At 36.1% G+C, this 115,343-nt stretch carries 110 protein-coding genes, 2 pseudogenes and 1 riboswitch; of the genes and pseudogenes, 88 read left to right on the forward strand and 24 right to left on the reverse strand.

Going from position 1 to position 115,343, the window contains the following annotated elements:
- From ACTJJ9_RS04155 to ACTJJ9_RS04165, 3 genes are all read right to left on the reverse strand, one after another.
- Nucleotides 1-146, reverse strand: a 146-nt coding sequence (locus ACTJJ9_RS04155) for a transposase (protein WP_440768486.1), incomplete at its 3' end; no start/stop codon positions are given.
- Nucleotides 147-310: 164 nt separating this feature from the next.
- On the reverse strand, nt 311-1,081 hold the full coding sequence (locus ACTJJ9_RS04160) for an SDR family NAD(P)-dependent oxidoreductase (RefSeq protein WP_095297219.1): 771 nt from the start codon (nt 1,079-1,081) through the stop codon (nt 311-313).
- A 92-nt stretch (nt 1,082-1,173) separates the two neighbouring features.
- Complete coding sequence (locus ACTJJ9_RS04165; RefSeq protein ID WP_186324287.1) at nt 1,174-1,830, reverse strand: GntR family transcriptional regulator; 657 nt, start codon at nt 1,828-1,830, stop codon at nt 1,174-1,176.
- Between the two features lie 373 nt (nt 1,831-2,203).
- On the opposite strand from ACTJJ9_RS04165, the gene ACTJJ9_RS04170 reads away from it, so the two are divergent.
- From ACTJJ9_RS04170 to ACTJJ9_RS04205, 8 genes and pseudogenes are all read left to right on the forward strand, one after another.
- Nucleotides 2,204-3,028, forward strand: a complete 825-nt coding sequence (locus ACTJJ9_RS04170; RefSeq protein WP_440768475.1) for an AraC family ligand binding domain-containing protein — start codon at nt 2,204-2,206, stop codon at nt 3,026-3,028.
- A gap of 27 nt (nt 3,029-3,055) precedes the next feature.
- Nucleotides 3,056-3,975, forward strand: a pseudogene (locus tag ACTJJ9_RS04175) (DMT family transporter).
- A 313-nt stretch (nt 3,976-4,288) separates the two neighbouring features.
- Nucleotides 4,289-5,128 (forward strand): phosphate ABC transporter substrate-binding protein, encoded by an 840-nt coding sequence (locus ACTJJ9_RS04180; RefSeq protein WP_095297226.1) that lies wholly within the window; start codon nt 4,289-4,291, stop codon nt 5,126-5,128.
- Between the two features lie 80 nt (nt 5,129-5,208).
- Entirely contained in the window at nt 5,209-6,108 is a 900-nt protein-coding gene (gene pstC, locus ACTJJ9_RS04185) for a phosphate ABC transporter permease subunit PstC (protein ID WP_145584265.1), read from the forward strand.
- A gap of 1 nt (nt 6,109) precedes the next feature.
- Nucleotides 6,110-6,934 carry a phosphate ABC transporter permease PstA gene (gene pstA, locus ACTJJ9_RS04190; RefSeq protein ID WP_095297230.1) on the forward strand — a complete coding sequence of 275 codons (825 nt, stop codon included), beginning with the start codon at nt 6,110-6,112 and terminating at the stop codon, nt 6,932-6,934.
- Nucleotides 6,935-7,002: 68 nt separating this feature from the next.
- Nucleotides 7,003-7,773 carry a phosphate ABC transporter ATP-binding protein PstB gene (gene pstB, locus ACTJJ9_RS04195; RefSeq protein WP_440768487.1) on the forward strand — a complete coding sequence of 257 codons (771 nt, stop codon included), beginning with the start codon at nt 7,003-7,005 and terminating at the stop codon, nt 7,771-7,773.
- A 15-nt stretch (nt 7,774-7,788) separates the two neighbouring features.
- Nucleotides 7,789-8,448, forward strand: a complete 660-nt coding sequence (gene phoU, locus ACTJJ9_RS04200) for a phosphate signaling complex protein PhoU (RefSeq protein ID WP_145584263.1) — start codon at nt 7,789-7,791, stop codon at nt 8,446-8,448.
- Nucleotides 8,449-8,767: 319 nt separating this feature from the next.
- Nucleotides 8,768-9,628, forward strand: a complete 861-nt coding sequence (locus tag ACTJJ9_RS04205) for a methyl-accepting chemotaxis protein (RefSeq protein WP_440768476.1) — start codon at nt 8,768-8,770, stop codon at nt 9,626-9,628.
- A 130-nt stretch (nt 9,629-9,758) separates the two neighbouring features.
- Here ACTJJ9_RS04205 and ACTJJ9_RS04210 read toward each other — a convergent pair whose 3' ends face one another.
- On the reverse strand, nt 9,759-10,910 hold the full coding sequence (locus ACTJJ9_RS04210) for an endo-1,4-beta-xylanase (RefSeq protein ID WP_440768477.1): 1,152 nt from the start codon (nt 10,908-10,910) through the stop codon (nt 9,759-9,761).
- Nucleotides 10,911-11,484: 574 nt separating this feature from the next.
- Here ACTJJ9_RS04210 and ACTJJ9_RS04215 point away from each other — a divergent pair.
- The 3 genes from ACTJJ9_RS04215 (at nt 11,485) to ACTJJ9_RS04225 (ending at nt 14,602) form a co-directional block, all read left to right on the forward strand.
- Entirely contained in the window at nt 11,485-12,480 is a 996-nt protein-coding gene (locus tag ACTJJ9_RS04215) for an ABC transporter substrate-binding protein (protein WP_440768478.1), read from the forward strand.
- Between the two features lie 72 nt (nt 12,481-12,552).
- Nucleotides 12,553-13,569, forward strand: a complete 1,017-nt coding sequence (locus tag ACTJJ9_RS04220) for a FecCD family ABC transporter permease (protein WP_440768479.1) — start codon at nt 12,553-12,555, stop codon at nt 13,567-13,569.
- Nucleotides 13,562-14,602 (forward strand): iron ABC transporter permease, encoded by a 1,041-nt coding sequence (locus tag ACTJJ9_RS04225; protein WP_145584255.1) that lies wholly within the window; start codon nt 13,562-13,564, stop codon nt 14,600-14,602. The genes ACTJJ9_RS04220 and ACTJJ9_RS04225 overlap by 8 nt, the downstream gene beginning before the upstream one ends.
- Before the next feature lie 23 nt (nt 14,603-14,625).
- Here ACTJJ9_RS04225 and ACTJJ9_RS04230 read toward each other — a convergent pair whose 3' ends face one another.
- Both ACTJJ9_RS04230 and ACTJJ9_RS04235 read right to left on the reverse strand, forming a co-directional pair.
- Nucleotides 14,626-16,005, reverse strand: coding sequence for a Glu/Leu/Phe/Val family dehydrogenase (locus tag ACTJJ9_RS04230; protein ID WP_145584253.1), 1,380 nt, complete (start codon nt 16,003-16,005; stop codon nt 14,626-14,628).
- Nucleotides 16,006-16,064: 59 nt separating this feature from the next.
- Nucleotides 16,065-16,697, reverse strand: a complete 633-nt coding sequence (locus tag ACTJJ9_RS04235; RefSeq protein ID WP_145584251.1) for a hypothetical protein — start codon at nt 16,695-16,697, stop codon at nt 16,065-16,067.
- Nucleotides 16,698-17,393: 696 nt separating this feature from the next.
- Here ACTJJ9_RS04235 and ACTJJ9_RS04240 point away from each other — a divergent pair.
- The 14 genes and pseudogenes from ACTJJ9_RS04240 (at nt 17,394) to ACTJJ9_RS04305 (ending at nt 30,381) form a co-directional block, all read left to right on the forward strand.
- Nucleotides 17,394-18,575: a DUF4885 domain-containing protein gene (locus tag ACTJJ9_RS04240; protein WP_145584249.1), complete on the forward strand. Its 1,182-nt coding sequence runs from the start codon at nt 17,394-17,396 to the stop codon at nt 18,573-18,575.
- 909 nt (nt 18,576-19,484) lie between these two features.
- Nucleotides 19,485-19,973, forward strand: a complete 489-nt coding sequence (locus ACTJJ9_RS04245; protein WP_255452000.1) for a NisI/SpaI family lantibiotic immunity lipoprotein — start codon at nt 19,485-19,487, stop codon at nt 19,971-19,973.
- A gap of 14 nt (nt 19,974-19,987) precedes the next feature.
- On the forward strand, nt 19,988-20,704 hold the full coding sequence (locus ACTJJ9_RS04250; RefSeq protein ID WP_145584245.1) for a lantibiotic protection ABC transporter ATP-binding protein: 717 nt from the start codon (nt 19,988-19,990) through the stop codon (nt 20,702-20,704).
- Nucleotides 20,701-21,456, forward strand: coding sequence for a lantibiotic immunity ABC transporter MutE/EpiE family permease subunit (locus ACTJJ9_RS04255; RefSeq protein ID WP_145584243.1), 756 nt, complete (start codon nt 20,701-20,703; stop codon nt 21,454-21,456). Before ACTJJ9_RS04250 ends, ACTJJ9_RS04255 begins: the two co-directional genes overlap by 4 nt.
- A gap of 1 nt (nt 21,457) precedes the next feature.
- Nucleotides 21,458-22,228, forward strand: a complete 771-nt coding sequence (locus ACTJJ9_RS04260; protein ID WP_145584241.1) for a lantibiotic immunity ABC transporter MutG family permease subunit — start codon at nt 21,458-21,460, stop codon at nt 22,226-22,228.
- Between the two features lie 16 nt (nt 22,229-22,244).
- A complete protein-coding gene (locus tag ACTJJ9_RS04265) occupies nt 22,245-22,907 on the forward strand; it encodes a response regulator transcription factor (protein WP_145584239.1) in 663 nt (220 codons plus the stop codon).
- Complete coding sequence (locus ACTJJ9_RS04270; RefSeq protein ID WP_145584237.1) at nt 22,898-24,277, forward strand: HAMP domain-containing histidine kinase; 1,380 nt, start codon at nt 22,898-22,900, stop codon at nt 24,275-24,277. The genes ACTJJ9_RS04265 and ACTJJ9_RS04270 overlap by 10 nt, the downstream gene beginning before the upstream one ends.
- A gap of 132 nt (nt 24,278-24,409) precedes the next feature.
- Nucleotides 24,410-25,128: pseudogene (locus ACTJJ9_RS04275) on the forward strand (MFS transporter).
- Nucleotides 25,074-25,553 (forward strand): MFS transporter, encoded by a 480-nt coding sequence (locus ACTJJ9_RS04280; RefSeq protein WP_440768480.1) that lies wholly within the window; start codon nt 25,074-25,076, stop codon nt 25,551-25,553. Before ACTJJ9_RS04275 ends, ACTJJ9_RS04280 begins: the two are co-directional and overlap by 55 nt.
- A gap of 528 nt (nt 25,554-26,081) precedes the next feature.
- A complete protein-coding gene (locus tag ACTJJ9_RS04285; protein ID WP_145584235.1) occupies nt 26,082-26,648 on the forward strand; it encodes a tyrosine-type recombinase/integrase in 567 nt (188 codons plus the stop codon).
- A gap of 51 nt (nt 26,649-26,699) precedes the next feature.
- Entirely contained in the window at nt 26,700-27,194 is a 495-nt protein-coding gene (locus tag ACTJJ9_RS04290; protein ID WP_095297255.1) for a cation:proton antiporter regulatory subunit, read from the forward strand.
- A 9-nt stretch (nt 27,195-27,203) separates the two neighbouring features.
- The gene (locus tag ACTJJ9_RS04295) at nt 27,204-28,430 is read left to right on the forward strand and encodes a cation:proton antiporter (RefSeq protein WP_095297256.1); all 1,227 of its coding nucleotides are present in this window, start codon (nt 27,204-27,206) and stop codon (nt 28,428-28,430) included.
- A 298-nt stretch (nt 28,431-28,728) separates the two neighbouring features.
- Nucleotides 28,729-29,568, forward strand: coding sequence for an undecaprenyl-diphosphate phosphatase (locus tag ACTJJ9_RS04300; protein ID WP_095297258.1), 840 nt, complete (start codon nt 28,729-28,731; stop codon nt 29,566-29,568).
- 120 nt (nt 29,569-29,688) lie between these two features.
- Nucleotides 29,689-30,381, forward strand: a complete 693-nt coding sequence (locus ACTJJ9_RS04305) for an AIM24 family protein (protein WP_095297260.1) — start codon at nt 29,689-29,691, stop codon at nt 30,379-30,381.
- 195 nt (nt 30,382-30,576) lie between these two features.
- Here the strand turns inward: ACTJJ9_RS04305 and ACTJJ9_RS04310 are convergent, their stop codons facing one another.
- Nucleotides 30,577-31,185 carry a transglutaminase-like domain-containing protein gene (locus ACTJJ9_RS04310; protein WP_145581338.1) on the reverse strand — a complete coding sequence of 203 codons (609 nt, stop codon included), beginning with the start codon at nt 31,183-31,185 and terminating at the stop codon, nt 30,577-30,579.
- An 829-nt stretch (nt 31,186-32,014) separates the two neighbouring features.
- On the opposite strand from ACTJJ9_RS04310, the gene ACTJJ9_RS04315 reads away from it, so the two are divergent.
- The 33 genes from ACTJJ9_RS04315 to ACTJJ9_RS04475 all read left to right on the forward strand — a co-directional run bounded on the left by ACTJJ9_RS04315 (nt 32,015) and on the right by ACTJJ9_RS04475 (nt 71,780).
- Nucleotides 32,015-32,629: a hypothetical protein gene (locus ACTJJ9_RS04315; RefSeq protein WP_186324163.1), complete on the forward strand. Its 615-nt coding sequence runs from the start codon at nt 32,015-32,017 to the stop codon at nt 32,627-32,629.
- A 122-nt stretch (nt 32,630-32,751) separates the two neighbouring features.
- Nucleotides 32,752-33,231 carry an SRPBCC family protein gene (locus tag ACTJJ9_RS04320; RefSeq protein WP_145581339.1) on the forward strand — a complete coding sequence of 160 codons (480 nt, stop codon included), beginning with the start codon at nt 32,752-32,754 and terminating at the stop codon, nt 33,229-33,231.
- A 96-nt stretch (nt 33,232-33,327) separates the two neighbouring features.
- Nucleotides 33,328-34,731, forward strand: a complete 1,404-nt coding sequence (locus ACTJJ9_RS04325; RefSeq protein ID WP_145581340.1) for an aldehyde dehydrogenase — start codon at nt 33,328-33,330, stop codon at nt 34,729-34,731.
- 22 nt (nt 34,732-34,753) lie between these two features.
- The gene (locus ACTJJ9_RS04330; RefSeq protein ID WP_145581341.1) at nt 34,754-35,746 is read left to right on the forward strand and encodes an LLM class flavin-dependent oxidoreductase; all 993 of its coding nucleotides are present in this window, start codon (nt 34,754-34,756) and stop codon (nt 35,744-35,746) included.
- Nucleotides 35,747-35,767: 21 nt separating this feature from the next.
- Nucleotides 35,768-36,763, forward strand: a complete 996-nt coding sequence (locus ACTJJ9_RS04335) for an LLM class flavin-dependent oxidoreductase (protein ID WP_440768481.1) — start codon at nt 35,768-35,770, stop codon at nt 36,761-36,763.
- A gap of 25 nt (nt 36,764-36,788) precedes the next feature.
- On the forward strand, nt 36,789-37,088 hold the full coding sequence (locus ACTJJ9_RS04340; protein ID WP_145581342.1) for an iron-sulfur cluster assembly accessory protein: 300 nt from the start codon (nt 36,789-36,791) through the stop codon (nt 37,086-37,088).
- Nucleotides 37,089-37,250: 162 nt separating this feature from the next.
- Nucleotides 37,251-37,787: a glycerol-3-phosphate responsive antiterminator gene (locus tag ACTJJ9_RS04345; RefSeq protein WP_145581343.1), complete on the forward strand. Its 537-nt coding sequence runs from the start codon at nt 37,251-37,253 to the stop codon at nt 37,785-37,787.
- A 43-nt stretch (nt 37,788-37,830) separates the two neighbouring features.
- A complete protein-coding gene (locus tag ACTJJ9_RS04350) occupies nt 37,831-38,799 on the forward strand; it encodes an alpha/beta hydrolase (RefSeq protein ID WP_255451833.1) in 969 nt (322 codons plus the stop codon).
- A 344-nt stretch (nt 38,800-39,143) separates the two neighbouring features.
- Nucleotides 39,144-40,316: an AGE family epimerase/isomerase gene (locus ACTJJ9_RS04355; protein WP_233452257.1), complete on the forward strand. Its 1,173-nt coding sequence runs from the start codon at nt 39,144-39,146 to the stop codon at nt 40,314-40,316.
- 1 nt (nt 40,317) lies between these two features.
- The gene (locus ACTJJ9_RS04360; protein WP_145581345.1) at nt 40,318-41,502 is read left to right on the forward strand and encodes a glycoside hydrolase family 130 protein; all 1,185 of its coding nucleotides are present in this window, start codon (nt 40,318-40,320) and stop codon (nt 41,500-41,502) included.
- Nucleotides 41,503-41,570: 68 nt separating this feature from the next.
- Nucleotides 41,571-42,581 carry a substrate-binding domain-containing protein gene (locus ACTJJ9_RS04365; RefSeq protein WP_095297286.1) on the forward strand — a complete coding sequence of 337 codons (1,011 nt, stop codon included), beginning with the start codon at nt 41,571-41,573 and terminating at the stop codon, nt 42,579-42,581.
- Nucleotides 42,582-42,848: 267 nt separating this feature from the next.
- Nucleotides 42,849-43,442 (forward strand): DUF624 domain-containing protein, encoded by a 594-nt coding sequence (locus ACTJJ9_RS04370; protein WP_170944191.1) that lies wholly within the window; start codon nt 42,849-42,851, stop codon nt 43,440-43,442.
- A gap of 554 nt (nt 43,443-43,996) precedes the next feature.
- Entirely contained in the window at nt 43,997-45,346 is a 1,350-nt protein-coding gene (locus tag ACTJJ9_RS04375; protein ID WP_145581347.1) for an extracellular solute-binding protein, read from the forward strand.
- 206 nt (nt 45,347-45,552) lie between these two features.
- Nucleotides 45,553-46,431 carry a carbohydrate ABC transporter permease gene (locus ACTJJ9_RS04380; protein WP_145581348.1) on the forward strand — a complete coding sequence of 293 codons (879 nt, stop codon included), beginning with the start codon at nt 45,553-45,555 and terminating at the stop codon, nt 46,429-46,431.
- A gap of 1 nt (nt 46,432) precedes the next feature.
- Complete coding sequence (locus ACTJJ9_RS04385) at nt 46,433-47,263, forward strand: carbohydrate ABC transporter permease (RefSeq protein ID WP_145581349.1); 831 nt, start codon at nt 46,433-46,435, stop codon at nt 47,261-47,263.
- 239 nt (nt 47,264-47,502) lie between these two features.
- A complete protein-coding gene (locus ACTJJ9_RS04390; protein WP_145581350.1) occupies nt 47,503-48,432 on the forward strand; it encodes a glycoside hydrolase family 113 in 930 nt (309 codons plus the stop codon).
- Between the two features lie 338 nt (nt 48,433-48,770).
- Nucleotides 48,771-51,236 (forward strand): beta-mannosidase, encoded by a 2,466-nt coding sequence (locus tag ACTJJ9_RS04395; protein ID WP_145581351.1) that lies wholly within the window; start codon nt 48,771-48,773, stop codon nt 51,234-51,236.
- A gap of 47 nt (nt 51,237-51,283) precedes the next feature.
- A complete protein-coding gene (locus ACTJJ9_RS04400; protein ID WP_145581352.1) occupies nt 51,284-52,345 on the forward strand; it encodes a substrate-binding domain-containing protein in 1,062 nt (353 codons plus the stop codon).
- A gap of 29 nt (nt 52,346-52,374) precedes the next feature.
- Nucleotides 52,375-53,373 carry an aldo/keto reductase gene (locus tag ACTJJ9_RS04405; RefSeq protein ID WP_304951817.1) on the forward strand — a complete coding sequence of 333 codons (999 nt, stop codon included), beginning with the start codon at nt 52,375-52,377 and terminating at the stop codon, nt 53,371-53,373.
- 244 nt (nt 53,374-53,617) lie between these two features.
- Nucleotides 53,618-54,583 carry a glycoside hydrolase family 113 gene (locus tag ACTJJ9_RS04410; RefSeq protein WP_186324165.1) on the forward strand — a complete coding sequence of 322 codons (966 nt, stop codon included), beginning with the start codon at nt 53,618-53,620 and terminating at the stop codon, nt 54,581-54,583.
- Between the two features lie 19 nt (nt 54,584-54,602).
- On the forward strand, nt 54,603-55,217 hold the full coding sequence (locus ACTJJ9_RS04415) for an SGNH/GDSL hydrolase family protein (protein WP_145581354.1): 615 nt from the start codon (nt 54,603-54,605) through the stop codon (nt 55,215-55,217).
- 24 nt (nt 55,218-55,241) lie between these two features.
- Nucleotides 55,242-56,591 (forward strand): GH1 family beta-glucosidase, encoded by a 1,350-nt coding sequence (locus tag ACTJJ9_RS04420; RefSeq protein ID WP_145581355.1) that lies wholly within the window; start codon nt 55,242-55,244, stop codon nt 56,589-56,591.
- 615 nt (nt 56,592-57,206) lie between these two features.
- On the forward strand, nt 57,207-58,550 hold the full coding sequence (locus ACTJJ9_RS04425; RefSeq protein ID WP_145581357.1) for a C40 family peptidase: 1,344 nt from the start codon (nt 57,207-57,209) through the stop codon (nt 58,548-58,550).
- 296 nt (nt 58,551-58,846) lie between these two features.
- Nucleotides 58,847-59,037: riboswitch (cobalamin riboswitch) on the forward strand.
- A 157-nt stretch (nt 59,038-59,194) separates the two neighbouring features.
- Nucleotides 59,195-61,234, forward strand: coding sequence for a DUF4430 domain-containing protein (locus ACTJJ9_RS04430; RefSeq protein WP_145581358.1), 2,040 nt, complete (start codon nt 59,195-59,197; stop codon nt 61,232-61,234).
- Nucleotides 61,235-61,348: 114 nt separating this feature from the next.
- The gene (locus tag ACTJJ9_RS04435; RefSeq protein WP_145581359.1) at nt 61,349-62,239 is read left to right on the forward strand and encodes a DUF4430 domain-containing protein; all 891 of its coding nucleotides are present in this window, start codon (nt 61,349-61,351) and stop codon (nt 62,237-62,239) included.
- The gene (locus tag ACTJJ9_RS04440) at nt 62,239-63,126 is read left to right on the forward strand and encodes an energy-coupling factor transporter transmembrane component T (RefSeq protein ID WP_145581360.1); all 888 of its coding nucleotides are present in this window, start codon (nt 62,239-62,241) and stop codon (nt 63,124-63,126) included. Before ACTJJ9_RS04435 ends, ACTJJ9_RS04440 begins: the two co-directional genes overlap by 1 nt.
- The gene (locus tag ACTJJ9_RS04445; RefSeq protein WP_145581361.1) at nt 63,099-64,748 is read left to right on the forward strand and encodes an ABC transporter ATP-binding protein; all 1,650 of its coding nucleotides are present in this window, start codon (nt 63,099-63,101) and stop codon (nt 64,746-64,748) included. Before ACTJJ9_RS04440 ends, ACTJJ9_RS04445 begins: the two co-directional genes overlap by 28 nt.
- A complete protein-coding gene (locus ACTJJ9_RS04450; protein WP_145581362.1) occupies nt 64,730-65,413 on the forward strand; it encodes an ECF transporter S component in 684 nt (227 codons plus the stop codon). Before ACTJJ9_RS04445 ends, ACTJJ9_RS04450 begins: the two co-directional genes overlap by 19 nt.
- Nucleotides 65,414-65,613: 200 nt before the next feature.
- Nucleotides 65,614-66,738 (forward strand): histidine kinase N-terminal domain-containing protein, encoded by a 1,125-nt coding sequence (locus ACTJJ9_RS04455; protein WP_145581363.1) that lies wholly within the window; start codon nt 65,614-65,616, stop codon nt 66,736-66,738.
- A gap of 137 nt (nt 66,739-66,875) precedes the next feature.
- The gene (locus ACTJJ9_RS04460; protein ID WP_145581364.1) at nt 66,876-67,751 is read left to right on the forward strand and encodes a 6-phosphofructokinase; all 876 of its coding nucleotides are present in this window, start codon (nt 66,876-66,878) and stop codon (nt 67,749-67,751) included.
- A 44-nt stretch (nt 67,752-67,795) separates the two neighbouring features.
- Nucleotides 67,796-69,808 carry a transketolase gene (tkt, locus tag ACTJJ9_RS04465; protein ID WP_145581365.1) on the forward strand — a complete coding sequence of 671 codons (2,013 nt, stop codon included), beginning with the start codon at nt 67,796-67,798 and terminating at the stop codon, nt 69,806-69,808.
- Between the two features lie 332 nt (nt 69,809-70,140).
- The gene (locus ACTJJ9_RS04470; protein WP_145581366.1) at nt 70,141-71,085 is read left to right on the forward strand and encodes a sugar-binding transcriptional regulator; all 945 of its coding nucleotides are present in this window, start codon (nt 70,141-70,143) and stop codon (nt 71,083-71,085) included.
- Between the two features lie 167 nt (nt 71,086-71,252).
- Nucleotides 71,253-71,780: a type 1 glutamine amidotransferase domain-containing protein gene (locus ACTJJ9_RS04475; RefSeq protein ID WP_145581367.1), complete on the forward strand. Its 528-nt coding sequence runs from the start codon at nt 71,253-71,255 to the stop codon at nt 71,778-71,780.
- Between the two features lie 150 nt (nt 71,781-71,930).
- Here ACTJJ9_RS04475 and ACTJJ9_RS04480 read toward each other — a convergent pair whose 3' ends face one another.
- Both ACTJJ9_RS04480 and ACTJJ9_RS04485 read right to left on the reverse strand, forming a co-directional pair.
- A complete protein-coding gene (locus tag ACTJJ9_RS04480; protein ID WP_440768482.1) occupies nt 71,931-72,260 on the reverse strand; it encodes a DUF2085 domain-containing protein in 330 nt (109 codons plus the stop codon).
- Nucleotides 72,261-72,277: 17 nt separating this feature from the next.
- Nucleotides 72,278-72,574 (reverse strand): hypothetical protein, encoded by a 297-nt coding sequence (locus tag ACTJJ9_RS04485; RefSeq protein WP_095297329.1) that lies wholly within the window; start codon nt 72,572-72,574, stop codon nt 72,278-72,280.
- 242 nt (nt 72,575-72,816) lie between these two features.
- Here ACTJJ9_RS04485 and ACTJJ9_RS04490 point away from each other — a divergent pair, with 242 nt between their 5' ends.
- From ACTJJ9_RS04490 to ACTJJ9_RS04505, 4 genes are all read left to right on the forward strand, one after another.
- Nucleotides 72,817-75,846, forward strand: a complete 3,030-nt coding sequence (locus ACTJJ9_RS04490; RefSeq protein ID WP_145581369.1) for an efflux RND transporter permease subunit — start codon at nt 72,817-72,819, stop codon at nt 75,844-75,846.
- Between the two features lie 752 nt (nt 75,847-76,598).
- Complete coding sequence (locus ACTJJ9_RS04495; protein ID WP_095297334.1) at nt 76,599-78,626, forward strand: methyl-accepting chemotaxis protein; 2,028 nt, start codon at nt 76,599-76,601, stop codon at nt 78,624-78,626.
- A gap of 346 nt (nt 78,627-78,972) precedes the next feature.
- Nucleotides 78,973-79,263: a DUF3817 domain-containing protein gene (locus tag ACTJJ9_RS04500; RefSeq protein ID WP_095297336.1), complete on the forward strand. Its 291-nt coding sequence runs from the start codon at nt 78,973-78,975 to the stop codon at nt 79,261-79,263.
- Between the two features lie 222 nt (nt 79,264-79,485).
- Entirely contained in the window at nt 79,486-80,019 is a 534-nt protein-coding gene (locus ACTJJ9_RS04505; RefSeq protein ID WP_095297338.1) for a hypothetical protein, read from the forward strand.
- Between the two features lie 32 nt (nt 80,020-80,051).
- Here ACTJJ9_RS04505 and ACTJJ9_RS04510 read toward each other — a convergent pair whose 3' ends face one another.
- Entirely contained in the window at nt 80,052-80,369 is a 318-nt protein-coding gene (locus tag ACTJJ9_RS04510; RefSeq protein WP_095297340.1) for a hypothetical protein, read from the reverse strand.
- A gap of 243 nt (nt 80,370-80,612) precedes the next feature.
- On the opposite strand from ACTJJ9_RS04510, the gene ACTJJ9_RS04515 reads away from it, so the two are divergent.
- The gene (locus ACTJJ9_RS04515) at nt 80,613-80,936 is read left to right on the forward strand and encodes a metal-sensitive transcriptional regulator (protein WP_095297342.1); all 324 of its coding nucleotides are present in this window, start codon (nt 80,613-80,615) and stop codon (nt 80,934-80,936) included.
- 16 nt (nt 80,937-80,952) lie between these two features.
- Nucleotides 80,953-81,159 (forward strand): copper chaperone CopZ, encoded by a 207-nt coding sequence (gene copZ, locus ACTJJ9_RS04520; RefSeq protein WP_145581370.1) that lies wholly within the window; start codon nt 80,953-80,955, stop codon nt 81,157-81,159.
- 130 nt (nt 81,160-81,289) lie between these two features.
- Here copZ and ACTJJ9_RS04525 read toward each other — a convergent pair whose 3' ends face one another.
- The 4 genes from ACTJJ9_RS04525 to ACTJJ9_RS04540 form a co-directional block, all read right to left on the reverse strand.
- Complete coding sequence (locus ACTJJ9_RS04525) at nt 81,290-81,946, reverse strand: PspA/IM30 family protein (RefSeq protein ID WP_145581371.1); 657 nt, start codon at nt 81,944-81,946, stop codon at nt 81,290-81,292.
- 15 nt (nt 81,947-81,961) lie between these two features.
- The gene (locus ACTJJ9_RS04530) at nt 81,962-82,444 is read right to left on the reverse strand and encodes a hypothetical protein (protein ID WP_145581372.1); all 483 of its coding nucleotides are present in this window, start codon (nt 82,442-82,444) and stop codon (nt 81,962-81,964) included.
- 144 nt (nt 82,445-82,588) lie between these two features.
- The gene (locus ACTJJ9_RS04535) at nt 82,589-83,953 is read right to left on the reverse strand and encodes an ATP-binding protein (RefSeq protein WP_145581373.1); all 1,365 of its coding nucleotides are present in this window, start codon (nt 83,951-83,953) and stop codon (nt 82,589-82,591) included.
- Nucleotides 83,943-84,617: a response regulator transcription factor gene (locus ACTJJ9_RS04540; protein ID WP_145581374.1), complete on the reverse strand. Its 675-nt coding sequence runs from the start codon at nt 84,615-84,617 to the stop codon at nt 83,943-83,945. The genes ACTJJ9_RS04535 and ACTJJ9_RS04540 overlap by 11 nt, the downstream gene beginning before the upstream one ends.
- Before the next feature lie 186 nt (nt 84,618-84,803).
- On the opposite strand from ACTJJ9_RS04540, the gene ACTJJ9_RS04545 reads away from it, so the two are divergent.
- From ACTJJ9_RS04545 to ACTJJ9_RS04580, 8 genes are all read left to right on the forward strand, one after another.
- On the forward strand, nt 84,804-85,136 hold the full coding sequence (locus ACTJJ9_RS04545; protein ID WP_095297354.1) for a PadR family transcriptional regulator: 333 nt from the start codon (nt 84,804-84,806) through the stop codon (nt 85,134-85,136).
- Complete coding sequence (locus ACTJJ9_RS04550) at nt 85,133-85,756, forward strand: HAAS signaling domain-containing protein (protein WP_145581375.1); 624 nt, start codon at nt 85,133-85,135, stop codon at nt 85,754-85,756. The genes ACTJJ9_RS04545 and ACTJJ9_RS04550 overlap by 4 nt, the downstream gene beginning before the upstream one ends.
- Before the next feature lie 193 nt (nt 85,757-85,949).
- A complete protein-coding gene (locus ACTJJ9_RS04555; RefSeq protein ID WP_222124773.1) occupies nt 85,950-86,252 on the forward strand; it encodes a DUF4153 domain-containing protein in 303 nt (100 codons plus the stop codon).
- Complete coding sequence (locus ACTJJ9_RS04560) at nt 86,249-86,776, forward strand: hypothetical protein (protein WP_186324167.1); 528 nt, start codon at nt 86,249-86,251, stop codon at nt 86,774-86,776. Before ACTJJ9_RS04555 ends, ACTJJ9_RS04560 begins: the two co-directional genes overlap by 4 nt.
- Before the next feature lie 45 nt (nt 86,777-86,821).
- Nucleotides 86,822-87,604, forward strand: a complete 783-nt coding sequence (locus ACTJJ9_RS04565) for a GNAT family N-acetyltransferase (protein ID WP_145581378.1) — start codon at nt 86,822-86,824, stop codon at nt 87,602-87,604.
- A gap of 496 nt (nt 87,605-88,100) precedes the next feature.
- Entirely contained in the window at nt 88,101-90,014 is a 1,914-nt protein-coding gene (locus ACTJJ9_RS04570) for an endonuclease MutS2 (protein ID WP_145581379.1), read from the forward strand.
- Nucleotides 90,015-90,067: 53 nt separating this feature from the next.
- Complete coding sequence (locus tag ACTJJ9_RS04575; RefSeq protein ID WP_095297366.1) at nt 90,068-90,853, forward strand: arylamine N-acetyltransferase family protein; 786 nt, start codon at nt 90,068-90,070, stop codon at nt 90,851-90,853.
- Nucleotides 90,854-91,156: 303 nt separating this feature from the next.
- Nucleotides 91,157-91,678 (forward strand): GNAT family N-acetyltransferase, encoded by a 522-nt coding sequence (locus ACTJJ9_RS04580; protein ID WP_095297367.1) that lies wholly within the window; start codon nt 91,157-91,159, stop codon nt 91,676-91,678.
- Nucleotides 91,679-91,748: 70 nt separating this feature from the next.
- On the opposite strand, the gene xylA is transcribed toward ACTJJ9_RS04580, so the two are convergent.
- Nucleotides 91,749-93,068, reverse strand: a complete 1,320-nt coding sequence (gene xylA / locus ACTJJ9_RS04585; protein ID WP_095297368.1) for a xylose isomerase — start codon at nt 93,066-93,068, stop codon at nt 91,749-91,751.
- A gap of 803 nt (nt 93,069-93,871) precedes the next feature.
- On the opposite strand from xylA, the gene ACTJJ9_RS04590 reads away from it, so the two are divergent.
- The gene (locus tag ACTJJ9_RS04590) at nt 93,872-95,260 is read left to right on the forward strand and encodes a glycoside-pentoside-hexuronide (GPH):cation symporter (protein WP_145581380.1); all 1,389 of its coding nucleotides are present in this window, start codon (nt 93,872-93,874) and stop codon (nt 95,258-95,260) included.
- Between the two features lie 57 nt (nt 95,261-95,317).
- Here the strand turns inward: ACTJJ9_RS04590 and ACTJJ9_RS04595 are convergent, their stop codons facing one another.
- Together ACTJJ9_RS04595 and ACTJJ9_RS04600 are read right to left on the reverse strand one after the other, a co-directional pair.
- Complete coding sequence (locus ACTJJ9_RS04595; RefSeq protein WP_145581381.1) at nt 95,318-96,676, reverse strand: sensor histidine kinase; 1,359 nt, start codon at nt 96,674-96,676, stop codon at nt 95,318-95,320.
- On the reverse strand, nt 96,673-97,338 hold the full coding sequence (locus ACTJJ9_RS04600; protein ID WP_145581382.1) for a response regulator transcription factor: 666 nt from the start codon (nt 97,336-97,338) through the stop codon (nt 96,673-96,675). Before ACTJJ9_RS04600 ends, ACTJJ9_RS04595 begins: the two co-directional genes overlap by 4 nt.
- A 429-nt stretch (nt 97,339-97,767) precedes the next feature.
- Between ACTJJ9_RS04600 and ACTJJ9_RS04605 the strand changes: the two genes are divergently transcribed.
- From ACTJJ9_RS04605 to ACTJJ9_RS04620, 4 genes are all read left to right on the forward strand, one after another.
- Nucleotides 97,768-99,027 (forward strand): S1C family serine protease, encoded by a 1,260-nt coding sequence (locus ACTJJ9_RS04605; RefSeq protein WP_145581383.1) that lies wholly within the window; start codon nt 97,768-97,770, stop codon nt 99,025-99,027.
- 227 nt (nt 99,028-99,254) lie between these two features.
- On the forward strand, nt 99,255-99,407 hold the full coding sequence (locus tag ACTJJ9_RS04610) for a hypothetical protein (protein ID WP_170944190.1): 153 nt from the start codon (nt 99,255-99,257) through the stop codon (nt 99,405-99,407).
- A 68-nt stretch (nt 99,408-99,475) separates the two neighbouring features.
- Nucleotides 99,476-99,676 (forward strand): YozQ family protein, encoded by a 201-nt coding sequence (locus tag ACTJJ9_RS04615; RefSeq protein ID WP_145581384.1) that lies wholly within the window; start codon nt 99,476-99,478, stop codon nt 99,674-99,676.
- Between the two features lie 258 nt (nt 99,677-99,934).
- On the forward strand, nt 99,935-100,036 hold the full coding sequence (locus ACTJJ9_RS04620; RefSeq protein WP_095297381.1) for a YjcZ family sporulation protein: 102 nt from the start codon (nt 99,935-99,937) through the stop codon (nt 100,034-100,036).
- A gap of 144 nt (nt 100,037-100,180) precedes the next feature.
- Here ACTJJ9_RS04620 and ACTJJ9_RS04625 read toward each other — a convergent pair whose 3' ends face one another.
- From ACTJJ9_RS04625 to ACTJJ9_RS04635, 3 genes are read right to left on the reverse strand one after another with little or no spacing between them, the layout of a single operon-like run.
- The gene (locus ACTJJ9_RS04625) at nt 100,181-100,498 is read right to left on the reverse strand and encodes a DMT family transporter (protein WP_440768483.1); all 318 of its coding nucleotides are present in this window, start codon (nt 100,496-100,498) and stop codon (nt 100,181-100,183) included.
- 4 nt (nt 100,499-100,502) lie between these two features.
- Nucleotides 100,503-100,844, reverse strand: a complete 342-nt coding sequence (locus ACTJJ9_RS04630; RefSeq protein ID WP_145581385.1) for a DMT family transporter — start codon at nt 100,842-100,844, stop codon at nt 100,503-100,505.
- Entirely contained in the window at nt 100,837-101,427 is a 591-nt protein-coding gene (locus ACTJJ9_RS04635) for a TetR/AcrR family transcriptional regulator (RefSeq protein ID WP_095297389.1), read from the reverse strand. Before ACTJJ9_RS04635 ends, ACTJJ9_RS04630 begins: the two co-directional genes overlap by 8 nt.
- Before the next feature lie 181 nt (nt 101,428-101,608).
- Here ACTJJ9_RS04635 and ACTJJ9_RS04640 point away from each other — a divergent pair, with 181 nt between their 5' ends.
- The 3 genes from ACTJJ9_RS04640 (at nt 101,609) to ACTJJ9_RS04650 (ending at nt 103,838) form a co-directional block, all read left to right on the forward strand.
- Nucleotides 101,609-102,778: a D-alanyl-D-alanine carboxypeptidase family protein gene (locus ACTJJ9_RS04640; protein WP_440768484.1), complete on the forward strand. Its 1,170-nt coding sequence runs from the start codon at nt 101,609-101,611 to the stop codon at nt 102,776-102,778.
- Between the two features lie 87 nt (nt 102,779-102,865).
- Nucleotides 102,866-103,045 (forward strand): twin-arginine translocase TatA/TatE family subunit, encoded by a 180-nt coding sequence (locus ACTJJ9_RS04645; RefSeq protein WP_095297393.1) that lies wholly within the window; start codon nt 102,866-102,868, stop codon nt 103,043-103,045.
- Nucleotides 103,046-103,181: 136 nt separating this feature from the next.
- On the forward strand, nt 103,182-103,838 hold the full coding sequence (locus ACTJJ9_RS04650) for a potassium channel family protein (RefSeq protein ID WP_145581386.1): 657 nt from the start codon (nt 103,182-103,184) through the stop codon (nt 103,836-103,838).
- Nucleotides 103,839-103,879: 41 nt separating this feature from the next.
- Here the strand turns inward: ACTJJ9_RS04650 and ACTJJ9_RS04655 are convergent, their stop codons facing one another.
- Entirely contained in the window at nt 103,880-104,605 is a 726-nt protein-coding gene (locus tag ACTJJ9_RS04655) for a ZIP family metal transporter (protein ID WP_095297397.1), read from the reverse strand.
- A 191-nt stretch (nt 104,606-104,796) separates the two neighbouring features.
- Between ACTJJ9_RS04655 and ACTJJ9_RS04660 the strand changes: the two genes are divergently transcribed.
- Genes ACTJJ9_RS04660 through ACTJJ9_RS04670 form a run of 3 tightly spaced genes read left to right on the forward strand, consistent with a single transcriptional unit; the run spans nt 104,797 to nt 106,627 of the window.
- On the forward strand, nt 104,797-105,615 hold the full coding sequence (locus tag ACTJJ9_RS04660; RefSeq protein ID WP_145581387.1) for an ABC transporter ATP-binding protein: 819 nt from the start codon (nt 104,797-104,799) through the stop codon (nt 105,613-105,615).
- Nucleotides 105,608-106,354 (forward strand): IucA/IucC family C-terminal-domain containing protein, encoded by a 747-nt coding sequence (locus ACTJJ9_RS04665; RefSeq protein WP_145581388.1) that lies wholly within the window; start codon nt 105,608-105,610, stop codon nt 106,352-106,354. The genes ACTJJ9_RS04660 and ACTJJ9_RS04665 overlap by 8 nt, the downstream gene beginning before the upstream one ends.
- An 18-nt stretch (nt 106,355-106,372) precedes the next feature.
- On the forward strand, nt 106,373-106,627 hold the full coding sequence (locus ACTJJ9_RS04670; RefSeq protein WP_095297403.1) for a YusU family protein: 255 nt from the start codon (nt 106,373-106,375) through the stop codon (nt 106,625-106,627).
- Between the two features lie 100 nt (nt 106,628-106,727).
- Here the strand turns inward: ACTJJ9_RS04670 and ACTJJ9_RS04675 are convergent, their stop codons facing one another.
- Together ACTJJ9_RS04675 and ACTJJ9_RS04680 are read right to left on the reverse strand one after the other, a co-directional pair.
- On the reverse strand, nt 106,728-107,069 hold the full coding sequence (locus tag ACTJJ9_RS04675) for a spore coat protein (protein WP_170944193.1): 342 nt from the start codon (nt 107,067-107,069) through the stop codon (nt 106,728-106,730).
- 10 nt (nt 107,070-107,079) lie between these two features.
- Entirely contained in the window at nt 107,080-107,346 is a 267-nt protein-coding gene (locus ACTJJ9_RS04680; RefSeq protein WP_095297405.1) for a hypothetical protein, read from the reverse strand.
- Nucleotides 107,347-107,656: 310 nt separating this feature from the next.
- Between ACTJJ9_RS04680 and ACTJJ9_RS04685 the strand changes: the two genes are divergently transcribed.
- Nucleotides 107,657-108,547, forward strand: coding sequence for a proline dehydrogenase family protein (locus tag ACTJJ9_RS04685; RefSeq protein ID WP_212591198.1), 891 nt, complete (start codon nt 107,657-107,659; stop codon nt 108,545-108,547).
- Nucleotides 108,548-108,718: 171 nt separating this feature from the next.
- Here ACTJJ9_RS04685 and ACTJJ9_RS04690 read toward each other — a convergent pair whose 3' ends face one another.
- Nucleotides 108,719-108,868, reverse strand: coding sequence for a YuzL family protein (locus tag ACTJJ9_RS04690; RefSeq protein WP_095297409.1), 150 nt, complete (start codon nt 108,866-108,868; stop codon nt 108,719-108,721).
- Between the two features lie 185 nt (nt 108,869-109,053).
- Between ACTJJ9_RS04690 and ACTJJ9_RS04695 the strand changes: the two genes are divergently transcribed.
- The 4 genes from ACTJJ9_RS04695 to ACTJJ9_RS04710 all read left to right on the forward strand — a co-directional run bounded on the left by ACTJJ9_RS04695 (nt 109,054) and on the right by ACTJJ9_RS04710 (nt 115,095).
- On the forward strand, nt 109,054-111,435 hold the full coding sequence (locus tag ACTJJ9_RS04695) for a 3-hydroxyacyl-CoA dehydrogenase/enoyl-CoA hydratase family protein (protein ID WP_186324168.1): 2,382 nt from the start codon (nt 109,054-109,056) through the stop codon (nt 111,433-111,435).
- A gap of 64 nt (nt 111,436-111,499) precedes the next feature.
- Nucleotides 111,500-112,675, forward strand: coding sequence for an acetyl-CoA C-acetyltransferase (locus ACTJJ9_RS04700; RefSeq protein ID WP_145581390.1), 1,176 nt, complete (start codon nt 111,500-111,502; stop codon nt 112,673-112,675).
- Nucleotides 112,676-112,734: 59 nt separating this feature from the next.
- Nucleotides 112,735-114,519 (forward strand): acyl-CoA dehydrogenase family protein, encoded by a 1,785-nt coding sequence (locus ACTJJ9_RS04705; protein WP_145581391.1) that lies wholly within the window; start codon nt 112,735-112,737, stop codon nt 114,517-114,519.
- A 186-nt stretch (nt 114,520-114,705) separates the two neighbouring features.
- Nucleotides 114,706-115,095 (forward strand): tautomerase family protein, encoded by a 390-nt coding sequence (locus tag ACTJJ9_RS04710; protein WP_095297422.1) that lies wholly within the window; start codon nt 114,706-114,708, stop codon nt 115,093-115,095.
- Nucleotides 115,096-115,343 lie beyond the last annotated feature (248 nt).

Raw genomic sequence — 115,343 nt, forward strand, 5'->3', positions numbered from 1 at the left:
TATTTCTTAATCCAGTTATATAAAGTATTTTCATTAATATCCATTTCTCTAGCTACTTGAGCCACAGACTTATTGTTCTCTGCAATATACTTTACTGTTTCTTTTTTTAATGCTTCATCGTATCTTTTACCAGTACCTCTTGGCATTTTCGACACACCTCGTTATAGTTTATATTCTTATTATAACAATCTGTGTCTACTTTTTAGTCTAGCATCATGTACTTCATTAATGTCTGTTACAGCTTGTCAGCAAGTTTAGTTTTAAAAATACTTTTCAGACAGGTTTTAAAGACAAAGTTGATTTACAACTATTAAACAGATGTTGCTCCTTGTCCACCATCAATTCGATAATAAGATCCAGAGATAAAGGAAGCTTTATCAGAAGAAAGGAAGACCATTAGATCAGCTATTTCTTCAGGAGTTGCATAGCGTTTCATAGGAACACTATTTTCAAACGCAGTGCGAGCTTCTCCTTCTTTTCCTGGCATTGCATTTGTTTCAATTGATTTCATCATTTGAGTATCTACCCCTGATGGAGCAACAGCATTAACGCGAACTCCATAATCGGCAGCCTCCAATGCAGCAGTTTTATTTAAACCAAGTACCGCATGCTTAGAAGCAACATAAATTCCCATGCCAGGAGCTCCGAGTAACCCCCCGTTAGATGCTGTATTGACAATTGCACCACTTCGTTGTTCCTTCATAATTGGTAACACATACTTTAATCCAAGGAATGCACCAAGAACATTGACACCAAAGACAGCTTGATAATTATCAACAGTTTGCTCATCCAACAAACCAAATTTCCCGTTAATTCCTGCGTTATTTATAAATACATCAATTTTACCGAATTTGTTTTTCGTTTCCGTAACATACTGTTTAACTTCGTCCTCTTTAGATACATCAGCAGGTAGTAAAAGAAGATCTTCCGCTTCAATTGAATTAGCAGCCTTTTGTAATGCTTCTAATTTCAAATCGATAAGCGCCAATTTCGCTCCTTCTTTAGCAAATGCCTTTGCAGCTGCAAGTCCGATTCCAGCAGCTGCCCCTGTTATTAAAACAACTTTTCCTGAAAAATCCATCTTTTATTTCCTCCCTTTCATCATTTACATATCAATGATAACGCTATTATTGTAGATTGTCGACAATTTTGTTTGCGAAGGGGGGAGCCCTTCTATTCAGTTAGTGTATCTAGCAACAAACTAGGAATGATAGCTTTAGCTTGATCAATTTTATTACTTTTAATGAAGTTGACGGTCTCTTCCATTTTCGGATGAAAATGAATCATTGTCTCAGTAGTCCATTTTATTTTGGCAAATACATTAAGAATATATACTGATTCATAATAAAATTTGCTAAGAGCTTTATTATTAGCAATCTCAAAAATATAGTTCGTTAATGCACTTGAAGACTCTTGGTATGCTAATAATTCTCCTGCATTAAACATATTGGACATTTTCTCAAGCTTTTCGTCTAAGGCAAGTAGGGAATCTGGAGTCCATCTCTCTTTAGATAATTCTAGTGCCATTTGAATAAGACCGATCATTACTTCGGTATATTCCTTTATTTCATATTTCGTAAAAGATTTGACGAGTGTTCCTTTTCTCGGTACCCTTTCAACAATATTATCGATTTGCAATAAATATAATGCCTCTCGGACAGGAGCACGGCTCGTTTTAAGCTCTTGAGCAATATGCTCCTCGACAATTTTGTCACCAGGCTTTAATTCATCCTTCATGATTTTTTCTAAAATATGTTTTGCGATTTGTTCTGGCAACGATTCACCGAATTGATTTTCGTTCAATTTAAAAGGTGAGATATTTCTCGACATTTTTTTCACTCCATAGCATTTATATACATTATTTGAAAACATTTCATTATTCTATACAACTATTTTCTGTAGACATAAACCTAAAAAGAATATGTATAATTATAGATTGCGTATCAATTTTATAAAATAGTTAATTAGAATTATACTTTTTATAAAATGATATTACCCATAAATAAAATTTACCTCTTGCGCTAAATTGGCTGCTTTAAAAAATGTTTAGTGTAATTAATTTGTTAATAAAAAATTCAAGTAAATGAAAACAGTCTGGTAGATTTGAAGCTATCATGCTGTTTTATTAGTCAATATCATACAAGAGGCTCTAATAATTATGTGCTACACTATTTTTCAGACCATCGCTGGGAGGTTTTTATAGATGAAACAGGAGGAAAGAACAATTCGCTTTGATCATGATTTGCAAATCGAAGCTTATCGTTTTCATGGTATTATGCAAAAGTTTCCCAATCACTTTCATGAATATTATGTAATTGGTTTTATTGAAAGTGGACAAAGAAAATTGACTTGTAAGAATAAAAATTATGTCATTAATAGCGGAGATCTTATCTTTTTTAACCCTTTCGATAATCATGCATGTGAACAAGTTGATCATAAATCATTGGATTATCGATGCTTGAATATTAAGCCAGATATTATGCGAAAGGTGGCAAAGGAAATTACCGGAAAAGACGATCTTCCTTACTTTACTACTCCTGTTGCCTATCATAGTGAACATGCTCATTTGTTGCATCATCTTCACCAAATGATTATGGATGAGATAACAGAGCTTGAGAAAGAAGAAACGTTTTACTTTCTTATGGAACAGTTAATAGAAGAATATTGCGAAGTAGCTAAGGATATAGAATTCGGTAAGATTGAACAGAAAATTGCTAAGGTTTGCGAGTATATAGAAAAGAATTATATAGAACATATTTCTCTAGAAGAATTGGTGGAAATTTGTGATATGAATAAATACACATTGTTACGCTCATTTGCGCGGATTCGTGGAATTACTCCATATCGTTACTTACAAACGGTCCGAATCAATGAAGCGAAAAAATTATTAGAACAAGGGATTAAACCACTGGAGGTTGCTATGCAAACGGGCTTCGTCGATCAAAGTCATTTTAGCAAATTTTTTATGGACTTCATCGGATTAACCCCAGGGCAATACCGCAACATTTATATTGAATATAGTAAATAAGCAGATAAAAAGTGGAAAGGAAAAAGGATGGAAAACAAACTTTCAGTAGGACATTTATCAGCAATTATTACAATTATCATTTGGGGAACAACGTATATCTCTACAAAAATCTTATTAAATGGTTTTTCTCCAATAGAGATTTTATTTTTCCGGTTTGTTATAGGAATTATAGCTTTAAAAATGATTTATCCTTATCGATTAAAGTTTATGGATAAACAGCATGAACTGCTATTTGCCTGTGCTGGGCTCTGTGGTGTTACATTGTATTATCTTTTGGAAAACATCGCCTTAACTTTTACATTAGCTTCGAATGTTGGTGTGATCAGTGCTATTGTTCCATTTTTTACAGCGATACTTATTTATCTTTTTTTGAAAAACGAACCATTGCGGATGAATTTTTTCATTGGATTTATTGTTGCGTTATTAGGTATTTTTTTAATTAGCTTTAACGGTTCAACTAATTTTCAATTAAATCCTGTTGGCGATCTATTAGCAGTAGCGGCTACGCTCATTTGGGCGATATATTCTGTGTTAACTAGGAAAATTAGTAGCTATGGCTATAACACGATTCAAGCGACAAGGAGAGTATTTTTTTACGGTATTTTGTTTATGATACCGGCACTTTTTTTATTTGACTTTAAGCTTGATTTAGAACGCTTGTTCAACCTGTTTACTTGTTTAATTTATTGTTCTTAGGACTAGGTGCGTCTGCTCTTTGCTTTGTCTCATGGAACTTTGCAATAAAAAAATTAGGTGCGATTAAAACGAGTATTTACATATATTTAGTTCCAGTTATTACGGTCATTACAGCAATGATTGTGTTGCACGAGCCTATGACATGGATGGCAGCCTTAGGGATCTTACTTACATTAACTGGGCTTTTCATTTCGGAGGCTAAAATAAATACAAAAAGAAGTAAGGTATTAGTAAATGGTTTGACTAAGTAAGCTAAATTTCAAATGATTTATCGCTAAATCGGAATGCTTTGCTCTATAAGGGCAAGGCATTTTTTTTTGAAAAGACTATCGTTACCATTTATTTCATGTGAAAAACTTTCATAATAGGAAAGAATGAATATATATTATGGATAAGGTTTTTTGAAAAATTGGATTTTTTTACAATTCCTTAACCCCTAATTAATAAAATTTACAAAACCTTTACAAAAGGTTCATAGTTCCTTTACAAAACGTGTTTATTCTTAATATTAGATTAATATTTTGAAGTAGAGAAGTAGTGATAGAACATCTTGGAGGTTTGGAAATGACGTTTAAAAGAATGACAACAATAGGGATATTGTTGCTATCCTTAGTAGCTGTATTATCAGCATGTGGTAATAATAATCAAGAAACAGAATCGTCAAATAATAGTTCAGATACAATTTCAATTTCAGGCTCTACTTCTGTAGGACCTTTAGCTGAAAAAATTGCCGAGAAATATATGGAGGAAAATGGAGTTAAGATTGAAATAAATCAAATAGGCTCTTCTGCTGGCATAACAAATGCAACAAGTGGTGTGTCAGAAATTGGTATGTCTTCTCGTGATTTGAAGGAAGAAGAAAAAGCAAATGGTCTAAAAGAAACCATTATAGCTTACGATGGAATTGTTGTCGTTACTCATCCTAGCAACAAAGTTAAAGATCTCACGATTGAGCAAGTAAAGGATATCTTTACAGGTAAGGTTACGAATTGGAAGGAACTTGGTGGTGACGATATGGAAATAGTCGTTGTTTCCAGAGAGGATGGATCAGGTTCGCGTGATGCTTTCCAAGAAATCGTAGGGTACTCTTCAGGTGAATTAGTCAGAAGTTCAATCATAGCGAGCGGTAACGGTAATATAAAAACAACTGTTGCAACAAATAAGCATGCAGTAGGTTTTATCTCATTTGAATATATTGATCCCTCTATCTCAACAGTGAAAATTAACGGAGTAGAGGCTACAGCAGAAAATGTTCTGCAACAAAAATATAGCCTGTCCCGCCCATTTTTGTTTGTCCATAAGGAAGAGCTACTTACAGATGCTGGGCGACAATTCATTGACTATATTCTAAGCTCAGAGGGACAAGCGATTGTAGCAGAGACTGGAGCTATACCAGTAAAATAATTAACACTCACTGATGTATGATTTTATTTGTCACTTATAAACAAACATCATGTGTAAAAGCGATCTTGGAGGAATACAATATGTCACGCCAACCTGTTGAAATAGGAAAGTCAAATAGAAGGAAATATATGTACGAGAAGCTATCATCAAGATTATTTCAGCTTTGTGCACTTCTTTCAGTAATTAGCTTATTGTTAATTGTTGGATTTGTATTTTATAAAGGCTCACTTCCATTTGTTGCAGATGGATACAGCTTTATCGACTTTATTTTTGGAGACGATTGGGTACCTAGTGAAGACAAATTTGGAATATTTCCTATGATTGTGGCATCGATATTTGCCACATTAGGTGCATTAATCATTGGAGTTCCTATCGGTTTATTTACAGCGATATTTTTAGCGGAAATTGCACCAAAAAGTATAGCAAAAATCATTTCTCCTGCAGTACAGCTACTCGCGGGAATCCCATCTGTTTTATATGGGGTATTTGGACTCGCGATTATCGTTCCCTTTTTGCAAAATAATTTAAATTTGGCGAAGGGGCAAAGCTTATTAGCAGTTATCCTTGTTTTAGCTATTATGATGTTACCAACGATCGTTACTGTAGCAGAAACAGCTATTCGAGCAGTCCCGAAAACCTATCGTGAAGGTTCATTAGCTCTCGGTGCTTCTCAAATAGGCACAATCTTTAAAGTTGTTGTACCAGCAGCAAAGTCAGGAATCATGGCAGCGATCGTTTTAGGTTTAGGGAGAGCAATCGGTGAAACAATGGCTGTCATTTTAGTAGCAGGAAACAGTTTAGTTATACCTACTAGTCTAACAGACAGTGTTCGTCCATTAACGACAAATATTGCTTTAGAAATGGGCTATGCATTTGGAACACATCAGGAAATGCTATTTGCAACTGGGATTGTATTATTCTCTTTTATTTTATTATTAAATTTTGTATTAGCAAAAATCAGTGCGAAAGGTGGCAATTAAGTTGAGAACATTTAAGGATAATTTGTTACGCGGACTTTTGTGGCTTTCAGCTTTCTTAACAGTTGCCATCCTCGTGATGATTGTTGGCTTTATCTTTTATAAAGGATTCCGATTAATTAACATTGACTTTATTTTTAGTGATTATTCTCCTTCAGGTCACGGTGGGATTTGGCCGATGATTGTGACGACAATTTATACTATTGTTATCTCATTAATCATTGCAACACCAATCGGGATATTTGCTGCAGTGTATTTACAAGAGTATGCTAAGCAGGGGAGATTAGTAAAATTAATCCGTTTTGCGACAGAAAGCCTGACAGGAATCCCATCAATTATTTATGGATTATTTGGAGCAGTATTCTTTGTAACAACCTTAAAATTAGGGATGTCAATCATCGCTGCTTCATTAACTTTAACGATTATCGTATTACCTGTTATTATCCGAACAACAGAAGAATCATTAAAAACAGTTCCACATTCTTATCGTGAAGGCTCACTTGCTTTAGGTACGACTAAGCTACAAACTTTATATAAAGTAATTTTACCGAGTGCAATGCCTGGAATATTGTCTGGAATTATCTTGTCAATTGGGAGAATTGTCGGGGAATCAGCTGCAATATTCTTAACAGCTGGAACGGTTGCAGCAATGCCAGAAGGGATCTTTTCATCCGCAAGAACATTAACGGTTCATTCCTTTTTAGTGACACAGGAGTCAGGTGACATTGAACTTGCTGCTGCAGTTGGAATTGTTTTAATTGTTATCATACTGGTGTTAAATCTTTCAGCTACATTTATATCGAAAAAACTAAATAAAGCTGACTATTAAATGAGGTGTATGACATGAATACAACAGTGGTTGAACATAATAAAGCAGGGAAGGGAAATGTATCACAGATGAACCAGCAATCAGAGGGCACAGTTAAAATCAGTGTAAGAGATTTAGATTTGTTTTACGGAGAGAAGCAGGCACTTTATTCGGTAAACTTAGATATACAAGAAAAGGAAGTTACAGCCTTAATCGGTCCTTCTGGCTGTGGGAAATCAACGTTTTTACGAACGTTAAATCGTATGAATGATTTAATTGATAATGTAAAAATAAATGGAGATATTGTTATCGACAATGAAAATATATACCAAACAAATGATGTCATCAAATTAAGAACAAAGGTTGGGATGGTCTTCCAAAAGGCTAATCTCTTTCCAATGAGTATATATGATAATGTTGCATATGGTCCTAGAATGCAAGGAATTAAAAATAAGAAGGAATTGAATAGCATAGTTGAAGAAAGCTTACGTGGTGCAGCAATTTGGGATGAAGTAAAAGACCGTTTAAAAACTTCAGCACTTGGCTTATCAGGTGGTCAACAGCAACGTGTTTGTATCGCACGTGCCATTGCGATGAAGCCGGAAATTATTTTAATGGATGAGCCGACTTCTGCACTTGATCCAATCTCTACTTTAAAGGTAGAAGAATTGATTGAAAATATGAAGAAAGACTATACAATTGTAATAGTGACACACAATATGCAGCAAGCAGCGCGTGTATCAGACAAAACTGCCTTTTTCTTAAATGGTGAAGTAGTAGAGTATGATGAAACAAGTAAAATCTTTTCTTTGCCAAGCGATCAAAGAACGGAAGATTATATTACAGGTAGATTCGGCTAAGTTTGGAGGATAAAAATGGTTACTCGTGAGAACTTTGAAAATAATTTGCAAGAACTACAAGCGAAATTGACAATGATGGGTGAGCTTGCCGTTGCGTCAATAAATAAATCCTTTGACGCCTTTAAGAACCATGATATCGAATTAGCGTTAAAAGTAATTGAAGAGGACTCAGTTGTTGATAATTTAGAAACGGAAATTAATCAATTCATTGTCTGGCTTATGGCAAAGGAACAACCTGTTGCAAGAGACTTACGGAGAATCATTGGTGTTCTAAAAATTTCCTCAGAAATCGAGCGTATTGCTGATTTTGGCGTAAACATTGCAAAGGCGACAATCAAAATAGGTACTTCTAACTCGCAAGTAGATGATACGAATCTTGATCAAATGAAAGAAATATCGATTACGATGATGCATAAGGCCTTACAATCGTTCTTTGAAGGTAATATGGTTCTTGTCAAAGAAGTTGCCGATTTAGATGACAAGGTTGATAAGCTATACGGGGAAACATATAAAATGCTTACAAGTCATTTAAAAGAAAACCCAGAGGAAACAGAACAGCTAGTACAATTGCTATTAATTAATCGTTTCCTCGAACGAACGGCTGATCATATTACAAATATAGCTGAAAGTGCAGCTTACTTAATTAAAGGTCAAATATATGATTTGAATTCTTAATGCTTCTTATTTCAATAAAGAATCAAAATAGATAATCCTCTATGAATTAATGGGGGATTATTTTTTATTTTTCTAAAATGAAGAAGAAACGATATTCACCATATTTTGAAAATAACTATAATCCTACTTTGCTTAAAAATATATGTTTAATAAAAAATCATACACAGGTTGGATAAAAAATTGTAATTACTTATTCAAATAAACTGCTTTAACATTTAGAAATTTTCACCGATATATAGTAGGTACAAAAATATTTGGGGATTTCATGCATTATTAAAATGATTTACCAAAAGCTGTGATATTAGGAGGATAAGAAATATTGGAAAAGCCAACCGTAAATGATGGAATAGACTTAATAAGTGCTTTTGTTAAAGTAGCACCTTTATTAAATAGTTTAGTACAAGATGATATAACCGTAGGGATTTATGATACAGAAAAATTAATTATGAACATTCCAGGAAAAACCTTTGCCTTAAACGTAAAAGCTGGTGATCCTTTAGCAGAAGGAGATATTATTACAAATGCGATTAGGCAGAACAGGTCATTGTCAGCGGTTATTCCAAAAGAGATTTTTGGCTTTCCGTTAATTGCCCGTGCCATTCCATTACATGATGAGTTGGGTCGAGTAATCGGTGGGGTTGGACTAGGTACAAGTCTTGAAAAGGCAAATAAGTTATTTGAGATGGCGGAAAGCTTTTCTGCAATTGTAGAGCAAACTGCGGCGTCCATTGAAGAAATAAACGGATCGGTGACAAAATTAGCTGATCGTGCAACCGAAATGACTGTGCAAATGAAGGATGTTAGTTCAAGTGCAGAGGAAATTGATAAAATCTCATCAGTTGTCAAACAATTATCAGATCAGAGTAACTTATTAGGCTTAAATGCTGCTATTGAAGCGGCAAGAGCGGGTGAGGCAGGTAAAGGATTTTCTGTCGTAGCAAACGAAATACGAAAGCTTGCTACAAACTCTAAGGAGAACGTGGATCAAATTAATGAAATCACGGGCAATATCCATAACCTCCTTGCAAAATTAAGTAAGACGTTTGTTGAAATACATACGCTAACAGACAATCAAGCAGGGGCAATTCAAGAATTTTCGGCAACGATTCAAGAAATCAGTAAGAACTCGCAAGATTTAGCTTTTCTTGCTGAAGCTTCTCTTAAAGCGGAAGAAGAATAGGCATTAGAAGAAAGCTGTCGACTTAAAGAAATTAGAAAAACCTACAAATTCCTTGAGAGAGCTGTAGGTTTTTAGACTAAATTTAGGCGGGGAGGCTAGGAGTTTGTCATTAAACTCCTAACCAACGCTTTTAGTCCATAATTGCATGATATGCAGGCTTCACATTGTAATGTATATCAAATACAAACGGAGCATCTTTCCCAATGCCATTATTATATTGCTCTGCACGATCATCTAACCATGTATGATTATCCGCAATGCCCCAGAAGGTAACATTGCTAATTTTGTCATCTAGCTTTTCATATAACTCGAATAGTGCATCATAGCGTTCTGCTTGTGTTTGGAAGACTTCATCAGGAATATCCTCATATGTCGGATATGCTGGTGCTGGTGGCCATCCATATAAGCTAACATCTAATTCAGTAATTTGGTTATCTAAGCCAAGACTTGCAAATAAATTAATTGCATCCTCAGTTTCTTGAATGCTAGGCCAACCAAGCTGAATATGGGATTGATGTCCGACACCATCAATTGGAACACCTTGCTCGAGAAGTTCTTTTACAAGATTGTATAAATGAGTTCGTTTAGGTTCAACTTCTGTATTGTAATCATTAATATAAAGCTTTGCATCTTTGTCGTATTTTCTTGCTGTTTCAAAGGCAACTTTAATAAAATCTGTTCCTGTAATGAGGTACCAAGGTGATTCACGTAATCCTTTTTCATTTTGCGGGTTATCATCAATGACTTCATTCACAACATCCCATGAATCAATATCATCCTTATACCGTTGGACGATTGTTTTTACATGCTTTTCTACACGCTTCAGTAATAGCTTTTTATTTTTTTCCCGTTTCTTCGGGTCTGTTTCATCAACCATTGGCTTGCCATCCTTATCTAGGAAGAACCATTCAGGAACCTGGCTATGCCAGATGAGCGTATGGAAACGAAGATCCATATTATTTTCCTTTGCAAATTTGACAATTTTATCAGCTTCAGTAAAGTTAAATTTTCCTTCCTCTGGCTGTATATTAATAGGCTTCATCACATTTTCTGCTACGATACTGTTATAGTGGTGCTTTAATATTTCTGCTTCTTCTCCTTCTAATTGATAAGGCTCAACAGCTGCACCGATTGTGAATGAATCTTCATAACGTTTATCCATTGGTGCAACGTCTAAAGCACTTATTGGCTCACTAGTGGAAGTGGCACTAGTCATTCCAGCAGGTACGATTAAGGCTAAAGCTAGTCCAGTAAGAATTGATTTACGAAATACTTTTATCATACTATACTCTCCTTTGTAATTAGAATGTGAGGTTTACCAAAAATGATTACAATGCCTCCTTATTAAATATTTAAGAAAGGGCTTACATTTATGCGTAAATGAAAAAGTCCTAACTCGAGATTTATTATAGCAACATCTATTTAGTTTAGCTATTAAACAAACTAAGTTTTCAAAAAATGATTCAATAGTCATGGAAATTTGTAAGCTATTTTTATACTTAGGATATTAGTAAAGAAAAAAGCCTGAAATCTTGAACACCTCATTTTATTGAAGCATGTAAATGAGTATAGAACCTTTAGAGAAGAGCTTCCAAACTCTGTAATTTGTCAACTTTTTATAATAATCACCCAACTTTGGCTAGAAATCTGTTAACTTTTGAATGATATCTCCCAATTTTAAGAATAATTCTGTCATTCGACAAATTTCGATAGGGTTTCACCTCAGTTTAGCCCAATTAGAATTGTAAATGAAAATAATTTTCATTTACCTATTGATAGTGGAAATGGATTATTATATAATCCGACATGTAATGATAATAATTATCATTATCATATATAATTTGGAGGGACATAACATGACAGCAACTACATACACATTAGGGAGAAAACCACTTCTTAGCGGCTTTGCACTTATTTTATTCTTTGTTTTGATTTTAGCTGGATGTAGTAATTCTAATGAATCAGCTTCTTCTGGTGCTAACGAGCAAGCTAGTGGGAGTGATGTTCGTGAAATCACTCATGCGATGGGGACGACAAAAATCGAGGGGACTCCTAAAAAAATTGTTACGCTATATCAAGGGGCAACAGATACAGCTGTTGCATTTGGTATAAAGCCTGTTGGTGCAGTCGAATCCTGGCTTGAACAGCCAATCTTTAATTATCTAAAGGATGATTTAGAGGGTGTACAAATTATTGGTCAGGAAACACAGCCGAACTTAGAAGAAATTGAGAAGTTAAAACCAGATTTAATCATTGCTTCAAAAATTCGTCATGAGGAAATTTATGATCAACTAACAGAAATCGCTCCAACCGTTGTTCATGAAACGGTTTTTGATTATAAAGGAACAGTTGAATTAATGGGTCAAGCGATGAACGAAGAGGAGAAGGCTAAAGAGATCATCACTGCTTGGGATGAAAGAGTTGCAGATTTCCAAACGAAAATAAAAGAAAAATTAGCGGATAAATGGCCGCTTCATGCTTCAGTGCTAAACTTTAGAGAAGACCATGCTCGCATATATGTGACAGGCTTTGCTGGTTCGGTTCTTACAGAATTAGGATTTAAGGGACCGAAAAATTTAACGGATGATTCTCAAGATATTCTTCAATTAACTGACAAAGAGAGCATTTCAGAAATGAACGCAGATGTCTTCTACCTCTTTATGGAGGATAACGAAGCGGTAAAGAAAACATATGAGGAATGGACGAGCCATCCACTATGGAAAAAGCTAGATGCTGTTAAAGCTAATGAGGTTCATACGGTTGACGAAATCATTTGGAATATGGGTGGTGGCATTAAAGCTGCAAACTTAATGCTTGATGATTTATATGAAAAATTTGAATTAGAAAAATAAATAAGCTTTTTGGTAGGAGGAGGCTGCAGCTTCTCCTATTTTTAAACGTTTTTTTATGAAAGGAGGAGAAACATGGGCATTGTCTTTACTTCAACACCACTTAAGGTTGTTGGATTGTTTTTATGTATCGGACTGTTTGTGCTTTCCTTTTTCGCAAGCATAGCATTTGGACAAAATGCGATTTCGTTCCAAACGACATTTGATGCTTTCTTTCATTTTGATGAGACGAGCACAGAACATATCATTATAACAACATCACGCCTGACAAGAGCTGTTATCGCTGCAGTCATTGGTGCAAATCTAGCAATTGCTGGTGCATTGATGCAAGCGTTAACGAAAAATCCACTAGCTGCACCTGATATTTTCGGTGTAAATGCTGGCGCGTTGTTTTTTATTGTATTTTCGGCAACGTTTTTTCAGGTTGATTCATTGGTAAGTTATATGTGGATTGCTTTTTTAGGTGCTGGTGTTGCAGGGATATTAGTATATTTTTTAGGCTCGTTAGGCAGGGATGGCTTATCGCCGATCAAAATTGTATTATCTGGAGCAGCGATAACAGCTTTATTTGTTTCGTTCACCCAAGGGCTTTTAGTAATCGATGAACAAAAGCTTCAAAGCGTTTTATTTTGGTTGGCAGGTTCTGTTGCTGGACGAAGCATGGATATGCTGTTACCTGTGCTGCCGATGATGTTGATTGCAGGTCTTGTCGCGCTATTCTTAGGGAGATCGATAAATATTCTTCTTTCTGGGGATGATGTAGCGAAAAGCTTAGGGCAACGGACCATATTAATAACAGCGTTAATTGGAGTAATTGTTGTCATTTTGGCAGGGGGATCAGTAGCTGTTGCAGGATCGATTGGGTTTGTCGGTTTAATTGTTCCACATATTGTTCGCGGGCTTGTTGGACCAGATTACAGATGGGTTATTCCTTATAGCGTATTTGTTGGGGCAAGTTTATTGCTTCTAGCAGATGTTGCAGCAAGATTTGTTATTATGCCACAGGAGCTCCCGATTGGCGTGATGACTGCCTTCGTCGGAACACCATTTTTTATTTATCTTGCACGCAGGGGGTTAGCAAGAAATGAATGATTTTTATACAGTACGTACAAAAACTGGTTCAATTTCCTTACAAATCGGGAAAAGGCCGATAATTGTCATTCTTCTTCTCAGCGTAATGTCTTTGCTACTGTTTATTTTAAGTTTAGCTGTGGGAAGTAGCTTTATTCATCCTTTTCAAGTTATGAAGGAGCTAGTCGGCTTTAGTAGTGGGGAGTATGATTTTATTTTACATACACTAAGACTGCCAAGAGTGTTGCTTGCGTTTATGGTTGGAGCAGCACTTGGTGTAGCCGGATTAATTTTGCAGGCTGTTATCCGTAATCCACTCGCTTCTCCCGATATTATTGGAATAACAAGTGGCGCATCGGTTGGCGCGATTTTGTTTATCGTTTATTTAATGGGAGCCGTTAGTATAAGCTTTCTACCTTTTGCAGCAATCGCAGGAGCAACAATTGTTTCGGCGATTATCTATTTGTTGTCTTGGAAAAAGGGTGTAACACCGATAAGACTTGTATTAATCGGAATTGGAGTTTCAGCTGCGATGAAGGCTATCGTCATGATGATGATTGTTGTCAGTGAAACAACGATTGCGACGAAATCTTATTTATGGTTAACAGGAAGTTTGTATGGAGCGAACTGGAAGGATGTGTCAGCGATGCTACCATGGTTAGTCATATTTATTCCTAGTGCATTTTTCCTTGGAAGACTTGTTAATGTAAAAGAATTAGGTGATGATGTTGCAACAGGACTTGGGGTGAAGGTACAGCAGCAAAGACTAATTCTTTTATTAATTAGTGTGGCATTAGCTGGAGCTGCCGCAGCTTTTGCTGGAGGCATAGAGTTTGTTGGCTTAATTGCTCCCCATATTGGTAGAATGCTAGTTGGCCGTTCCTTTGCAAGCTTAGTTCCTATTTCAGCATTATTAGGTGGAATGATCGTGATAATCGCAGATATGGTTGCGCGAACAGCATTCCTACCACTTGATATTCCTGCGGGTGTTTTTACTGCAGGAATTGGTGCCCCGTTTTTCATTTATTTGTTATATCGAAATCGAAATTTATAAGAGGGGGACTGTCCCCCTCTTTTTCAATATAATTTCCCATGTCGATATAGGATTGTGCATAGCTTCATAACTGCTTGGATATAGCAGTTTTGCCGCAATGGAAGAGGAGCTGCGAAGTAGTGTGGAAGAATTATATCTAAGGTTGTTTTCATCTTTTCATAAAGTAATTGAAATACTTCTGCTTCACTGTAAAATTGGGTTTCTCGGCCTTGAAGCCATTCAAAATAAGAAACGATAACCCCGCCGGCATTTGCGAGAATATCAGGGATAATAATGACGCCTTTATTGCTTAAAAATGTATCTGCTTCCCCTGTTATTGGTGCGTTTGCTCCTTCGATAATGATAGTTGCTTTAATTTGCTCCATATTTTGCTTGTGTATTTGATCCTCTAAGGCAGCTAAAAGCAGGACATCGACATTTCCGTATAAAACCGCATCACGTGGTTTAATCTCTGCAGCGATTTTAGCGGCTGATAGCTGCTCATTAGTTACTGGAAGCTCTCCACGGTTTAATGATGCAAACTCAATAAGGGCTGGGATATCTAAGCCCTCAGCGTTATAGAGAGTAACATTTCGGTCACTTACAGCGACTACTTTATTTTGTAAGTATGTGCACTGATAGGCTTCTAATGCTGCAATAGATCCTACATTTCCAAACCCTTGTACCGCTATTGTTATAGGCTTTTCGGCTAGTGATAATGCGGTTTTGGCAAAACGGTTGTTGCTTTTTAAAAGGAATAGTTTTTGCTCAAGTAAGAAATTATGAAGTAAATAACGGAAGGTAAAATAAACCCCTTTTCCTGTTGCTTCTCTGCGACCGAGTGAGCCTCCATTGACAATGCTTTTCCCAGTAAAGCTACCACGATAAGGCTTTCCTGGATTGATGCTTTTGTATTCTGCCATCATCCAGTCCATTTCGCGCTCGCCTGTCCCAACATCTGGAGCAGGAATATCCTTATCAGGGCCGAGAATATCACTAAAGTAACGCACATATTTTTCACAGATTAAATGCAGCTCTTTATCAGAGAAATCTCGAGGATTTATTGCCACCCCGCCTTTTCCGCCTCCAAAGGGAACCTCATATAATGCATTTTTCAACGTCATTAACGCTGCAAGGTTTATGACCTCCTCCTCGTTGACAGATTCATGGAAGCGAATCCCTCCTTTATAAGGTCCGAGCGTATCATTATGCTGGACACGAAAGGCGGGAATCCTGACAACCTTCCCTTTTTCTAATGGAACACGTAAAAAAGATTTATGAATATGATTGGGAGTAGACAGAATTGCTGCCAAAGATGTAAAAGCTTGCTTCCTTGCTTGGTCATGTAATATAGGTAAAAATGATAGATCCTCTAGTAAAGCGTTCAATGATTGTTGGACAATAACCCCTGTTTGGCTTGCCATAAAAAAATGACCTCCTTTTTCTAACAAACAATCATATGAACGAAAAGCTTCTAATATACCTATATTTTTGTTTTCGTTCCCCACAAAGAGGCGATAAATAGAAATTCAAAAACATTCATCGTGGCTGAACTGCTAAAGGGGAGAGGAATAGCATTGCCGATTATCATAACGATTGTACCAATCAGCATCCATTTCCATCCTTCTTTCCACCAAACAATGATGCTAGCTAGTAAAACTGATAGAACGGTACCAATGATCATATATGGAATCCCCGTTTCTGTTTCCTGTACATAATGAAGAACACCATATTCAAATACAGGGGTAACTTTTAAATGAAGGGTGACAGTAATAAGCTCAATTAAAATAAGGAGGAGCATGTAAATCCAAGCGACAAGATAAAAAATGCGACTCTTTGCCCAGTGAAGTGCTGTTTTTCGGATAACCCCATAGCTAAACAATACTAGCGTCGGAGTAATGAAGGCGTGTAGCCAATATCTACATATGCTAAGCGATTCAAGAAGAGCACTCTCGCCAATGAAACGTCCAAGGGCAAGGATAAGGTTATCGTAAATAAGACCGACAGTGACAATATACAGCACATTGGCATAAGGGAAATTCCGCTTCGAATTTAAACCGAAAAAAGGTAAGGCAGCATAGCCGAGAAGTAATAATATGTATATATATATATCCATCCAATTAGCCCTCCAGTTATTCGTTAAAAAACTCAATTATGTTTAGTTTCCCCTAATTAATGTAAACAATTGCGGTGTGTTGTAAAAAGTAGCAGGTTCTAATGATTGCTACATGCATTTAATTTTTTATCCGAATTAAGAATTCTCATAAAACACGGAAAGTAATTGAAAATGCCTTAATGATGATTGATTTATTTAGTAAACGATTTTGTTAGTAGATAAGGTTTCCTAACACTATTTTTATAATGGAAAATTAATAAATAAAAAGGAGCAATTGAACATTTCCTCAAGAAATGTTGTGCACTTTAAGAGAGGGAATCCGATTACTTTCCTTTCGTAAGCGACGCATGCTCAAGAGCACAGCTGATGTGACTGCGGTTCTATCGGAAGTGGAGAAGAAACATCCTGCAAGTGCACATAAACACGAAGGAGCTAGGGTTGTACATGATGAAACAAGAGAGAGAAGCATACCGTCGTAATGAAAGTGCCGCGGAAGGTTTTCGCTCAGGAAGAGGAAATCATATCGGCGCATCGATGACCTTACTCAAGCTAGAAGAGACTTAGACGAACCTGCTTCAAGTATTGTTGTGACATACATAATAAAGTCGAAAGTGTAAATAAATGCTTTATAAGGTTAATATTTACAACAGGTTTGCCGATAAAAAGAAAAGAGAGACTTAATCAGGAGGGAACCGAATGCGTCTGAATCAGCAATATATTCGTTACCAAGTCACGGCACACAATATCTGGAATAAGGTTTCAGCTTACAGGAGTAAAAGTACATCTGTATATACACAATCAGTATTGGACAAGGCATACAGACTTGAGAGACAATCCTCTGAGAATGGTATCGATCAGTTCAATTACTCTAAGACCAGTGTAGTGAGAAACAATGGGACTTTCAGCAAATTGTATCAATCAGCTAATGATCGAACAGTGACAGACACAGGGGAAGAAACTGTCATTCAATCTACTAACCCCTATGAATCTGAAAGTGATATTAGAATTAAAATACTAGATGAAAAATACAGCAGGATAAATGCGATTAACAAAACAAAGTCTGATCCATTAGGCTATATTAAAGATAAGTACCAAAATTCAAAGTCGCCTCATTTCAGAAGTGACCTGTCAGCTGCAGAGAGACAAGCTGCTTATGATAATGAAACAGAATGGCTATTCAAAGGGAAGGCGCAAAACTATAACCTACAGGATGCTGTATTTCGCAATGTGACATTTGATGGAGAAGTGGAGAATGAGAATGCAAAGGTGTATCAGCGAAGCCAGGTTAACCAGCAGCTGCAAGTGCTGTTGAAGCGATATGATATTCATATTCCGCAGGGGACAAAGCTTACGTTTACGATTACACCGATTGACTATAAAGTACAGGTGAGCGGAACAGATGATGAGGCACTCATTGAGCAAATTGAGCAAGTGCTTCAATCAGGAGACAACAGCAAAGAGCTATTTTTACATATCATGAAAAGCCTTAGCAGTGATTCTGCACAATTTTCCGAAGAGGCATATAAAAAATATCAAGCTGCTCGTGAGATGTACGATGTCACAGGCTATCAGTTGAAGGAATTAAAAGTGGTTGATGGGCGTTACGTAACGCCTGATGGACGTGATTTATTAGATGTATATAAAGAAGAGCTTGAAAAAGATCCTGTACAAAAACAAACTGCTTCCTATGCTATAACATATTATCGTTCGGAGCTCAGTAAAATAGCGGAAGCTGGGTATGATGCCATTCCGGATTTTGTCCTCTCAATTGATTATAGCAATGGCTCTCTGAGGGATGTGGGGCAAAGCAAGAGCTATGGGACCGGAGATACTAAGTGGCTTGAAACATTAAAGCATCAGAAAGGTGTGAATTATTAGAAAGCTATTTCTTGTGAAGGTTTTGCTTCAGAGTAGTTCCTGATCCATGGTTATGACCGTTGGGCTCGTCAGTACGGCAGGAGGCTTTGCTTGAATTGCGCATCTGGATCGTACTCATTAGGCAAGAAAACAATTTCTAACAACAATAATGAAAATGAAAAGGCTGCCTAAAAGCCGCCTTTTCTTGTGTAGAGAAATTATCCATGGTTAAAATTAAACAGATTTATCATCAACGTCATTAGCAAGCAATCTTATGGTTATGATAATCCAGTTAATTTCAACACAATACATTAGACAAGAAACACTAACAAAGGAACAAAGGCTCAAGCTCATGCTCAAATCAAGCTAAATGATCGGCAAACAATCGTAGACATACTCGGTAGAATTAGAGCTGGGGCAAGAAAATTAAGTAAAAAGCAACGGGTGTGAAAGAGTTATCTTTCACATCCGTTTTTTATATTCAGCTTTAAGAATGAACACTATTGGACGGAGAAACGGTTAATTTCGATAATGTGGTTTGAACAACATTTCGATACAAATCAAGAGCCTCTTCATCAAGACAAGGGATGTATAACTTAAGAGTTCTTACCAGTTTTTTCTATGGTTAAGAATATTCCAAAGAAAATCATATTTTTTATTGGGAAATAAATGAGATTTCACCCATTTAGAGTAAGGAGTGTGATCGATTGCACTTTTTTATTTGGCTTTGATCGTGGATCTGGCCGCCAAAATGCTTAAAGATCCAGTTTGAAATATTTTTTTGATTAAATTTTGATAAAAGTATTCTAGAATGATCTGCATCCGGAAAAAAAGGAAACTTCACATGGATTTATGGCGGCTTAAGAATCCATTATTGTTTTTAACATCTAATGGGGAAAATTCAGAAGAGTGAGGTGATGTTTGTTGTTTATGAAAAAATGTGTAAACATTTTAGGCTGCTTTATTGTTTTATTTATAGTATCTGCTTGTCAATCATTAACAGAGTTTGGAGATAAAGTTGTTGAAGAAACAAAAAAAACAATGCATTTTACTGTTGTTAACGAAAACGATACAAATGAAACTATGAAGAGTCTAATTGATAAGGGAAAACTCGATCAAATAGTATATGACAATCAACTTTATCAGTTTAAAAATAAAGTTGAAGAAGACAAAAAAGGAAAAGTAATAGGAGCAATAGGCCAATCTTTCTTTGTAGATGGTGATGGAAAGAGATGGTCGGAAGAAGAACTGAAAGAACCATATATCTCTAATGACCCGGATAAAATCAGAGAGAAAAAACCATTACGCTATGGGAAGATTTATAGTACAAACGAAGATCCTGATGCCAAAGATGAAATCATTGTTGAGTTTAATCGTGAGTATTATCGAGCGGTTGTATTAAAGAATGAAAAGGAATAAGGGAGAGATGTAAAATGAGTGCAGTCCTATTAGAAACCAAAAGTCTTACAAAAAAGTTTGGCAAAGAAACAGTTGTTACAGATGTTTCATTAACTGTTCAAAAAAACAGCATTTATGGTCTGCTGGGACCAAATGGAGCTGGAAAATCGACAACACTTAAAATTTTAACAGGAATTTTACGGAAGACTTCTGGTGAGGTTTTCTTTGATGGACATAAATGGAAACGATCTGATCTGCAAAATATCGGATCGTTAATAGAAAGTCCGCCTCTTTACGATAATTTAACTGCTTTTGAAAATGTGAAGGTACATGCTACGCTGCTCGGTCTTTCTGAAGATCGCATAAACAGTGTGTTAAAGACTGTAGATATGCAGCATGCTGGAAAGAAAAAAGCAGGGCAATTTTCAATGGGGATGAGGCAGCGGCTTGGAATTGCAATCGCCTTATTAAATCATCCTAAATTATTAATCCTTGATGAACCTACAAACGGACTAGATCCAATAGGTATACAGGAGCTTAGAGACCTAATACGTTCATTTCCTCAGGAAGGAATAACGGTGATTTTATCTAGTCACATTCTTTCAGAAGTCGAGCAAATAGCAGATCATATTGGGATTATCAGCAGCGGTCACCTTGGGTACCAGGGTGAAATAAATAAGGTTGATGATTTGGAGAACTTGTTTATGGAAGTTGTAAAGTCATGCCGTGAAAAAGAAGGTGTAAATAAATGATAAATTATATAAAAGCCGAAAACCTGAAGTTTAAGAGGACATTCTCTAGAAAAATGGTTATTTTTGTACCTCTTCTTAATATAGGTTTTTCTTTTTTAATGAACATTCAATTTTTTGTATCCGGTACTTTTAACTGGTGGTCTATTATATTTATGCCAGTGATGATTGCTTTATTTTGTTCTTTATCTCATCAAAAAGAAAAAAAGGCTTCTAATTATAATGGTACGTATTCATTACCTATTAATTTAGTGAGCTTATGGTATGCCAAGATTATAATTATCATGATTTATTCGCTTTTATCTCAAATTGTATTTTTAATTTTTATGTTACTCATGGGAATCGTTATAGCCAATTTTTCCATTATTTCGCTTTCTACAATTACCGCGAGTTTATTGCTCTGGATGACAAGTCTTTGGCAAATTCCACTCTGTTTATTTGTGGCCAAAAGGTGGGGGCTTACAATAGCGGTAATGTTAAATCTAATAGGAACGTTTGTTTTGGGAGTAATGTCAGCATCTCGTTCTTTTTGGTGGTTCATTCCTTGGAGCTGGCCTATTCGAATGATGTGCCCAACTATTGGTATTCATCCTAATGGTCTGTTGCTTGAAAAAAATGATCCTTTGTTGAGTTGGCTGGTCGTTCCTCCTACTATATTGATTTCCATTCTATTATTTTTGGTTATGGCATTTTTAACCAGTCGTTCATTTGCCCCTTTAATTGATTACCGAACAAAAAAGCAGGGGGCGATGTAAGGTGAGATTGCTTTTGAGGTGTTTAAAAGCTGATTTTCTAAAGAGTAAGCACACCTCCTTTATGTGGCTGCATTTTATTATTCCTATAGTTTGTCCGTGTATATTGATCCTTTATTTTTTGGGGAGAGATCAAAGTCAATTTCACTTGTATAAATCTTTTATGGAAGCCATAGCAGTTGCACTTCCGCTGCTCATTGGAGTGCTATGCGGAATGACTGCATCCTTAGAAGAACAGGCAGGGAAATTTCAAGTGCTACTAGGGAGCACATTTCCGAAAGTCCTTGCTTATATGAGTAAAATGTTAATGCTGCTTCTCATGGGGGTTTGCTCTATTGGTTTAGCGCTATTCATCTTTATAATAGGTTTAAAGTTTATTTTAAAAGTGCCGGATTTGTCATACGATATCTTTATAAAGGGTGGTGCCTCGCTAGTTGCGGGAAGTGTAGTCCTGTATTGTATTTACCTTTTTATCAGCTATAAGTTTGGAATGGGGGCTTCTGTCCTGTTTGGAGGAGCCGGTCTGCTTATGACAGCTTTAATGAACACAGGATTAGGAGATGCTATATGGAAATTTAACCCGTGGGCTTGGGGGATTAGATTGTCAGGCTTAAATGGAGTATTACATTTTAAAGCAGTAAATAAAGGAGATAATCCTTTGTTTATGCATGAAATAAATTCAGGGGTATTGATTATGGTTTTTGGTATAATATTTACAATCATTGCCAGCCTTATATGGTTTAGTAAATGGGAAGGCAGAAAAATATTTGAATAGTATGGGGGAGCGGGCAATGGCAAATATCCTTGCTGTCGATGATGAAAAAGACATTCTTGTATTAATACAAAATATTTTGCGACGTGACCAGCATCAAGTTGACACATTAGATCATGTTAAAGGACAGCCACCTGATTTATTTCAAGGATATGATTTAATTTTGCTCGATGTTATGATGCCAGATGTTGATGGTTTTGAGTTATGTAAACAGATACGGCCTTTGGTTGATTGTCCGATTTTATTCCTAACAGCTAAAACGGAAGAGGAAGCGATAGTAAAAGGTCTTCTTACCGGCGGAGATGATTATATTACAAAGCCGTTCGGTGTTAGAGAGTTAAGTGCGAGAGTTAATGCTCACTTAAGAAGGGAACGGAGAGATAAACATCAATCGAAAAGAATCATCTCTGGTTTTTTATTTCATTTTGATAGTAAAGAAGTATTTATCAATAACAACAAACTCAACCTAACAAAAAATGAATATAAGATCTGTGAATTTTTAGCTCTACATAAAGGAAGAATTTTTTCGAGAGAACAAATTTACGAGGAGATATATGGATTAGATGGGAATGCCTTGTATTCAACAATTACTGAATTTATCAGAACGATTCGAAAAAAATGTAAAGAGCATAATGCAGACCCAATTAAAACGGTATGGGGCGTTGGATACAAATGGGAATAGGTTTTAAGAGCCAGAAAACACTTCGTAGAGAACTGATAAAGTATATGGTGACCCTCTGTATTAGTTTGGTCGTACTTGCTCTGCTATATTTATTTATGAATACGATCGCAATGAATACAGGTTTCTTACACCCAGCGAATTATAATGAACGAGAGGCAGAAAAACTGTCACCGAAGTTAGGAACCATCGACAAAGTAACTGCTGATATGATTCCTGCTTCAATGTCATATGCTATCCTTGATAAAGAAACAAATCAAAAAACAGCTGGAACTATTAACGAAAAAGATCTGCAACTGGTAAAAAAGAAGATTGAAAAAAAACCTTATGTCAATTATAAGCAAAAAGGATATTTGGTTATAGAAAGAAATGATGAATATTGTGTTTTGCAATATTCATTGCGTGCAGATTTCAGTTCACCTTTACTAAGAAAATACCTTCCTAATTATGAATTAACGAGTATTTGTATTTTGATTATCTTGCTCATCATAGTAATCTCTATTATAACAACTTACTTTGCGAATAGATTAAGAAAACATTTTAAGATATTGAACTTAATCACTCGAAATATAAAAGAGCAAAATTTGCAATTCACTCCCGAATTTACAAATATTAAGGAATTCGATGATGTGATTGACTCCATGATTGAAATGAGAGATGCTCTTCAGTCCTCACTTGAGGCACAGTGGCGTTTAGAAAAAAATAAAAAAGAACAAATAGGTGCTTTGGCACATGATATCAAGATTCCGATTACCATTATTAAGGGGAATGCTGAATTGCTCAGCTTGTCAAATCAAACCGAAGACCAAGCAGAGTATACAAAGTATATTCTTGGAGCAGGAAATCAAATTGAACAATATATTTATCAGCTGATTCATCTTTCGAAAGCGGAGGATTCCTTAACGATTCATTTAGAGGAAGCATCTGTAGATAAGTTGACAGAAACTCTCCTCAAGGATATATCCGCCTATAAAAGAAATAAAAATATAAACATTTTGTTCAAAAAAGAAAATCTAATGAAAGAAGCGAAAATAGATTGGCAATTGTTACATAGGGCATTATTGAATATCTTAACAAACGCAGTTGATTATACACCGGAAGGCGGAACTGTCTCGGTGCATGCAGAATGCGATTCTGTGACTTTTTATTTTATTGTAAAGGACACAGGCAATGGATTTTCGGAAATGGGGTTAAAAAGAGCCACAGAACTTTTTTACATGGACGATAAGAGCCGTCATTCTAAAGGTCATTATGGAATGGGATTGACATTTGCAAAAAATGCAGTGGAACTTCACAATGGAGAGCTTACTCTTGGAAACACAAAAGCGGGTGGAGGAGAGGTTCGAGTTACAATACCCTTAATTCATGAGTAATTAGGCATTTATCTTTCTCTTACAGGAGGAGCTAGCTTGGAGAAAAACGAGACGAGACAAGAAGTTTCTAAATATGATCATTTGTTTTTCATCATCATCACGTTTATTTATTGGTTTTCTTTATATATTTATGTGCCTGTATTTGTAGAGTATCTAGATTTTTTAGGAGGTTCTGCATCTTTAGTTGGTCTTATCGTTGGTAGCTATGGAATTATGCAAATTTTATTACGACTTCCGATCGGGATTGTTTCTGACAAGATGAAAATTCGTAAACCTTTTATTATATTAGGCTTGGTCACCGCAGTCATCAGCTGCTTTGGATTTGCGTTAACCGAAAGCTTGACCTTTTCTTTTGTTTCTAGGGTCATTTCTGGTGTAACAGCATCAATGTGGGTAGCCTTTACCGTTTTGTATCAAGCTATTTTAAGCCTGAGGATGCGACAAAGGCGATGGGGAATATTCAATTTATTACAGTTTCCTCACAGCTATTAAGTATGGGAATAAGCGGTTATCTTGTTAGCGAATGGGGATGGAAAGCGCCATTTTGGATTGGTGGCTTGCTAGGCTGTATTGGAATCCTTATGTCTCTTTCAGTAAAAGAGAGCAAATCCCAAGCTGTTCAGAAAAAAATCGAGTTGAAGGAATTACGAGAAATTGGAAGGGAAACGATTGTTTTAAAAGCAGCCTTGTTATCAGCGTTAGCTCATTCTGTCTTATTTATTACAATGTTTGGCTATGCACCAACATATGCGCTTGAGTTAGGGGCAACAGAGGAAAGCTTAATTATCCTCGTTTTTTGCTTTATGATCCCACATGCTCTTGCACCATTGTTTCAGGAAAGTTTATTATAGGTCGGTTTAATAAATGGACGATTTTATTCTATGGTTTTCTAGGTACGTGTATCTTTTCGGCAATAATACCGTTAATATCATCATTGGAATTATTATATATATCGCAAGTGTTTAATGGCTTTGCCAAAGGGTTAACGATTCCTCTCCTAATGGGAATGGCGATTCAAACCATCTCAGTTGAGAAACGGGCAACAGCGATGGGAGTGTTCCAAGCTGTCTATGCCATTGGGATTTTCATCGGACCGTTTATAGCTGGGATGTTCAGTCACACCTTTTATTTTGCAGCGGTCTTCTATGTTGCTGGGATGGCTGGGTTTATAGGCTTAATGTTAACGATTTATTGGAGAAGAACAGAAGCTGATCTAGTGAAAAATTATCTTGAAAGGTCACAATCAATGGAAAAGACGCTACATTCAGATAGTTGAATGATAGCGTCTTTTTTATTTCCTGCTAGGATAGAATAAATTTCTCCGATATTATTTAGAGTGTTTTTGAAGTTTACTACAGCAAAGAGGCTGAAGTGCTGATCCCAAATATTTTTATGCTGTTAAATATATGTTCAAATAGTAGTACCACCTATTTATCTTTTTGATCAATTCCTGCATTTTTTGTATTTTCATCCTTCTTTAAATCCAAAGGCCACATTATTTCTATGTATAAATTCTATCAATAGTAGCAACTTTATAAATAGATTTTTACATATATTATCAAATTTTAATCTTACATATTTAAGTTAAAGTAATGAATTGGTGGTGCTAATAAAATGATTATCAAAGAAATTAATCAGCTACTTTGTACAAATAAATGGGTGGAATTTGGAGTTGCTGTTATATCTCCCTAGAGGAAATGAGGATACGACTCCTTAATCAGAAAGAAATAGTACTATAAATTTGAATGTTACATAATTATATTATATAATGGTATTAAGTAACATTGATTAAGGGGAGTAAACAATGGAATATGTAGAAGCTTTAAGGGATGTAAAACAAATCAATTCCATGAAGAGATATTTAAAAAAACATTCGGAAAGAGATTATGTCCTATTTGTTTTTGGGATTAATACTGGATTAAAAATTACGGAGTTATTGGAAATAAAGGTTGGCGATGTCGTAGAAAATAGTGGGGGAATTAAGGATTTTTATTTACTTCCACATAAAGAATCACGAACGCTAAAGGAAGTTTATTTAAATCATAAAGTAAAGAAAGACCTGCATCATTATATTCAAGTGCATCAATTGGAAAATGACCACTATTTATTTAAATCCCCAAAAACACAAAAGCCAATTACGCGGCAACAGGCGTATCGTATCATTCACCAGGCTGCTGAGGCAGTTGGAATTGAAGGGAAAATAGGAACAAACTCAATGCGGAAAACCTTTGGATTTCATGCGTATAAGCGGGGAGTCGCCATTTCGATATTACAGAAACATTTTAACCATTCAACTCCATCAGAAACTCTTAAATATCTCGGGATTTCTAAGGAAGAGCAAATTCGAACGGAAATTGATGTTAATCTTTAAAGCAGTTAAGCCTTAATTCAATGGTTACAAATCATAAGGAGGATTTAGAAAATGAATATTAGAGAAAGTGAACTCCCAGGAATTGGGTGCAAGTTTGAAATTGTGACTAAAAATCAGGATAAGCTCGTTGTCGTTATTCATGATGATGGCCGAAGAGAAATTTATCATTTTGATTCAGATGATCATGATGAAGTAATCAGTAACGTCACATTAAATGATGCAGAGGCTAGACAGATTGCAGGTATTTTAGGTGGAATGAGCTATAAGCCGAAAGCGTTAGAAACGGTAGACTTTGCATTCGATGATTTAATTATTGAATGGTTTAAAGTAGAGCCTAATGCAGCTGCAGTCAATCAAACAATTGGTCAAATTGATATACGAAATAACTATGGGGTTAATGTTATCGCAATTAAGAAAAAGAATTCAAAAAGATCGATTAATCCTGGCTCAGACACAATCATTGAGGTTGGTGATACATTGGTGATTTCTGGTGAAAGAAATCAAATTAAAGAATTAATAAAAAATTTACTATCTTGTGAGAGGTGAAGGTGAAAAATGGATCATTTAGTATTTGAAGTAGGTACAGCACTTGTCCTTGTTGCAATCGGTTCAATTATTGCCAACAAGCTGAAATTTTCGATCATTCCGTTTCTCATTATTTTAGGAATGCTTGTTGGCCCACATGCCCCACATTTTGGGATTATCGACTTACGATTTATTGAAAGTAACGATATTATCCAATTTCTCGGAAGAATTGGGGTGCTATTTTTACTCTTCTATTTAGGCTTAGAGTTTTCAGTAGGAAAGCTGGCGAAGTCTGGGAAAAATATTGTTGTCGGTGGGAGTATTTATGTAGCAATCAATTTTATTTTAGGTTTGGCGTATGGCTTTATCGCAGGTATGCCATGGATGGAAACACTTATTATCGCCGGACTACTTAGTGTATCCTCAAGTGCGATTGTCGCGAAGGTTCTTGTAGATTTAAAAAGAACAGCCAATCCTGAAACCGAGCTAATTTTAGGAATCATCCTATTCGATGATATCTTCCTTGCCTTATTTTTAACCACAATGTCTGGTGTTCTACTAGCAGGCTCCACATCTGCTCTTGGTATCATTACCTCCGTTCTCATCTCAGTTGGATATATGTTACTATTTTTCATCATTGCACGAAAAGGTGCCCCATTATTAAATAAATGGCTTAATATTAAGTCAGATGAAATTTTCATTATTGTCATATTTGCGATATTGTTCTTTGTTGCAGGTTTTTCAGAAACTCTTCACGTTGCAGAAGCAATTGGTGCGTTACTGTTAGGATTAGTATTTTCTGAAACTGAGCATCGTGATCGCATTGAACATTTGGTCGTGCCGTTTCGAGATTTCTTTGGCGCCGTATTCTTCTTTAGCTTCGGCTTAAGCATCGATCCTTCTACTTTAGCTGATGCGATTTGGTTAGCGTTAGGTGCCGCTTTTGTTACAATTATTGGGAATTTCGTTGCAGGTATGATTTCAGGGAGAAAAGCGGGACTTTCTCATAAAGCCTCAACAAGTATAGGACTCACGATTATGGCTAGAGGAGAATTCTCAATCATTGTCGCAAATCTCGGTATCACTGCTGGTTTAAACTCAATATTAACTCCTTTTACTGCTCTGTATGTGCTTATTTTAGCCATTATAGGTCCAGTAATGACAAAGGAAAGCAAAACGATTTATAAATATTTAAACAAGGTGTTTAAATGGACGAAAGAAAAAGAAAAGAAAAAAATTGAAGTACCTGAAGGGTAAATCCTAGTAGACAATTACGATTATTAAAAGATTATAAGGTAGATAGATTTTAACAAAATCATTAAATCGAAAAGTTCCTCAAAACGATTGAAGGACTTTTCGATTTAAGTCTGTAATTTGGTATACTAGTTCCCTTGCAAGTAAAAATGTAGAGCATACTATCATTAATCTTTGCCGATGGGATTATCCTTTTTTTAGGAAATCCCTTTTTCTTTTAAAAAATAGGAAAAAAATTAGACAATCATGCTATAATCGTATAATGCGAAGGTTAATGTAATGAAAAGGGAGATTTATTTTAATGGATATTTTTGAAATTATTAAAGCTCTGATACTTGGAATGGTGGAAGGATTAACAGAATTTGCTCCTGTATCATCGACAGGTCATATGATTTTAGTAGATGATATGTGGTTACAGTCTGGAGATTTCTTAGGGAAATATGTAGCAAATACGTTCAAAATTGTCATTCAATTAGGATCGATTTTAGCTGTTGTTGTTGTGTTTAAGGATCGGTTTATCGATTTGCTTGGCTTAAACCGCCTTATGAAAAAGAAAGGAACTGCTGAATCAAATGGTCAGCATTTACGATTGTCTCAAGTAATTGTCGGCTTAATTCCAGCAGGGGTTTTAGGTGTACTTTTTGAAGATTACATCGATGAGCATCTTTTCTCTCTGGAAACTGTTTTAATCGGTTTAGTTGTTGGAGCTATTTTAATGATTTGTGCCGACTTGTTTAGCCCTAGAAAGCCAAAAATTGAAACAGTTGATAAAATCACGTACAAGCAGGCTTTATCAATTGGGTTAATCCAATGTTTATCTCTTTGGCCGGGATTCTCGCGCTCTGGGTCAACAATTTCTGGCGGTGTTCTACTTGGAATGAGCCACCGTGCAGCATCTGACTTTACATTTATTATGGCTGTTCCAATTATGGCTGGAGCAAGTGGAATTTCCTTGTTGAAAAACTGGGAATACTTCACACTCGATGCTATGCCATTTTTCATAGTAGGATTTATAAGTGCCTTTCTTTTTGCACTTATTTCAATTCGCTTTTTCTTAAAGCTAATAAACAAAATTAAGCTTATCCCATTTGCGATTTATCGCATTATTCTAGTGATTGTAATTTGTATTTTTTACTTCTAATGATTGTGGTCCCATCAGGATTTGATGGGGCTTTTTTTATGGAATTAATAGAAAAAGTGGAAAAAATTGAAACATATTACAACGGTTACTCGTAATAAAAGGTAGAAGGGATGTGCTAAGATGAGCAAATATTCAATAGAGGAATTTCTTAAGCAGACAGAGCAAGAGGATAAGGGGCAAGGCTTATTTGAGTTGGAAACACCGCGTATGCTTGAAGTGAATCTTGAAGGCCAAGTTTGGGCAAAGGCAGGATCGATGATTTCGTATAATGGAAATATTAAATTTGAACGGGAAGGGCTTTTTGAACACGGACTTGGTAAAACGTTTAAAAAGGCTTTTACAGGTGAAGGTGCTTCCTTAATGAAAGCAACGGGAAACGGAAAATTATATTTGGCAGACGAGGGGAAAAAAGTCATCGTACTTGATTTGCGAAATGATGTCATTCATGTAAATGGTAATGACCTATTAGCTTTTGAACCAAGCATAAAATGGGATATAAAGCTAATGAAGCGAATTGCGGGAATGATGGCAGGCGGTTTATTTAATGTCCGTTGTGAAGGAACAGGGATGATTGCAATTACGTCGCATTATGAGCCCCTCACATTACGAGTTACACCAGATAGACCGGTCATCACCGATCCGAATGCAACGGTAGCTTGGTCAGGAAACCTCCAGCCTGAATTTCAAACAGATATTACGTTAAAAACCTTTTTTGGCAGAGGCAGTGGTGAATCTATCCAAATGAGATTTGAAGGAGACGGGTTTGTCGTTGTCCAGCCATATGAAGAAGTGTATTTTAAATCCAATAGTTAATATTCGGAAGAAGGTTTGAAACCGAATCTAAGTTGTAAGCTCTATAAAATACCATAACTACTAATAAAGGATAGAGCATCGCTTTTTTTAATATTAAGGTTATTATATTTTAGCTAAATTAGATTTAGGCTAATTAAAGAGGCATTGGAACATTACAGTTTTTCCTTTGTTTTTGCTTCAATGCCTTCATGTTTCTTATAATTTATCAGGTAAATGGTGTAAATAAACTTCTAGTAAATCAGTATTTGTTTCAAGTGTGTTAATTGTTTTTTCATTTGGTGCTGAGTAAATCGTTTGGTAATCAATTTCTCCGAGATCTTCTCTTATTGGGAAGGCTAAAATTTCTTCGTTTATAGAGAATTCAGCTTTTACCCCTGGTTTGTTCCCACGGGCATCTATGCGAATCCAGCGATTGAGTGACTTAATGAAAACTCCATTAAGTGTATGCAGGCAGTAACCTTTTTCTGGCGTGTCAAATAGTGTGAGCCGTTGATAACAAAAACCAGTTGGAATCTGGACAGCTCTTAGTAATGCTGCCAATAAATTTGATTTGGCATAACAAATTCCTTCTCGATTTATTAGTACGTCAGAGGCTTTACAGGTGATTCTTTTACTTTGGATATCCCAAGAATGTGAAATGCTGTCTCGTACATAATCAAAGGCAATTTTCACCTTTTCAATATCTGTTTGCTCATTAGAAAATAACTCATTAATCTTCTCGCTAATGATTGGATGCGAATAGTCAACTACATTAAGTTCTTTTAAAAAATCATTTAAATGAACTGATTCGGGTTTAATTGCCATTGTATTGCCCCTTTACCTTTGATTTACATAATTAAATCTGGTTACTAAAGCGGAGAATCCATATTTGAATATAAATGATGATCTTTAAATGCACTTAATCCTTCAAAGCTTGTTATTGTGAACTAGTAACCATTTTTCTAAACCATGATTTCTTAAAGACCTATTAAATTAGATAATTATGAATATACAACTTTATGGATTTTTATGCAATAATATTTATATATAATCCGAAGAGCTTTTAGAATTAATCGCTCCCTTTAAGGTTATATTTCTCATGAGATTAAATACTTGTTTAGGGATTTAAGGGAAATGAGGAAAGCATAAAGAAATTTCTACCTGTTGAAAACTAGTAAGGAAAGATTTAAACTGAACTAGTTATTTTAATAACAAGCTTATATAAGGGTGACAATGTGTTATCCTTTTTTTATTCTAGAAAAATTTTATACATTTTTTATATATTTTTTACGACTTTTTATTCAAATCATTGTTATACTGAGAACAATAACAATAAAGTAATATTTTCCTAGTAATGTATCGAAAGACAATTAAGGGGAAATGTGAAAATTACTGCTTAAGACCTAGAACGATTTAAAGCTTAAGAGCGTTAAACAATAGATGAAAGTATAAGAAAATAAGAAACGAATTGTAAGACAGTTCTATTAAACATGTACGTATCCGTTTAAGACGAACAGAGTACTCGACTTCGGCTTAACAAAAATGGGAGTTAAGGGTTTAATCGTTAACGCACCTATAAACGCTGAAAAACGTTCTATTGATGAAAATCACTAAAAAACAAGGATAAATTTGATTGTGGATAGGAGGTATTAAATTGCAGGTTTTTATTATTCTAACAAACACTGGAACATTATTTACAAGAATCATTAAGGTGTTTACTAGATATCCATTTAATCATGCGTCTATATCCTTTGATCAGCAATTAGATGTTGCATATAGCTTTGGCCGAAAAAAGCCTAACAATCCTTTCATTGGTGGCTTCGTAAAGGAAGATATGGAAGGACAGTTATTTAGGCAAGCGTCATGTGCTATTTATAAGTGCACAGTGTCTGAAAGTGAGTATAGAGAAATGATCCAAAGAATTAAACAAATTGAGGAGCAACAAGAGCTTTATAAATACAATTTTATTGGGTTATTTGCAGTATTGCTAAATAAAAAAATGAATCGAGAGAAAGCCTACTTTTGTTCACAATTTGTTGCCACCATTTTATCGAATGGTGGGATATCAATTAAGGATAAACCTGCTTGTTTAGTGAAACCAAATGATATCACTGAATGTGGTCGTTTTGAGCTAGTTTATCAGGGGGATTTAAGAGGCTATCTCCTCAAGCATGGTAAGGAAATTGAAAAACAAGCAGAAAAAAGAAATAGGCGACTATATTATTTAAATAGCATTTATACAAAATTAGCGAGGACAATTGCTAACTAAATTTTTTTATATATAAAAGGAGTTTATGTGAACTCCTTTTTATTTTGCCTTAAAAGCCTAGCGTTTTCATTTAAATGATGATTAGGATAAGATAATAAGAAAGGAATAATTGGAGGAATAATATGATAGCGAAAATTGAAAAACGCGAAAATGAATATGCTGCAATTTTTGAAAGAGAGTATCATCATTCAGTTGCTTCCGTATGGTCTTGGCTAACAAATAATGAAAAATTAGCAAAGTGGTTCTCTGAATTAAGTGTTGCTGAACTGAAAAAAGGCGGAGTGATGAAATTTGATATGGGGGACGGAACATTTGAAGAGATGGAAATTATCGCTGTCACTCCGTATGAAGAACTAGCGTTTATGTGGGGGGAAGATCGTGTTTATTTTTATTTAAAGGAAGAAAAAGATAAATGCAGACTAACATTTGTAGAAAAGCTAACAAATGTTACACCACATACACCAAAGGATCTTGCAGGATGGCATGTTTGTTTAGATGTAATCGGAGAGCTTTTAGATGGCAGAACGGTCCATAATCGCAAACAGCTTTGGGAAGGTTGGTATGAAAAATATAAGCAAGCATTAGCGGACTATCAAGAGTAACTAGCTAGTTCCTCTCTCTTAATAATTTGATTAATACATATAGAGTGATAACTGTTTATTGCTAAAAAAGAGCAATCAGATTGAGGTGCAAATTTTATGACAGATATGCCGATAATCGCAGAACACTCTTTTGCAACAGTTGAAGAAACGGTCCAACAGCAAAAAGAGTTTTTTAAAAGCGGGCAAACATTTTCTAAGGAATTTAGGATGAAGATGCTCCAAACGCTAGCAGATATCATTAGGGCAAATGAGCGTGATATTTGTACTGCATTAAAGCAGGATTTAAACAAGTCTGAAACAGAAGCATATATGACTGAGGTTGGTTTTTTACTTGAGGAAATCAGGTTTACGATTAAAAGATTGACTTCGTGGATGAAGCCTGTGAAGGTAAAAACAGCAAAGACTCATATTGGCTCAAAGGGATATAAAGTAGCAGAACCATATGGTGTGACATTAATTATCGCACCGTGGAACTATCCATTTCAGTTACAATTGGCACCATTAATTGGGGCAATTGCTGCAGGTAACACGGCAATTTTAAAGCCATCAGAGCTAGCACCTCATACATCAAGGCTTATTGCAAATCTGATGAAAGCAAGCTTTGATGCAAGCTATATTGCTGTTCTTGAAGGTGGAATTGAAACGACAAACCATTTACTTAAGCAGCCCTTTGATTATATCTTCTTTACCGGAAGTGTTCCTGTCGGAAAGATTGTAATGAAGGCTGCTGCGAAACAATTAATTCCGGTCACTCTTGAGCTTGGTGGGAAAAGCCCTTGCATTGTTGATGAAACGGCGAATATTCCGCTAGCTGCTAAACGAATCGCTTTCGGTAAATGGACAAATGCAGGACAAACTTGCATTGCTCCGGATTATCTTTATGTACATCACTCTGTACGGGACAGGTTGATTGAAGAAATTAAAAAAGTTGTAAAAGATTTTTACGGATTGGATGCTTCTAAAAATGAAAATTATCCGAAAATCATTAATAGCAAGCATTTCCAACGGGTAAAAGGCTATTTGTCTGATGGAGAGCTTCTGTACGGTGGTCAAGTGGATGAAGAACAACTTAAAATTACCCCAACCTTGATGAGACCGAAGGATAGGTCAGTACCTGTCATGACAGAAGAAATCTTTGGACCAATTCTTCCGATTCTTGAATATGAAAAGGTGGAAGAGGTGATTGAGTTTGTCACAAATCGCCCAAAGCCATTGGCGCTCTATTTATTTACAACGAATACCCAAACTGAAAAACAAATTCTTGAAAAAATATCGTTTGGTGGCGGGTGTGTTAACGATACATTGATGCATATTGCGACACCATATCTTCCATTTGGTGGTGTTGGTGAAAGTGGTATCGGCACCTATCATGGTGAGTCGAGTTTTGTTGCATTTTCACATTATAAAAGCATCCTAAAGCAAACGAATCGTTTTGATTTAAGCATTCGTTATCCAAACGCAAAAAATAGCTTAAAACTCATGAAAAAATTAATGAAATAAATAAAAGAAAGCTGGGGAAGGCATGAAATTAAGTGTGCTCGACCAATCTGTTATTCGAATGGGGGAGACTGCGAATCAAGCATTCGAAAAAACAACAAAATTAGCTATGCTAACAGATGAATTAGGCTATACGAGATTTTGGGTTGCTGAGCATCATAATACGAATGGGCTAGCCGGTACTTCACCAGAGGTTCTCTTAGCGCATCTTGCTGCACATACGAAGCGAATACGCGTTGGATCTGGTGGTGTACTGCTCCCACAATATAGTCCGTTTAAAGTTGCAGAAAATTTTAAAGTATTAGAAGCCCTTTATCCAGGTCGGATTGATTTAGGTGTCGGACGATCCCCAGGAGGTTCACCGGTAACTAGATTGGCATTAACAGATGGAATAAGAAAAAGTCTTAATGAATTTCCTCGGCAAGTTCGTGATTTACAAAGTTTTTTAACAAATGAAATATCGAACGACCATCCATTTCACCAAGTGAAGGCTTATCCACAAAGTTATACAATGCCAGAGATGTGGATGCTAGGTGTAAGACAGACTGGAGCAATACTTGCCGCTGAGTATGGGACATCCTTTACATATGGTCATTTTATAACACCTGTAAATGGAAGACAGGCAATCAACCAGTATAAAGACCATTTTCAACCATCAGCATTTCTAAAAACACCTAAACTGAATGTTTGTATTTTTGTCGTTTGTGCACCGACAAAGGAAAAGGCAGAGGAAATCGCATTAGCTCAAGACCTTTGGCTATTAGCAGTTGAAAGAGGCGGAGATACGAGAATTGTTTCAAATGAAGAAGCAAGAAATTACCAGGCTTCAAAGGCTGAGTTGGTGAAAATGAAGCAAAATCGAAAACGAATGATTGTTGGAGATCCTGAATATGTAAGGGAGCAACTCCTTTTATTAAGTGAAACATATGGAGTAGATGAATTTATGATCATAAATAATGTATATGATTTTGAAGATAAACTTTATACATATCATGCTCTAGCAGAAATGTTTCTTTAAACATTGCGAGAAGGTGGAAAAATGAAATTAAGTATTTTAGACCAATCACCGATTTCATCTGGTCAAACAGCAAAGGCTGCACTAGAAGCATCTGTTAAACTAGCACAAATTGGTGAAGAATATAAATATACAAGATATTGGATTGCAGAGCATCATGATTTACCAGGCTTAGCATGCTCTGCACCAGAGGTAATGCTAGGTTATATCGGTGCAAGAACAAATAAGATACGGATTGGTTCAGGTGCGATTTTACTACCGAATTACCGGCCTTATAAAGTAGCTGAAACTCATCATTTATTAGCAACTCTTTTCCCGAATCGGATTGATTTAGGAATTGGGCGTTCCCCTGGTGGTTCTGCAGAAGTGTCAATGGCCCTATCGAAAAACTTTTTAGAGGCTGTGAGGGAATTTCCTCAAGCAGTTAAAGAGCTTAAAGGATTTCTAGCTAATGACTTTGCTTCGGATCATATGTACGCAAAAATAACAGCTGCACCACTTCCACAAACAGCACCAGAGCTTTGGCTTCTCGGAATGAGTAAGAAAAGTGCGTTACTTGCTGCGGAGAACGGATTACCCTATGCGTATGCTGACTTTATGAGTGAGACGAATGGTAGTGAAATCGTAAAGCTATATTATGATAACTTTACTTCAGACCATAATGCAAAGCCAGAAACGATTGTTGCAGTATCCGTTATTTGTGCAGAAACAACAGAAAAAGCAGAAAAGCTAGCATTAAGTAGCCTGCTTTGGAATTTTTTAATGGCAAAAGGAGAGGCTAGAGAAGGGATTCCTTCAGTTGAAGAGGCGGAGTCATATCCTTTTACAACTAAGGACAAAGAGTTGATAATGAATATGAAGAAAAACATGATTATCGGCAATCCACAGGAAGTAAGGCAGAAACTCATTGAGATAAAAACGATGTACCGAGCTACAGAATTAATGCTACTTACGATAACTCATGAACCGAAAGACAAATGGCGATCGTACGAGCTTATTGCCAAGGAACTATTATGTTAATAAAACGAGAGAAGAGGTAAGCAGAATGAAATGTAAAATTAATCGAAATGCAGCAAAGGTTTTACAAAAGATGTTGGATAATGAAGCGAAGGAAGGCGAAATGATTCGTGTATATGTCACACATCAACACGGAGACCATGCTCACTATGACATTTCTCTTGATACTCCAACAGAGCACGACGAAATTGTAAGCACTGATAAAGGGATCGATGTATTGCTAGACAAACGTGAGGAATTTCTTGATGGTGTTTGGGTTCAATACTTCTATGTCCCAAGAGAAGAATTCGTTATCACAAATCCATCAAAGGGGAGCCATACACACTAATTTCATAGCATCCTCCAAAAACAGTCCCCATGAGAACAGGTGGGGACTGTCCCCAATATTCAATCTGCTTTTTTTCTTTGAATATCTAGTTCCCGTTAGTTATCATACAGTTAAAGATAAATACAACGTAAATAACTTTATAGGGTAAGGTGTCGAGCATCTATGCAAAAAATTCTCCCAGCTATTTCATCTCTTAAACAATTTGAAATATTCTTACAAAGTAAATACGAAATAGGTGTCTATTTAGAAATTCATATTTCTCAACTTGCAAATATTCATAAGCTTGCTTCAAAGCATAAGAAGAAGATGATTTACCACGTTGATCTCATTCACGGCTTAAAAAATGATGATTATGCAACAGAATATATATGTCAGCAATTCGATCCATATGGCTTAATTTCAACAAAATCAAGCGTTATTTTAAAGGCGAAGCAAAAGGGTGTTATCGCGATTCAACGAATGTTTTTAATTGATTCACATGCATTAGATAGAAGCTATCGACTTATCGAAAAGACAAAGCCAGATTATATAGAAGTATTACCAGGCGCAATGCCGTGGATGATTAAGGAAGTAAAAGAGAAAACAAATATAAAAATCTTTGCAGGTGGACTTATTCGGACGAAGAATGAAGTTGAAGAAGCGCTACATGCAGGTGCTGATGCAATTACAACATCTAAGCAGGAGCTTTGGGAGCTATAATAAATAAGGAAATGTACGTGCTGAAAAATATAAGGGGATGGTTATGATAGAGAGATGGTTAACGATGTCAGATGGGCACCATGTGTATGTGAAAAGCTGGGGGGAAGATCAAGATCAAGCAATAGAAACAAAGAAAGCGGTCATTCAGCTTGCACATGGAATGGCAGAGCATATTCATCGGTATCAGCCTTTAGCAGAATTCCTGTCCTCAAGCGGCTATCTTATTTATGGTCATGATCACCGTGGACATGGAAAAACAGGAGAAAAAAGTGCAAGTCTAGGATTTTTTGCAAATGAAGATGGTTTTGAGCGTGTTGTGGAAGATGTTAAAGAAATTAATGATTATATTCATACTATACACCCCGATCTTCCTGTTTTTATTATGGGGCATAGCATGGGTTCATTCATCGTTCGCCGCTTCCTACAGCGATATAAAGGAGCCGTAGCTGGTGCAATTATTTCAGGAACTGGTGGGAATCCAGGGATAATAGGAAAAATTGGAAAAGGAATAGCGAAATCACAAATGAAAAAACTCGGAAAGCAAGCAAAAAGTCCTCTGATGAATAAGCTGATTTTTGGAAGCTATAATAAAAAGATTTCGAATCCTGAGACTGATTTTGATTGGTTAACCCGTAATAAAAAGGAAGTCGATAAGTATATAAACGACCCGTATTGCGGCTTTATCGCTACAGCAGGCTTTTATTACGATTTACTAAGAGGAATTGATGTCATCCATCAAAATAAAGAGGTGGCCAAAATGGAGAAGGACATCCCATACTTCTTTATAAGTGGTACAGAGGATCCTGTTGGTCAAGCAACAAAAGGTGTGATTAGCGTTATAAATCAATTAAAAAGAAACGGAATCAATCAATTAGATTACAAGTTTTATCATCAAGGACGCCATGAAGTGCTAAATGAATTAAATCATGAGGAAGTTAAAGCAGATATCATCAACTGGTTAGACAATCAATTAAATCAATTAAATCAATTAAGACCATCCTTTAGCAAATAATCATCTGAACGTGTGGCTTTCCTTAACCTTCGATTCTTGAACAAGTACGATTGCTTTTGTAGTTTGTCAATTGATGGAAAGTTGCAAAGTGTTAACAATTATTTAAAAGGGGATTAACTGTTGTTACTTATAAACAGTTAGTCCCCTTTTTTGTATTTTTAAGAAAACATTGCTGGACTATTAACTAAACTATTGCTTTAATTCCTCTTCGATATACGATGATGCTATCAACCTAGTAGATAAATAAACTGAAAACGTTTTATTTATAATTGACAAATAACAAATAGGAAAGTAACATAATAATTAAGTTATCGGTAAACTAATGATTTGGGGGTTACAACATTTTGAGTAAACTAAAAAATGAACTTGAAAACCATTTATTAACTCATATTTTACCTTTTTGGATGAAGTTAAAGGATGAACAAAATGGTGGATTTTATGGAACCGTTAATTACGATTTAACAGTTGATAAGCAAGGAGATAAAGGTGGAATACAAATTTCCCGATTTTTATGGTCGTTTTCTGCAGCCTATCGGATTACGAAAAAACCTGAGTATTTAGAAATAGCTCATCACGCATATCAATTTTTAGTAGAGAAAATGTTCGACCACGAGCATCAAGGACTTTTTTGGCTACTTGATTATCAAGGGAATCCTAAAGAAACACAAAAACATATTTATACACAATCATTTGGTATTTATGCTTTAAGTGAGTATTATCGTGTAACGAAGAATGAAGAAGCTTTAAAATATGCTAATACCATTTTCGATTTAGTGGAAACTTTAGGCTTTGATAAAGAAAATAATGCTTACAAAGAGGAATTTGACCGTAGCTGGAATGAGCTTCCTAACGATAAATTAAGCGAGAACGGTGTTATTGCTGATATTACAACAAATACACATCTCCATGTGCTGGAAGCTTATACAAATTTATATAAAGCTAATCCAACAAAAATAGTCAAAGAACGGATAACAAATTTAGTTGAGGTTTTCTATGAAAAAATCTTTAATAAAGAAACGAAATTCCTCAAAGTATTTTTTGATAAGCAATGGAATTCCTTGCTCGATTTAAAATCATTTGGACATGATATTGAAGCGAGCTGGCTAATTGATGACGCCATTAAAGCGATAGGTCTTGAGGATGATCGGTATGTACAAATGGTCATTGATATTGCGTATAACATTGGAAACTCACACGCCATTCTTAAGGATGGTTCGTTAGCAAACGAACAGCTTGGCGATAAAGTAGATTATACCCGAGTGTGGTGGGTACAGGCTGAAGCAATTGTCGGGTTTCAAAATGCTTATGAAAGAACGAAGGATGAGAAGTTTTTACAATTAGTTGAACATCTATGGGCTTATATAAAAGAGAATATCGTTGACCATCGTGAAGGTGGGGAATGGTATTGGTCTGTTGAACCTGATGGCAAGCCGACGGAACGAGCTGTAGGGGAACCGTGGAAAACTCCGTACCATAATTCTAGATTCTGTTTAGAAATGATCGAAAGGATGAACTAAGATGATACATGAAAAATACTTTGAATTACTAGAAAAACAAAATGAATTATTAAGTAAAAAGAATAAGAAAAAGGAAGATTTTTATAACGGTGTATATGACCGCTATGAAAATCCAGTTATTACACGTCACCATGTACCACTACATTGGCGGTTTGATTTAAATAAGGAAACAAACCCTCATTTTATGGAAAGGCTTGGAGTTAATGCGGCATTTAATCCAGGGGCAATTTATTTAAATAATAAATACTATTTAGTCGTGCGAACAGAAGGCTTAGATCGTAAATCAATTTTTGCTCTTGCTGAAAGTGATAATGGAATCGATAATTTTCGTTTCATCGACACACCGCTTGTTTGGGACGACATTGATGAAAAGGAAACAAATATTTACGATATGCGCTTAGTTCAACATGAGGATGGTTGGATTTATGGTATCTACTGTTCAGAAAGCAAGGATCAGGATGCGCCTGAATTTGATACGTCAAGTGCTGTTGCTCAAGCAGGCTTAGTTCGAACAAAGGATTTGAAGAAGTGGGAACGTCTGCCTAATATACAAACACCATCACCGCAACAGCGTAATGTAGTGTTACATCCTGAATTTGTTGAAGGGAAATATGCGTTCTATACTCGTCCGCAGGATGGATTTATTTCAACAGGATCAGGTGGTGGAATTGCATTTGCTTTATGTGATGATATTTTAAACCCTGTCATCCATGATGAAAAAGTAATGCATGAAAAGCGCTACCATACCATTTATGAAGTAAAAAATGGCCAAGGACCTGCGCCGATTAAAACTGATAAAGGCTGGATTCATATTGCCCATGGTGTAAGAAATACAGCTGCTGGTCTTCGGTATGTTCTTTATACAATTGCTACAAGCTTAGAGGATCCTACAAAAGTGATTGCTACTCCAGGGGGGCATTTTATTGCTCCGTATGATGAAGAACGCGTAGGAGATGTGTCAAACGTTATCTTCTGTAATGGTGCAGTTGTCAATGAAAACAATGAAGTGTTTATTTATTATGCATCAAGTGATACCCGCATTCATGTTGCAACAACAACGATTGAAAAGCTAGTCGATTATACCTTCAATACTCCGGAAGATCCATTCCGCTCATTAGATTGTGCGAAGCAGCGTAAAGGTTTAATCGAACAAAACTTACAATTGCTTAACAAAGTGAATCAATAAGAGATGATTGGCTAAAAGAGGCAGATTTGCCTCTTCTTATTACGTCGGTTAACTCGGGGGAAAAGAAAATGAAAAATAATATAACAATGAGAGATATTGCCGACAAATTAGGTGTCAGTAGTGTAACAGTCTCAAAGGCGCTTAATGATAAAGACGGTGTCAGTGATGAACTAAAACAGAAAATAAAGGTCCTTGCTGAAGAAATGGGCTACCGTTATAATGCTTTAGCAAAGTCGATGAAAGAAGGACTATCGTATAACATTGGTGTTATCATTCCAGAACGCTTTGCAGGTATGGACCATCAATCTTTTTATTTAAATGTATACCAAAGCATTACGAGGGTATTAGAATCACATGAATATTATGGAATTCTTCATATTTTAAATAGTAAGGATGAAAAACAGCTGCAATTGCCGCGAATTTACCATGAAAAAAAGGTAGATGGCTTTATTATCCTCGGACAGATAAGTAAAGAGTATATAGAAAAGATTGAAAGCATCGAATTGCCAAAGGTATTTTTAGATTTCTACGATGAACATGCAGACATTGATTCTGTTGTAACAGACAATTTTAATGGTGCCTATGAAATTACGAATTACCTCATTCAAAACGGACACCGTGAGATAGGCTATGTAGGGAATTTATATTCAACGAGCAGTATACAGGACCGCTTTTTGGGCTATTATAAATCATTACTAGAGCATAATTTGAAGCTGAATGAAACGTATATTTTAGATGATCGTGATGAGCATGGTTCATATATTGATATCAAAATCCCGGATCAAATGCCTACAGCCTTCGTGTGTAACTGTGACCAAGTTGCACATAATCTTATTCAAAAGTTAATGAAATTAGGAATTAATGTTCCAGATGACTGCTCAGTTGTCAGCTTTGATAATGATGTGTATGCAACGATTACTTCTCCAGGATTAACAACTGTCGAAGTAGATATTGAAGAAATGGCCTCACATGCAGTGAATTTCATTCTTGCTAAAATTAAAGATGAAACAAAATCATTTGGAAGAGTATTAGTAAAAGGAAAAATAGTATATCGAAATTCAGTAAAAAAAATAGGGTGACTCAGGAAGGGGCTGGCCATCCGATAGACACAGGTATATAGAAAGCTAACCTCATCATTAGTCTATATATATCGTTTGCGGGGCCATTAGTCTTTTGTTTTGAGCCACCTTCTTTTTTGTAAGTACTAATTTTGAACGGAGCCGCTGCTTATTTGGAAAACAGTCTCGTATAAAACTATACTTGCCTTCGTTTTATCATTCGTTCCTTCCTTGATATAATGAAGTGAAACTTAGTACAAGACATTAATGAAAAAGGTAGAGAAAAGAATGAATAGTAAAATCGTTATATTTTTTCAATATCTATATAAATATTTCCTCGTAAGTTTTTATTTTTGGATTTATTTATTGAAAGGGCTTGTTGTCTATAGCTTAGTACCTGCGATTTCCTCGTTATTTAGCGTATTGCGCGATATTAATATGGGAGTTGACGATGAAACAGGCAAGACTGTAAAACAGCTTTATAAGCAGACTTTCGACAAATATAAAGAAAGTAAGCTTACATCCTTTATTTATACATTTATCCTTATTATTCTTTATACGGGGCTTTTCTTTTTCAATAAACAACAAAGTCAATTTTCGCTTATGCTGACGATTTTGTTTATCTATTTTTTAGCGATGGCTTTACTGATGTTAACTTATTCATCAGTCTTCCTATCGTTTAAGAATATGAAAATAAAAGACGCCAATATGTTTGCGTTTGTAACGATTATTAAAAATATTGTAGGGACAGTAGCTATTTTAGTTGTCGTTGGCGTTGTGTACTTTATAGCTGATTATAATTTCTTAGCGTTTATTATTTTTGGACCGTTTATTTACGGATTAGGGGTTATTTTTTCGCTATATAAATTAATCGAGGAATAAATTTTATTTAAGGGTAACTCATGGGATGTTGTATTTCCGTATGAGTTACCCTTTTGGATTTTTTATAAGCTGAATATTCCAATTTGCTTTAAAAAAAATAAAGGATGTATCTAAACTACCGATTAAGAAGATATGATAATCAAATTTTTCATTTATTATTCAGTCTTTTACTGATGTTGGTGCTGGAGCTAATGTTTAGGTAAATAGGATGAATGCTTTGTAGAGTTTAGTAATAATGAAACTTAACGTTAACTTAAAAAGTCGAAAGTATGATTGTTAATATTGTGTTTTTTTACTGAGAAAGTCATTTTTCTTTCCCCTCTTTCTTGAGTTATTTTTTCTTTTAATAATTATGGGAGATGTTTTGGATTTCCAGTGAAATTAAAGGTTTATATAGCATATATAATGTATTTAATTACCTTAATTTTCATACCTGTAACTTTTTTAAAAAATTCGTCGAAAAGTTGTTGACAAGAAAGCGTTACCATCATACAATTAATTTGTAACCTATACGGTAACTTAAATTTAACGAAATAAAGAGAGGGGTCAAAAGCATGAAAAAAGGTAAATTGTTAAGTTTACTTATGGTCATGATGTTAGTTGTTCTTGCAGCTCTTTCAGGGTGTGGCAATAATAAAGAAGGCTCTAATAGTGAGGGTGGAACGCAAGAGGCTGATACTAGCTGGAAGGACAAAGATCCGAAAGATATCAAAGGGGAAATCACAGTTATTAACCAAAGAACAGATATTATTGATACTGTTTTTCCTGAGTATGAAAAAGAATTCCAAAAGAAATATCCAAATGTTGAAGTAAACTTCGAAGCATTAACTGATTACGGCGGTCAAATCACACCGCGTATGAATACACAAGATTATGGTGATGTATTACTTATCCCAACACAAGTTCCGATTGAAGATATCCCTAACTTCTTTGAACCGCTAGGTAAATTAGAGGATATGGAAAAGGATTATATGGGTGTTGAGGAAAGAGCTGTTGATGGAACAGTTTATGGTATTCCGATTGCAGTAACTTACACTGGTGTTGTTTACAACAAAAAAGTATTTGAAGAAGCTGGCGTTACGGAAACTCCAAAAACTATGGATGATTTCTTAACTGCTTTACAAAAGATTAAAGATAACACAGACGCTATTCCTTTATATACAAACTATGCTGCTGGTTGGCCGTTAACTCAATGGGAAGGTGCTTTCACAACTGTAGCTGGAGATGCTGCATACTACAACCAAACAATGGTTAATGAAAAAGATCCGTTCGTTAAAGGAAAACCGCAATATGAATTATGGAAGCTTATGTATGATGTTGCTAACAAAGATTTAATTGAAGAAGATCCGTTAACGACTGACTGGGAAACTTCTAAGGCTATGATAGGTAAAGGTGAAATCGGAACAATGGTATTAGGTTCATGGGCAATCGACCAAATCAAAAGTGTTTCTGAAAACCCAGATGATATCGGTTATATGCCATTCCCGACAAATGCCGACAAAGTTATCTTCCCACTTGGTGCTGACTTCCAAATTGGGGTTAACAAAAACAGTGAAAACAAAGAAGCTGCTTTAGCATGGGTTGATTGGTTTATTCATGAATCAGGATACTCAGTTGAACAAGCTGGTGGTATCAGTGCAGCGAAAGATGTTCCACTTCCAGAAGAATTAAAACAATATGAAGAACAAGGTGTTACTTTCGAACTTCTTACACCTGCTAAAGAAGGTCAAGAAGGATTGCTTGATAAGATTGACAAAGAAGCAGAAGTTGGTTTATGGCTTGAGGATACACCAAAACGTATCGTAGAAGCTGCAATCGGTAACCGTGATGAGTCATTTGACGATATCATGAAAGAGCTTAATGCTGATTGGAATGAGGCATACGATAAAGTAACTGCTGAATAATCAATATGTCATTGATTGCAAGAAAAGTGCGCTTAGCACTTTTCTTGTCTTTCATAACAAGAAAGAATAAAAAGCGTTATGGATGAATGTTCATTGCTGCGTTTGTTAACTCTACTATGGTGTTGATCACCGCCAAAAATTTCTACCTTTTTTTAATAAACTACTTAATTAAGATTATTTTTTATTTCTACCGGGAGGTGTAGTCCGTGTTTAAATTTTCAAACCTATCATATGATGCGCAACGACGGATCTTAATTTTTCTATTCTCGCTTGTGCCGGTAGCGTTGCTTATTACGTTTGCGTATGTACCAGTTGTGAATATGTTCTACTACAGTTTCACTGAGTGGAATGGATTCAGTGAAAAAGAATTCATCGGCTTCCAAAACTATATTGACATTTTTACAGATGCTGAATATTTTGTCGTGTTTAAAGTGAGTTTATATTATTTTGCTGCTACATTTGTGCAAATGGGATTAGCATTATACTTTGCTACAATTTTAACGTTTAATGTTCGATTCAAAAACTTTTTCAAGGGTGTTATCTTTTTCCCTTATTTATTAAATGGTGTTGCGATTGGGTTTATGTTTTTATTTTTCTTTAGACCAGAGGGTACGTTGGATACAGTGTTAAATGCGATTGGTCTCGGAGGAATAATAACACAATGGTTAGGTAATCCCGATGTTATTAACATTTCCCTTGCAGGAACATCTGTATGGAGATATATGGGCTTTAACTTTATTATTTTCCTTGGAGCGATTTCTTCTATTCCTAAGGAAGTCTATGAAGCTGCTGAAATTGACGGTGCAAATAGATGGCATCAGTTTAGATATATTATCTTACCGAGTATTAGAAGAATCATAGAATTAAACTTAATTCTGGCGATTAGTGGTGCTTTATCAGCGTTTGAAATTCCGTATATTATGACTGGTGGATCAAATGGAAGTAAAACGTTTGTTATCCAAACTGTAGATATTGCCTTTAAATACGGAAAAATCGGCCTAGGTTCTGCGATGGCTGTCGTGCTATTGCTCATTGTTATTGTTGTGACTGTCATCCAGAAAAAGTTTTCAAAGGAGAGTGACTAAGATGTATAAACTAAAATATACGCTAGGTAGTATAGGAAAATACGCTTCATTGCTTTTAGGTGCTTTTGTAGCGTTGCTTCCGATCGTTGTTGTGTTTTTCGCCTCCTTTAAAACAAGTGATGAATACACAAGTACAGGTCCTCTCACACCGCCTGAGAATTGGCTGAATTTTGAAAACTATACACGTGCTTTTACTGAAGGTAATATGTTGATGGGATTTGCGAACACGGCGTTTATATTAGTTCTTTCTATTATAGGTGCTACATTAACTGGTTCGATGATTGCCTTTGTTCTACACCGTTTCAAATTTAGAGGAAGCAAATTGTTGATGGGAGCATTTTTACTTGCGACATTAATTCCTGCTGTTACTACACAGGTAGCAACCTTCCAAATCATTAATGATATGGGCTTATTTAATACTAGATGGGCAGCTATTATTTTGTATATGAGCACAGATATTATTGCTGTTTATATCTTCCTGCAATTTATGGATTCGATTTCAGTTTCTCTTGATGAATCTGCCATGCTTGATGGAGCGTCATACTTTACGATTTTCCGTAAAATTATTCTTCCGTTACTTAAACCAGCGATTGTGACAGTTATCATCGTTAAAGGGGTTAATGTCTATAACGACTTTTATACAGCCTTTCTGTATATGCCAAAAACAGAGCTGCAAGTTATATCAACCGCACTGTTTAAATTTAAAGGGCCTTATGGTTCACAATGGGAAGTTATTTGTGCGGGGATTATGATTGCGATCATCCCGACATTAATTGCATTTATTACATTGCAAAAACATATTTACAATGGTATGGCCGGATCGGTTAAGTAAATAATGGTGCTTGATGGGGGACTGATTTGATTACAAGGTCAGTCCTTTTTTTAAGAGAGTTTTTTCGTAAAGTTCATTTGCATTTGCTGATTGTACCGGAAATCACCCTCATGACTTTGATTTGCATAAATATTTCGAATAACAAAGATTGCGGAAACGCTAAAAAATAATAATGATTAGCTCCAGCGTTAAAACAGATAGAACGCTTGTGCATCTTTAGGAATAAGGAGCTGTATAAAATGGAATTTATTAAAGGGTTTACTTTTGGTTGGATGAGTAGAAAAGGAGATTTTAAGAAGCCTGAAGCGAAGGAATCTTTAAGGCTCTTAAAAGAAAGAACGAATACAGATTATGTAATTATTTCATTAGCTGCACTTCAAGATGGTGCTCATACGACAGTTGTCGATTATACGGGTGACCATATGGTGTCTGACGAAGAATTGATAGATATGATTGGTTACGCAAGAGAGCTCGGATTAAAAGTAATTTTAAAGCCGACTGTCAATTGTAAGGATGGTACGTGGCGAGCACATATTAACTTTTTTGATTTGGATGTTCCTTGTGAGCCGAAATGGAAGGATTGGTTTAAAAGCTATACAGAGTACCAAATGCATTATGCGAAAATTGCTCAAGAAACAAAATGTGAAATGTTTATTGTAGGTTGTGAAATGGTTCAAACAGAACGTAGAGAGAAAGAATGGCGAGCTTTAATTGAAGAGGTTCGCGCAGTTTATACAGGCCCGATTACGTATAACACGGATAAATATCAGGAAGGAAATGTGAAATGGTGGGATGCGGTTGATGTCATTTCATCAAGTGGATACTATCCTATTGATGATTGGGAAAACCAATTAGAACGAATTGAAAACATTATTAAGCCATATAATAAACCATTTTTCTTTGCTGAGGCGGGATGTCCGAGTCGTTCGAATTCTCCTTATGTACCTAATGATTGGGGGCTAGAAGGAGAAACGGATATGAAAGCGCAAGAAGCGTACTATAAAGTCATGTTTGAAAAAGCGGGTCAGAAAGAATGGGTTCGTGGCTTTGGTTTATGGGATTGGAAAGCGCTGCTTCATAAGGAAGAAGAGGCGGAGCAAAATGATGATTATGCTGTATACGGAAAACCGGCAGAAAAGGTTATTAAAGAATTTTATGCCGCTAAATAAGTAGAAGTTTACGAGAATTAACTAATTGTTAGTATTAAAAGGGATTTGCAAGATAAAAAGGGTATGGACCGTGACAAGGTACTACCCTTTTTTAAAATTATTTTTGTTAGCTATTTACTTATTTTTGTTATTGTAATAAAGTTGAATTATGATAACAAAAATAATAACAGAAATAACAAAAAGAGTTAAATCGTAATTATTAGATCTATCAACCAAAAACAGCTCAAAAAGCAACGATGTTTACGGAAATAGCCAAAGAAAATGCCGATGTTAGATTTGAATTTAGCAATAGAGATAATCTAACAAAATAACAAAAATAACTTAGGGGTGAAATGGGTATGAAAAAATTAGATTTAAATGGCTCATGGAAAATGAAAAGTGTAAATGATACAGAATGGTTAGAAGTAACTGTTCCAGGGTCTGTTATGAATGATCTGCTTTCACATGGAAAAATTGATGATCCGTTTTACCGTGATAATGAGGGTTATGCGTATGACATTGCATCAAAGGATTATCAATACACGCGTACCTTTGAAGTGGATAATAAGCTATTAACCTACGAACATATAATAATCCGTTTTGATGGTCTTGATACCATTTCCACAATTAAAGTAAACGGACATTTGATAGCGAATACAAACAATATGCACCGTACGTATGAGTTTGATGTGAAGCCATATATAATAGTAGGAAAAAATCAAATAGAGGTTACCCTTCATTCACCAATTCAATATATTACTGAGAAACAAAAGGAAATAAAGTTATGGGGAGTAACGGATGCAATCGAAGGTTTCCCACATATTCGGAAGGGACATAGTATGTTTGGCTGGGATTGGGGTCCACAAATTCCGGATTTAGGAATATGGAGAAACGTCTCAATTCTTGCATGGAACACAGGAAGAATTGAGGACGTATACATTACTCAAGACCATCGGGAAAATGAAGTAGGTTTAAATGTCCGAATTCAAGCTGAGAAGAAGGAACAGGATAAGCTTACAGCAAGAGTAAAGGTAACAGATCCGACAGGTGAAATTATCGAAATTCGTGAACAAGCAATGAATGGATCTGAGGAGAACATAGTGATAGATGTAAAGAATCCACAGTTATGGTGGCCAAACGGTTATGGAGATCAGCCTTTATATCTAGTTGAGGTTACTACCTTAGATGAAGAAGGTATCATTGATGAAAAAACATTTACGATCGGACTTCGTACCATTACTGTTAAGCATGAGCCAGACCAATGGGGAAAATCATTTGAATTTGTAGTGAACGGACTTCCTATTTTTGCAATGGGAGCAAATTATATTCCTGAGGATAATCTATTACCGAGAAATTCTGCTGAACGAACTGAGACATTAATTAACGACTGTGTTGAAGCAAACTTTAATATGATCCGTGTATGGGGTGGTGGAATTTACCCAGAGGATTATTTCTTTGATATATGTGACCGAAAAGGACTAATTGTATGGCAAGATTTTATGTTTGCATGCAGTATGTATGATTTAAATGATGAGTTTAGAGAAACGGTAGAACAAGAAGTAATCGATAATATGAAACGAATTCGACACCACGCAAGTCTTGGAATTTGGTGTGGCAATAATGAGGTTGAAGAAGCTTGGGTTCATTGGGGAGATATGCCTGATGATGATTATAAGCATAAAGCGGATTATATTAAGCTTTTTGAATTTATTATTCCTGAGCTTGCCAAAAAATATGACCCACAAACATTCTATTGGTCTTCATCACCTTCTTCTGGTGGTGGCTTTAATGAACCGCGTAATCCGAATGAAGGGGATATGCATTATTGGGAAGTGTGGCATGGCTTAAAGCCTTTTTCAGAATATGAAAAATTCCATTTTAGATTTTGTTCAGAATTTGGCTTTCAATCCTTCCCAGCGATGAAAACGATCGAAACATTCACAGAGCCTGAAGATCGCAATATTTTTTCTTATGTGATGGAGAAGCATCAAAAAAATGGAGCAGCTAATGGGAAAATTCTCTTCTATTTATCAGAAAACTTCCTTTATCCAAAGGATTTCGATTCACTCCTTTATGCTTCTCAATTATTGCAGGCAGAAGCAATTAAATATGGTGTAGAGCATTGGCGAAGAAACCGTGGACGCTGCATGGGTTCCCTCTATTGGCAGCTAAATGACTGCTGGCCGGTAGCTTCTTGGTCAAGTGTGGACTACTTTGGACGCTGGAAGGCATTACACTATTTTGCGAAAAAATTCTATTCACCAATTCTTCTTTCTTTAAGAGAAGATGGTTCGAATGTAGAAATACATGTAACAAATGAAACAAAAGAAATCGTCAATGCGCGAATAGAGTGGAGATTGCGGAAAAACACATCCGATGTTTTACAGGAAGGTACAGTTATAGCGGAGATTAATGGATTAAAAGCAAATCTATGTGAAACACTTTCCTTTGAGAAGCTATTAACGAAGGAAAATCGAAGAAACACATATGTTGAATGTACATTATTCGTTAATGATGAGGAAATTTCCAGCACGACGTTATTATTTGTGAAACCAAAGCATTTTAACTTTTTAAACCCAGAACTCACATTTGCAGTAAATGAAACTAGTGAGACATTTGAGATTTCGATAAACGCACATGCATTTGCAAAATACATTGAGTTGGATTTGAAATCAGCAGATTGCAAGTTCAATGATAATTATTTCGATCTTTCCAAAGGTACTACGAAAACAATTACGGTTAAAAAAGAGAGCTTAAGTAAAGCGCTTGATCTTGCACAGTTTAAACAAGAGCTTTCAATTCGCAGTGTATATGATATCGCATAAGTGAAAGCTAATTCAAATATGGCCCCTAGGTGGAGTGAGTTAAAAGCATGGCTAAGAAAGTAACAATGCAACAAATAGCAGATTACTTAGGTGTATCAAAGTTTGTTGTTTCCAGAGCCTTATCTGGAAAGGAAGGGGTAAATTCTGCTACAAGAGAAAAAGTATTCCAGGCTGCTGCAAAGCTTGGATACTTTTCTCAAAAAAATCAAAAGCTGGATGAACCTCAAGCAATTGCTCTCAACCAGTCATTAGAATCTGCTCAACAGAAAAATAAGGTTGTTTTAGTTCTAATGCCAAATATTCGTTTTCAAAATAAGGAATCTAGATATTGGGGGCGAATACTAGATGGAATTAGTGAAAGCCTTGAAGGCATCGGTACAGGAATGGTTGTTTTAACAGAAAACAATGTTGAAAGCTTAGAAAATGTCGTAAATCCAAAGGGGCTTTTTGGTGTCATCAGCATCGGTGTTGTTTCTACTACTTTATTACTCGAAGTACACCATTTGGGGATTCCATTAATTATGGTTGATTATGAGGAGCCGTTAATTCCAAGTGATACCGTTTACAATAATAGCTTTGATAGCAGCTATCAATTAACAACTCATTTAATTGGCTTAGGACATAGACGGATTCAATTTATTGGCAATATCAAGTATTCACGTAGCTTTTACGATCGATGGCTTGGGTATCGGAGTGCTCTTGAAAAAAACGGGCTTCCTGTATTAAATAACACGATTGACTATCAGGAAGATGAGATCTTATCGAAAGAAAAAATCAAAAAATGGATTAACAACCTAAGTAAAACATCAATGCCAACAGCAATTGTTTGTAGCAATGATAATATGGCAATGCAAATGATTACCGTTTTACAGGAATGTGGTTTGAACGTCCCAAAGGACATATCGGTCACAGGCTTTGATAATATGGAGTTTTCTTATGAGAGCTCACCAACGATAACAACGGTTGATATTGCAAAAAAAGGGCTTGGCGTGCGAGCGGTTGACATGTTAATGCGAAGAGTAAAGGAAAGAGATACACCATTTGAAAAGGTGTTATTAAGCGGTTCGATTTTATTACGTGAATCAACTGCATCTATAGAAAAATCATAACCTATCTCATGCTGAATGGAGAGGAGAACTTGTCGTACATACCAAAAGAAAATCGTTATGAAAAGATGCAATTTAATTACCTCGGAAAAAGTGGCTTGAAAGTTCCGGCTATTTCGTTAGGTCTTTATCGAAATTTCGGGGATACGGATGATTTTGCTGCTGCTAAGAAAATGATTACGACTGCTTTTGAACTCGGGATCACTCATTATGACCTCGCAAATAATTATGGTGAGCCTTCAGGAAGTGCGGAAATAAATTTTGGGAGAATTCTAAACGAGGAGCTATCTAACTATCGTGATGAGTTATTAATCGCAACTAAAGCTGGATATGATATGTGGCCTGGTCCATATGGGGAATGGGGCTCAAGAAAGTATATGCTTTCAAGCTTAGACCAAAGTCTTAAACGATTAAAGCTTGATTATGTGGACATTTATTATTCACATCGCTATGACCCACAAACTCCATTGGAGGAAACAGTTGGGGCATTAGATACAGCTGTTAGACAAGGGAAGGCATTATATGTAGGTGTTTCGAATTATCCTGCCGACGTTACGCGTAAGGTAATTAAGCTTTTTAAGGAATTAAAAACACCGTTTGTTTCACATCAGCTAAATTACTCGATGTTTCTAAGAGATGCTGAAAATGAGCTATTCAACGTGTTAGATGAAGGGGGCATTGGAGCAATTGTATTCCAGCCTTTATTTCAAGGACTCCTTTCAACAAAATACGTTCATGGCATTCCAAATGATTCACGCGTAGCAAAGGGTGTTGATTCGATATCAGCAGAGCAGGTGACAAAAGAACGGATCGAAAAGGTTCAAAAATTAAAAGCGATTGCAGCAGAAAGAAATCAATCCGTTGCTCAAATGGCAATTGCCTGGACATTGAGACATCAAGTTGTTGCCTCAGCATTAATTGGAGCAAGTAAAACAGAACAAGTTATTGAAAACGTAGGTGCATTGGACAACCTCTCGTTTACATTCGAAGAGCTTCAAGCAATTGATAATATTTTAGGAACATTCGGTTAAAGGTTGGGCGATAAAGCATGAATATCGATATGCTTTTAACGGATCTAAAACATATATGTGCTTAAGCTTCAAACTCATTGATTTTGTTTATTCATTAGAAATAAGCATTAAATCAAGAATTACTGCTACATCTTGCTGATAAACCATTTCAAAGATTTTCTAAAAGATATGGAAATGTCTCGTTAGCATCAAAATAGATACATCTGTTGCATAAGAAAGCATGAGGAATCAAGGAGGGAACAAAATGAAGGAAATATTTGTGAAAGGAATGACGTATGGCTGGAATACGTCGCGTGGTGCCTATCGAACTCCTGAAGCAGTCGAATCATTAGAGAAATTAAAGGAAACAGGTACTGAATGGATCGCATTATCATTTTTCACGTACCAAAATACCTTTTCGTCAACAGACATTACCTTTGATTATGGCTATACAATGACGGATCGAGACATTGAATTTGCTGTGAAAAAGGCGAAGGAGCTCGGAATGAAGGTTTGTTTAAAGCCTGTCGTCAATTCGAAGGATGGGCTATGGAGAGCGAGAATTACTTTTCCTGAGGATGCCACAGGGTATTGGAATAAATGGTTTACTTCCTATACGAATTTTCTCGTACACTATGCTGAGCTTGCTGAGGAGTTTGGCTGTGAAATGTTCTGTATTGGCTGTGAGATGATCGGAACAGAATCACGAACAGAGCAATGGGAAACGGTGATTGAGAAGGTAAGAGAAGTTTATCATGGTCCTATTATTTATAATGCAAACCATGGAAAAGAAGAAGGTGTCGAGTGGTTCGATAAAGTCGACATTATTGGTACAAGCGCATATTATCCAGTTGCTGAAAAGCCTGGGGACAGTGAAGAAACGATGATGAAAAATTGGGAAAAGGTCAAAGGGAATTTACTCAAGCTTCATGAGAAATTTAATAAGCCAATACTGTTTATGGAAATTGGCTGTCGTAGTGCAGAAGGCTGTGCAACAATGCCGTGGGATTTTGAACATACTGAGCTTCCGTTTAGTGAGGAGGAACAAGCAAATTTCTATAGCTCTGTTATGAAGGTGTTCTGGGATGAGCCTTGGTTTGCAGGTTTTTTCTGGTGGGATTGGAGCACGAAGCTTTATTCGATTGAGGAAGCAAAAACAAATACTTACTTTGACATTTATGGCAAAAAGGCAGAAAAGGTAGTCAAAGAGTGGTATGCAAAACAAAGATAATCAAGGGGTGATAGATAAAATGAAAGTGTTATTTATCGGTGATAGTATTACGGAATGGGGAAGACATGGAGACCCTGAGGACATTGGAACAGGCTATGTACGACTAATTCATGATTACTTCGTTACTTTATATCCAAACAAGCAATTTACATTTCTAAATCGAGGTGTTGGGGGAAACCGCATTACAGATTTAGCAGAAAGATGGCAGCAGGATGCAATTGCTCCTAACCCAGATGTTATATCGGTTTCAATTGGTATTAACGATGTATGGCGACAAATCGATCACCCAGAAATGGAACAAGTAAGTGTAAAGCAATTTGAACATCTATATGTTGACCTGTTAACACAAGTAAAAGAAAAAACAAATGCGAAGATTATTCTTATGGAGCCGACCGTTATTGATGAGGATGTAGAATCCCGTGGTAATCAATTACTACCTGACTATGTTGCGGTCATTCGTAAGGTTGCTCAACAATTTGACACAACTTTAGTTCCTACACATAGTGCTTTTATTGATTATTTAAAGGCAAACAATGGATACAAATTAACAACAGACGGAGTTCATATGAATTCTGCTGGCAATATGCTAATGGCAACAACATGGATACAAGCAGCAGGCGAACGATTAAAATAATCATCAACATAGGAGGCTAGAAAAATGGCAATTGTACAATTTTCTAAAGATATGAAATGGGGAGCAGCAACTGCATCCTATCAAATTGAAGGTGCAGCTTTTGAAGATGGAAGAGGCTTGTCTATTTGGGATACGTTTTCACATACACCTGGAAAAGTAAAAAATGGGGATAACGGTGATGTTGCATGTGATAGCTATCACCGTTATGAAGAAGATATTGAAATTTTAAAGGACTTAGGTGTAGATGTTTACCGATTCTCCGTTGCATGGCCACGTATTTTCCCATATGGAACAGGTGAAATCAATCAAAAGGGCTTAGAATTCTATCATAAGTTTGTTGATAAATTACTAGAAGCAGGAATTGAACCAATGTGTACTCTATACCATTGGGATCTTCCACAAGCATTACAGGACAAAGGTGGTTGGGCTAATCGCGAAACAATCGACGCATTTGTTGCATATTCTGAAACAATGTTCAAAGAGTTCGCAGGAAAAATCAAACATTGGATTACGCTAAATGAACCATGGTGTATTTCATTTCTATCAAACTACTTAGGAGAGCATGCTCCTGGAAACAGAGATCTTCAATTAGCGGTTGATATTTCACATAACCTCCTTGTAGCTCATGGTAAAACAGTTAAAGCATTTAGAGCGTTAAATATTGAAGGTGAAATCGGATTTGCACCAAACACAACTTGGATGGAGCCATATAGCAATAAGCAGGAAGATATCGATGCTTGTCGCCGTGAGGTTGCATACTTTGTGGAGTGGTTTATGGACCCTGTATTCAAAGGAGAATATCCGCAATTCATGGTTGACTGGTTTAAGGCAAAAGGTGCTGAGCTTCATATTGAAGAGGGTGACTTAGAAACAATTAACCAACCGATCGATTTCCTAGGTATCAACTATTACAACGGCCAGGTAGCACGCTACAAAGAAAACAGCGGCTTATTTGATTCAGAAGGAATCGACATGGGCTACGAACGTACTGATATCGGCTGGCCTGTATTCCCTGAAGGCTTCTATAAGGTGTTAACATATATTACAGGACGCTATGGTCAAGTGCCGATCTACATCACGGAAAATGGCTCATGCTACAATGACGAGCCTGAAAACGGACGCGTAAAAGATGAGCGTCGCATTAAATATTTAAAACAACACTTAACAGCTTTAAGCCGCAGCATCGAATCCGGCGTTAATATTAAAGGCTACTTAACATGGTCACTTATGGACAATTTCGAATGGGCAGAGGGCTATAGCAAGCGCTTTGGTATCGTTCACGTTAACTATAGAACTTTAGAGCGGACAAAAAAAGACAGCTTTTACTGGTTTAAGCACACAATTGTGAATGGATTTTTCGAAAACGATTATTAATATAGTTTAGGAGGAGGGTGACTTAATAGGGCAGCCTCTGGTATATAGGAAACTAACTTAATCATCAGTCTAAATACTATGTTTGAGGGGTCTGAACCTTTGGGTTTCGGGACACCCTCTTTTTTTGTAGTAACCAACATATAAACAAAAAAGAGAGTGACTTAGAAAAATAGTTGTATTTGATAGTATCGATGAAAAATAAAAACCTAAAAAGATAATTTTCCTTATAACTAGTCAATGTTTAAACCTTCATTAAATTGGTCATACTAAAAACAGAATCTATTTCATTAGCAATCGGGAATTTCGATAGATTTTAACAAAAAAACTATACTAATGATGACATTATGTAGTATGATACCGTTATCATGAAAAGTTTATAGTAACAAATACCTGCTATTTTTTTACACTAGTAATCACTATAAATATATGTTAGAGTTTTATAGTGGCTAAATAAGTAAAATTTTAGGGGCTACTGTTATATTTGAAATATAATTGTAATATTAAAAACATATTTTTGTCACTTTTTGATGATATACTTCTAATTGTGACATAAATAAGAAAATAGTATTGGATATTTTAATAAAAAATCATTTTATAGATACATAGGAGCAGATTATGGATAAGAATTGGAAAGTAGGGAAGAGAATGTCGAATAAGAAACTAGTTGTCATGAATTTGGCTGTCATGATTGGATTAGGTAGTTCATTTGCTATTCCTTCAGCAAAAGCTGAAACGGCGTCTGAAATCCAGCAAGAGCGTTCACAAGTTCAAGCAAATATACAAAGCGCTGAACAGGAACTAAAAAAGGTTCAAGAGGAACTTGCTAGACTAAATGAGCAAGCAAAATCTGTTGACCAAGCAATTAGCGAAAACAATAAAAAGATGAAAGAAATTGAAGCACAAATTACAGCTGCAAATGCTGAAATTAGTAAGCTTGAAACAGAAATCGCAGATTTAGAAGAGACAATTAAAAATCGCACTGAGATCTTAAAGCAACGTGCTATCTCCTACCAACATAGTGGAGGAAATGTCGATTACTTAGAAGTATTAGTTGGTTCTTCTAGTTTCGGTGATTTCGTTAATCGTGCAATTGCAGTTGGCAAAATTGTTGAAGCTGATAACGAATTACTACAACAGCATGAAGCTGACCAAAAATCTGTAAAAGAAAAACAAGCAGCTAAAGTGAAAAAGTTAGAAGAGCTAACAGACATGAAAGCTGAAATTGAAGGTATTCAAAAGACAGTTAATGAACAAAAGAAACAAAATGACGCTTTAAAAGCTAAGCTTAAAGATGAAAAAACTGCTAAGGAACTTGCAAAACAAAGCTTAGAGCAAAAGGATCAATCATTAGCATTACAAGAATCTACTTTAAAAGCTGCAGAAGAAGCAGCAAAAGCTGCACAGGCTTCACAAGATTCACAGGCTACTAATTCAAATTCAAGCAGTAATTCTAGTGATAATTCCGATGCTAGCTCTTCAAAATCTAGCACAGAATCTAATTCTACAGAATCAGATTCAAAGTCAAGTAAGAAAGAAACGACTGTAGCATCAACACCTGTCAATCCAAATGGAACTGTTCAGGACTTAATTTCTGCAGGCTATAAATATATCGGCAATTCTGTTTATGTATTCGGTGGCGGAAGATCTGCATCTGATATTGCAAATGGACGTTTTGACTGTTCAGGATTCGTAGCTTGGGCATTCTCAACTGTAGGTGTTAATGTTGGTGCAAGCACAGATTCTCTTAAAAACACAGGTACTCGCGTTCCAGCAAGCCAAATGCAACCAGGAGATATGGTCTTCTTCGATACGTATAAAAAAGATGGACATGTTGGTATCTATGTTGGTGGCGGTAAGTTTATCGGATCACAAAGCTCAACTGGTGTAGCTATTGCAAATATGTCAAGTGGATACTGGGCACAAAAATTCAACGGTCGCGTTATGCGTGTGAATTTATAATATGAAGTCTATTAAGGGCTAGGTGTAAACCTAGTCCTTTTTATATGATTCCAGACTAACTGTTTACCATCTTAATAAATCCTCAAAGATGACCATTTTATGACTATTTGCCAGCCTCATTTATAGTTGTAATTTTTATTCCCTACTTATAATACGAATAAGCATATAAAAAGGTTGCAAGTTTTAAATAAAAAATTTATTTTTTATTCTTTAACAAAATGAAACAACTCTATGACAAACGTTGACAGGTGATTTATCCTAGACTATGATAAAAAAGTCATATAATGATTTTAAAAATTAATAGAATAAAAATAGGTTGATAGATTTAGCTGTCTATCATGAAAAGGGAAGACCGGTGTGAATCCGGCGCGGTCCCGCCACTGTAAATGGGAGCTCTTTTACAGATATACCACTGTTGTTTAATGGGAAGGTTGTAAAGTGAGTGTTGATCATAAGCCAGGAGACCTGCCTATTTTTTGTCATCAATAACCTACGCGGATAGGGATGATGTTTGAGAACAAAGAAGTAGATAGCTCTTATCTATATATCGTTGTAACAAACACATCTCTGCATAGGGGTGTTTTTTTGTTGCATTGCTTTCTTTAAGTTAAGAAAGGGAAAACATATAAAGGAGGAGTTATTCTTTGAACAAACAATACTTGTCACAACGGTTTATTGCTATTTTTATGATTATGTTACTTGCAATCTTTCAAGTTGTTTCGTTTACTCCACAAAACGTTGAAGCAGCATCGTTAGAAAACGGAGCAACAATTTCAGCTGTTGACCACAATGGAGAGGCAGTTTTACCTTTAACAGCTGTAAATATAAAGGAAGGACAAACTGCATATGATGTCCTAAAGGAAATAACAGAAGCGAAAGATATTCCATTAGATGCACCAATAGACCCGACATACGGACCATTTATTAATAATATAGGGAATGTTACATTACCTGCAGGGCAATATTGGACGCTCAGTATTAATGGTGAACCTGCTACAGTAGGAGCTGATGGCTATACTGTAAAAAATGGTGATAGCCTTCTCTTTAAAGTGTCAGGCTATCCATATGAACAGGTTGATGTGAAAGTATCAGCAATCGATCAAAAAGGAAATAAAATACTTGATGAAACGGTATCCGTTTTTAAAGGTTCAAGTGGCTATGATGCAGTAAAGCTAGCAGGGAAATTAGCTAATGTCGAAGTAGATGCATCAATCGATTCAACTTGGTTTGCCTTTATAAATAATATAGGAAACACAGAGCTAGGTGAGACAGATTATTGGAGTGTTTATTTAAATGATATTTCAATGATGGAAGGCCTTTCTTCATATATTCCTAAAAGTGGTGATCATATTGAATTAAGATTACCAAAGGTAGATGATGAAGGTTCAGGAGAGGAAGAGGATCCAGATACAGGTAATGGGCTACCTGAAGGGGAAAGTCCAAATCCAACCCCAACCCCAGAACCAAATCCAGAACCACAACCTGAAGCTGACCCTGTCACAAAAGAAACAGTAAATGCAACTATTAATCATTTAGCTGACAAATATTTTACAACAAATGGTATTCAAGATCATATGGCAGCAGTTGCTTTAAATATTGTTGGCGATGAATTACCAAAATCATATATAGAAGAGCTTAAAAAGGAAATAATTGATCGAGATGGTGTCTATAGAAATGTTACAGATTATGAGAAAATTGTTTTAAGCTTAACTTCTGCTAATGTAGATGCCTCGAGTTTTGTTGGCTATGATTTAATAGAAAAAATTTATAATAATGAGCGGATGACGATTCAAGGAAATAACGGAGTTGCTTATGCATTAATTGCTCTTGACAGTGGGAACTATGAAATTCCAAGTAATGCAAAATGGACAAGAGAAGCTCTTGTTAAGTATTTATTAAATGAACAACTTGAATCTGGTGGCTGGTCATTAGCACCTAACAGTAAGGAAAGTATCGATATTACAGCTATGATCCTTACAGCATTAGCTCCATATCAAGACCAAGAAAATGTTAAGTCTGCAATAAATAAGGCAGTTGAGTGGATTGCTAGTGAGCAGGATAATGATGGAGGATTTAGTGACGAATATAACGGTGGAGACGCCAGTGAAACAACTGCACAAGTCATTATTGGATTAACAGCTGTTGGTGTTGATCCAACAGGGGAACAGTTTACGAAGCAAGCGACTGTAGAATCAGCTTCTAATCACATAAACCTAATTCAGCACCTTTTAACATTTAAGCAAGAAGATGGAGGGTTTGCTCATTTACTTGCTGATAATGAATCCGATTATATGGCAAGCACACAAGCGCTATTAGCGTTATTAGCATATCAGGATTATCTAAATGAAGGAAAAAGCTCAATCTATCAATTTTCTCAACCAGATACAGAAGTAGTAGTACCTGAAGAGGATAGCGATAATAAAGTTGAGACACCAGCACCAGAGGCTCCAGTTGAGAATAACAAGCCTGTTCCAGCAACTGATAATGAAGCTTCAAACACCGATAATTCAAAAGTAAATCAGAATGAAGGAAATAGCAATGTAGAACAGTTGCAAAAAACGGAAGGACATCAGCTTCCAAACACTGCAACACCACTTTATAACTTAATTGTCATCGGTGTCGTTATTGCGGTTATAGGAACTGCTGTACTTATTTATACTAGACGTCGCTCACAAAATGCTTAATAGAAATGCCCTCTTAATCCTTAGAGGGCGTTTTCCTATTTTTATGCCACAGCGTGTTTATGATATTCTTGGAAGAGATAATTTGTACTGTAATGGAGATAGGAGGTTTTTGAAATGAAGATGGGGAAAATAATGTTGATTGCTCTTCTATCTTTTTTTGTTTTTATGTCCGGTTGTGCAAAGGATGAAGTTGTTCCAATGACAGACCAATCCGCAGCTGGAGAAAAGGCTTCAGGGGAAAATGTAGCCGATACTCAGGATAAAGAGGAGCAGGCCGATAAAAAAGCTGAATCAAAGCAAACGGATACGACGAATAATATAGAAGAAAAGCAGGAGACTGACGGGAAAGCAAAAGATGATTCAGCCAGCACTCAAAAGTCTGTGGAAAATACAGAACCATCATCAAATACGAAAAAGAACGAAACGATAAATACTGCACCAAAAACTTCAACAAACACGAACGAGACAACAGGTAAGGAAAATACAGAGACACCAAATAAATCAACAACAAACAACACAGCTTCAAATAATACAACGACAAATAGCACAGAGCAATCAACAAAGAAGACGCCAACGACTAAACCAACTGAAGAGAAACAACCGACTAAACAACCGACTAAGCCTGCAGCTACACCTAATAAGCAGCAAACAACACCAACTCAGAAGGCAGAACCAAAACAGACGGTAACTGTATCAGTAGTTAGTGATACTGGGACAATTTTGTCACCTACAAAGGTTGAAATAAAAGAAGGGCAAACAGTAATCGATGTAACGCTAGCTATTCTTAAGCAAAGAGGAATTCAAGTTAGTGTTACTGGGAGCGGCTCTTCAGCTTATGTCGAAGGGATAAATAACCTATATGAATTTGATAAAGGACCTTTAAGCGGCTGGATGGTTAAAAAGAATGGTGTGAAATTAACGAGAAGTTCAGGTGCAGTCCAAGTGAAAAATGGGGATACAGTACAATGGATTTATACGACGAATTATGTAGAGGATGAAAAGTAATGTCTAGAGGGGTTCATGCTTTCCACCCTTTTGTACTTTTTTTATATTATGTTGGGGCAGCAGCACTGGTTATGCTTTATAAGCATCCGGTGTTTTTGCTTGTTGGCGCAATTATTTTTATTTTATTTAATTATCAATTAGATAAAGGGAAAGCGTTAAAAAAATGGTTTAAGATGCTAATCATCCTGACCGGCTTTTTTTTACTCATAAATCCACTTATTAATCATCGCGGAACACATATTTTGTTTTATTTCCATCATAACCCGATTATGCTTGAGGCGGTAATCCAGGGTCTTATTTTGGCATTGTCCATTTTTACTCTTATCGTTTTGTTTGCTTCGTATAATCATGTGATAACCGCAGATAAATTTTTATTTTTATTTGCAAAATGGTTACCACAATGGGCATTGCTGACAATGCTTTCGATGAGGTTTGTCCCTCTATTACGAAGACGATTGAAGGAAATTGAGGTTGTCCAAAAAGGGAAAGGCCTTTCAGTAACTGAAGGAAAGCTAAAGGAACGAGCGAAAAACGGCATCTTGCTCGTGCAAATATTGCTTACATGGTCATTGGAGGATGCGATTCAAACAGCAGATTCAATGGCTGCCAGAGGGTATGGAGTGAAAAAACGAAGTAAGTATACGCCTTATAAGCTGAAGGGGAAGGATTTGCTAGCGATCATTTACATCCTTGCACTGTTTACGATAGCGTTATTTGGTTGGTGGCTAGGTGATGGAGTGTTAAGTATTTATCCAATATTAGAAACGATGTCGATTCAAGGAAGAGAATGGTTTTATCTGTTTCTTTATTTCTTATATTTAAGTTCACCGCTTTTAATTGAAGGAAGGGAGGGGATACGATGGCATTTTTGGAAGCGAAGCATGTAAGCTTTACATATCCTGATGTAAAGAAGCGTGTTGTAAATGATCTTTCGTTTACGATTCAACAAGGTGAGTTTATTGTATTATGTGGGCCATCTGGAAGCGGAAAATCTACCTTACTAAGGCTAATCAAACGAGAAATTGCTCCACACGGTACGATAGAAGGAGAGTTTTTCCTTGAAGGACAAGCTTTATCGACGGCATCGGCAGAGCAGATGGCACAAAATATTGGAATGGTTTTTCAAGATCCGGAAAATCAAATTGTCATGGATAATGTGTTACAGGAGCTGATTTTTGGCCTGGAGAATATGGGAGCATCGACGGAGGAAATGCGAAAGCGTGTTGCAGAAATTGTTCATTTCTTCGGGCTAGAAGGCTTGCTAAATCGCAAAACACATGAGTTATCAGGTGGACAGAAGCAATTGGTTAACTTAGCCTCTGTCTTATTGCTAGAGCCTAAATTGTTATTGCTTGATGAGCCGACATCACAATTAGATCCGGTAGCAGCAAGAGAATTTATCGGCATGCTGCAAACGATGAATGAAGAGTTTGGGATAACTGTCATAATTGCAGAGCATCGGTTGGAGGAGCTTTTCGGGATTGCCGATCGAACGATAGTCTTAGTTGAGGGTGAAATTGCTGCATTTGATCATCCGAGAGAGGTAATCAGCAGCCTTGCTCAAAACAGAAATCATCCGTTATATCCTTATTTACCAAGTCCAGCAAGATTATATATTGAGCATTCAAAGGTGATCCAGAATGAACTGATTCCATTGTCGGTAAAGGAAGGTAAGAGCTGGCTTAAGAAGCACAAGGTTGAAGCAGTAACAGTGCCTAACATAGCAAAAAGGTTTTCAGAGGAACTGTTGAAATTAAAGGATATTGATTTTCAATATGATAAGGATACTGCGAAAATTCTTGATCGGTTATCGTTAACAGTCTATCAAGGAGAATGGCTTTCAATTGTTGGGGCAAATGGGACTGGAAAATCAACATTATTAAAAATTATGGCAGGTCTTGAAAAGGCGCAGTGTGGCTCAGTCTATTATCAAGGGAAAAAGAGAAAAAGACAGTTACCAACTGAAATTGGCTATCTCCCACAAAACCCAAAGCTGTTTTTTGTACAGGAGACAATTGAGTCAGAATGGCAGGAGATTATAAAGCTTCAGCAACTTGAAAAGGGAAAAGCGGAAATTGAACGGTTAGCTGATGTTTTTCAGCTTCACCATATTAAGCATCACCATCCATACGATGTAAGTGGAGGAGAAATGCAAAAAGCCGCACTTGCAGGGGTGCTTTTAGCAAAACCAAAGCTTCTCCTTGTTGATGAGCCGACAAAAGGTCTTGATCCAGAGGCAAAGTTAAGATTTGGCGATTTATTAAAGTCATTACAGAATGAGGGCTTAACAATTGTCATGGTTACACATGATATTGAATTCGCCGCAAAATATGCAACAAGATGTGCAATGATGTTCCAAGGGGCCATTACAACTGCAGCGGCAGCGAAGGACTTTTTTCAGGGAAATGCATTTTATACAACTGTACTCAATCGGATGACGAGAGGAAGCGATGTACCGAGTGTATTAACGGTAGAGGAGGCAAAGGAATATTGGCGCGTACACGAGTAATCCTTATTTCGAGCATTGTCATTATTGGCTGCCTTCTTATTTTGACACCACTTCTTGTTAACAGGCATTTTTTGCTAGTAAGTGGAATCATCACTTTATTAACGTTTCTCCCTTTTGTTATTCGCTTTGAGAAAAGGCGTGTCACTGGGAGAGAGCTTGTCATGCTAGCGGTATTAGCTGCAATTGCTGCAGTAAGCCGTGTACCATTTGCCGCGATCCCCAGTGTGCAGCCTACATCATTTGTCATCATCATGACGGGACTTGTCTTTGGAGCAGAAAGTGGCTTTGTTGTTGGGGCGCTTGCTGCATTAGTATCTAATTTGTTTTTAGGGCAAGGTCCTTGGACACCTTGGCAAATGTATTCATGGGGAATGCTCGGTTTGGTTGCGGGATTTTTACGGAATACATCGTTTATGCAAAGGACATATGGAAGAGTTATTTATGGATTTACCTCTGGAATAGTATATGGTTGGATTATGAATTTATGGTATGTCGTAAGTCTCGGCGATAATTTTCGTTTAGAGGAAGTCATTAAGTATTATGCGGCAAGCATTTATTTTGATTTAGCTCATGCTGTCTCTAATGCGTTTTTTATCATTGTTTTTGCAAATAGCTGGATAAAAATATTGCAGCGGTTTAGAAAAAAATACGGTTTGCTTGAATAAGTGTTTGTCACTTTATGTGTGACGAACACTTTTTTCATTTTGGTGATGTGTATGAACAGTGTTATTTTTTAAGCCATGTTAATAGGAACGGAAACGTAAAGTAAGCATTGAAGAAAAAAATCTTAAGCAAAAAAAGGTTTTTATCGGATTTTGTCAAAATTTTATATAGGTATTTCAAACAACGAAAGCGGTGGGGGAGCATGAATTTAACAACAGAGGAAAAGCTAGTTCAATACTTAGAACAGCGAGAACACGAATTTATAAAAACATGGCAGGAAACAATTTTATTAGAGGATAAAGATTTACATAAAAATGAAATCGTCAAACGAAATGGAATGGCCATGTACGAATTGCTAAAAAAAATATTGCTTAATTCTGTTTCAGAAGAACTTATGAAGGAGTTAGCATATAAGGTAGCAGAGGATCGAGTGTTTATCAGTAGGAATATTGGGGAGCTTGTCTTTAACGTAAACGTAGGGAGACGTCTAGTATTATCTTATTTCATGAACTCTGGATTATCTCTTAGTGAGTTAAAGCCGGTTATTGAAAAGGTAAATCTACATGCTGATCAATTTTGTTACCATGCTGTAACGAGATACGCCGAAATAAAAGATCGTGAACTAAAAAAGAAAATGGTCTTTGTCAATCAATCTCATCAGGATCGGTTAACACTTCTTGGTCAAATGTCCTCAAGCTTTGTACACGAGTTTCGAAATCCACTTACTGCGGTCATGGGCTTTATGAAGCTGTTGAAGCTAGAAAACCCCTCGTTGAAATATATGGAAACCATCGAACATGAATTAGATCAATTAAATTTTCGGATTACACAATTTCTTCATGTTTCAAGGTTAGAAAATGTTGTGAACCATCCAGAAGAAATTCGAATAGAGGAGCTTCTTAACGAAATTTTATCCTTTTTATACCCAAGCATTGTAGATGCTGATGTTGAGATAAATACGGAAATTGATCCAGCCTGTATGATTTTTGCTGTTAAAGACGAAATTAAACAAGTGCTAGTAAATATCATTCTAAATTCAATAGATGCAATAAAGGAACGATCAGCAAAAGGGGTTATATCGATAAAAAGTGACAAAAAGGATGATGTAATCATTTTTTCGATTACAAACAATGGACCAAAAATTCCAGATGAGAGGAGAGAGGCGATCTTTGAACCCTTTTACACGACGAAAAGGATTGGAACAGGGATCGGGCTCTACGTTTGTAAGACGATAATCGAAAAACATAATGGAACGATTTTATGTGAATCAAATGATAAGTTTACATCCTTTATCATTCGCCTCCCAATAGCTGATAGAAAAAGCTAGAACAGATAAAGTCGATATTTTTTGAAAATTACCGTTTTTTATTATTTATCTTTTTCCTCCTTTCATGTATACTAACTATGGTAACAATTGTTCACTGTGTGTTGAACGAAATTTCTGTGTAAGGGAGGTTACGTCGAATGAAAATAGGTTTAGTTCATTTAGGTTTGGCTTCAGCAGGAACAAGTCTAATCGTTCGTCCTCTTATTGACGGATTGGCTAAACAAGGGGAAACGGTTTTTGGGCTTGAATATAATAAATTTTCAAAAAGAATTGAACTTAATGATTTGACGGTAAAGAATTCGACTAGTCAGTTAAGTTCGCATCGAAATGTATTGACTAGCTTCCCAATCGAGGCTTGGAATGAACATAAGAAGGAAATTTCCGAGGAGCTATCTGCCTTAGATAAAATTATCGTATTAGGTGGAAATGAGACGAAAAATATTTCCTTTTCAGCAAATCACTTGTATGTTCCGGTCAGTATTTTTAATAATATTAAGGGCAACCAATTTACGCTTGGATATGACACTGCGTTAAATTCAATTGTCGAATGTATTGAAAGTGTTAGAGATACAGCGAGCTCTTTATTATACGGGAAGGTTCGATTATTTAATATCCAAATCCCAGGTCAAGGTGTATCTGCATTATTAACAAATTCAGCGCTAGCTGTTGAGGCAGAGGTTGTTGACAACGTTAGTGAGGAAAAAATTGCACAGTTAAAAGAGCATATTCGCAACAAAGAAGCAAATGATGAGACATATACGTTTTTCCTAATGAATGAATCAGTCGATCCGAATGCATTGGCTGTACATTTTCAGGATTTTGACCTAGACTGGAAGGTGGTTGAAATTGAAGAGTCACAATGTGGTGGACCATATCCAACTGCTATTGATCGCCTTTTAGCAAATCAATTAAAAAAGGCAGTCTTAGAATGGACTTTATCAAATCAGCCATCAGGACAATTGCTAATTCAGGAAGGTCGCGTCTTATTTGATGAGGCAGTTAAGGTAAATTAATTACTGCTAGTCAAAAAAAATGTAATTAACGGAGGGAAATGAAAATGAGTGAATTAACACAAACAGAAAAATTATCAATTGAAACAATTCGTACATTGTCAATTGATGCAATTGAAAAAGCAAATTCTGGTCACCCAGGTATGCCGATGGGTGCAGCACCAATGGCGTATACTTTATGGACAAAATTTATGAACGTGAATCCATCAAATCCAAGCTGGTTTAACCGTGATCGCTTTGTCCTTTCTGCAGGCCATGGTTCTATGCTTCTATATAGCCTATTGCATTTAACTGGTTATGACGTATCTATGGATGATTTAAAATCATTTAGACAATGGGGAAGTAAAACTCCTGGACACCCAGAATACGGTCACACTGCTGGTGTTGATGCAACAACTGGTCCACTTGGACAAGGGATTGCAATGGCAGTCGGTATGGCAATGGCAGAACGTCATTTAGCTGAAACTTACAACAAGCCTTCTTATAATGTTGTTGACCACTTTACATATGCAATTTGCGGAGATGGTGACTTGATGGAAGGTATTTCATCTGAAGCAGCATCTTTAGCAGGTCATTTAAAGCTTGGTCGTCTCGTTGTTCTTTACGATTCAAATGATATTTCTCTAGATGGAGATTTACATAAATCCTTCTCTGAAAATGTTGAACAACGTTTCACAGCACAAGGATGGCAAGTAATTCGCGTTGAAGATGGAAACGACTTGAACGAAATTTCAAAAGCAATTGAACAAGCTCAACAAGAATTAGACAAACCAACTTTAATTGAAGTAAGAACAACTATCGGCTATGGTTCTCCAAACAAAGCTGGTAAATCTGCTTCTCACGGTTCTCCACTTGGTGCAGAGGAAATTAAATTAACTAAAGAAGCTTACAACTGGACTTTTGAAGAGGATTTCTATGTACCAGAAGAAGTATATGAGCACTTCAAGAAAACAGTTAAAGAAGCAGGTCAAGCAAAAGAAAATGAATGGAATGAATTAGTTGCTGCATATAGCAAAGAATATCCTGAACTAGGAAAACAATTCCAAACAGCAATTAGCGGTGAGCTTCCAGAAGGCTGGGATAAGGACATTCCAGTTTATGAGGAAGGTTCAAGTCTTGCATCACGTGCTTCTTCAGGTGAAGTATTAAACGGAATTGCAAAAAATCTTCCATCATTCTTTGGTGGTTCAGCTGACTTAGCAGGATCAAATAAAACGACAATTAACGGTGCTGGAGATTATGCAAGAGACAACTATGGCGGACGTAATATCTGGTTCGGCGTACGTGAATTTGCGATGGGTGCAGCATTAAATGGTATGGCTTTACACGGTGGCTTACATGTATTCGGTGGAACATTCTTTGTTTTCTCTGATTACTTACGTCCAGCTATTCGCTTGGCAGCATTAATGAATCTACCAGTAACATATGTATTTACACATGATAGTATTGCGGTTGGTGAGGATGGTCCTACACATGAGCCAATCGAACAGCTTGCTTCATTACGTGCAATGCCAAATCTTTCTGTTGTTCGTCCGGCAGATGGAAATGAAACTGCTGCAGCTTGGAAATCAGCAATTGAATCAACATCAACTCCAACTGCATTAGTATTAACTCGTCAAAACTTAAAAACAATTAAAGGTACAAAAGAAACTGCGTATGAAGGCGTTCAAAAGGGTGCTTACGTTGTATCACCTGCTAAAAAGGAAACAGCAGATGTTCTTCTTCTTGCTTCTGGTTCAGAAGTTGGCTTAGCGATTGAAGCGCAAGAAGTATTAGCTGGTGAAGGAATCGATGCAGCAGTAGTAAGTATGCCTGCATGGGATCGCTTCGAGGCACAATCAGAAGAATACAAACGTTCTGTATTACCAAAAGAAGTGAAGAAACGTTTAGCAATTGAAATGGCTTCTCCACTAGGATGGGATCGCTATACTGGTGATGAAGGAGACATTTTAGCAATCAATACATTTGGTGCATCTGCTCCAGAAAAACGTATTTTAGCTGAATATGGCTTCACAGTTGAGAACGTTGTTGCTCGCGTGAAACAACTTATTCAAGGATAAGGAAAATATCGAGGCTGACTTTATTTAAATGTAGTCAGCCTCTTCTTTTCACATGATAATCTATCATGAAGTAAGGCTCTTTTCGTAAAGATTATTGTTTATAGCAAGTGCTTAGTTTAAACAATTGTTGGTTAGAGTGAAAGGCATGAGTCTCCTGGGGAGAAAAGCGGTACAAGGGGAACCAATAGGAGCTATAACGACAAGGATGCTCCATGTTCGTCCGTGGAAAGAGAATGCCTGCAACGAGAAATCAACCTAGGTTACTGTATAGAAACTTGCAAGCAACAAAGGATGCGAAAACAGCAAAAACAAATAAAATAGGTGCTGTATAAATGGAAAAAGAAAAGCTTACAAAAATCATTGAAGTTGCTAGACTCTATTACCAATTAGATTACAGTCAACAGGAGATAGCTAAAAAACTAGATGTATCTAGACCAACTGTTTCCAGGTTATTAAAACAAGCTAAAGATACAGGCATCGTTGAAGTGAAAATTCATAATCCTGTTGAAGCAGGTGAGGTTCTGACAGAACGGCTTAAAGAAAAATTCGGACTTAAGGAAGTCATTATTGCTTCAGTTTCAGAATATGACCATACATTTATTAAACGACATCTAGGTGAGGTTGCTGCTAGCTATTTAAATAAAGTTGTAAAAGATGACGATTTAATCGCTACTTCATGGGGAACAACAGTGTATGAATTAGCTACAAAACTTAAGCCGAAGCCAGTTAAAAATACTAAGGTTGTCCAATTAAATGGTGGAGTAAGTCATTCTGAAACAAAAACATATGCTTCAGAAATCATTCATTTATTTGGAGAAGCATTTAATACCCAAACGTTTTTGTTACCGTTACCAGCAATCGTTGATCATATTGTTGTCAAGCAGGCTATAGAGGCTGACCGCCATATTCATAAAATACTAAAATTGGGGAAACAGGCAAATATAGCGGTTTTCAGCGTAGGGACACCTGTTGTTGATTCGGTTCTATTACAGGCAGAATATTTTTCAAAGGAAGAGCAGCATTTAATTCAATCAAAGGCGGTTGGAGAAATTTGTTCAAGGTTTTTTGATAAAAATGGGGAAATTTGTGTAGAGAATTTAAATAACCGCACAATTGGAATTGAACTTGATGAGCTTTCTAAAAAGGAAAAATCAATTCTTGTTGCAGGCGGTTCTAAAAAGGTAAAGGCGATTTACGGAGCGTTAAAGGGAAAGTATGCGAATGTATTAATAACAGATGAACAAACAGCTAGCTTACTAACTGAAATGGATTATTAAAAAAGTCATAAAGGGTATACATACACCTATATGACTTTTTTTGTTAATAAAAGTATAAACAGTTATACTTAGTATTTGTGCATTTTAAATGCGCCTAGAAGTTAGGAAACTTTTAATTGAACTAAGAAAACCGATCCACTATTCGGAAAAAAAGGAGGACAAACATTATGAGATTAACAGGTAAAAAGGTGTTAAGCTTTGTTCATGATGAGTTTGAGGATTTAGAGTTATGGTATCCGATTCATCGTTTACGTGAGGAAGGTGCAATTGTGCATTTAGCCGGTGAAGATGCAAATGTAAAGTATATCGGTAAATATGGTGTTCCAGCTACATCAGACTATGCCTTTTCAGATGTTTCTGCAAATGATTATGACGCTTTGCTTGTGCCTGGGGGTTGGGCACCAGATAAGATTCGTCGCTTCGAAGAGGTGCTTGAATTTGTGCAACAGATGGATGAACAGAAAAAGCCGATTGGTCAAATTTGCCATGCTGGATGGGTACTAATTTCGGCAAAAATTTTATCAGGTCGGAACGTCACAAGTACACCAGGTATTAAAGATGATATGGAAAATGCCGGGGCGATTTGGCATGATGAAGCAGTTGTAGTTGATGGTCATCTTGTTTCAAGCAGACGTCCACCAGATTTGCCAGATTATATGAGGGAATTCATCCGTGTATTAGAAGATAGAAAATAAACAATTAAAGCGGACGCTTGGAGTGAATATTTAGATTCAATTCCAAGCGTTTTGTATGAAGGCTATTGTGCAGTGAGCTTGGTAGCGATGCCTCTTCTATACTCTTAGTTTTCTAGATTAGCCCTGAAATTTAAAAGGATTACCTCATCGTCAATTCAGCAATTCAACTGTTTTCCATACTACAGTTGAAATAAAGAGTGCCTGCCCAATGCCAAATGTGAAGCCTGTAAGAAAACGGATTGAATTTGAGCTTTTTCGCCAATTCCAACGTTGAGTGAAACCGTCGATTAACATTGGGACAGCCATCAGGATAGAAACCCAAATGGGGATTGATAGAGCAGCAAAAACTGCAATTGGAGTAAATATATAGCCGAGTAAGATGGCGAAGCACCTTGTGCACAAGGACATCGGTTTGCCGTTTATATGTAAACATCTTTCAGGGATTCGATGACATGGAATCATCTCAATAAGCTCTCTCACTACTATCCACCTCTATATTAATTTGAGCAGTCTGGAGTACAATCACAATCAGGGCCGCGATCACAATCCATTTTTTTGAAAGTCTTAACATTTGAACAGTCCATACTGACGCAATCACAGGTCCAATCCGTATATCCTTCGTTAGATTTCTTTTTTTGTTTCGCTTTTCTTTTTTTATAATAGTTACTAAAGAAATAATAAAAATTTCCTCCAGCTAATAACATTCCACCGCCAATTAAATAGGAAGAATGAAAGATTAAGACAATACCAGTTAAAAGCAAGCTCATTAAAGTTGTTAACATCATAAAAAACATCAGACTTCTCTCCTCTCACTAGTATCTCATGCTGCTATGTTCTATTTTAAACATAAATAGTCAAAAGTTAAGTACTGTTAACGAAAAAATATTGAGTAATTTAAAGGACTAAAGTGAAATACGTCTGAAGTCGTAGATGCTTTTACAGCTTAAGGCAATTATAGCCTCCAGTTTTTCCAATTAAAATAATGACAGGTTAGCAAGAAAACATTAAATGGAAAAATTGGAAGGAGCTTAAGAACATGTCTTGGTTTACAAAATGGTCTTTTAAGAACAAAGCAGCTGTAACTTTACTGTCCATGCTTATTTTAGTTATGGGGGTATTAAGCTATTTCAGATTGCCGATGGAGTTTTTGCCATCAGCAGATCAACCATTCATCTCAGTTGTTACAGTTGGTGAAGGCTTAGATACAAAGATGATGGAGGAGCAAGTAACAACGCCAATTGAGAAGGCAGTAAATAGTGTAAATGGAAAAACGAATGTCTTTTCAACAACAGGTGATGGCTATTCCTCAATTGATATTAATTTTGAATCAACGATTGATAAGAAGGAAGCAAAGCGAGAAATTGAGGAAGCACTTGCGAATGTGACCCTTCCAGCAAATGTTTCAAAGCCAAATGTTGTTCAACTTAATACGTCAATGATCCCGATCTCATATATTGCTTTAACCTTTGATGAAGGAGTGACGCCAAAAACAATAGAATATGCAGAGGAAGAAATCGTTCCATATTATAAGGATATCGCTGGTGTAGCAGACATTCAAATGAATGGAAAAATTCCATCGTATATTTCAGTGAAGTTAGATGAAAAGAAAATGGCTGAGAAGCAGGTCACAATGGAAAGTGTCATGACTCTCCTTCAAGGACAAAATCTTGCAACAGCTGTTGGAGAAAAAGAGATTGATGGTAAAACAGCAAATATAAAAGTAATTGGTGATGTGAATACATTAGAGAAGCTACAAAACACTGAGGTCATACCAGCTGTACCACTTAAGGATATAGCAGGCGTGTCTGTCGAAAAGCAGGATAAGACATTAACAAAGTTAAATGGTAAGGACGGATTTGTTTTAATTGCAACAAAAGATAGCCATTCAAACGCTGTATCCATTAGTAAGGAAATTGAAAAAGTATCTGATGAAATAAATGAAAAATATGACAATCTTGAGGCAAATGTGATTTTAGCAACGTCTGATTCTGTTGAGTCCTCTGTCCACAGTATGATTAAGGAAGTATTGTTAGGTGCTCTATTTGCAACAATTGTCATTATGATATTCCTACGTAACCTACGCTCAACATTAATTACAATCGTATCAATTCCGTTATCTTTAGGGTTTACTCTGTTTTTATTGTCACAATCAGGTGTAACCTTAAATATTTTAACACTCGGTGGAGTAGCCGTCGCAGTTGGCCGTTTAGTCGATGATAGTATCGTCGTCATTGAAAATATTTTCCGTCGTTCCCAAACAGAAAAATTTTCAGTTGCAATGGTAATTGATGCAACAAAAGAGGTTGGAAAAGCGATTACTGCTTCTACCTTAACAACGGTAGCTGTATTCTTACCAATGGGTCTGTTAAATGGTAGTCTACAAGATTTCCTATTACCATTTGCGTTAACCATTACCTACTCATTATTAGCTTCGTTAATTGTTGCGATTACAGTCGTGCCTGTCATGAGTGCTGGATTACTTAAACATGCAAAAATTAAAGAGCATCAGCCATCAGTTAAATTTGCAAAAATGTTAACATGGTCATTAAATCATAAATGGGTTGTATTGCTTACTGCATTTATTGTATTTGCTGGCTCAGTCGGTGCTTATTTAGTCTTACCTAAGGGATCTGTAAATAAAACGAAACCAGATTATGTTTATGTTGGCTTAACTTATCCAAATGAGACACCTATTGAAACGGTAAAAACAGGTGCTGAAAAACTAGAGGAATTTGTATTAGCGCAAGATGGGGTAAAAAATGTTTACCTTCAAGTAGGAAATGATCAAGATGCAGCTAAATATGGTGGTGTAGGTAATCCAACAGAGGCACAAATTTTGACTACCCTCGAAAAAGATGTAGATAGTAAAGAAGTTGTTAAAAAGATAAATTCCCAAAAGGATGAATATAAAAATGCAACACTAGAAGCTACAGAGGCTTCACTCATGGGTGGTGGAGCAACCTCCATTACAATCGATGTTGTCGGTGATAATCTTGACGAACTAATTACTGTTTCTGAAAAGGTTCGGGCTGAGATTAAGGACATTGATGGTATTGAAAAAGTAAGCACAAATCAAGAAGAAACGAAGGTTGTTTACTCATTTGCAGTCAATCCGAGTGTTGCGAAGGCTGACCAAATTTCTAGTCAAGCAGCTGTCATGCTGAACCAAACACCACTTGGAATGATTGAGATGAATAACATCCAAACAGCAGTTATGCTTGAACCATTATATAATCCTGAAACTGAAAAGGACTTGTTAAATGTACCAATTATGACCGAAACAGGGATGACACCGATTTCGAAAGTTGCGAAGCTTGAAAGGAATGAAGAGCCGACAAGCTCATTCCATAAAGATGGTGAACAATATATTCGAGTCACAGCAACCATTGAGCCAGAAAAACTTTCAGCCATCTCAAGTGAAATCAATCAAAAGATATTTGGTGATGGGGAAAAGGATGGCATAGAAATCTCGGATAATACTGAGGTTTTAATCGGAGGAGCAAGTGTTGACCAAGCAAGCGATTTTAATGATTTATTTATGACGATGCTAGCTTCAATTGGGATTGTGTTCTTAATTATGCTTATTACATTCAAAACGATGCGTGCCCCAATTGCGATTCTTTTCTCATTACCACTCGCGGCAATTGGTGCAATTTTAGGTATTATCATCAGTGGCATTACCGTTGACGTTACGACATTATTAGGCGCATTAATGTTAATCGGAATCGTTGTCACAAATGCGATTGTATTACTTGATCGAGTCAAACAAAATGAAGAAACAATGATTATCCGTGATGCCCTTGTAGAAGCAGCATCTGTAAGAATGCGTCCAATTATTATGACTGCAGTTGCGACAATAAGTGCAATGCTCCCGTTACTTTTCAAGGAAGCTGAAGCGGGTAACCTTGTATCTTCAAGCTTAGCAGTAGTTGTTATTGGAGGATTAAGTGTCGCAACTGTGTTGACCTTAGTCGTCATTCCGGTCATTTATGAGCTGTTACATTTCAAAAAGGCGAAGAAGCAAAGATTAGCGAAAGAGAATGTAAATGAAACAATAGCAAGTTAACAATAGAAAAAGGACCAGTAGCCTATTATCAAGGATTCTGGTCCTTTCCTATTAAGAAGTTATTTTCCGTAAATTTGTTCTTTCGTTAAGTATCCATCTTTTATTATCGTTTTTGCGATCGTTTCCTTTATAACTGGAATTGGAGCAAAAGTTTTGTTGGAGCTTGCACCTTTTTAGTATTGATATTTGTTTTTATTAGACATTGAAGAACGAGAACGTGATTATGATATATAGGAAGTAAGTTATATTTTAGCCGAAACATATAAAAATACTTCCCCGCAATTTACTTATGTCTTAAAATTAATGTTTAAGAAAAAAACTACTTTATTAAAACATCTCCATTAAGATAGATGTAGTACATTAATTTATAATCTATATATCCTACTTCGTTATAGACTACATACATTCCAATTATTAACTATAAAAATAGTAAAATATCACTATTTTTTTCGGGATTTTAAAGAAAATATAGGAGAATTATAGTATAATTGGAAGCGAATACATATATAACTCCTGTACTAGTGTTGGATTTTTTCAAGAATAGATTGTTAGTAGAGGATTTAAGAGACTCCTTCGAAGAGTTGCAATGAAGAAGGACGTAAAACTAGTTCAAAATATTAAGAGAGTATGACTCTTATGTTTTACTTGCAAAGGTAAATCAAAGAAATATATATAAAGCAGCAAAGTTTAAGAAACATCGTTTCATTTTAATATGGGGATATTGAAATTTATTCAGGTAGGGGGAAATAGGTTTGCGTACAAGAAAACAACCAAAACAGAAACCAGCAATAAGTAAGAAACGACAAAAAGATCGAAAGAATCAATTTAAGCTTCCTCAACTATTTGTTGGGATGACATTAAAATCAAGAATTATTTTGTTTTTGCTATTATTTACACTTATTCCTAGTTTGATTATTGGTAATGTTGTTTATTTTGTTTCATCAGCTACGATTGAAAATAAAGTATCAAATATGAACGATGAAATAGGCACTCAAGTAACAAAAAATGTAAACAATTCGCTTAAAGAGTTTGAGAACTTAACAATAGTCCCATTTTCAAATATGGATTTTATGGAAACGCTTAAAGACAATGAAGGGTTAACGGAGTTTCAAATCCTCATGAAGGAAAGAGAGGCGACGGAGTACTTTTCTAGTATTACTTTTACAAATAAATTTGCACGAGGCATGCTCTTTGTCAATGAAGAAGGTATGCTATATGGTGAATCTGATTCGACAAGCAAATTTAAATTAGAAAACTACTTAAATTCAGACATCCCTGAAAAGGTAGAGGAGTTATCTGGTGCTGTCTATTGGGGCTCAGGCGTTGAAAAAGACTTTGAAAATATTTATTTATATAGAGAGTATGACCGGCTCGGAACTTTGATTCTCATGGCTGATAGCAAACTTTTTAACGATGTATTAGGAGTCGAAGAAAAGAATATAGGAAGAGAGATTTCAGTAATAAATAATGAAGGTATTATTATTGCAAGTAATAATCAGAAACTCGTTGGAACAGAGTATAAATCTGATAAGAAAGATAGCCACCTAGTATCTGTAAGTGATAGCAGTAATGGGTGGAAGGTTTCCGTTTCTACATCCAAAGCATATTTAATGAAAGAAATTAATCAAGTGATTTATCTCGTTTATGGAATTATTGCTTTGTTCGTTCTATTATCAGTATTTGCTAGCATTCTATTAGCAAAAGGGATGATTAAACCGATTAATCGAATTGTTGCGATTATGAAGGAAGCGGAAAAAGGAGACTTAACTGATCGCGCTGACTATTTATATAAAAATGAAGTTGGACAACTTGGCAAAAGCTACAATACAATGATTGACAATATTACGAATATGATTGAAGAAAATAAACGAGTATCTACACATGCGGTTAAGAGTGCTGTAGATTTAAAAAGGATTGCAGAAGAATCTGCAGCAGCAACTGAGCAAATTGCTTCAGCGATAGAGGAAGTTGCAAAGGGGGCTGTTAGCCAGGTAGATTATTCTGAAAGAACGAACCGCGAAATGAAGGAATTATCTAGTGAAATTAATGAAGTTGCACATAATATGGAAAAGGTGCAAACGATTACGGAAACAACGAAAAAACTTAGTAGCCAATCGATTGAAACGATTAAGGAATTAACTGATAAAAATGAAGAAATGGGAACAAATATCGGACAGGTTGATACAACAATGGATGCACTTAACCGTGAAATCGCCCAGATTAAAGACATCGTTGAAATGATTAAGAGCGTTAGTGAAGAAACAAATCTCTTATCATTAAATGCGAGTATCGAAGCTGCAAGGGCTGGGGCTGCAGGTCGGGGGTTTGCGGTAGTTGCTTCAGAAATACGGAAGCTAGCAGATCAAACAAAGAGCTCTTCATTAAAAATTGAAACTGTTATCGCTAGTATATTAACCCAAACGCGAAAATCTGTAGAGCTAGTGAAAACAACGATCTCCTTATTTAAGGAACAAACAAATTCCATTCACCATACGATGGATGCGTTCGAAAATATTCTTGAAGGAACCAATTCAATTATTAGTGAAATCGATTATGTTGAAGCTTCGATCGCGAAAATCAATCAAAATAAAGAAAAGGTAGAAATCGCAATCAATGAAATGGTTGAGGTTGCAGAAATTTCTTCAGCAACAACAGAGGAAGTAACAGCAACAACAGAAGAACAAGCAGCATCAGCCGAGGAACTAGGGGATTTAGCAGCATCATTATCAAATACGATCCTTGAACTAGAAGAAACGATTAATAAATTTAAAATAAAATAAAGGTTAGAATGAATCAGCGGGACAAATTCTCGCTGATTTTTTGCTGTACCAATCCATCTAGTTGTTAATTGTATAGCTCTTTTCTAAATTTATATATACTTCGTTGATTGGAGTGAGGGCGTGAGACTCCAGAATAGAGAATCGTGTTAAAGGGAGACCAACAGGCGGTTGAGTTAAAGCAGAGAACGAACCGCAAGCAGTGGAAATCAACAACAAAGTTTACGAAAACAGCCGTTGAAAAAGTTGCAAACTATTAGTTATTAGCAAAATTGTCAAACATTTTCGTTATTCGCTAGCTAGGAGCTTGTATAATAAACATATAAAATGTGAAAATGGGGTTGATTTGGTGTTTAACAGTTCGGTAGGAGTTTTGCGTTTTTCAGGGATTTTGGAAGGGATTTCGTATTTAGTTTTATTGCTTATTGCGATGCCATTAAAATATTTCTTTGATTTTCCGATCGCTGTAACAATCGTTGGTGGCTTACATGGATTTCTATTTGTTGCATTTGTCATCCTTGTAGCTTTTGTCAAATTTCAAAAACGCTGGTCTATTTTATGGGGAATTTGGGCTGTATTTTTATCATTTATTCCATTTGGGACATTTTATTTAGACAAACAGTTAAGAACGAAAAGCTAGTGAATGATATGAGGTTGGTTCAGAAAAGCTACATGCTTTGAACCAACCTCTTTTTTTAGTCCTTTTCTAAGAGATTGTTGTTAAACATGCCGGTTATAGATGGAGCCTATCGAAAATAGTTCTTTTTGCAATACAGTTATTTACTAATTATTAAGTCTGACATCCTCCTGACATATTTCCCCTGTATATTCATTTATAAGCAAGGAATAAAGGAGGAGCTAAATGAGTCGTTCATTAAATATAGTAATTGGCAGCACGATGCTAGCAATTTTCTTACTAGCAGGCTGTGGAAATGAAAGTGAAGCATCTAAGGAAGCAAGTGAGGCAAATGGGAATCCAGAAATGCAGCAAAATGGTGGACAGGGATTTGCTCAAGAAGAGCTAACTGATGAACAGATAATTGAGATGGCTGAAAATGCCGGAATTGATACAGATGGAAAAACGATAGAGGAAATTGAAGAGGAAATGAAGGAAATACGCCCAAATCCTAACGAGAAATTGACAGATGAACAAATTATCGAAAGAGCTGAACAGGCCGGAATTGACACGGAAGGAAAATCAATTGAAGAGATTCAAGAGGAATTAAGAGAAGCAATGCTTGAAATGGGTAAGGACGGTGGCAAATTGAATGTGGACGATGTTAAAGAGCAAGCGGAAGAGGCCGGTATAGAAACTGAAGGCAAAACGATAGAAGAAATTCAAACCGAATTGCAGGAAAGCCAATCAACATCGTCAACTACTGAAAATGAAATTTAATTTTTGATAGGGACTAACTCTAATAATTAGGGTCAGTCCCCTTTTTGTTGAATGCTTAATAATTGGTATTGTGTTGTTTTTTTATCATAATAATACTTGATGGAAATCCTTTTTTTCGTAGGGAGTTTTTCAGCAATTTCCTGTTGAGCTTCATTGATTTGGAGTGCGTAAGGCTCTTTGTTGATGAAGACTTCGATTGAGTGTGAATCAATCAAGCCGATGTATATCGCTTCCGTTTCGATTACCTTTTCTTTGTTTTGACTAGCTAAAGTAATCGTATTAGAATGATAATCTGTACCACAGCCTGATAGGAGAAAAAGGATGAGAACCGTTACAAAAAGCTTTTGCATTGATGACTACCCCATTTCCTTTCGATTAACAATTATGATATATATATTATGTTTATGTTTGCTTATTCTCCTGAATGAGAGCGATTATTCAAAAGGATAGATAAAATTAGCAGAATATCATATACTATAGAGGGGTATAGTACATTTAACAGTGAATCACAATAGTCTCTTTTGACTATTTAGGAAAAATAAACTATAGATATAAGAACATTAAATTTAGTATTCATTAAGGGGGATGTTTCTATGAGTAATGAGCCAAATAGTCATGAGCATAAGCATGAACATCACAGGACGAGTCATCATTCTGATAAAGTAAAGAAAAACTTGATTACTCGATTGAATCGAATTGAAGGTCAAATTCGCGGAATAAAATCATTGATTGAAAAGGATACGTATTGTGATGATGTCATTACGCAAATTTCAGCAACTCAATCGGCTTTAAATAGTGTCGGCAAGTTATTGCTTGAAGGACATTTACGGACATGTGTAGTTGAACGAATCCAAGAGGGTGACGAAGAAATTATCGACGAGTTGTTAGTAACCGTCCAAAGATTAATGAAAAAATAGGAGGCACCAAATCAAAATGGAAACAAAAACATTTAAAGTAGAAGGTATGTCATGCCAACATTGTGTCAATGCAGTCGAAGGCAGTGTTGGAAAATTACAAGGTGTTCAACATGTAAAAGTTTTGTTAGATAAAGGTGAAGTTGAAGTAAGCTTTGAGAAGGATAAAGTTTCAAATGAAGAAATTGTTGAGACAATTGAAGAACAAGGATATGATGTCGTTTAAGTTGTAAGAAAAACATGGAGTCTGTCTTTAAGCGTAGAGGAGTTGACAGACTCCAATAATATTATCGAAGGGTATACTTACACATTTTGAGAAAAACGTTTGTTTAAGACGAAAGCTTCTGTTTAAAAGCTTATTGATTTGCTGCTGTTGCTTCTTTTGCCTTCATAAACTCTTCTTCAACCTCTGGTGAATAGGTTTTAGCGCTTTGAAGCTCTGTTTCGTTAACATAGTCATAAGCATAGGCATGAGCCTCCATGCGCAGCACTTTATCTTCCATTCTCGCAAAACCATTGATAATGTTTTTAGATTGTGAGGAAGCAAGTGTTTGATTAATGCGATTAGTAGTTTTTGCAGTATTTGATCTAGAATATAATATTGCTTTTCGGTTTTGTAAGTCAGTATAAGCATCACGTAATTTGATAACCTGTGCTTTTAATTGTTCTGTTTGACTTTTTATCCGAATAAGCTGTTGTTTAAGAACCTCTAGTTTTTTCTCGTTTTCTAGTCGGTCTTGAATGGCTAGTTTTGCCATCTCATCGTTGTTTTTATCTATTGCTAATTGCTGCTGTCTTTTGCGATCAGCAATCATCTTTTGGACCTGTTCAATGTGCTCTTCATGCTTTTGTTCAAAATAAAGCTGTTTCGCTAAGGCTGATTGTGCTTTTTCAATCTCACCCTCAAGCTCTCGAATATATTGCTTAACCATGCTGATAGGCTCTTCAAGCTTGTCCAACGTTGAATTCATATCTGCTACTGCAATTCTTTTTACTCGTTTAAAAATCCCCATTATTTTATTTCCTCCTTAGTTGTTTTTACGTTCCCACTCATCAAGAATATTGTGAGAAGCTGTGTTATATATCGGATAAGTAGCATTCACTTGTTCCTCGAATATTGTTTCCTTCGATTTACATCCTCTAAATGTGATGTATAAAGCGATCAATACTAGTGGAATCGCAATAATCTTCGGAAGGATTGCCCATAATCCACCGAGGAGAAGAATTATTCCTACCCATTTTTTTACGGTTTCTCCATTTGCTTTTTTCCAAATCCACCAGCCTAAGGTGATGATGCCGATATTAACTAGCAATGATAGGAAATCGTGGCCAATAAAGCCTGCTCCTCTTGGTTGAAAACCATCTCGACCATGTCCGAGTTGTGAGTCCATGTGATAGTAGAAAATAGTCTGTGTTAAGAAATGCCAAAGGGCTGAAAAGCAAATTGAAAGGACAATAAGTCCAATCACCGCAATTCCTATCAAAAGTAGAGGGCTTTTTCTCTGTTTCATTTTTTCACCTCCTCGTGCTTTACTTGTGATTAATATAATAAAGTTTAGTGAAAAGACGGTGAAAAAAGCGAGAGTTTCAAAAAAGATAAAAAAGGGGACTGTCCCCAACGAGTTGGAGGGACAGTCCCCAAAGGTAAAATTATCTTATTTTTGTGGAAGGTTTACGATAAATGTGCTTCCTTCATGTAATTTACTTTGAACGTTAATCGTTCCATTATGGGTATCGACGATCCATTTTGCGATAGAAAGTCCTAAGCCGTAACCGCCCTCCTGCCTGGTTCTTGCTTTATCAACACGGTAAAATCGCTTGAATAGATGAGGAATATGCTTTTCCTCAATGCCGACACCGTTGTCGGTAACGGTAAGTAAGAGCTGATTGCCTTCTTTAGAGATTGCTAACGTAACAGTACCTTTATACTCTGAATATTTGATCGCATTATCTATGAGAATATAAAGCAGCTGTGTTAGCAGCTCTATATTTCCAATTATTTGTAATGGGTTAGGGCTCTTTAATTGTAGTGTTATATTTTTTGTATGGGCATGGGCTTCGAATGTGTGAATCGTTTGCTTAGCGACCTGATATAAATCAAAAGCTTCCATCGTTACATTTTGTTGCGCTGAATCGGATCTTGCAAGTGTAAGTAAGTTACTTACAAGTCCTGTCATTCGTTTTACTTCTTCTTTTAAGTTGTGTATCGTTTTAACGGCCATTTCTTTATCCTGTTCTGTCTGCTCTTCCATTTCAAGCAGCTCAATAGATGAAAGCATGACGCTAAGTGGCGTTCTTAATTCATGCGAAGCATCAGCAACAAACTCCTGCTGTCTTGCAAATGCCTGTTTAATTGGCACCATTGCGCGCTTTGACATAATGCGACTAAGAGAAAAAGCAATTCCTGAAAAGATAAATGCGATAACAGCTAATATTTGAAGAAGTGATGAAAGCAATTGAAATAGATTTGTAGCATTATGGCCAATATACAAATACCCAACAAGCTGATTACGTTCATAAATCGGCTTTGCAATCATAAAAATTTGCAGCTTTGCTTCAGTGGGCACATAGGTTGCAAACTCTGCATCATCCTTTAAAAGGAGCTTTTCATCAATCATCAAGGCTTCCCTTCGTAATTCCTCACGCGTTGGCTGCCACTCTGAAATAAAGTGAATAAAGCTTGTATGCAAGAGGGGAAGCTGTGCGTCTTGAATAATCACATCTCCATTTGTATTTGTGACATAGTAAAATAATTGATCGCTATCCGTTTCTGCAACTTTTGGATCGCCTCTTCGATCATCAGGACCATCATTTCTTCCAGTTAAATATTTTTCAACTGGCTGTAATTCATGCTGTGCTTTATCCCGTAATTCTTTCTTTATATCAGCAGTAAGCCAGAAATAAACAATACTATATAAAAGAATAATAAAAACGAAAAGGAATAATAGAATAAGAAAGCTGTACCTTAAGGTCAAAGTCCGTTCTGTTTGGTGAAAGACATTTGTTTTTTTACGTTTCAAGCTTATACCCAACTCCTCTAATACTTTGTAACCACGTACCCTTGCTAAATTTCGCAAGCTTTTTTCGAAGCAATTTTACGGTCGCATCAATTGTTTTATATGATACATCTGTATCATAGCCCCAAATCCGTTCAAAGATAAGCTCCCTCGTTAAAACCTGTCCTTTATTATCTACTAATAAATCAAGCAGTTGAAATTCTCGCGGTGTAAGTTGAATGATTTTTGCATCCTTGCTTATTGTTTGGCTTGTGCGATTAATGATAATACCATCAATTGTTACTTGTTCTTCGCGTATTGGTGAAAAGTTTCGTCGCGTTAATGCTCTGAGACGAGCAAGGAGTTCCTCAATTTCAAAAGGCTTAACAAGATAATCATCAGCACCACCATCAAGACCTATTACACGATCTTGGATGCTATCTTTGGCTGTTAGCATGAGGATAGCACCACCATAGCCCTCTTTTCTAAGTTTACGGCATACCTCGACACCATCACCATTTGGCATCATCCAATCCAAAATTAAAACATCATAGTGGGTAGCAATCGCATAATCGTAGGCATCCTCACCATTTTGTACCCAATCTACTTCATATTTAGCTTTTTTTGAGAGCATATATGTTGTAAGCTCTCCAAGCTTCAGATCATCTTCAGCTAATAATACATGCATGATTTCCTACTTCCTTTCCCTCCACATATTATCATGTTTCACTAGGTGTAAACACTTATCGAAATATATGTACATATCCTACTAAAATAAAATGAAAATATAGAGAAAAGGGATACTTGTTTTTTCTTCAATACAATGTAAAATAAGGAAATAGAATATACCTAAATATTCGAGGTAGGTGAAATTATGTTTGATAGAGAGTTAATTAAGGGCAGTACGTCATTAATTTTATTGCAGCTGTTAAATGAGAAGGATATGTACGGCTATGAATTAGTGAAGGAAATGGAAAAAAGGAGCGGAAATGCCTTAGAAGTGAAAGAGGGTACGCTATATCCTGCATTACACAAGCTAGAAAAAAAGGGCTATGTTGAAACCTATTGGCAGGAGCAAAAAAAGGGACCTGCACGTAAATATTATAAAATTAAAGAAGAAGGTAAAGTTATTTTATCTGAGAAAACGAAGGAATGGGGCAAATTTGTCTCGATGATGAATGGAATCATTGGGAGAGATTCTATATGACTAAAATAATGGAACAGTTTCTTGAGACGCTGAAACAAGCATTACCGAATTCGGTTGATAAAGAGGAAGTAATCCGCGAATATGAAATACATATTGAAGAAAAGCGAATTGACATGCCTCATTTAACGATAGACGAGATCATTACACAATTAGGTGATCCGCTTGATATTGCTAAACAATACGAAGAGGTACAACCGATTGCTGTCCGATTTGTTAGTCGAAACTTTGTCTTTTGTAACTTTATGTTTTTTATTATCGGGTCGTTATTAACTGTCTGCTACCATCTTTATGAGGATTCGCTTCTTTCTGAAGCATGGGGGCTGTTAGCACAAATTCCATTAACGATTGTCATTATATATACCGTCTTTTGGATGATGCTAGGCTTCGAAATTGGTAGGGAATATGGACTTTTAGGGAAGCAGGTTTTCTCAAAGACAGTATTTATTAGTTTGATACCAAATGTGCTGCTTATGATGATGACGCTGTTTCACTTTATACCAACTGAGTGGTTTCAGCCAATTTTAACACCATCATTTATTACAATTTGTGTCATTATGACTGTTCTCATTTATCCGATTAGTAAATTATTTTATCATATTGGTGTTCATCGTTCTGTGTAAACAAATAGAAGTAGTTCTTTAGGAGAGTCTGCTTCTAATTTTTTTTATTACTACATAGTAATTCGATGTATCTACTTACATAGAATTACTATGTATGAAGGGATGGTTTGTGTGGATAAAACTTGGAAAAACTTTTTTATTTGTATTAGTGAGGGGGGGTTTTTAATTACTTGTTAAACAAAAATTGAGAGCAATGTTTGTTGTAAGCTTAGCTGGTTATGTAATCGTGAATTATCTAAATATTAACAAATTAATTGTCGTTAAAAATCTTGAGCGTTATGAGGAAACAGGTAGGCTTGATAAAAATTATTTATCTACCTTATCAAGTGACGCGATTCCGACGCTTATACGCTATGATAATGAAAATATTCATCAGCTGTTAAAGGAGAAAGCATCAGAAATGCGTTCGATTTCTGATGAGTGGCAGTTTTACAATTATTTGCAAGTAAAAGCACAGCGGTTGCTTGAGAAATGGAATCGGAGCGAGAACGAATGAGGAGCAATATGCCAATAGGAATTTATAAATATCTTATGTTTTCTAGTATTTTTCTTTTGTTATCCTTTGTTATTGGATGTGATCCCTTTGCAAAAACAGCAGATGACTTTTACGAAAAGATTACTAGTACAGACTTAACAACTGAATCGATAAACAAAATAGCGATTGGCCAAACAGAGGAGCGAATTATCAATGTATTTGGCAAGCCTGAGAAATTGGAAAAAATCGTTCAACCAAATGTGTCTCATCTATCCTATCAAAATGAAGAATTAAGGTTTGTATTGAATGAACAAAGGAAGATAATTGAGTATTTTGTGGCAGATCCTACTTTTCAAACTGTTAAAGGTGTAAAAATTGGAGATAAAAAGTCAAGAATAATAGAAAGCTATGGGGAACATTATTATGAACGTGAGGAGGGGGGAGTAACAGCTCTTGGTTATTTCGATAAACAGAATGGAATTATGATTGAGTTTGTGCTGAAGGAAGAGAAATTACAATTTTTTCTTGTAAGAGTGCATGAATAAAGGTACGATTTTACTAGAATAGTAATGAATGGGGGTCAGGCAGTTATGGACTACAGAGATTTAGAAGCACTAGATAATGCGTATATATCAACCTTTACAACAATGCAACAGACAAGCTGGGGATATCTTTTTTATAATGAACGTCAGCCAGATTATTATGATGCAAACCATGCATATATTTCAACTTTTACTGGTCAATATGAAGAGATTATTGCTGAGGTTATTACCTTTTATCAAGAGAAAAATCTAGTTCCGAGATTCTATCTTACGTTGAATGAAGGATACCAGGATTTTTTAGAAGTTTTGAAGGAAAGAGGCTTTCGGTTCGAGTCATTTGACAGTCCTGTTCAACTTTGGAAAAGGAATGTAGAGCTCAAAGGAAATCCACTAGTAACAATTGAGCAAGTGACAGATGAAACAAAGCATGAGGCGATTCAAATTGAATGTCAAATTCAAGAATTGGGAGGGGCGATTCGTGAAAAAGCTTTTGAAGAGGAATTTGCCCACCCAGCATTTACTCACTATGTTTTAAAGTATGATGGTGTTCCTTGCTCAACAGCATGTATCTTTCAAAATGGCCGTGATGCAAGGCTAGAAAGTGTTGCGACTTTAAAGGAATATCGTGGGAAAGGACTTATTGGTCAATTAATTGCTTATTTACAAAAGGAAGTCAAAGCAAGAGGAATTGCTAACTTTTGGGTTATGCCAATTAATGAAAGGGTTGAAAAGGTGTATCAAAAGTCAGGATTTGAAACCGTAGCAGTCATAAAGACAGGCCACGCTTTTTACGGTGGCAAAGGTATAAAGGAAATTAAAAACGGTGATTAATTTGTAATCCATACATAAACAAAACTTACATTGACAAACCGGGTCGTCCTTTGTTATGTTATTTGTAACAAAATTTAGGAGATGTTTTTTGTGAGGGTAACTGTTCTTAACTAATCGAAGTAAATACTTCATCTACATGAATAAACTGAAAAAACTTTTAAGAGGTTAAAGGTTTATTTGAGTATGTTCTGTAGAAGGTTAAGAACAAAACGGTTATCATACACATTTGTGATCTCTTTGCATATGCTCGTATTTAATCCGTGCTTTGTTTAAAGCACGTTTTTTTATGGGTGTAATATGCCTTTTTAGGTGTAGTATGCTATTTGAGAGAAGGTGATGAACAACGAATTGTTCATCACCTTTTTTTGATCTTCTAGCTTTGTTAAATATGCCTTTATGCATTTTTGCTGTCGGTTATTTTATTGAACTGAGTCTAGAAAATCAATGATAAATTTAAACATTTCCTTAATTTTAAAATTATTTGGAGGTTTTCAAAATGAATAAAACGGCAATTGAAAATTTAGAATTTCATAAGGTTTTAGAGATATTAAGCAGCTTTGCAATGAGCGAAGAGGCCAAGCAAAGAGCACGAGAGCTCCGTCCTATTTATGAGGAAGGCACGATTAAACGGTGGCTTAATGAAACAACAGAGGCGAGCAAAATCATTGAAAAATCTTCGAGCATTCCAGTTCATTCCTTACATGGTGTTGAGCAAATTGTTGCCCTTGTTGATAAAGGATATTTGCTAACAGCTGAGCAATTTGGCTTTTTAGGCTCCTTTCTTGATGCTGTAAAGAAAATAAAACGGTTTATGCTTAAGCAGGAATATCATGCACCAACGATAAGCTCGTATGCGTATTCTCTTTTTGAATTATCCGAGCTAGCAGATGAAATTGCCCGATGCATTCGCAATAACAAGGTGGATGATTATGCATCAAGAGCGTTAATGAAAACAAGAAATAAAATCGTTACTATTGAAGAGAAGCTTAAAACAAAGCTAGCTCAAATAATGAAATCTGCCTCACCTTACATGCAGGATCAAGTGATAAGTGTACGAAATGGAAGATATGTCGTTCCAATTAAAAATGAATACAAACGAAAATTCGCTGGGGTCATCATTGACCAATCATCAAGCGGGCAAACAGTATATATGGAGCCGAATGATATACAAAAATTGCAAGATGAGCTAACCTTTTTAAAGGTTGAAGAAGAGTTAGAAATTCAAAAAATTCTTGGTCAGTTAGCAGAAATGACAGAGCACCATAAGCAGGAATTATTAATTAATATTGAAGGCATGATTGCATATGATTTTATTTTTGCTAAAGCAAAATTTAGTAAATCTATCGGAGGAAATGAAGTTCAAGTTCATCAAGATGGTGGCTATGATATTAGACAGGCAAGACATCCATTGCTCGGAGCTGAAGCAGTGCCGTTAACGATGACACTTGGAAAGGAGTATCAAGCACTCGTCATAACAGGTCCAAATACTGGTGGAAAAACCGTTATGATGAAAACGGTCGGATTGCTCGCCATGATGGTTCAGTCAGGGCTTCATATACCTGCTAATCCAAGCAGTCATTTTTGTATCGTAAAAAATATTTTGGTGGACATTGGTGACCATCAGAGCATTGAGCAATCATTAAGTACCTTTTCCTCGCATATTCAACAAGTGAAGGAAATTCTAAAAATGGCTAGAAAGGATACGCTTGTTATTCTCGACGAAGTTGGTTCGGGGACTGACCCCAGAGAAGGAATGGGTCTAGCGATTTCGATATTAGAAGCCATTTACCAATCAGGTGCTTTGTTAATTGCGACAACTCATTATAGTGAGATGAAGGATTTTGCAGAAAAAGCAGAAGGGTTTGAAAACGGGTCAATGGATTTTGATATTGAAACATTACAGCCACTTTATAAGCTAACCATTGGGAAGGGAGGAGAGAGTCAAGCATTTTCAATTGCTCAAAGACTAGGCTTACCAATGGAGATTATTGAAAGGGCTAAGGAAATTTCCTTTTCACAGCATCGGGAGGAAAAAACATCGATCATTCCTAAGACGAGAGCTAATGTAAAAGTGGGAAATGAAAAGAAGCAAGTAAAGAAATCGGAAAACAATCGCCTTTCTCAGTACAAAATTGGTGATGCAGTTTGGATTCCACATCTTCAAACAAAGGGAATCATTAAAACTGAAGTGAATTCTAGGGGAGAGATGGAATTACTTGTAAAAAATAAACAAATAACAATCAATCAAAAGCGTGTGAAGCCATTTATTGATGCTAAAGAATTATATCCTGAAAACTATGATTTAGATCAGGTTTTTGAGAAAAAGGAAATAAGAAAAAAGAAAAAGCTCATGAGCAGAAAATATGTAGAAGATATTTCAATTCAATATGAGGATGGAGAAGGGGAATGATTTGTAATTCCAGCAACAACTTCGCTATCATTAAATTGGAGGAGGAATAATCAATGAGTAATTTGAATGTACAATTTCGTCAACGGATCGGCCTTGCGGAAAATGTAGCTATAACCTTCGATACATTAAATACGGTTCTTGAGAAAACTGCCAGAGCTCTTGCCTTTGAAAATTTGCCGATTATTGCCAAAGAAACAACTCGTTTGACTAAAGAATACCTGATAAATAAAATCATCAATAAGCAAGGTGGTGGGCTTTGCTATGACCTTAATTCCATCCTTTATTTATTTTTAAAAGAAAATGGTTTTAATTGTTCTTTAATCCGTGGCATTACATTTAATCATGAGAAGCAGGCATGGAATACGATAGGTAGGACCCATGTTGCAATATTGCTAACACATCATAGGCAGCTTTACATTGTTGATACTGGTTTTGGCGGAAATTTACCATTAGCTCCGGTCCCACTTAACGGTGAAGTTGTCACTTCTGATAATGGGGAGTTTAGAATTGAAAAGGTTGAAAATGAATTAGGTGATTATATTTTCCATATGAAATTAAAGCATAAGGATAGAGACTGGAAAATTGGCTATGTATTTGATTCAACTGTTAAATATGAAAATATAGAGGATTTAAATGAAGTGCAAACGACCATTGTCGAGCATCAAAATTCTCCTTTTAATAAGAGACCATTAGTCACACGTCTTACAGATAACGGTAGTGTCACCTTAACTGATACCTCTTTAACAGAATGGGTTAATGGGAAGGAAAGTAAACGGGAAATTTCAGCAGAAGACTTTGAAAAAATCGTGAATGAACGGTTTGGAATAAAATATCATTAATAATAATATAAGTGCATTGCGAGTATCAATAAAGACATAGGTTTAGAAGGATTGTATAGAAAACGTACGTTTTTTGACCATATCTCTAATATGATATGGTCTCTATTTTGTTGGCATATAAAAATGTTGGAGAGAAGAAGTAGAGAAAATTATTAAAGGTGAATGGTTTTTATCATAGTATTCCTTAACCGCAGCATACTATAAGGGGAGTTTGTGATGTGAAAAGCGAGCATTGCAAGAGGAAATAAGCAACAAAGGATAACAGCGCCAATATAAAAATGTAGAAACATAAGGAGTATTTGAATGCAAACAAAACAATTAGAGCTAATCGTAGCAACAGAGTCAATGTTAGAAACGATAAATTCCATTTACATAAGGTGTCGGAAACAATTAGAGGCAGAAGGCATCTTACAATGGGATGACAGGTATCCTAATAAAGAGTATTTTCAGCAATGTATCGATAAAAACGAGTTGTATGTTCTTATAAGGGACGAGGAAATTCTCGGTCATGTTGTTCTTAATGAGTTCCAGGATGAAGAGTGGAATGCTGTCCCATGGGTAGGGAATAAACCACTTATTATCCATTCTCTAATGATTGATCCAGAAGCTCAAGGTGGAGGGCTTGGGGGAGAATTTGTAAAAAGATGTGAACAGATTGCTTCTGATCAAGGGTATGATAGTATCCGATTGGATGCATATTTAGGAAACGAAAAAGCAGTACGTTTATATAAAAAGCTCGGTTATCAATTACGAGGTAATATCTTTTTCACTACAAAGCCAGAGGGACATCAAGAATATCTTTGTTTTGAAAAGCAGCTTTCCTAAAAAGTTAAATTTAAAAAGCATGAGGAGGAAAGATCTCCATTCCTCTTCATGCATATAATAGGAAAATCGCTTATACTAACGCCTCAAGAATATATTGATTAACAAGCATTTTTAAACGTTCCTGTCTACCAGACTGGTTTTTAATCTCGTTTAATTGTAATGCATACTCTTCTAATTTTTTGAAATCAGTTTTGCCTTCGACAATTTCAAGACCGATACCTTCAGTATAACTGCTATAGCGCTGTTCAATAAAGTTTTCTAATACTTTATCTTCTAATAACTTATTCGCTACTTTTAATCCAATGGCGAAACTATCCATTCCCGCGATATGTGCATGGAAAAGATCTTCTACTTCAAATGAGCCGCGACGTACCTTTGCATCAAAATTAAGTCCGCCACTGCCTAATCCATCATTTTTCAAGATTTCATACATTGCTAGTGTTGTAGAATATAAGTCTGTTGGAAATTCATCTGTATCCCAGCCAAGTAATACATCTCCTTGGTTTGCATCAACAGAACCTAGCATATTGTTGATACGTGCTACATGTAGTTCATGCTCAAACGTATGACCAGCAAGTGTCGCATGATTTGCTTCAATATTAAATTTAAAATGGTCTGTTAAATCATATTTTTGTAAGAAAGCTAGACCAGTTGCCACATCAAAATCATATTGATGCTTTGTTGGTTCTTTTGGCTTCGGTTCAATAAGGAAAGGTACATCAAAACCAATTTCCTTTGCATAATCAACAGCCATATGGAAGAAGCGAGCTAAGTTGTCCTGCTCTAATTTCATGTTTGTATTTAAAAGTGTTTCATATCCTTCACGTCCACCCCAAAATACATAGTTTTCAGCACCAAGCTCTTTCCCAACCTCTAAGCCCTTTTTCACTTTAGCAGCAGAATAAGCAAAAACATCTGCATGATTGGAAGTAGCTGCACCATGTACATAACGAGGATTAGTGAACATATTTGCAGTGTTCCATAATAGTTTTGTTTTACTAGTACTCATATACTCTTTTATCATTGCAACAATTATATCTAAGTTTTGATACGTTTCCTTTAAAGTTGATCCTTCTGGTGCAATATCGACATCGTGAAAACAGAAGAATGGAACATTAAGCTTTTCAAAAAATTCAAATGCAGCTTCTACACGTGCTTTTGCTAAATCGATGCCAGTCAAATGATTCCAAGGTCGAATAGCGGTTCCAACTCCAAATTGATCTGTACCATCTGCATTAAAAGTATGCCAATATGCAACTGAGAAACGAAGGATCTCTTCCATTGTCTTACCGTTAATGACTTCTTCAGGATTATAATACTTATAAGATAAAGGATTTTTAGATCCAGCACCTTCATATTGAATTTTATTAATCTCTTTAAAATAACTCATATTATTGACCTCCGAGAAAATTTGATAGTAAAAACTAACCTAAATGTGTGATCTCTTCCGTTTCTAGCGATTACAAAACTTGAAAAATCTCTGTAACAATTGCTAGTATAACAAGCTAAACTTAGTTTGTCTATTGAATAAACTAAGTTTTTTTCAATGAAGGCTAATGGTTGTTTTGCTTTTTTATTAATAAATGTTAAGCATCTTGCGGACATAGACAGCAAGATAAAAAGAAAATAAGGAAAATTTTTTAATAAAAACTTATTTATTAAAAATAATAATAGATAGATAATGATGTTGAATTGTGCCGACTAAAAAAAGTTATGAACCTAATAAAACTGTTTCGTTTTTAAGGTATAGATGATAGTTAAGGATGTATAGTGGTTGGGATTTGCTGAATAGAATATTTTATTTATATAACAAAATATAATCTTTTTTCTAATTATTGATTGTAATAGTTTAAAATTTATGTTAATTTTGATTTAAGTTAGTTTACTCACTATACTAAGTTTGAGCTGTAGGATCTTTTTTCTATGTAAATAAACTATTCTCTACTGAATCGTTGAGAATTCGTAGAAGTTACTTGACCCTTATTTCGCTAGATTGTTAGAAGTAAAATGAATGCGCTTTAATTTGTTTTATCTACTCTTTTCATCTTAGTGATCTTTCTTTTTTATCCGATCGTATTTTTTGAAGATGTCGGAGAAAATACAGAGTTAATTTTGAAAGCCCTTTATTTAGAGGGTAATATTAAAATTTCTTTTTATATTCTAATGTTTATCACACATAAGGAGTGACATATGATGCAAAGCGTTCAAAAGCAAGCCTCATTACAACAAAACGTAAAAATCGGAATGATTGAAAAAGTTGGTTACGCTTCAGGGGATTTGGCGAGTAATTTGATTTATCAAACAATCTCAATCTACTTATTATTTTTTTACACGAATATTTATGGGATTTCTGCAGGTGCGGCTGCAACAATGTTCTTTGTTGTTCGAATAATCGATGCAATTAGTGACCCGTTGGTTGGTACATTAGTAGATCGGACAAATACTAAATTTGGGCGATTTAGACCTTATTTATTATTTTGGGCTATTCCATTTGCAGGCTTAGCTTTTCTCTGCTTTACAACACCGGATTTTTCTGAAGGTGGAAAATTAATCTATGCTTATGTTACTTATGTTGGATTATCAATCGTTTATACGTTTGTAAATGTTCCATATGCAGCGTTAACACCTGCAATAACGGCTAATAATACAGAGATTGTTAGTTTAACATCGGTAAGAATGATATTTGCAAATTTAGGTGGAGTTATCGTTTCTTATTTCGTCCCTTACTTATCAAATTATTTTGCGGAATTTACAAGTCCGTCAAGAAGCTGGCAGCTGACAATGGGGATTATTGGAGCAGTAGGTGCATTATTACTTTTATTCTGCTTTTTTAGTACAAAGGAGCGGGTTAAACCAATTAACGAAGAAAAGATTAAGTTCTCAGATATTTTCGAGCAGTTTAGAAAAAACCGTCCGCTTGTTGTATTAAGTATTTTCTTTGTCCTTATCTTTGGGGTGAACTCGATAAGCAGTTCAATAGGCGTTTACTATGTTACGTACAATATGGGGAGAGAGGACTTAGTTGGTTTATATACAGTTTTAGGTTCATTACCTGCATTTATTTGTATTCCACTAATCCCAATTCTCAATAAAAAATTAGGGAAAAAGATGCTATTAAATCTATCACTAATTTTAAGTATTATCGGGACACTTTCCCTATTAGTTATTCCAGCTAGTACGGTAAGCTTGATTTTAATATCTCGTGTTGTAACCGCTTTAGGGACATTGACTGCAGGGGCATTTATGTGGGCGTTAGTTCCGGAAACGATAGAATATGGTGAATATGTAACTGGAAAACGTTTAAGTGGATTAATATATGCCATTATTGGTTTCTTCTTTAAATGTGGGATGGCCTTAGGTGGAGCAATTCCTGGTGTTGTCCTTTCACAATTTGGATATGTTGCTAACGAAGCACAAACGCCATATGCTTTAACAGGTATTCTTATTGCAACAGCTGTTATACCAGCTATCACGTTAATCTTAGCCTTGGTCGATATTAATTTTTATAATTTAGATGAAAAAAAGCATTCAAAAATTTTGAATGCGTTAAAAGAACGGGCAGTAAATGTAGGAAAGGCTTAGTCTTTTCCTTCTCTATAATAGTCAGACCCCAACGATATCGAGAGGGGTCCGACTTTTTTATGATCGTTTAACAGGACTCTCGATATTAGGGATTTCCACATAAAACGCAGCACCATCATCTTCGTTTTCTGCCCATACATTAGCTCCGTGTATGTTTGCGATCCGTTTCACAATGCTTAACCCGATTCCGAATTCTCCATTCTGTCCCTTTTCAAATGGTTCGAATAGCTTGTCCTTTAATGCTTCATCGAGCATTGGCCCATCATTCCAAAAGCGGAGGACAAATTTATCCTGAGATCTTGTAATTGAAATCGAGATAATTGTTTTTGCATACCGTAAAGAGTTTTCTAAGAGGTTTTCGATAAGCTTTTCCCATTGCTCAGCATCACCTAGAATTGTTGCCTCCTCTAAGTTTAAATCCCAATTAAGCTCAGGCTTTGCCCATTTAATCCGATCAACTTCTTCATATATTAACTGATCAAGGGAAAAATCGGCTTTAAGCGGTTTTCGTGTTGATAAGAAATCAAGCTTTGTTAAATAAAGTAAGTCTTTAATTTTTTTCTCAAGCTTTTCGGATTCCTCTTCAATCACATCCATCGTACTTGTTAAATCACCTTTAGGAAAGATGCCATCGTTTACTGATTGTGCGTAGCCTCTTATGACCATTACCGGTGTTTTTAAATCATGTGAAATATTTTGCAATAAAGTTTGCTGTGCTTCATCTTTGCGAATGAGATGCTGTCGCATTTTTTCAATTGTATGCCCGAGACGACCAATTTCGTCATTTCGGTCAACTTCAACTGGTTCATACCACTCTTGTTCGGAAAATTTCTTTACATGCTTTTCAAGCTTTACGAGAGGCTTAGATAAATATCTCGCAAGCCAAATCGATGGAATCCAGCTTAGTATAAAAACAAAAAACATAACGATCATTAATTGGCGGAACAATGTGTAAACTAAATCATTTCGATACGTATCCCATGAATAAGAAAGAATATAGTAATCCACTCCTTTATATGAGATGTCCTTTCTAATGACGAAAAAAAGTGTTTGATTATCAAGATTTTTTTCATATCGGGCAACACTACGGGATTGTAATTGCGCAAGCTCCTGGGTTTGTCTTATAAATTCACGTGATAATTCAGGATTATCTTCATCAATAAACTGATCATAAAGTGGAATACCTAAATGACTAACGGACTGACCCTGCTTTTTCCCATTTTCAAAAAAAGGATAACTTCCTGTATTCATATAATCTAATAAAAGTAGCTGCTGATTTTCGATCGTTTTATAAATTTCCTTCGTAAAGAAATCTCTTAACGTTGTTGGAAACAGAATGAGTAATAATAAGGAAATGACAATGAGGATCCCCGAAAAAACAGCCCAAATTTGAAATGCGAGTGATTTGTTTTTCATCCTTTTAGCATCCTATACCCAAAGCCATAAATCGTTTCTAATTTAAGGTCAGGCATTTTTTTTCGTAACCGTCTAACTAAATCATCAACAACCCGATCCGTACCAAAGTAATCAGAGCCCCATAAGTTCTCTAAAATTTGCTCTCTTGAAAATGCCTGTCCTTGGTTATGGAGAAATAAGTGTAACAGGTCAAACTCTTTTGACGTTAAATTAATTTCCTTTCCATCCAAGTAGGCAGTACGGATCTGTTCATCAATTTGATAGGGAGGGATGCTAATCATTCCGATTGCTTCCTCAGAATATGTTCTTGATAATAGCTTTTGGACTCTAATTACTAATTCTCTAGGTAAAAATGGTTTTGAAATATAATCATCACTACCTAATTCAAGCCCTAATACACGATCAATGTCAGCATCTCGTGCAGAAATAAAAATAACGGGGACATCTGGTGTCTCAGCTTTAATCTCTCTTATTAATTGATAACCATCTATATCTGGAAGCATGATATCTAGTATCCATAAATGAGGTGGTTGATTAATAAGACCTCTTGCATCCATTCCTGTTGAACAAGAAGTAACCGCCCAGCCTTCATTTTTTAAGTACATCGTTAATAATTCGTTTAAATTCGTTTCGTCTTCAACTAAATAAATGGTGTAAGTCATGCTTTCACATCCTTTCAAAGGCTATTATACAACGTTCTATTCTTTTATGTGAGCAAGAAAATTTGATTTAGTATGTAGAACAAACTCCTTGTCACACGAGGTCATAAACTAAAACATAATGCTGAAGGCAAGAACACTATCTTTTTTGATTTAGCTTAATTTTTCTTTTTCACAATTTCCCATAATTCTTTCATTTTTATCCCAAACTCATTTTGTATAGTAAGACATGTAGAGGAGATAAATTAAAAATAAGTTAATTTAAAATGAATGATAAAAAATGTTTCTTACTTATTAATTTTAAGAAAGTAGGGATATGATGAATGTTAATATGAGAGCTGTTTTGTTTACAGGATTGTCTTTATTAATTGCTTTAATTGTTATTGGAGGATATGTGAGCACACAAGCATAACTTCATAGGAGGTAGTAATTATGGGATATTATGATGAAACAGATTTGACTCGGGAACATGTAAAACCAACGAAACAAAAGAAAAGTATCAAGCCATTTTTCACTTCATTATTAAGCGGTGTCGTTGGTGGAGCTTTAGTTCTAGGTGTTACAACATATACGAATCAGCAAGAGGAGCCGAAGGTATCAACTAATAATGCATCTGTTGAAACATTTGAACAAACTGACGATCCAGATTCAGCTGTTGTTTCTACTGAGAAATTGTCAGCTAGTTCAAATTCGATCGCCGATATTGTTGATAGTGTATCACCAGCGATTGTGGGAATAACAAATCTGCAATCCCAAAATAGTGGAGACATTTTTGGGAACTTCTCACAAAGGTCTGATAGTGAAAGTGTGGAGAGTGGGACAGGCTCAGGGGTAATCTTCAAAAAAGAAGGTAATGCAGGGTATGTTCTTACAAACAACCATGTCATTGAAGGTGCAGAATCAATTCAAGTAACATTGTTTAATGGCGATAAAGTAGAGGCTGAGCTAGTAGGTGCCGATGCTTTAACTGATATTGCTGTATTAAAAATTGATGCTAAGCATGTCACAGTAGTAGCTGATGTAGGAGATTCCGCAGCCCTCCGCACAGGTGAGGATGTCATAGCGATCGGAAATCCATTAGGTGAAGAATTTACTAGAACAGTAACACAAGGAATCATTAGTGGTGTTGATCGAACAATTGATGTCACAACATCAGACGGAAATTGGGCATTAAATGTTATTCAAACAGATGCTGCGATTAACCCAGGAAATAGCGGTGGCCCTCTCATCAATATGAGCGGAGAAGTAATTGGTATTAACAGCTTGAAAATTTCTGAAAGTGGAGTTGAAGGTTTAGGCTTTGCAATCCCGAGTAACGATGTCATTCCAATTGCTGAAGAGCTGATGAAAAATGGTAAAATTCAGCGACCGTTCATCGGCGTAGGTCTTGTTGAGATGAGTGAAGTACCAGAATATTATTTGCGTGAAAATATGAACCTTCCTGAAAATGTCAAAGAAGGAGTCATTGTTGGAAATGTTTCACCTAGCTCCCCAGCGGATGAAGCAGGATTAAAACAACAAGACGTAATTGTTGCGATGAATGGAGAAGCCCTCTCCAGCGCAAGTGAATTAAGAAAATATCTCTATACTGAAACGAAAATTGGTGAACAAGTAAAATTAACAGTTTATCGTAATGGCAAAAAAATGGATGTCACATTAAAGCTGACAAACCGCGATGCAACAAATGCATAATAATAGTTAGGTCAGCTACTTACAATACTTGGAATTACCGTTACTCTTTTATATAGATTTTTAAAACGTCGTCTCAAATCCCCCTTTGAGACGACGTTTTTTTACGTTTCAAGCTTTGCCTGTCCAACTGCTCATAATGAGGAAAGTTCAACATGACTGTTTAACATTTCCTTTATTTAAATAATCAACATATATCTAGGAAATACTAAAGAAAAGGGGTGATAATAGTGAAAAAATTTCAAGATGACAAGAATGATAAAATCGCACCTGGAATGGATGATCAAGAGGAATTAAATCAATCTGCCTCACAATCAGAAATTGAACGGGGCGAATCCACAAAGGTTGTAAGATTATCGTTAGATGAGGTCGATCCTTCATAAATTATATTTTCGTGATGAGTAGTATGTCTTTTATTAGTAAATAGTAATGAGAGAAAGGAGTGATTCAAATGGAGAAAAAATCTAATGAAAACAACACAAAAATTGCTGGTCGTTTTTATGAGGTTGAGGACTATAATAGAGAAGATTCCATATCATCTGGGTTAGCTACAACACATGAGCAAGTATCAGATGATTATATGGAAGGAACTGTTGATGGAATGATACAAGAAAATGTTCATACATCAGAAAGAATGCCTAAAAAAGAATAAGCAAAGAAGGGTACATATGTTGTTAAAGCGGCTGATAGTATTGATTCTATCGGCCTTTTTGTATAGGGATATTTGGACTAAACCCTTACTAAAAGGCACAACAAAATAAGAATATTAGACACGGTAAACCTAGTATTTTCTTGATTTAAGCTATCAAAGGTAAAACTTGAATGAATAGGCATATAGCTCAAACATTCCGAAGTACTATTTCATATAGTGTTTATGTATTGTGAAAAAATACAGAAAGAGGTGAACAGAATGGGTTATGAAGGTGGATATGCAGGAGGCTTTGCACTAATTGTTGTCTTGTTCATCTTGTTAATCATCGTAGGTGCTGCTTACGTTGGTGGCGGATACTAAGAATTAAAGTAGAGAGTAAAGGGACAGTCCCCATTTAGGTGGCTGTCCCCTTTATTTTATCGGCTGTTATTTTATAATAAGGTTGTGATTAATTATTTAATCACAACGCCACCACTTTGAAATGGGGAAATGAAACCCTCCATTTTAATACGGAATAAATTTTAATCCAATTGTGGCACAAATAATCATCGCAATAAATAATAATCGCTTACATCCTGCCGATTCCCCGAAAAATAGAATCCCAATAATTGCACTGCCTACCGTGCCAATCCCAGTCCATACGGCATAGGCCGTTCCCATAGAGATTGTTTTCATTGCTAATGAAAGAAGGGAGAAGCTAAGAATAAAGCCTGCTACTAGATAGAGAAAATGCAAAAATGTCTTTTTTTCATTAAATTTAGAAATTGCTGCAACACCTGCAATCTCACAAAAACCAGCTAAAATAAGAAAAATCCAGCCCATTATCTTACACCTCTTCTTTCGGAACTTCATGTTCACCAGTTACTACCTTAAGGCCAATTACACCTGTAATGAGCACTGCACATAAACATATTTTTATCCAGCTAAATGGAGCATGGAAAAAGATTATTTCTGCAAGAACGGTTCCTGCTGCTCCCAGACCAGTAAATACAGCATAAACTGTGCTGACAGGTAATACATTTGTTGCTTTTAATAATAAATAGAAGCTTGCTACAATAGAAAAAATTGTTCCTGTCCAAGCAAGCGGATCAGCAGCATGCTTTAATCCTGACACCCAGCTAACCTCAAATACTGAGGCGATATATATAAGTACCCAATTTTTATTCATTTCTATTTTCCTCCACACGTTCACTAATTCCACGCCAATAAATTTTCCAACAAGCGGCTAGTCTTCTTTCAAACCTTTCTCTTCCGCTATAGAGTAGTTCGACTAATACTGAATCGATTAATCCGATATAAGCGATAACTGCTTCTTTAATTGGAACAGATAGCCCTTTCGCCTTATTAAGAAAAAACTTTGTCATAATTTCCTCAATCTCATCGAAGTATTTATAAATAGAAGACATAACTTTTTCGTATAAATGAGAAGGAGGAAGATAGCACATTCTTAACAGAAACTTAGTATCAGGATTTACCTCATATTGAATATTATACCGATTAATAAATTGGTAAAGAGCCTCGTCAAATTTAAGGTCTTCAGTTTGTTGAAAGAAAGTTGCTAATGACTTTTTTTCTCTATCTAGCACTTCTTGCAAGACAGTAAGGAATAATTGGTCTTTATTAGCAAAATGAGTATATATCGATTGCTTTTTTATCCCAACTGCACTTGCGATGCTTGCTAAAGCTGTTCCATCATATCCATCGTTAGCAAATTGGATAAGTGCAGCTTGCTTAATTTTTGTCGCAGACATTTTCTCACCTTCCTGACGTTCGTCAGTTTTTAGTGTATAGGGACGTTTTTCTTTCGTCAATCAATTTCATTTTTGAAAATAGACCAATAGTCCTATTATTGCTAATTACTGACATTGCTTTTTAACCATGTCCCTTGTTATTCTATAAGTTGATTGATAAAGATAAGGAGTAAGCCAAAATATGTTAAAAAAACAAGTATCGAGTGCGATAATTATAGTGTTGTGCTTATTCTTATTTCCAACAATAATAAGTGCGAATACAAATGAACAACTTGAATTATATAGCGAAGCAGCTATTTTAATAGATGCCCAATCAGGGCAAGTATTATATGAAAAGAACAGTCAAGAAAAATTACCACCAGCAAGTATTACGAAAATCGCAACTGCCATTTACGCAATTGAAAATGGCAATTTAGATGATATTGTAACGGTTAGTGAAAATGCGAGGAATGCAGAGGGAACAAAAGTATATTTAGAAGCAGGTGAACAGGTTCCCTTGCTTAAGCTCGTTCAAGGACTATTAATAAATTCAGGAAATGATGCAGGAGTTGCGATTGCTGAACATTTATCAGGTTCAGTTGATGAGTTTGTCGTTGATTTTAATCGTTATTTAGAAGAAGTGATTGGTGTGGAAAACACACATTTTACTAATCCACACGGCCTATATGACCCAGACCATGTAACGACAGCGGAAGATATGGCGAAAATTACTCAATATGCAATGAAAAATGAAACCTTCCGTGAAATTTTTAGTACAAAAGAGCTGCCATGGGATGGGGAAACGTGGGATACAACGCTTATCAATCATCACGTAATGGTTAGAGACGGTTCCTATGAGGGGGTTACTGGGGGGAAGAACGGCTTCGTCACTGAAGCAGGTTTTACCCTAGTAACGACGGCAAATCAAGAAAATATAAGCTTAATAGCAGTTACGATGAAAACAATGTACGATAATCAAGTGTATGAGGATACAACAAAATTGTTTAATTATGGTTTTCAGCATTATGAAACAGATACTATAGAAATGAATAGCCAATTTGTAGACAGTGAGGATAATCAGTATAAAACCGCTGAGAATATTTATTACACGAAAAAAATAGGCGAAATTGTTGAAGAAGATGTAACAACTTCAGGGAAACTTGTCATAAAAGGTGAAGACGGGAGAAAGCTTGTTGAGAAAAAGCTTGAATTAGTAACAAATAAGGAAAAAGAGAAGCAGCAAATTAAGAATGAAACTATCTACCAAACAGATGATAATAGGGAGCAGCATCTTCGGATTATCATTCCGATTTCCCTCATTATTTCTTTTCTCATTGCAGCAATTTTCTTCAAACAAACAAGAAAGATTTAATTGTCATAAATTCTTCTTTGCATAAATAACAACGTTCAAGTATAATTTAGGAAGATTTCGATTATTAGACGAAAGAAGTGTATACACATGAACTTGGGTTTCGGAGAAATCATGCTAATTGTGTTTGTCGCTTTATTGCTCTTTGGTCCGAAAAAGCTTCCAGAACTAGGGAAAGCTGCAGGAAAAACGTTACGAGAGTTTAAAAGAGCTACAAAAGGGCTAATGGACGATGAAGAAGATACGGCTACTACGAAAAAGGAACAATAACGTTTACTGACTTTGGCAATAGTCCAGAGTCATTTTTTTTTGCTAAAAATGACGATGATAAGTGTAACGGATGATTTATGTCCATTTATCAAACAATAATGTAAGAGATTAAAACAGAAGAAGGTAGGAGTTTTTTGTGAAAAAGCAATTTGCTGTATTTGGCTTAGGACGCTTTGGTGGTAGCTTAGTTAAGGAATTTTATAAGCAAGGCATTGAGGTGCTTGCTATTGATAAAAGTGAGGAGAAAATCCAACAATATGCCCAATATGCGACACATGCGGTTAGAGCAAATGGAGTTGATGAGCGTTCATTAAAACAATTAGGTGTTAAAAATGTTGATCATGCCTTTGTATCGTATGGTGATGATATTGAAGCGAGTATTTTAACATCCCTTCTGTTAAAGGAGCTTGGGATTCCAAAGGTCTGGGCAAAGGCTCAAAATGATTATCACCAAAAGGTATTAGATAAAATCGGTGTTGATCGTGTCATACATCCGGAACGTGATATGGCAAAGCGGATTGCTCATCATATTATTTCAGAAAAAATGATCGATTATATTGAGCTTTCGAAGGAATATAGTCTAGTAGAAATTGTTGCGACGAAAAAACTTTATAATAAAACAATTTCTGACTTGGATATTGCAACAAGATATGGCTGTAATGTCGTAGGAATTCAGCGAGGTGAGGAAATTTGTGTTTCGCCTAGCATGAATGAAAAAATCGTTATGGGGGATGTATTACTGATTATCGGAAAAAACAAAGATATCGTTCATTTTGAAGAAGTAGGTATGTAGCATTAGGGTCTGACACCTTTAGGGGACTGACCCTCTTTTTTTTATATATGAGATAAAATGAGTGAGCATACTAAACCAAGAGAGGAAATAAACCCTACAATTGGTCCGCCATCTTCAAATGCCTCAGGAACCATCGTTGTAATAATCATTGCGATAATACCTCCAGCTGCAAATGAAGAGATGAATGCGGTGACGTTAGGAGACGCATTGTTTAAAAATAAATAGCCTAATAATGAACTAATCGAAGCGAGTAAAACAATGATACTCCACATCATAAGAAGGGTTTTATTTTGATACCCATCCCGCTTTAAGCCAATTGTACTTGATAGTCCTTCAGGAAAATTACTAATAAATACGGCAATCACCATTAAATAGCTAACTGTTCCGTGTTCAAGCAGACTAACCCCAATAATGACTGATTCAGGTATAGCATCAATAATCGTACCAATAAGGATAGCTAGTCCAGAGCTTTTCCCCTTTCGTTTATTTGATCGCTTTCTTTCATGACCACCACGGTGGGAGATGATTAGTTCTGAAACAGTAAAAATAATTGACCCTGAAAGGAATCCAATTGTTGTTGGTAATAACCCACCTTTACTCACTGATTCGATTAATAGCTCAAATGAAGCTGCCCCAATTAAAACTCCCGTACCGAAGGACATGATGAGACCAGTCGTTAACTTTGATAATTGCTTGAACATTCCCAAGATAGCACCTAGTAAAATAGAGGAACCTGCAAAAGCTCCCCAAAATGCAGCCTGAAGCATTATATCACCACCTTCCAACCTGTATTTTCCCCAATTAAGTCAGAATAAACAGGAATTTCACGAGTGAGGAATAAAATGGAAATTCGATAGGTGTAAAAGTGTAATTGAAAATGATTTTCAAAGTCACTGTATTTTGATAAAATAAAGGAACAACTAATATCGGTAAATTTCGTGGTAGGAGCGATAAATATATGTATGCATTTGAAACAAATCATCTCACCTTGTCTTATGGCGATACGACAATAATTGACGAATTAAATATCGAAATTCCTAAAGGGGAAATTACAGTATTCATTGGAAGCAATGGCTGTGGAAAATCAACGTTGCTACGTTCCTTAGCAAGGCTGTTAAAACCAAAGCAAGGGGCGATTATTCTTGATGGACATGAAATTGCGGCATTTCCGACAAAGGAAGTAGCAAAAAGATTAGCAATATTGCCCCAAGGCCCAGTAGCTCCTGAAGGGTTAACAGTACACCAATTAGTCAAGCAGGGAAGATATCCACACCAAAGCTGGTTAAAGCAATGGTCAGTAGAAGATGAGGCTGCTGTTGCAAATGCTCTTGAAGCAACAGGGATGTCCGAGCTTGCTGCTCGACCAGTCGATGCCCTTTCAGGAGGACAAAGGCAACGTGCCTGGATTGCGATGACGCTTGCACAAAAAACAGAAATCATTTTACTCGATGAACCGACAACTTATTTAGATATGACACATCAAATTGAAATATTGGATTTATTATTTGAATTAAATGAACGGGAAAAACGGACAATTGTAATGGTCTTACATGATTTAAATCTTGCCTGTCGTTACGCACATAACCTTGTTGCCCTTAAGGAGCAAAAGGTATATGCTCAAGGAAGACCTGAAGAAATTATGAGTACGAAGCTTGTCCAAGATGTTTTTAATATGGACTGTACAATTACAGATGATCCGTTGTTTGGAACACCACTTTGTATTCCGCATGGAAAAGGTAGACGAATATTGATTAAAGTAGGAGTTTTAAATGGCTAAATTGACACATAATGAAATTGAAGCATTAATGAAATTTCGTTTTAGTGCAGAGAAAAGCGAAAATCACTTAACATTAACAGGTCTTGAGCTTATAAATTCAGATCGTCTACAAATACTGATAGATAATTATTTGCAGGCAAAGCTAAATACAGATAAGCAGTCGGTTATAGGATCGATGATTGTAAAAAGCTATGCCTTCTTAGCTGCCCTTGTCCTTCATTCTATGAGTGTTTTTGATAAAGGATTGGATAGTTCGCTTGAGAATATATCTATTCAAACAGAAGATTCAGGACCGTTCTGGTTACCAAGCTTTTATTTTTACAACCTTAATGTCACGACACCTGATGCTGGTTATCGTGATAAGTGGCGGAGCGATGTTGTGAAATTGCTATTTACTGAAAACTTTTCAAGAGTGATTACCTCCATTTCGAAGCAGTTGAAGGTCTCAAAGGCGATTTTATGGGAGAATACAGCTACTTATATTTTTTGGATGTATGAAACATTATTAGAGGATGCCTCCTTATCGGATGAGATGAAAGCGAAAATTGAAGATGATTTTCAATTCATCATTCATGAGGCAGTACCAGAACTTTTTGCAACGAAATCAAGAAACCCAATAACACAATTTTATCTTCCGAAGCAAGACAATATTCGAATGCGGAAAACGTGTTGTTTATTTTATTTAACATCTAGCAGTCGTGATCGTTGCTCAACATGCCCAATTGAATGCAAAAAATAAGTACTAGGGGGCTGTAAAATGGAAAGTGAATTTCGCAAGCAATTTGATGGATTATGCGAAAAATATACGGAGCTCCTTTTAGGAGATGCATCTGAGGAGTTAATCGAAAAAGTAAAGGTCTGGGCGTTATATACACATATTGCAAAATCAATGCCTCCATTAGCAAAGCACTGGAATGCAACATACCCGGATGCAAAAGATGAAATGAAGGCTTTAATTAGTGAAATTAAACAACTAAATGAACAGCATCGGGCAAATAAAAATAAAGATTAAAAAAATCAGCTTCCCTTATGAAAGCTGATTTTTTTGATTTAGAAAGCTTTAGTATTTATCACACCATGTCAGAGCTGAATTGGTTTTTACTATACGGACATCATTGAGTCATATTTCCATATGGAGACTGCTCATTGATATAATTTGTAAATTGCTGATGTGATTGTTGTAACTTTTGTCCGTCTGCAGCTTCAAGTGAGTACCAGCCATTTTTAAACATGAGGTTATACATATCACGTTGAGACTGTTGGGTTTCATTGAAAATTGCTAATATATCTTGATAAAGGTCCTCATGGCTTGCTTCATTTAATGCTGTTGAATAGGATGCTGTTAAATATTTTTCTGTTGCTAATAAATCATTAATAAAATCACGGTCATTCATTTGTGGACCTTTTTGTACTTGTGTTTCAGGGTTCGTAATTTTTTGGTTATTATTCATCATTTTTTCACTCCTATTGAAGCTGTGTTCCAGCGGATGGTTGCTGATGCATTTGTAAATGATTTAAAATTTTTTGATAGTGTCTGTTGTGCATTTGCCCGACCTGTTCCAATTGATTTTTAATCTCTTGATTTTGGCATTGGCCAGCAAAAAAATGTGCCTTTTTCATTGCTAACAGGTTCCAAGAAAGCATATCTGTTAAATACATGTGATCCTTTGTTGACACAATGCTTGGTGGCTGTTGCATCGTACCTTGCTGCTCAATATTTTGTTCTTGCATAAACTTAACCCTCCTCATAATAAGTAACCTTATTTTCCCACTTAATAGTTATTTCATTCATTCCGTTTCTATTTTTTGTTAAATGCTTCGTTGAAAAAACGAACAGGTAAGTAATATAGCTTAAGGACATATCAGCCATCCTATTCGAATAAACTTGAGTAAGTTGAAATGGAATGTATCTCATATGAAAAGGTAGGCTTGTCCTTAGCTTCACAAGCACTTGTGTCAAAAGGAAAGGAATACCTTTATGTCATTACTATCTTATGCATGAGGAGGGTTTTTATTGGAAAAAATACTTCGAAACTCTTTCATGTTTTTATCTAGAAATAAAATGATGACCAAATTAGCAAAGAGATACGGATTAAGATTTGGGGCATCGCGATTTGTAGCAGGTGATACGATTGACCATGCAATTAACGTTATCAAGGAGTTAAATAGTAAAGGTTTAGATGTTACGCTCGATTACTTAGGGGAGTTTATTGAAGATGTTCAAGAGGCAAATGAAATGGCCGATAACTGTATTAAAGCGATTGAAGCGATCGGAAACCATCGATTACAATCACAGGTTTCTTTAAAATTAACTTCGATGGGGTTGGATATTTCGGAAGAAGTTGTCCTGCAAAATATGAGGCGAATTTTAACCGCAGCAAAACGTCATCAAATTTTTGTAACAATAGATATGGAAGATTACTCACGCTGTGAAAAGACATTAGAGATTTTCAAAACATTAAGAAGAGAATATACAAATATTGGGACGGTTCTTCAAGCTTATTTATACAGAACAGTGAAAGATATCGAGGAGCTGAATGAGTATAATGCGAGCCTACGCTTAGTGAAGGGTGCATATAAGGAATCCCATAAGGTCGCTTTTCCAGAAAAAAAGACTGTTGATAAAAATTACATGCAGATTATCAAAATGCATTTACTAAATGGAAACTTTACAGCTGTTGCGACACATGATGACGCGATCATTCAATATACGAAAACATTAGTGAAGACTCATCGCATTCCACTTGAGCAATTCGAATTTCAAATGCTATATGGTATACGACCTGAAAAACAGCTTGAAATTGTCAAAGAAGGGTACAAAATGCGTGTCTATGTTCCGTACGGGACAGATTGGTATGGATATTTTATGAGAAGATTAGCGGAACGACCAGCAAATGTTGCCTTTGTCCTAAAGGGGATGTTTAGAAAATAATGCTTAGCTTTTATAATGGAGATAGGAAAGGGTAAAATTTATGCTGAAGGAGCTAGTTTTTATCTGGCTCCTCGAGGTCACAAGACAAATCAGAATTAAAGGTAAAAAACACCTTCAATTCTGATTCGCCTTTTTTGACCTCCGCTGAAAAAGGCGCTTACTCTTCTCTTATTATTCGTCACCCATATTATGTTGTTTGTATTGTTGATTTTGGCTTGTTCGCTTGCCACCGCCAGCACGTTCTACTGTAGGACCTGCATTACCTTTTACACTTGCTGCACTTACTCCAGCCTTAGAAGGATTCTTTTTAAGTCGAGCCATGAGTTCATCACCTCCTAAATACATATCGTTACCAACGTAAGCTGTAATTATTTGAAAATTAGGAGGAAATGTATTGAAGAAATAATGGAAATCTTTTATATTAATAGTAAGATACTCAAATAAAAGTGTCATTTTTTTATATCAGGAAAATGAATGAGTATTCATTCAAAGGGGGAATAAGCATGATCAAACGCATTAAAAAAGCTGCTGTTATTGGTTCTGGAATAATGGGATCGGGAATTGCAGCACATTTAGCAAATATCGGCATCCCTGTTTTACTTCTAGATATTGTACCTCATGAATTGAATGATGATGAAAAGAAGAATGGTCTATCATTATCTGACAAAGTCGTTCGAAATCGAATTGCTACCTCTGCCATTCAATCATTAACAAAGCAAAAACCAGCCCCACTGACAATACAAGAAAATAGCAAATTAATTGAGGCTGGTAACCTCGAAGATGATTTACCAAATATTTCAGAAGTTGATTGGGTTATTGAAGTTGTTGTTGAAAACCTTGATGTAAAGAAAAAAGTGTTTACTGAAATAGATAAATACCGAAAACAAGGAAGCATCATTAGTTCAAATACGTCAGGTATTTCAGTCGAAGCAATGGCTGAAGGAAGATCAGAAGACTTCAGGAAGCATTTTTTAGGAACTCATTTCTTCAATCCTCCTCGTTATTTAAAGCTATTGGAAGTCATTCCAACAAAGGATACAGCTGAAGAAGTTTTATCCTTTATGAAGAAATTTGGTGAGGATATTCTCGGAAAAGGAGTCGTTGAGGCAAAGGATACACCGAATTTTATTGCCAATCGCATCGGCACATACGGCTTGCTTATTACGGTAAAAGAAATGCTTAAAAGCGGCTACAGCGTTGGGGAAATTGACTCAGTAACAGGACCTTTAATTGGAAGGCCGAAAAGTGCAACATTTCGTACTCTAGATGTAGTGGGCTTAGATACCTTTGCACATGTGGCAAACAATGTGTATGAGCAAGTTGAGGGAAAGGAGAAGGAAGTTTTTGAAATTCCTGCCTTTATGTCAAAGATGCTTGATAACAATTGGCTTGGAAGCAAAAGTGGGCAAGGCTTTTACAAAAAAGAGGGAAATGAAATTCTCGAATTAAACCCTGCAACACTTGAATATGAGCAAAGAAAAACATTACAGGCACAATCAATTGAACTTGCGAAACAAGCTAAGGGAGCCTCCAATAAGTTGAAAGCGCTTTTCTCCTCAGAGGATCGGGCTGGATCTTTATTAAAAAGCATCATCATTCCAACGCTTGTATACTCTGCGGAAATGCTCGGTGAAATTGCTGACGACATTGTTGCGATTGATCGTGCGATGAGATGGGGATTCGGTTGGGAACAAGGGCCATTTGAGCTTTGGGATGCAGTCGGAGTTTCAAAGGTGCTAAAGGAAATAGAAAACCAAGGTTTCATAGCACCAGATTGGGTGTTAGAAATGGTCGCAAAAGGAAATGAGAGCTTTTATCGAAATGAGAATGGAGTGCTATTTTACTATAAAAATGGTGAATATCGTCAAGTTATCGAAAATCCAAAGACTATTAACTTAAAAACATATAAAGAAGTAAATGGTGTCATTAAGAAAAACAGTGGTGCAAGCTTAATTGACCTAGGGGATAATGTGGCACTATTAGAGTTTCATTCGAAAAGCAATGCGATTGGCTTTGATATTATTCAAATGATTAATTATGCGATTGATGAAGTTGAAAAAAATTATAAAGGTCTTGTAATTGGGAATCAAGGGAAAAACTTTTGTGTTGGTGCAAACCTTGGAATGATTTTAATGGAAGCACAGGATGATAATTATTTTGAAATTGATCTAGTTATTAGACAATTTCAACAGGCCATGATGAAACTGAAATATAGTCAAAAGCCTGTTGTTGCTGCCCCATTTGGGATGACTTTAGGTGGTGGAGCTGAAATATGCTTACCATCAAGCAGCATCCAAGCATCTAGTGAGACTTATATGGGCTTAGTCGAGGTTGGAGTCGGGGTAATTCCAGGTGGAGGCGGAAATAAAGAACTCTACATTAAACATCTAAGCAGTATGCCACAAAATGTAGACTTTGATTTGCAGTCGGTCGCAAATAAAGTATTTGAGACAATTGCGATGGCAAAGGTATCCACCTCTGCTGCAGAAGCAAGGAAAAACTCTTTTCTAAATCAACACGACAACATTAGCATAAATGGTGATCATCTATTATATGATGCAAAGCAACGAGTCATTGAGCTCCATGATAATGGTTATCTACCGCCAATTCGTAAAAAAATACCTGTTGTAGGTGATACGGGGTATGCGACAATGCTCCTTGGTGCACAGTCGATGCATTTATCTGGATTTATTTCAGACCATGATTTAAAGATTGCCAAAAAACTAGCCTTTGTTATAGCTGGAGGAAGGGTCCCGTTTGGAACAGAGGTTGATGAACAATATTTATTAGATTTAGAGAGAGAAGCGTTTTTAAGTTTAGTAGCTGAGGCGAAATCCCAGCAGCGTATGCAGCATATGCTTTTAAAAGGGAAACCGCTCAGAAATTAATGAACGATAAATTAATTTCAGCAAATGTTTTGTAACGATCGGAAACAAAGGGGAGGTTGGAGATATGAAGGAAGCAGTCATTGTCGCTGGAGCAAGAACACCAGTTGGGAAAGCGAAGAAGGGAACATTAGCAAATATGCGTCCTGATGATTTAGGGGCAATTGTTGTAAAAGAAACGTTAAAGCGAGCAGGTGATTACGAGGGAAATATTGATGATTTAATTATTGGCTGCGCAACACCGGAGGCAGAGCAAGGCTTAAATATGGCTAGAAATATTGGTGCACTTGCAGGCCTTCCTTATACAGTGCCTGCGATTACAATTAATCGTTACTGCTCCTCTGGCTTACAAAGCATTGCATTTGCGGCAGAAAAAATCATACTAGGTCATGCAAATACATCGATTGCTGGTGGTGTTGAATCCATGAGCTTAGTCCCGATGATGGGGCATATTGTTAGACCAAATGCAAAGCTAGCAGAAGAAGCACCTGAATATTATATGGGGATGGGACATACAGCAGAACAGGTAGCGAAAAAGTATGGAATTACGAGAGAAGAGCAGGATGCATTTTCAGTGAGAAGCCACCAAAGGGCGGCAAATGCAATAAAAGAGGGGAAATTTGCCGAAGAAATTGTACCAGTTGAAGTTGTAACAAAAACAGTTGGACCTGATCATAAGCTTCAGGAGAATCGGAAAATTTTCCAGCAGGATGAGGGGGTCAGGGTGAATACAAATTTGGATGTCCTAGCTTCACTTCGTCCCGCTTTTTCTACAACGGGGACGGTTACTGCTGGAAATTCATCACAAACAAGTGATGGGGCTGCAGCCGTTCTATTAATGGAACGTGAAAAGGCAGAAGCAGAAGGATACACACCGATTGCAAAGTTTCGCTCATTTGCTGTCGCTGGAGTTCCACCTGAAATAATGGGGATTGGTCCAGTTGCAGCTGTGCCATTAGCGTTAAAATATGCCGGGCTTGAGCTTTCTGATATCGGTTTATTTGAGATAAATGAAGCATTTGCTTCCCAAGCGATTCAAGTCATTCGGGAGCTCGGCTTAGATGAAGAAAAGGTGAATGTGAATGGTGGGGCAATTGCACTAGGTCATCCATTAGGATGCTCTGGTACGAAATTGACTTTAACTCTTATTCATGAAATGAAACGACGTCAAGAACAATTTGGAATAGTAACAATGTGTATTGGTGGTGGTATGGGAGCAGCGGGAGTATTTGAATTAATATAGGAATGTAATTGTAAGGGGTACTTAGTGTTTACATTAAACATGAAAATGGGGGAATATTCATGTCAAAAGCGGCTGAGGCAATTATTAAAGGTGGAAGCTTTTTAATCGAGGATTTAACGTATGAACAAATTTTCACACCAGAGGATTTTACCGATGAGCATAAAATGATTGCAAAAACGACAGAGGATTTTGTTGTAAATGAGGTATTGCCACATCTTGATGATATTGAAAATCATCAATTTGATAAGTCTGTGAAACTATTAAAAAAAGCAGGGGAGCTTGGCTTACTTGGAGCCGATGTACCGGAGGAATACGGCGGGATCGGTCTTGATAAAATAAGCTCAGCGTTAATTACCGAAAAAATCTCCCGTGCAGGAAGCTTTTCTTTATCCTTTGGGGCACATGTTGGGATTGGCTCGCTACCGATTGTTTTATTCGGGAATGAGGAGCAAAAGCAAAAATATTTACCAGACCTTGCAACTGGAGAAAAATTAGCAGCCTATGCATTAACTGAGCCAAACTCCGGATCTGATGCGCTAGGGGCGAGAGCTGTAGCAAAGCTAAATCAAGAAGGGACTCATTACCTTTTAAATGGAGAAAAGCAATGGATTACAAACTCCGGCTTTGCTGACATATTTATCGTATATGCAAAGGTAGATGGTGAACATTTTTCTGCATTTATTGTTGAGAAGGAATTTAAAGGTGTGTCGACAGGACCTGAAGAAAAGAAAATGGGAATTAAGGGTTCCTCGACAAGAACATTAATACTTGAAGATGTCGCGGTTCCAAAGGAAAATTTATTAGGTGAACTAGGTAAAGGTCACGTCATTGCCTTTAATATTCTTAATATTGGTCGTTATAAATTAGCGGTCGGTACAATTGGCGGCGCAAAAAGAGTAATTGATCTATCTGTCCAATATGCAAATCAGCGCCAGCAATTCAAAACACCGATTTCTCGCTTTTCGTTAATTGGAGAAAAATTAGCGAATATGGCAGTGAAAACATACGTTATGGAAAGCTCTGTTTATCGAACTGTAGGATTATTCGAAGATCGAATGAGTCGTTTAACAGCTGAACAATTACAGGATGGAAAAGAAGTAGCAAGCGCTATTGCAGAGTATGCAATAGAGTGTTCTTTGAACAAGGTGTTTGGTTCTGAAACACTTGATTATGTCGTAGACGAAGGAGTGCAAATCCACGGCGGCTACGGATTTATGGCTGAATATGAAGTAGAAAGAATTTATCGTGATTCACGAATTAATCGGATTTTTGAAGGAACAAATGAAATAAATCGCCTCCTAGTCCCTGGAACTTATTTACGGAAAGCATTAAAAGGAGAGCTACCATTATTCCAAAAAGCACAAAGCTTACAGGAGGAATTAATGATGCTTATGCCTGAGGAGGTAGGCGATGGGACATTAGAGCAAGAAAAGCATCTTTTGAAAAATGCGAAGAAAATTGCTATTTTAATCGCGGGACTTGCTGCACAAAAATATGGGAAAGACCTTCAGAAGGAGCAAGAGGTTCTTGTCAATATTGCAGATATTGTAAGCAATATTTATGCAATGGAATCAGCTATCCTCCGAACAGAAAAAGCAATTGCTCGCACTGGAGAGGAAAAGAACAAGCAAAAGCTTCTCTACACCGAAGTATATTGTCAGGAGGCCTTCAATGAAATTGAAGCACACGCAAAAGAGACACTAATTGCCGTAGAAACAGGTGATTCGTTACGGATGATGCTTTCGGCATTACGAAAATTCACACGTCATACACCGATAAATGTTATTAGTAAAAAACGTGAGATTGCCAAAGTGTTGATTGAGAAAAATGCTTATTTAGCATAAATATCAAGAGACTTAAGCAAAGACGCTTGGATAATTGAACTGCAGCCAAATTGTTGGAAAATATCTAACAATTGGAGGTGCGGTTCAAATAACCAAGCGTTTTGTTTATGGAATAAAAACAAAAATATTGCCAAGAGTTAACCAAAATATTATAATTACTTTATCATTTTGTTAGGGGGTTTTAAAATGCCGTTGATAAGAGTTGATGTAGTAGAGGGCCGTGATGAAAGGTCTCTAAAAGAATTATTGGATGCGATTCACCGAGCTGTTGTAAAAGCATTTGACGTACCTGAAAGAGATCGTTACCAAATTGTTAGCCAGCATCCAGCAAATGAACTAATCATCCAAGACACGGGCTTAGGTTTTGAAAGAAGCAAGGATGTTGTTGTGATTAGCGTAACAAGTACTGAAAGAAGCACGAAACAAAAGAAGGAGTTCTATCAATTAGTTGCTGAAGAGCTAGAGAAAAGCTGTGGGATAACATCTAATAATATTATGATATCGATCGTAACAAATGGAGCAGCAGACTGGAGCTTTGGATTTGGTGAAGCACAATTTTTATTAGGACAGCTATAGTAACCCTATATTGATTGTTATGGTGAGATATTTCCATGTTTTATAGAAAGAACAATTTTTCATTTTATATAAGACACATCTAAAAATAATCTAATATGACTTTTGCCACCTCAAACAGATATATTGATAGCTAAACTTTATGAAAAGGATTTAAAACCATTTTTTAATACTTCTATAAGGTCTGTACTGGAATAATCAGAGCAGACCTTTCCTTTTTCTGAAATATCCCAATTCATTGTACCTTTAAA

Origin of the sequence: Metabacillus sp. 22489 (assembly GCF_052044855.1) — a bacterium.
GTDB classification, from domain to species: Bacteria; Bacillota; Bacilli; order Bacillales; family Bacillaceae; genus Metabacillus; species Metabacillus niabensis.

What these genes read in the sequence shown, in the direction of transcription:
- ACTJJ9_RS04160 (WP_095297219.1), bottom strand. Translation starts at nt 1,081, where the DNA reads ATGGATTTTTCAGGAAAAGTTGTTTTAATAACAGGGGCAGCTGCTGGA.
- ACTJJ9_RS04410 (WP_186324165.1), top strand. Translation starts at nt 53,618, where the DNA reads ATGAAGGAAATATTTGTGAAAGGAATGACGTATGGCTGGAATACGTCG.
- ACTJJ9_RS04370 (WP_170944191.1), top strand. Translation starts at nt 42,849, where the DNA reads ATGAATAGTAAAATCGTTATATTTTTTCAATATCTATATAAATATTTC.
- tkt (WP_145581365.1), top strand. Translation starts at nt 67,796, where the DNA reads ATGAGTGAATTAACACAAACAGAAAAATTATCAATTGAAACAATTCGT.
- pstB (WP_440768487.1), top strand. Translation starts at nt 7,003, where the DNA reads ATGAACCAGCAATCAGAGGGCACAGTTAAAATCAGTGTAAGAGATTTA.
- ACTJJ9_RS04670 (WP_095297403.1), top strand. Translation starts at nt 106,373, where the DNA reads ATGGAAAGTGAATTTCGCAAGCAATTTGATGGATTATGCGAAAAATAT.
- ACTJJ9_RS04255 (WP_145584243.1), top strand. Translation starts at nt 20,701, where the DNA reads ATGATAAATTATATAAAAGCCGAAAACCTGAAGTTTAAGAGGACATTC.
- ACTJJ9_RS04635 (WP_095297389.1), bottom strand. Translation starts at nt 101,427, where the DNA reads ATGTCTGCGACAAAAATTAAGCAAGCTGCACTTATCCAATTTGCTAAC.
- pstC (WP_145584265.1), top strand. Translation starts at nt 5,209, where the DNA reads ATGTCACGCCAACCTGTTGAAATAGGAAAGTCAAATAGAAGGAAATAT.
- ACTJJ9_RS04415 (WP_145581354.1), top strand. Translation starts at nt 54,603, where the DNA reads ATGAAAGTGTTATTTATCGGTGATAGTATTACGGAATGGGGAAGACAT.
- ACTJJ9_RS04525 (WP_145581371.1), bottom strand. Translation starts at nt 81,946, where the DNA reads ATGGGGATTTTTAAACGAGTAAAAAGAATTGCAGTAGCAGATATGAAT.
- ACTJJ9_RS04540 (WP_145581374.1), bottom strand. Translation starts at nt 84,617, where the DNA reads ATGCATGTATTATTAGCTGAAGATGATCTGAAGCTTGGAGAGCTTACA.
- ACTJJ9_RS04605 (WP_145581383.1), top strand. Translation starts at nt 97,768, where the DNA reads ATGGGATATTATGATGAAACAGATTTGACTCGGGAACATGTAAAACCA.
- ACTJJ9_RS04575 (WP_095297366.1), top strand. Translation starts at nt 90,068, where the DNA reads ATGAGTAATTTGAATGTACAATTTCGTCAACGGATCGGCCTTGCGGAA.
- ACTJJ9_RS04395 (WP_145581351.1), top strand. Translation starts at nt 48,771, where the DNA reads ATGAAAAAATTAGATTTAAATGGCTCATGGAAAATGAAAAGTGTAAAT.
- ACTJJ9_RS04320 (WP_145581339.1), top strand. Translation starts at nt 32,752, where the DNA reads ATGATAGCGAAAATTGAAAAACGCGAAAATGAATATGCTGCAATTTTT.
- ACTJJ9_RS04705 (WP_145581391.1), top strand. Translation starts at nt 112,735, where the DNA reads ATGTCAAAAGCGGCTGAGGCAATTATTAAAGGTGGAAGCTTTTTAATC.
- ACTJJ9_RS04165 (WP_186324287.1), bottom strand. Translation starts at nt 1,830, where the DNA reads ATGTCGAGAAATATCTCACCTTTTAAATTGAACGAAAATCAATTCGGT.
- ACTJJ9_RS04345 (WP_145581343.1), top strand. Translation starts at nt 37,251, where the DNA reads ATGCAAAAAATTCTCCCAGCTATTTCATCTCTTAAACAATTTGAAATA.
- ACTJJ9_RS04570 (WP_145581379.1), top strand. Translation starts at nt 88,101, where the DNA reads ATGAATAAAACGGCAATTGAAAATTTAGAATTTCATAAGGTTTTAGAG.
- ACTJJ9_RS04285 (WP_145584235.1), top strand. Translation starts at nt 26,082, where the DNA reads ATGGAATATGTAGAAGCTTTAAGGGATGTAAAACAAATCAATTCCATG.
- ACTJJ9_RS04590 (WP_145581380.1), top strand. Translation starts at nt 93,872, where the DNA reads ATGCAAAGCGTTCAAAAGCAAGCCTCATTACAACAAAACGTAAAAATC.
- ACTJJ9_RS04675 (WP_170944193.1), bottom strand. Translation starts at nt 107,069, where the DNA reads ATGATGAATAATAACCAAAAAATTACGAACCCTGAAACACAAGTACAA.
- ACTJJ9_RS04620 (WP_095297381.1), top strand. Translation starts at nt 99,935, where the DNA reads ATGGGTTATGAAGGTGGATATGCAGGAGGCTTTGCACTAATTGTTGTC.
- ACTJJ9_RS04215 (WP_440768478.1), top strand. Translation starts at nt 11,485, where the DNA reads ATGACAGCAACTACATACACATTAGGGAGAAAACCACTTCTTAGCGGC.
- ACTJJ9_RS04700 (WP_145581390.1), top strand. Translation starts at nt 111,500, where the DNA reads ATGAAGGAAGCAGTCATTGTCGCTGGAGCAAGAACACCAGTTGGGAAA.
- ACTJJ9_RS04245 (WP_255452000.1), top strand. Translation starts at nt 19,485, where the DNA reads ATGAAAAAATGTGTAAACATTTTAGGCTGCTTTATTGTTTTATTTATA.
- ACTJJ9_RS04625 (WP_440768483.1), bottom strand. Translation starts at nt 100,498, where the DNA reads ATGGGCTGGATTTTTCTTATTTTAGCTGGTTTTTGTGAGATTGCAGGT.
- ACTJJ9_RS04265 (WP_145584239.1), top strand. Translation starts at nt 22,245, where the DNA reads ATGGCAAATATCCTTGCTGTCGATGATGAAAAAGACATTCTTGTATTA.
- ACTJJ9_RS04530 (WP_145581372.1), bottom strand. Translation starts at nt 82,444, where the DNA reads ATGAAACAGAGAAAAAGCCCTCTACTTTTGATAGGAATTGCGGTGATT.
- ACTJJ9_RS04295 (WP_095297256.1), top strand. Translation starts at nt 27,204, where the DNA reads ATGGATCATTTAGTATTTGAAGTAGGTACAGCACTTGTCCTTGTTGCA.
- ACTJJ9_RS04565 (WP_145581378.1), top strand. Translation starts at nt 86,822, where the DNA reads ATGGACTACAGAGATTTAGAAGCACTAGATAATGCGTATATATCAACC.
- ACTJJ9_RS04220 (WP_440768479.1), top strand. Translation starts at nt 12,553, where the DNA reads ATGGGCATTGTCTTTACTTCAACACCACTTAAGGTTGTTGGATTGTTT.
- ACTJJ9_RS04310 (WP_145581338.1), bottom strand. Translation starts at nt 31,185, where the DNA reads ATGGCAATTAAACCCGAATCAGTTCATTTAAATGATTTTTTAAAAGAA.
- ACTJJ9_RS04360 (WP_145581345.1), top strand. Translation starts at nt 40,318, where the DNA reads ATGATACATGAAAAATACTTTGAATTACTAGAAAAACAAAATGAATTA.
- ACTJJ9_RS04505 (WP_095297338.1), top strand. Translation starts at nt 79,486, where the DNA reads ATGAGTCGTTCATTAAATATAGTAATTGGCAGCACGATGCTAGCAATT.
- ACTJJ9_RS04230 (WP_145584253.1), bottom strand. Translation starts at nt 16,005, where the DNA reads ATGGCAAGCCAAACAGGGGTTATTGTCCAACAATCATTGAACGCTTTA.
- ACTJJ9_RS04350 (WP_255451833.1), top strand. Translation starts at nt 37,831, where the DNA reads ATGATAGAGAGATGGTTAACGATGTCAGATGGGCACCATGTGTATGTG.
- ACTJJ9_RS04665 (WP_145581388.1), top strand. Translation starts at nt 105,608, where the DNA reads ATGGCTAAATTGACACATAATGAAATTGAAGCATTAATGAAATTTCGT.
- phoU (WP_145584263.1), top strand. Translation starts at nt 7,789, where the DNA reads ATGGTTACTCGTGAGAACTTTGAAAATAATTTGCAAGAACTACAAGCG.
- copZ (WP_145581370.1), top strand. Translation starts at nt 80,953, where the DNA reads ATGGAAACAAAAACATTTAAAGTAGAAGGTATGTCATGCCAACATTGT.
- ACTJJ9_RS04460 (WP_145581364.1), top strand. Translation starts at nt 66,876, where the DNA reads ATGAAAATAGGTTTAGTTCATTTAGGTTTGGCTTCAGCAGGAACAAGT.
- ACTJJ9_RS04180 (WP_095297226.1), top strand. Translation starts at nt 4,289, where the DNA reads ATGACGTTTAAAAGAATGACAACAATAGGGATATTGTTGCTATCCTTA.
- ACTJJ9_RS04485 (WP_095297329.1), bottom strand. Translation starts at nt 72,574, where the DNA reads ATGTTTTTTATGATGTTAACAACTTTAATGAGCTTGCTTTTAACTGGT.
- ACTJJ9_RS04250 (WP_145584245.1), top strand. Translation starts at nt 19,988, where the DNA reads ATGAGTGCAGTCCTATTAGAAACCAAAAGTCTTACAAAAAAGTTTGGC.
- ACTJJ9_RS04515 (WP_095297342.1), top strand. Translation starts at nt 80,613, where the DNA reads ATGAGTAATGAGCCAAATAGTCATGAGCATAAGCATGAACATCACAGG.
- ACTJJ9_RS04390 (WP_145581350.1), top strand. Translation starts at nt 47,503, where the DNA reads ATGGAATTTATTAAAGGGTTTACTTTTGGTTGGATGAGTAGAAAAGGA.
- ACTJJ9_RS04490 (WP_145581369.1), top strand. Translation starts at nt 72,817, where the DNA reads ATGTCTTGGTTTACAAAATGGTCTTTTAAGAACAAAGCAGCTGTAACT.
- ACTJJ9_RS04560 (WP_186324167.1), top strand. Translation starts at nt 86,249, where the DNA reads ATGAGGAGCAATATGCCAATAGGAATTTATAAATATCTTATGTTTTCT.
- ACTJJ9_RS04235 (WP_145584251.1), bottom strand. Translation starts at nt 16,697, where the DNA reads ATGGATATATATATATACATATTATTACTTCTCGGCTATGCTGCCTTA.
- ACTJJ9_RS04710 (WP_095297422.1), top strand. Translation starts at nt 114,706, where the DNA reads ATGCCGTTGATAAGAGTTGATGTAGTAGAGGGCCGTGATGAAAGGTCT.
- ACTJJ9_RS04435 (WP_145581359.1), top strand. Translation starts at nt 61,349, where the DNA reads ATGAAGATGGGGAAAATAATGTTGATTGCTCTTCTATCTTTTTTTGTT.
- ACTJJ9_RS04290 (WP_095297255.1), top strand. Translation starts at nt 26,700, where the DNA reads ATGAATATTAGAGAAAGTGAACTCCCAGGAATTGGGTGCAAGTTTGAA.
- ACTJJ9_RS04640 (WP_440768484.1), top strand. Translation starts at nt 101,609, where the DNA reads ATGTTAAAAAAACAAGTATCGAGTGCGATAATTATAGTGTTGTGCTTA.
- ACTJJ9_RS04375 (WP_145581347.1), top strand. Translation starts at nt 43,997, where the DNA reads ATGAAAAAAGGTAAATTGTTAAGTTTACTTATGGTCATGATGTTAGTT.
- ACTJJ9_RS04340 (WP_145581342.1), top strand. Translation starts at nt 36,789, where the DNA reads ATGAAATGTAAAATTAATCGAAATGCAGCAAAGGTTTTACAAAAGATG.
- ACTJJ9_RS04655 (WP_095297397.1), bottom strand. Translation starts at nt 104,605, where the DNA reads ATGCTTCAGGCTGCATTTTGGGGAGCTTTTGCAGGTTCCTCTATTTTA.
- ACTJJ9_RS04645 (WP_095297393.1), top strand. Translation starts at nt 102,866, where the DNA reads ATGAACTTGGGTTTCGGAGAAATCATGCTAATTGTGTTTGTCGCTTTA.
- ACTJJ9_RS04330 (WP_145581341.1), top strand. Translation starts at nt 34,754, where the DNA reads ATGAAATTAAGTGTGCTCGACCAATCTGTTATTCGAATGGGGGAGACT.
- ACTJJ9_RS04440 (WP_145581360.1), top strand. Translation starts at nt 62,239, where the DNA reads ATGTCTAGAGGGGTTCATGCTTTCCACCCTTTTGTACTTTTTTTATAT.
- ACTJJ9_RS04600 (WP_145581382.1), bottom strand. Translation starts at nt 97,338, where the DNA reads ATGACTTACACCATTTATTTAGTTGAAGACGAAACGAATTTAAACGAA.
- ACTJJ9_RS04425 (WP_145581357.1), top strand. Translation starts at nt 57,207, where the DNA reads ATGGATAAGAATTGGAAAGTAGGGAAGAGAATGTCGAATAAGAAACTA.
- ACTJJ9_RS04555 (WP_222124773.1), top strand. Translation starts at nt 85,950, where the DNA reads ATGTTTGTTGTAAGCTTAGCTGGTTATGTAATCGTGAATTATCTAAAT.
- ACTJJ9_RS04170 (WP_440768475.1), top strand. Translation starts at nt 2,204, where the DNA reads ATGAAACAGGAGGAAAGAACAATTCGCTTTGATCATGATTTGCAAATC.
- ACTJJ9_RS04445 (WP_145581361.1), top strand. Translation starts at nt 63,099, where the DNA reads ATGGCATTTTTGGAAGCGAAGCATGTAAGCTTTACATATCCTGATGTA.
- ACTJJ9_RS04680 (WP_095297405.1), bottom strand. Translation starts at nt 107,346, where the DNA reads ATGCAAGAACAAAATATTGAGCAGCAAGGTACGATGCAACAGCCACCA.
- ACTJJ9_RS04660 (WP_145581387.1), top strand. Translation starts at nt 104,797, where the DNA reads ATGTATGCATTTGAAACAAATCATCTCACCTTGTCTTATGGCGATACG.
- ACTJJ9_RS04580 (WP_095297367.1), top strand. Translation starts at nt 91,157, where the DNA reads ATGCAAACAAAACAATTAGAGCTAATCGTAGCAACAGAGTCAATGTTA.
- ACTJJ9_RS04300 (WP_095297258.1), top strand. Translation starts at nt 28,729, where the DNA reads ATGGATATTTTTGAAATTATTAAAGCTCTGATACTTGGAATGGTGGAA.
- ACTJJ9_RS04550 (WP_145581375.1), top strand. Translation starts at nt 85,133, where the DNA reads ATGACTAAAATAATGGAACAGTTTCTTGAGACGCTGAAACAAGCATTA.
- ACTJJ9_RS04595 (WP_145581381.1), bottom strand. Translation starts at nt 96,676, where the DNA reads ATGAAAAACAAATCACTCGCATTTCAAATTTGGGCTGTTTTTTCGGGG.
- ACTJJ9_RS04690 (WP_095297409.1), bottom strand. Translation starts at nt 108,868, where the DNA reads ATGGCTCGACTTAAAAAGAATCCTTCTAAGGCTGGAGTAAGTGCAGCA.
- ACTJJ9_RS04475 (WP_145581367.1), top strand. Translation starts at nt 71,253, where the DNA reads ATGAGATTAACAGGTAAAAAGGTGTTAAGCTTTGTTCATGATGAGTTT.
- ACTJJ9_RS04240 (WP_145584249.1), top strand. Translation starts at nt 17,394, where the DNA reads ATGCGTCTGAATCAGCAATATATTCGTTACCAAGTCACGGCACACAAT.
- ACTJJ9_RS04615 (WP_145581384.1), top strand. Translation starts at nt 99,476, where the DNA reads ATGGAGAAAAAATCTAATGAAAACAACACAAAAATTGCTGGTCGTTTT.
- ACTJJ9_RS04510 (WP_095297340.1), bottom strand. Translation starts at nt 80,369, where the DNA reads ATGCAAAAGCTTTTTGTAACGGTTCTCATCCTTTTTCTCCTATCAGGC.
- ACTJJ9_RS04545 (WP_095297354.1), top strand. Translation starts at nt 84,804, where the DNA reads ATGTTTGATAGAGAGTTAATTAAGGGCAGTACGTCATTAATTTTATTG.
- ACTJJ9_RS04470 (WP_145581366.1), top strand. Translation starts at nt 70,141, where the DNA reads ATGGAAAAAGAAAAGCTTACAAAAATCATTGAAGTTGCTAGACTCTAT.
- ACTJJ9_RS04630 (WP_145581385.1), bottom strand. Translation starts at nt 100,844, where the DNA reads ATGAATAAAAATTGGGTACTTATATATATCGCCTCAGTATTTGAGGTT.
- ACTJJ9_RS04365 (WP_095297286.1), top strand. Translation starts at nt 41,571, where the DNA reads ATGAAAAATAATATAACAATGAGAGATATTGCCGACAAATTAGGTGTC.
- ACTJJ9_RS04335 (WP_440768481.1), top strand. Translation starts at nt 35,768, where the DNA reads ATGAAATTAAGTATTTTAGACCAATCACCGATTTCATCTGGTCAAACA.
- ACTJJ9_RS04420 (WP_145581355.1), top strand. Translation starts at nt 55,242, where the DNA reads ATGGCAATTGTACAATTTTCTAAAGATATGAAATGGGGAGCAGCAACT.
- ACTJJ9_RS04385 (WP_145581349.1), top strand. Translation starts at nt 46,433, where the DNA reads ATGTATAAACTAAAATATACGCTAGGTAGTATAGGAAAATACGCTTCA.
- ACTJJ9_RS04270 (WP_145584237.1), top strand. Translation starts at nt 22,898, where the DNA reads ATGGGAATAGGTTTTAAGAGCCAGAAAACACTTCGTAGAGAACTGATA.
- ACTJJ9_RS04305 (WP_095297260.1), top strand. Translation starts at nt 29,689, where the DNA reads ATGAGCAAATATTCAATAGAGGAATTTCTTAAGCAGACAGAGCAAGAG.
- ACTJJ9_RS04455 (WP_145581363.1), top strand. Translation starts at nt 65,614, where the DNA reads ATGAATTTAACAACAGAGGAAAAGCTAGTTCAATACTTAGAACAGCGA.
- ACTJJ9_RS04685 (WP_212591198.1), top strand. Translation starts at nt 107,657, where the DNA reads ATGTTTTTATCTAGAAATAAAATGATGACCAAATTAGCAAAGAGATAC.
- ACTJJ9_RS04210 (WP_440768477.1), bottom strand. Translation starts at nt 10,910, where the DNA reads ATGATAAAAGTATTTCGTAAATCAATTCTTACTGGACTAGCTTTAGCC.
- ACTJJ9_RS04400 (WP_145581352.1), top strand. Translation starts at nt 51,284, where the DNA reads ATGGCTAAGAAAGTAACAATGCAACAAATAGCAGATTACTTAGGTGTA.
- ACTJJ9_RS04325 (WP_145581340.1), top strand. Translation starts at nt 33,328, where the DNA reads ATGACAGATATGCCGATAATCGCAGAACACTCTTTTGCAACAGTTGAA.
- ACTJJ9_RS04225 (WP_145584255.1), top strand. Translation starts at nt 13,562, where the DNA reads ATGAATGATTTTTATACAGTACGTACAAAAACTGGTTCAATTTCCTTA.
- xylA (WP_095297368.1), bottom strand. Translation starts at nt 93,068, where the DNA reads ATGAGTTATTTTAAAGAGATTAATAAAATTCAATATGAAGGTGCTGGA.